Below are 115,343 nucleotides of genomic sequence, written 5' to 3' on the forward strand. Positions count from 1 at the left end.
TCGACAGTTATTCTCGCCAGCAGATCGTGCAGAAGACCAAGGGCTCGCAGCAGTATGGCCAGGTCTTCATCGGCAGTGGTACCACGCTGGCCGATGTGCGCCGGGTGTACAACGCCTTCCTGGAAAACCAGCTGCGCACCACCACTTCGCTGTCGAGCGACGCCACTTCCTACCTGAACCAGATCACCCCGCTGGACACCGCCCTGTCGAGCGCCGATACCGGCATCACCGCGGCGCTCAAGAGCTTCTTCGGCGCCATGCAGGACGCCTCGGCCAAGCCCAACGAGGACGCCTCGCGCCAGTTGCTGCTGACCAGCGCGCAGACCCTGGCCAAGCGCTTCAACACCCTGTCGGCGCAGTTGAACCAGCAGAACACCAACATCAACACCAACATGGCCTCGATCGCCGACCAGGTGAACAAACTCACCGCGACGATCGCCGAGTACAACGACCAGATCTCACGGATCTCGGCGGTACAGGGCCAGCCCAACGACCTGCTCGACCAGCGCGATGGCGCCGTGCGCGAGCTGACCGCGTTGATCGGTGCCGAGGTGGTGGAGCGCGAAGGCAACTACGACATCTACCTGAAGAACGGCCAGGCCCTGGTGTTGGGCAAGACCACCCAAACCCTGGGTGTCGAGCCGAGCCAGACCGACCCGACCCGCATGAACCTGGTGCTCAATCGCGGCACCACCAAGATGGACATCACCAACAGCACCACCGGCGGTGAGCTCGGTGGCCTGCTGCGTTACCGCCGCGAGACCCTCGACCCTGCGCTCAACGAGCTGGGCCGTGTGGCGCTGGTGGTGGCCGATGCCATCAACAGCCAGTTGGCCCAGGGCATCGACAAGAACGGCGAGTTCGGCGCGATCCTGTTCGGCGACATCAACAGCGCCAAGGCCATGAGCGAGCGCAGTGTGCCCAAGCTGGGCAACAGCGCAGGCTCCGGTAACCTCGATGTGAATATCAAGGACACCGGCAAGCTGAGCACCAGCGATTACCAGGTGACCTTCACCAGCGCCACCGCCTACACCGTGCGCAAGCTGCCTGAGGGTACCGAGATGGGGTCGTACGACCTCAGCGACGATCCGGCTCCGGTGATCGACGGCTTCACGCTGGCGCTCAAGGGCGGTGCGGTCAGTGCCGGCGACAGTTTCAAGATCACCCCGACCCGCAATGCCGCGGCGGGCATGGAGTCGGTGCTCACCGACCCCAGCCGCCTGGCCATGGCCGGCCCTCTGACAGCGGTCAGCGGTTCGGGCAATAAGGGGACTGGGCAGATCACCCAGCCAACCCTGACCTCCGAGCTGGACATCTATGATCCCGTCCAGCGTACTGATCTGCAGAATGGCCTGAAGTATTCCACGCCGGTCAAGCTGGTGTTCGGTGATGATAGTGCTTCGCCGCAAGCCTATACCCTGTACGACGCCAAGGGTAATTCGATCGGTACCGGCACCATCGTTCCTGGCCAGAGCAACAAGCTGCAGCTTTCCGTGCCCATGGTCGATAGCAATGGCGCCCCGATCATGGATGGCGCGACTCAGAAGAACTTCACCTTCGAGATGGATATCAGTGGTTCCCCCAAGACCGGCGACAACTACACTGTGTCGCTGACCAAGTCGGGCTCGGCGGACAACCGCAACGCCCTGTCGACAATCGACCTGCAGAACAAGGGTACCGTCGAGGTTGGTGCCGATGGCAAGGGCATCAGCATGACCGATGCTTATGCCAAGTTGGTGTCGAACGTCGGCGGCAAGGCCGCCCAGGCGGACATGGACAGTGACGCCACCAATGCCCTGCAGAAGTCCGCACTGGAGAGCCGCAACGGGGTGTCGGGGGTGTCGATCGATGAAGAGACTGGAAACCTGATCAAGTTCCAGCAGTACTACACGGCGTCGTCGCAGATCATCAAGGCGGCCCAGGAAACCTTCGCCACATTGATCAACAGCCTTTAAGGAGCCGTAGCCCGTGCGTATTTCCACTTCGCAGTTCTATAACAGCGCCAGCTCCGACTACCAGCGCACCTTCTCGAACCTGAACCGCACCCGCGAAGAATCCAGCGATGGCATCCGCGTGCGCACCGCTGCCGACGATCCGGTAGGCGCTGCGCGCCTGCTGCAACTCGAGCAGCAGCAGAACATGCTCAAGCAGTACAGTGACAACGTCACCAGTGTGCGCAATGCCCTGGGTAACGCCGAGAGCACCCTCAACTCGATCGGCAACATCCTGCAGCGGGTCAATGAACTGGCAGTCAGCTCCGGCAACGCCAGCTTCACCGATGCCGACCGCAAGGCCAACGCCGCGGAGCTGTCCTCCCTGGAAGACCAGCTATTCTCGCTGATGAATAGTAAGGACGAGAACGGCAAGTACCTGTTCTCCGGCTCCAAGGGCGATACCCCGCCCTATATGCGCAATGCTGACGGCACCTACACTTACCAGGGCGACCAGACCCAGCTCAAGCTGCAGGTCGGCGACATGCTCAGCCTGGCGGCCAACGAGACCGGCTACGATGCCTTCGAACAGGCGCTGAACACCAGCCGAAGCCAGACCCGCCTGACCGCGCCCGCAGTGGACGACGGTCGTGTCAGCCTGTCCAATGGGCAGGTTTCCGGCAGTGTCGCCTACAACGACAAGTTCCGCAGTGGCGAGCCGTACACCATCGAGTTCACCAGCAGCACCCAGTTCAAGATCCTTGATGCCAGTGGCACGGATGTAACTTTGGAAGCCAGCCAAGGTGGTACTTTCCACCCCAATGGCGACAATTCGACCATCTCGTTCCGTGGTGTCGACTTGCGCCTGAAGATCAGCCTGCAGCCTGGCGATGCAGCCAACCCGGACGCGGCCATTGCCGGCCATACGTTCTCGCTGAACTCCAAGCCAGACGATATCGCCGGTAGCCGCAGCCCAGGCAACACCTCCGCTACGCAGGTGAACAATGCCACCATCACCAACCAGACGGCCTACAACGCAGCCTTCCCTGGTGGTGGTGCGGTGCTCAAGTTCACCAGCGCGACCGACTTCGAGCTGTACGCGGCACCGATCACCGACAGCAGCCGGCCAGTCTCCATCGGCACCCTGGTCGGTACCACCGCCACGGCGGCGGGCGTGAGCTTCGACCTTTCGGGTGCGCCGAATGCCGGTGACTCGTTCGGCATCAAGGTCGATACCCACCAGACCCAGAACATCCTCGACACCGTCAGCCAGCTGCGCACTGCACTGAGTACGCCGATGGATAGCGATCCGGCGGCGCGGCAGAGTTTCCTCGCGTCGTTGGACTCCGCAATCGGCAACATCGCGAGCGCCACCAATCAGGTCACTTCGTCGATCAGCTCCATCGGTGGACGTGGTCAGGCGCTGGATATCCAGGCTGAAACCAACGACGCGCTGAGTACCGAGAACACCAAAACCCAGAGCTCGATCCGTGAAGTCGATCCGGCAACCGTGATGCTGCGTTTGCAGATGCAGACCAACATGCTGCAAGCCTCGCTGCAGTCCTACGCCAAGATCGCCGGCCTGTCACTGGTCAACTACATCTGATCCACGGCGCTGCGCGGTGTGGGTCGAACCTCCTCAGGGCTGCCTCGCCACGCTTCGGAGCGAGGTAGCCTGGCGATGGCGCAAGGCCATGGCCGGGCGCCTCCCGGGGGAGGTCCGATCCCGTCGCAGCGAACCTTTGCCTTGAGTGAGTCCTTGTGAGCGCACACCCCCTCGTCAGTATCGCCATCCCTGCGTTCAACCCTGAGTTCTTCCGCAGCACGTTGGCCAGCGCGATCACCCAGGATTATCCGAACCTGGAGATCGTCGTATGCGACGACAGCTCCGGAACCGAGATCGAGGCGCTCTGTGATGAGTTACGCGCCACTTCGTCCCCCCCCCTGCTGTATGTGCGCAACCCCGTTCGTCTTGGCTTTGCCCGCAACCTGCTGGCCTGCCTGGAACGCTCCTCGGGTGAGTTGATCAAGTTTCTCTGCGATGACGACACGTTGTTCGAAGGGTGTATCAGTCAACAGGCCAAGGTACTGGGCGCGTCGAAAGAGATCAGCATGGTCATCTGCCAGCGCCTTTTGTGTGCCGCCGATGATGTACTGCTGCCCTCGCGCTCGTTGAATTTTGTCATTTCCCTGTATAGCGCGGTGCTGCATGGCACCGACCTACTGGAAAGTATCGCTGACAACGCGCCCAACTTGTTTGGTGGCCTGAGCCACGCGCTGCTGCGCCGCACCCAGGTGCAAGCTTTTCTGCCGACTTTGGTGCAGGACGGGCAGGGGTTTGCCGCACGTCTGGACCTGGCGCTATACGCTTGTGTACTGCGCCGCGGGCATCTGTGTAGCCTGGAGCAGGTACTCAGCCTGGAGCGCGTGCATCCAGGGCGTCTTAGTCACCAGGGTTTCATGGTCGAGGCACACAAGAGCGAGACCCAATGGCTGCTGCAGATGCTCCAGGAGCGTAATGCCGAGCCGGCACCCGCCGAGGGCTGGGTGCGCTACCTGCCTTTGGCGGACTACCTTGACGATCCACAGCAGAAGTGGGACGAACTTGATCTGCGCCGTTTCCATGCGGCACAGATGGCCAACTTCAACCAGCAAGTCGGTGCATCCAGCCTGAGCTTCGCTGACCTTTACGACGAGTGGCTGAGGTATCGCCGGCTGTCGGTAGGGCAAGAGCAATTGTTGCCCAAGCGGATCGAGCAGTGGCCGAGCCAGCCGCGCATCGCGGTGGTAGTGTTCTGCGAGGCGGGTGACGAGCGGATCTTGCGGGCCACGCTGGACAGTCTTGAGCAACAGTCCTTCCCGGCTCGAGATATCCTGGTCCTCGTACCGGACGGCTTCGAGCGGCACGAGCGCGGTAATGTTCACTACCTGACGTGTCTTAGTGCTCCTTTCGACACGTTGAACCGGTGGCTCACCGACGGCCAACCGTTGGGCTGGCTGTTCCTGCTGCGTGCGGGCGACTGCCTGCACACCCATGCCCTGGTGATCATGGCTGAGCGTATGGCGTTGCGTGGCGATAGCCTGTGCTTGTATGTCGACGAGGGTACCCATGACAACCTTGCGCCGTCGGCACCGATCTTCAAGCCGGATTTCAACCTTGACCTGATGCGCAGCCTGCCATATGTAGGTCGGCTGCTGGCCTTCAACGGCGCAGCGGTACGCGAGCTGGACGGGTTCGATGCGGGCTTCCAGGAGCTGGCACCTCATGACCTGCTGTGGCGTATGGTAGAAACCCATGGTCTGCAGGTAGTGGAACACATACCTGAAGTGCTGGTGCAGTGTCGACATGGCTATGCCGACTGGTTGGCTGAAAATGCCGAGGCCGCCCAGGCGGTCCGGGTGGTTGAGGCTCACCTGCAGCGGCTGGGTGTGGCGGCGCAAGTGGTGGGCATCTCAGGCACTTCCATGTGCCGAGTGACCTACCTGCATGCCCAGACGGGAAGCGTTTCGATCGTCATTCATGCCGGTACGGATCTGACGGTGTTGACTCGCTGTGTGGAGTCCGTGATGGCCAGCACGGCTTACCCTGATTTTGAAGTGCTGTTGGTCGCCAGCGCCGAGACCCCTGGCGATGTACGCGCCTGGCTCAAGGGGTTGGTGCGCCTGGGCAGCGGTCAGCTGCGGGTGGTCGAGAGCGCCGTACATGGTCGTGCGCAAGGCCTCAATGAAGGTAGCTTGCATGCGCGGGGTGATTACCTTCTCCTGCTGGATGCCGAATGTGTGGTGTTCGACCAGCAGTGGTTGTCCGAGCTCATGCATCTCGGCCAGCGTCCGGAAGTCGGCATGGTCGGCCCCAAGGTGTTCGACAGCAGTGGTGCGGTGGTGTCTGCGGGGCTGGTCCTCGGCATGCAGGAGGGGGCCGCCAGTCCGTTTCTCGGTTGCCTGGTGAGTGAAGGCGGCTATATGAACCGGTTGAGTCTGGTGCAGAACTGGAGTGCGCTCGGCCTGGACTGCCTGTTGGTGCGCCGTGAATTGTTCGTCGAGCTGGGCGGGTTGGACACGGAGAACTTGCAGGCATCGTTGCAGGACGCTGACCTGTGCCTGCGGGCCCGGGTTGCAGGCTATCTCTCGGTTTGGACACCCTATTCTCGTGTGGCGAAGCTGCCGCTTCCAGGGAAGGACAAGGCCTCGATGCAAGGCTGGCAGGCCGACTGCGATACTTTTTACCAGCGCTGGCTGGCGTGGGTAGCGAATGATCCGGCCTACAACCGAAACTTCAGTCTGAAACTGCCAAATTTCAATTTCGATCCCGGGTCGCGTGATGGCTGGGACCCGTTCATTGCACGGGCCATGCCTTCGGTACTGGCGCTGCCCAGCAGCACTTCGGCGGTCGGCCACTATCGTGTCGTCCAGCCGTTCAACGAGCTGGAGCGGGCAGGTTGGGTTCAGGGGCGCATTGACTACAGTGCTCCTGGGCTGATCGACCTTGAGCGAGAAAAACCCGATGTGGTGGTCCTTCAGTGCCGCTACTTGCCTGCCAATATCCGAGATATCGAACAGTACAAGCGCTTTTCAAATGCGCGGCGTATCTACGAGCTGGACGACTACATCATCGACCCACCGAAGAAGAACGATCATGCGCGCAATATGCCGGGCAATATGCGCGAGCTGGTTGGCAATGCCATTGCCTTGTGCGACCGGGTGGTGGTATCCACCGAGCCTTTAGCTGATGCGCTGTCCAGTATGCACCAGGATATTCGCGTGGTGCCCAACATGCTTGCCGCCGCGCTGTGGGGTGGGTTGACCAGTCAGCGCCAGACCAGCGTGCGTCCGCGTGTGGGTTGGGCGGGTGGCACCAGCCACCGTGGCGATCTGGAGCTGATGCTGGAGGTGATCAAGACACTGGCCAACGAAGTCGACTGGGTGTTCTTCGGTATGTGCCCGAATGTGCTGCTGCCCTATGTCAAGGAGTTCCATCCGGGAATCTCGTTTTCGCTCTATCCACGCAAGTTGGCCAGCCTCAACCTCGACTTGGCCCTAGCCCCGCTGGAGCAGAACCTTTTCAACGACTGCAAAAGCAACCTGCGCCTGCTCGAATATGGTGCCTGTGGTTTCCCGGTGGTCTGCACGGATACCAAGGCATACGCAGGCTACCTTCCATGCACGCGAGTCCGTGAGAACACCACTGAACAATGGCTGGAGGCGATTCGCATGCATCTCTCCGATCCGATAGCTAGCTATCGCCAGGGCGATGCGCTGCGTGAGGCGGTCCTACGTGACTATGTATTGAACGAACACCATCTGCAGCACTGGGCCAACGCCTGGCTGGCTGACTGAACCCCGGCGCCTGGCCAGGCCAGGTGTTGAACCCCATGAAACAGGTGTCCTATGAACGAAATTTCAATCGGGTCGCGTGATGAAGTGACTGTCGTCCTGCTCGGGCAGGATCAGGCGGATCATCGTGCCCGCGCGCTGCATTACTACAGCCGGACCGCAGTGCCGTGTCTGGCCCTGCCGGTCTTTGAGCCTTCGGCCCTGGCCGAACTTCTGGCCCAGGTGACGACTCCTTTCGTGTGTCTGGCGCTGGACGCTGACTTCATCCTGGGAGCCGCGCTGGATAATGCAGCACGTTACCTGCAGGAGCATTCGCAGGTATCGGCGGCGCAAGGCTATCTGCTGGCCTATATGCCTGGAAACAGCCAACTGACCTACCACAAGGTGGGTTCGGCATTCACGGCACCAGTCGGAGAGGGCGCGCTCGAGCGGTTACAGCTGTATGCCGACGCCGGTCAGCAGGCCTGGCGTGCGGTGATGCGTGTGGACGTCTTGCGCTCAGCGCTGGCGCGGTTGCCGCAACAGATGGATTTCGCAGGGTGGCGGGTGGCGCTGTCCTGCGCAATCTTGTTGCAAGGGCCGGTCGCGCATCTTGACCAGACCGACGTGATCTGCGAAGCGCAGCCCGACACCCTGGCCCCAGCCGCGCGTGAGGAGCAGTTGGTCCAGGTCGTGCATGCGCTACGTCAGTGGGATGGCGGGCATCGGCACGCGCTGGCTGATGAGGGCTTCAACGTTCTCAATCGTTTCGTGCGCAGCACCTGGGGGCAGGGCGAGCTGCCGTTGCTCTTTACCTCTCGTTGGACCAGCGTGATCGATGATCCGGAGCGTTCGTTCGAGCCACGTCAGTATGTAGAGCTGCCATACTACAACGGCACGTTGTTTGGTCGCTTGAGCGAAGTGGAATTTCTCTGTCACGCTTGGCCTACTGGGGAGCGCCATCTTCATGCCCTCGAGGGGGCCTGGGTTCGTCAGCGAGACCTGCTGGTGGTGCACCCCACCGATAACCCGGAGAGCCTTCAGGAGCGCTACTGGCAGGCCCTGGGTCTCGGCCTGTTCAACCTCCAAGTCTGCCGTCGCCTGGAGCCGATGTTGAGCGGCGCTGCCAATGCCCACCATGCCCGTGAGATGAGCGACTGGATCGCTCGTTTGCAGGAGGTGCCAGAGAGTGTTACGCGTCGCTCCCTGGCCGACACGCCGTCGGGTGAGGTGCTGGCCGCCATCGATGCGGCAACCCCGGCCGAGGCGGCTCGCAAGCGAGTGCTGGCCTATCTGGCCGAACACCCAGCGCCCCAGATTGCCTTCGTCGTGCTCGATCTGAACAACGACGATCTGGCCCTGCAGGCGACTTTCGATAGCCTGCTGGCCAGCGGCTTGCGCAATTTCAAGCTGGTCGTGCTCAAGGCGGGAAAACCGCCCGCGATCACCACGCCACGCGATACCCTGCATTTCATCCAGGTCAGTGAAGGCAACTGGAGTTCGCACCTGAACCAGGTGGTGCGTCAGTTGCCCAGCGAGTGGTTACTCGTTCTCGAAGCGGGCGATGTATTGCTTGCCGGGGGGCTGTTGCGACTGGCTGTGGAGCTTGGTCACGCGCCGGAATGCCAGGCCATCGCAGCCGATGAGGTCCAGCGCGACAGTGATGGGCGCCTGGTTGCCGTGCGCCGGCCGGGCAGCGATCTCGATCTGCTGCGCAGCCAGCCGGGCTTGATGGCACGGCACTGGCTGGTGCGACGTCAGGCAGTGCTCGACGTGGAGGGTTACGACGGAGCCAGCCCGCAGACCGTGGAGTATGACTTGCTGCTGCGCCTGGTCGAGCACCATGGCGTCGGCAGCCTGGCGCACATGGACGACTACCTGGTCATTACTCAGCAATCGTCCACGGCGCTTGACGACGAGGCGCGCAAGATGCTCAATCGTCACCTCACCCAACTGGGCTACCGTGCCCAGATCCGCGATCAGGGGGCAGGAGGGCTGGCAATCGACTTCCGCCACTGCGCCACGCCGTTGGTAAGTATCCTGGCAGTTGGCGAATTCGATCTGGCATGGTTGAGCGCCATCTTCCAGCGCACTCGCTATCCACGCTATGAAGTCGTACTGGCGCTTCCCGAGCAGCCTGCCGCTGCCCTAGCCGAGGCGCTCCAGGTGTTCGGCGGCCGCCTGCGGGTAGTAGTCGGCGAGGCCGGCGCCACTCGGCAGCAATTGCTCGAACTGGCGGCCAGCAAGGCTCATGGCGATTACCTGGTATTGCTTTCGGCGCAATGTCAGGTCGTCACGCCAGCATGGATCGAATCGCTGCTGAACGAGGCACAAAGGCCAGAAGTCGGGGTTGTCGGAGCCGGTCTGTGGGCGGCTGACGGAACACTTACCCATGCAGGCTTCGAGCTGCTGGCTGGCCCCAAGATACATGCGCCTTGGCAGCGCCTGTCGCCCGAGGATGCTGCCCGGGCCCGCTGGCCACTATCGGTGCGCAGCTGTCGCGCTGTATCCGACGGCTGCCTGATGGTGAGCCGTGAAGCTTTCAGGCATGTGGGTGGCGTGCTGTTTGAAGGGGACATTGGCATCGGCTTGAGCCTGGCTGTCGCTCAGGCTGGCCTGATGGTGGTCTGGACACCCCGCGCCCAATTGCTCGTCACTGACCTGCCTGCCCTGGGGGGGGCAGCAGCCTCGCTGTTGGCTGCACAGTGGCCTGACGCTTTTGTGGGGGATCGGAGGCTGGATCGTCTGGACGCTGATGCAGGCTCGTCGCGCCCCATCGCCTGGGTCGAACAGCTGGGCTGACAATCAGCATCAACTGTAACGCCAAGAAAACCCGCAGATGAGTCTGCGGGTTTTCTTTTCAGATATTTGCTGGCGAACCGCTCGATCGTTGGCGCGCACTGCAACGCTGCACCAAATACCGATTACCGAGCTGGCGCGGGATTTGCAGCAGCAGGGTTACAAGCCCGGCTTTTTCTGGCCTAGTGGCGATTTCTTGACAGGCTGGAAGGCTGTGCTTGCGTTGTGCTTATGGGGCTCAGGATGCAAAAGAAAGTGGCGGTGGTGCAATCGAATTACATCCCCTGGAAGGGATACTTCGATCTGATTCGCAGTGTCGACGCATTTGTTTTTTATGATGATGTTCAGTACACCCGGCGTGACTGGCGTAATCGCAACAAGATCAAGACAGCCCAGGGTGAGCACTGGCTGAGCATACCGGTCAGGAACCGTGGGCGTTACGAGCAACTGATCAATCAAGTGGAGGTCAGCGAGCCGGACTGGGCTGCCAAGCATTGGAAGACAATCGAGATGAACTATCGGCGAGCGGCTTGTTTCGATCGGATGGAGGCACCGATTCGCACTCTCTACGAGGAAGCTTCCGAACTCCGCAAGCTGTCCAGTATCAATCGGCTTTTCATCTCCGGTCTGTGCAAGTTGCTTGAAATCCATACGCCGCTGTATCGCTCCGAAGAGCTGGGGCGCAGCAGCGAGGGCAAGAACGAACGGCTGATATACCTGTGCCAGGCCTTGGGGGCGACCGAGTACCTCTCGGGGCCCGCAGCCAGCGGCTATCTGGATCAAACGGCCTTCGCCGCTGGCGGTCTTGAGGTTTCGTACATGAGCTACGCGGGTTACCCCGAGTATCCGCAGTTGTTCGGAGCGTTCGAGCATGCGGTCAGCGTTATCGACCTGTTGTTCAATACAGGCAGCGAAGCGTCAACTTTTCTGGAGCGACACGCATGAGCACTGACATCCTGCGAGGTGTGGCGGACTACTACTCGTCGCGTATCCGCGTGCACGGCGCAACCCCCGAGGGCGTCGATTGGAATGGCAGCACCTCCCAGCAGCAACGCTTTGCCCAATTGCTCAAACTGATACCCGCCGAGGAGCAGCAGGAGGGGTTCAGCTTGATCGATGTCGGCTGTGGGTATGGTGCGCTGCTGACCTGGTTGCGCGAGCGCCACGTTCCGGTGGATTACCTCGGCTATGACGTTTCGGAGCACATGATCGTTGCAGCTAGGCAGCAGCATCCTGCCGACGACGCGGCGCGCTTCGAAGTGGCCGAAAGCGCTTCGAAGCAGGCGGATTATGCGGTGGCCAGCGGTATTTTCAACGTTTGCCAGGACACCGCCCGTGACGTCTGGGAAGCTTATATCGCTGACGTATTGCGCACCATGGATGCCTGCAGCCGCAAGGGCTTCGCCTTCAACTGCCTCACCTCGTATTCGGATCCGCCTTTCATGCGCGATTACCTGTATTACGGCGATCCCTGTTTCTACTTTGATCTGTGCAAAAGAACCTACTCCAGAGAGGTGGCACTCTTGCATGACTACGGTTTGTACGAGTTCACCTTGCTTGTGCGCAAAGCCTCTTGATGAATTTTCTTATCACTCTCTTGCCTGGAGAACGCCATGCTCAAAAGCGGTTCAACCTCCGTCACCCAGTCCAGCGATAGCCAACTCGAAGCTCGCGAGCAGCTCTGGCAGGCATTCGCCACTGCTCCTCTGGATGATGCCGAGAAAGAGCGCAATCTCGGTTTGTTCATTCGTTCTGCATCGTTGGCGCGAATGCTGGCGATTTCCGACGTGTACCGTGAGATCGTCCGGTTGCCAGGCTCGGTGCTCGACTTCGGTACCTGGCGTGGGCAGAACGCTGTGCTCTGCGAAAACCTGCGGGCGATCTTCGAACCGTTCAACAAGCAGCGGCGCATCGCGGCGTTCGATACGTTCGCAGGTTATCAATCCCATGCTGGCGATGGCCAGGTTGCCAATGTCCATTTCCAGGACGGTTGCTATGCCACGGGCAATGGCTACGCCGATTACCTGCGGCACCTGTTGAGCCTGCACGAAGGTATCAACGCGTTGCCGCAGGTGTCGGCCGGCCATCAGGTCGTGGAAGGCGATATCAAGGATACGCTGCCACGGTTCATCGAACAGCAGCGTAACTTGCTGGTGGCCCTGGCTTTTTTCGACATGAACCTTGAAGGGCCGACCCGCTTTGCCCTCGAGCAGATCTTGCCGCGCTGTCTGCCAGGCTCGCTGTTGGTGTTCTTCCAGTTGCAACGCGATTTCCTACCCGGTGAAGGCAACGCTTATGTCGCCGAGGTGCTGGGCAAGGTGCGACACGAGATCAAGCGCTCGGAAACCTACCCATCGCTGTGCATCGTCAAGCTGCTGTGAGGAGCGCGCCATGTTTCTGATCGTTGGTAATGGAATGGTCGCCCTGGCAATCGCCGCAGGCTTGTCTCGCAGTGTGCCTGGTGAACGCATACAAGTGGTCGGCCCGGCTGCGCGTCCGTACAGCGCGTCCATGGCCGCCGCGGCCATGCTGAACTCCTTCGCCGAGCTCGAACCGGGAGCCCTGGATCACCCTCGGGATCGTCTGAAGTTCGAGCTCAGCCAGGCTTCAGCCCGGCTTTGGGAAAACTTCGTCAAGGAGTTCGAGATCCCCGGTGAGCATTATCGTCTGGGCACCGTGCTGGTGAACAACAATGCCTCCAACCGTTTTGAGGATGCCGCGTTTGATGCTATTGCCGGCTATCTGGATGAATTCGATGAGCCCTATGAGCGCGTCGACCCGAGCTTGGAGCCCGCCTATGTACCCGACGCGAACTATCGCACGCGTCAGGCCCTGTTCCTGCCGCGCGAAGGAGTACTCAATCCGGATGGTGTAATTCGCGCGCTGCAGGATACGCTGGAAAGGCGCGGCGTGCGCTTTGTCGATGGTGTCGTGAAATCGTTGGACAAGGTCAATGACCGCACCCGTGGCGTGACTCTGGAAAATGGACAGGTGCTGGGTGCGGAGCGTGTCGTACTGGCCAATGGCAGCATGGCTACTCGGCTGTGGGGAGAGGAAAGCTGCATTCGGGTGATCAATGGTGTCGGTGCCACGGTGGTGCTAAAGAACCCCGGCATCAAAGGGCGCTATGTGCTCCGTACTCCCAATCGGGGTGGCGCCTGCGGTATCTATCATGCACCTTACCAGGATGATCAGTTCGTCGTCGGGGCCACCAACCTGGTGACTACTGCGGATGAGCGATTTCCGAGAGCGGAGTCGTTGGCAGCCCTGATCAATGGAGCGATCAACCAAGTCAACCATCTGCACCGTACCAGTGGCTTCATTCGCTACAACTTCGGCTACCGCCCTCTCAGTCTGGATGGCTACCCGGTCATCGGCCAGCTTAATGACAATACGTTCATCGCTTCCGGCACCCGGCGCGACGGTTACCATTTTGCTCCATGGCTGGCTGACAACCTGGCGGCGCTGCTGCTGGACAAGTCGGTTTCGGCGCAGGCCAAGGACTACTTCGACTTCACTCGCCCGCAGCGTAGCGCATGGGTCGATCAATCGGTGGAGGCATGCTGTCGCAAGTATGCGGCGGTGAAGTGCTCGGCGTTGTCGCAGCATGGCTTCGATGCCGGTCATACCGATGCCGATCAGGCGGTGGAGCAATACTACTACCAGCGTGCGCGCGACTTCTTCGACAAGCACGGGCTCAAGCAAACCGTCCAGGTGGATTTCTTGGATGCATTGATAGGTGGCTACCTCTCGTTGTCTGATTTTGCCTGAGGCGTGAAAACCGTGGACACCAACGTGAACGAACAGATCATTCCTTTCAACAAGCCTTTTGTCGTCGGCAAAGAGCTGTTCTACATCGCCCAGGCGGTTATGAATGGCGGTATAGCGGGCGACGGACAGTTTACCCACCTGTGCCAGGAGTGGCTGGAGGCCAACCTAGGATGTCCCAAGGCGTTATTGACCCATTCATGTACGGCAGCCCTCGAGATGGCGGCGATCCTGGCGGATATTGGGCCAGGTGATGAGGTCATCATGCCGTCGTTCACTTTCGTGTCCACGGCGAACGCCTTTGTCTTGCGTGGCGCCGTGCCGGTCTTCGTGGATGTGCACAAGGACACGCTGAATCTGGACGAGCGCTTGGTCGAGGCGGCAATCACCGAGAAGACTAAAGCCATCGTGGCTGTGCATTATGCGGGACAGCCTTGCGATATGGACGCCCTGCTGCGCCTGTGCGACAAGCACGGCCTGATCCTTATCGAAGACGCAGCCCAGGCGATCCTGGCCCGGGAGAAAACCCGTGCGCTTGGGACCATCGGCCACCTGGGGTGCCTGAGTTTTCACGAAACGAAGAACGTGATCAGTGGCGAAGGCGGGGCCTTGCTCATCAATGATCCTGCCATGATCGAGCGGGCGGAAATCATCTGGCAGAAAGGCACCAACCGCAAGGCCTTCTCCCGTGGTGAAGTCAGCAAGTACACGTGGGTGGACGTAGGCTCATCGTTCCTTCCCAGCGAGCTGACAGCTGCTTTCCTGTATGCCCAGCTGGAGCAGGGGGAAGACATCAACGCGCATCGCCGAGCCTTGTACGAATGCTACTACTATCAGCTGTTGCCTCTGCAGGCGGATGGCTATTTCACATTGCCCCGTGCCCAGGGCGGCAAGCCGGCCAATGCGCATATCTTCTATCTACTGATGCGCAGTAACGAAGAGCGCGGTGAGCTGATCGAATTTCTCCGCGAGCAGGGTATTTATGCCGTGTTCCACTATGTCCCCTTGCATGACTCGCCTGCCGGCTTGCGCTACGCGCGCAGTGCCGGTGACTTGCCAGTGACGCAGGAGGTTTCCGCGTGCCTGCTCCGTCTGCCGCTCTACTCCGACATGAGCGTCCCTCAGGTCGCGCGGGTGTGTGCGGCGATCTTCCAATTCTTCGCAGGTGTGAGGGAGGCGTGACTGCCTTGGCTCGGCGAATGTTCAGCTGATTTCTGGAGTTTTCACCCCATGTCGAATTCTGTACAGGCTGGCACGGGCCTGGAGCAGGCTATGAAGCGTCTGCGACTGATGTATGCCCGGCCAGAGCATCCGTACTACATCATGGCGCCGGATTATCGGGAGACCTCGTCGGGGATCGCCTCGCTCCATTACCTGTGTCATCTGCTCAACCTTAATGGTCGGGAGGCGTATATCGTCGGCGGCCGGGTAGTCAATCCGGAGCTGAAGACGCCGTTGCTCGACGACGAGGACAGTCGGCGTCACGGCCTTGCTGGCCGGGTGCCGATCGCGGTCTATCCGGAAGTCACCACGGGCAATCCATTCGGCTGTTCTGTCGTCGCCCGTTTCCTGTTGAACTTCGAAGGCTTCATCAATGGTCGGAGCATGGAGGCCGCTCCCAGCGATCTACTGTTCTACTCGGGAAAACTGATTGCCGAAGATCATGGTCATCCGAACGGTGACTTGTTGTGCCTGCCCACCATCGATGTCGATCTGTTCCGTGCCGGGCTGCCGCCCGCTCAACGCGAGGGGCGATACCTCTATCAGAATCGCTTCCCCTTGGAGGCTATCGACTACTCAGCACTGCCTGCGGATGTCCGTCTGCTGAGCATGGCCAATGCCTTGACGCTGCCGGAGCTGGCGCAGCTGCTCCAGCGGGCGGAGGTTATGTACACCCATGAATGGTCGATGACGTGCGTGATCGCTGTCCTTTGTGGATGCCCGGTCATCTTCATTCCCGGACACGGCATCGACCAGGCATTTCTCGAGGCCAGCTTCGTCGGCAGCACAGGCTTCGCCATGCTCGACCGTGAGGATGCGCTGGCCCATGCTCAGGCTGGTGTGGAAGGTGCGTTGCAGCGTTATGTCGAGCGAACGGCGCCTTTCTGGGGACAGTTGGAAGTATTCATCGAAAAAACCCAGGCAGCGGCACGTCGTGAGGCCATGGGCAACCGGATGGGTGTACGTGATTGGTTGCGCCAACGCTATCCGCGGCCGCAGCAGATGCCGTTGATCAAGGGGCGGCTGGCCGCAGCGACAGCGGCTGTGCGCCTTGTCGTGCTAGTAATCGACAACGGTGACTCGGTGGCGCTGGCTGCCACGCTGGACAGTTTGGAACGTGGGTTGTGCCCAGGTGTTCAGGTATGCGTTCTGGGGCAGGAGAAGCCCGGATTGAGCACCGTCAAATGGGTGCACTGCGATCCTGCCTGGCCAATTGCGGCAATCGATGCCTGTCTGTCCGTAGGCCTCAGCGACTGGTTCCTGTTGGTGGATGCTGGCAGCGAATTCACCGCCAGCGGCTTGATGCTAGCGATGTTGGAGCTGGGCCAGGCTCCTGCGCAGTGCCTGGCTGTCTATGCGGATGAAGCCTTGCAACAGGAACAGGACGTTGTCGATACCGCACTGCGCCCCGACCTTAACCTGGACATGTTGCTGGCCTTCCCAGGCCACCTTTCGCGGCATTGGTTCTACCAATGTGATGCCTGGCGCCAGCTGGGTGGTTTCAGATCGGCCAGTGGCCGGGCGTTCGAACTCGACTTCCAACTGCGCCTGCTCAGCGAGCGCGGGCTGGAGTGCGTTGGTCATGTCTGCGAACCATTGCTAATCGGTACTCCCTTGCGGCTGCAGGCATGCCCCGACGAATGCGCAGTCATCGAAGCGCATTTGCACGACCGTGGATATACCAGCGCCCGGGTGCTGCCGTTGACGGCGACACCAGGACGCTACCGTGTCGACTACGCCCACCCGCAGCTCGCGTCGATCAGCATCATCATCTTCCTGGAGGGGCAGCTGTTGCATTTCCAGCGCTGTCTCGAGAGTCTGCTGGCGCAAACGACCTATACCGACTACGAAGTAGTGCTGGTCGAGCCGGGCAGTAAAGATCCCCTGTTGCTGGATTGGCTGGCGATGGTTGGGCAGATGGGAGAGGGGCGCTTCAGGATCCTGCGTTTCGAACCTGGCCATGGACGCGCACAATTGTGCAACGCAGCAGTGGAGGAGGCCCGCGGCGACTATCTGCTATGGCTGGATGCCAATAGTGCCGTGCTCGATGGCGATTGGCTGCAGTTGTTGCTCAATCATGCGCAGCGCCCGGAGGTAGGAGCGGTTGGTTGCAAGCTGCTGACCAAGGACGGTGCTGTTCGCCAGGCTGCCCTGGTGCTGGGACTGGGAGGTACGGTTGGACGTGCTTTCGAGGGGCGGCCGGCGCAGGATTCCGGTTACATGGGGCGTCTTGGGTTGGATCAGGATTGCTCAGCGGTCGGCGGCGAATGCCTGATGGTTCGCCGATCGCTATTCATCGAGCTCGGTGGGTTCGAGACTGACCCTTTGTTTTCCCGTTGGGCGGCGCAGGACCTCTGTCTCAGGTTGGTTCAGGCCGGTTATCTCAACGTCTGGACACCACATGTCCGACTGCTGCTGGATGCTGTACAGGACGAACCGGCCACTGAAGAACAGGAGGATGCACTTTATGCGCGCTGGTTGCCTCGATTGGCCGCAGACCCAGCATACAACGTCAATTTCTCGCTGAGTGCTGGCGAGGAGTTTGCCGCCCAAGGTGTCGACATGAGCTGGCGACCTCTGAGGGGAGTGGTGCCTGCGGTACTTGCCTGCGTGCTCGATCAGGAAGGCGCTGTGCGTTCGCGCCTGCTTGACCCGATGGAGGCTTTGCGCGACGCGGGGCGTATCGATGGGGCAGTGATAGCCGGGACGTTGTCGCTGGCCGAGATTGAGCGTTTCAACCCATCGAGCATCGTGTTGCAGCGTCCGGTGGATGATGCTGGGCTGTTGATGTTACGTCGCTTGCGTGCGTTCTCCCAGGCATTCAAGGTCTACGATCTGGATCGTGGTCTGCAGGGGGGCGGGGGGGGGCAGTGGTCTGCCGAGAATTTGCAGCAGCGCTTGCGATTAGGTGTGCTGCAGGCTGACAGGGTTTTGGTCTCAACAGCTGCATTGGCCGAACTGCTGCATGGTCAGCATGACGATGTCCGGGTGCTCGAGAACGTGCTGCCTGCTTCGTGGGGGCGTCTGCAAGGCAAGCGTCAGATGGGGGAAAGGCCGCGTGTAGGCTGGCTGGGGTGTCAGGATATACACCTGCTGGCCGAGGTTGTGCCGATCCTGGCGAGTGAAGTCGACTGGGTGGTTCTGGGGGATTGCCCGGCTGACTTGCGTAGGTACCTGAAAGAGCATCACGCGCCTGTGGATCCTCAATGCCTTGGAGGCAGCCTGGCAGCCTTGAATCTGGACATTGCACTTGTGCCCATGGCTGAAACTCTGAGCAATGCGTGTTCCGGTGATTTGCGCGTGCTACAGCATGCAGCGTGCGGCCAGTCGGTCATCTGCAGCCGGGTTGCTGGTTTTGCCGGTGGGGATATCTTGCCGTTGTCGCGGGTGAGCAACCAGGTCACCGATTGGGTCCGGGCAATCCGTCTGCATCTGGAGGACCGTGATGCTTCAGCGGCCCTGGGTGATGCCCAGCAATCGATGGTGCGCAGCGACTGGTTGCTTGAAGGGCACCGATTGGAAGACTGGCGGCGCGCCTGGCTGGCGGATTGAAAAGCCGCGCGTTGGCGGCATTCGATAACAAAGGCGCTCTACAGAGCGCCTTTGTTCTGCGCGAGGGACGCTCAGGCGAAGCTGATATTGTGACGCTGGCTTCCGTAGACCACGCGCGCGGCGGTAATCAGTTGGTAGGGGATTTCGACGTATGGAACGTCCGAGTTGGCCAGGGCCATGTCCATCAGTTGGACAAGCATGGAATTCTTACGAACCAGGATGACGTCCGACCAGTCGGTATTGGTCATGGCGACCGGGATGAAATCCGAACGTTTGATGAAGCTGCCCAGGGCTTCGAGCACGCCGAGGTTCTGTTTGACGCCGTTCGGGCTGTGGCAACAGTCGTTGAGCATGATGAAGCCGTCTTGGGCCACCAAGTCCTGGTAGTACATCAGATCGCGCAGGATGTACTCGTACTGGTGGTTGGCATCGATGTACACCAGGTCGAATTTATCGATGTCAGTTTCTTGTCGGACCTTGTCGATGGCGCCGATGGTCTCGGAGCGGATAATTGTCACTTCGGGTAGGTGTTCGAAGCGCGCCCGGCACTCCTCGTACAGCTTGTCCCAGGTCTGCTGGTTGTGCAGGGAGCCGCCATAGTAGTAGTCATAGGTGTCGACAGGTACTACCCATGGCGGCAGTTGGTCGAAGGGGCTGTAGGCGTCGTTGGCGGCCTTGCTCCAGCTATCGATCAGGACCATTTTTTCCGGTGATAGGGCTGAATGGATCTTTAGCGCATTTTCACCGCGCAGTACCCCCAGTTCAGCGACGATCGGTCGCTTCTCCATGATTTGAAAGATCGCACCCAGCAGATGGTAGAGGTTTTCTCGAAACGCGTGGCAGACCTTCATTGAGGTGTCCTTTGTCGTGGAAGAGGGCCTGCCGAAAGGCAGGTCGCAGTGTCGTTGAGCAGGGAGTCTCCCTGATCGCTCTTGAAAAGCAAGATATGTGCCTGTTTTTGCGTTGCCTTAGTGGCATTCAGGGTGTCGGTACCACGTTGGGCGGGGGTGATTGTCGAGCCGGTGGTGTGCGGTGCATGATGGCGTGACTTGGCAGTCAAAACGCGCATCTCTAATCTATTGAGTCAGCGGGCAGCCACGTCGACGCGGCATGCAAGGCCCGTGAATTTTCGCCATTTCCATCGGGAAGCCATAATGATTGGCATCAAAAGTATCGCCAGTTACGTACCTGTAGAGGGTGTCGACAACTACGCCCAAGGTGCGAAGTTCGGTAAGGATCAGGATTTCATCTTCGGCAAGATCGGGTCGACCTTCCTGCCGCGCAAGGACGACGGTCAGGAAACCTCGGACCTGAGTGTCAAGGCCGCCCAGGCCTTGTTCGCCGCCAATCCGACGCTTGAGCCTGCAGCCATCGATGTGGTGATCGTTGTCACCCAGAATGGCGATGCCGAAGGCCTGCCCCACACTGCGGCGATCGTCCAGTACAAGCTGGGCCTGTCTACTACAGTGGCCGCTTTCGATATCTCGCTTGGCTGCTCCGGTTACGTTTATGGCCTTTACGCGATGAAGGGGTTCATGGAGGCTGCTGGGCTGAAGAATGGCCTGCTGATTACCGCTGACCCTTATTCGAAGATCGTCGATCCTGAGGATCGGAACACCACCATGCTGTTCGGTGATGCCGCCACCGCCACCTGGATGGGCGAGGGAGCTTCATGGCAGTTGGGTAAATCGCTGTTCGGTAGTGACGGCGCGGGTGCTGAGCACCTGCGCACCACCGAGGGCAAGTTCTTCATGAATGGTCGCCAAGTTTACAACTTTGCGCTCGTCAAGGTGCCGGCACATTTGCAGCAACTGCTCGAAGCCAGCCAGTTGAAGGCTGAAGAAGTCGACCTGTATTGTCTGCATCAGGGCAGCGCGGCTATCGTCGATGCTGTCTCGCAACGTTTCGATGAGGGGCGGCATCGTGAGAAGTTCGTCAAGGACATGATCGAGACCGGCAACACTGTGTCGTCGAGCATCCCGCTGCTGCTGGAAAAGCATGTCATCGGTTCGCAGCTCAAGCGCGTCGCCCTCAGTGGCTTCGGGGTCGGGTTGTCTTGGGGGTCTGCGATCATCGAGCGCAATGCTGATCGCTGCTGATGCTCAATCAGGCGCTGCCCGCAATCGGGCAGCGCTTTTTTGTTTTTGAATGGTGGGAGACTGGCGCCAAGCCCTTGAATTCATTGGGGTGGCAGGATGCCACCAAAAAAAAAAGAAAATCGCCCTAAAGCAAACAGCCCTGACGACGATAAATATGACGAAGGTTCTCTAGGCCACCAACCCGGCGAATTGCCAAGGCCGGAAGCCGTAGTACCCAATCCAACGAGGAATTCGTCATGGCTTTGACTGTAAACACCAACACCACCTCTCTGGGCGTTCAGAAGAACCTGAACCGTGCTTCCGACGCACTCAGCACTTCGATGACCCGACTGTCCTCCGGCCTGAAAATCAACAGCGCCAAAGACGACGCCGCCGGCCTGCAGATCGCTACCCGCATGACCTCGCAGATCCGTGGTCAGACCATGGCTATCAAGAACGCCAACGACGGTATCTCCATCGCCCAGACCGCTGAAGGCGCGATGCAAGAGCAGACCAACATCCTGCAGCGTATGCGTGAACTAGCCCTCCAGTCCCGAAACGACTCGAACAGCCAAACCGACCGTGACGCACTGGACAAAGAGTTCCAGTCGATGCTGAAGGAAATCGACCGTATCGCTGACAGCACCCAGCTGAACGGCAAGAACCTGCTGGACGGTACCGCTGGCTCGATGACCTTCCAGGTTGGTTCCAACACCGGCTCCAGCAACCAGATCACCATCAGCCTCAGCGCTGCAATGAAGACCACCGGTACTGGTGCAGCCCTGACTGCCCTGGCTGGCAAGAGCATCACTGGTGCCAATACCACCGCCGCCGAGCAGACGTTCACCGCTGCCATGAGCGCCATCGACGACGCGCTGAACGCGATCAACGCCAACCGTGCCGACCTGGGTGCCAGCCAGAACCGTCTGACCAGCACCATCAACAACCTGCAAAACATCAACGAGAACGCCGAAGCCGCTCGTGGCCGTGTGCAGGACACCGACTTCGCCGCTGAAACTGCCCAGCTGACCAAGCAGCAGACCCTGCAGCAAGCTTCGACTTCGGTTCTGGCGCAAGCCAACCAGCTGCCATCGGCAGTCCTGAAGCTGCTGGGCTAATTTGCCTAGTAGTTGATGGCGGGGGAGTGCTTTCCAGGCGCTCCTCCGCCTTTTCATTGTGAGGTGGTGGACATGGACATGAGCGTCAAGCTGAACCTGTCTTACCCGGCCGCACGTCCGGCCGAGCAGGTTGCCGAGAAACCGGTTGCTAGGGCGGCTGAAGTATCTGCTGATGGTGACAAGCCGCAAGGTCAGGTCAAGATGCAGGATGCCGACAAGGTCAAGCACGCTGTCTCGGAGATTGAAAAGTTTCTGAAGGAGAGCCAGCGCAATCTGGAGTTCTCCACCGACGAAGAATCCGGCAAGATTGTCGTCAAGGTCATCGCCAGTGAAACAGGTGAGCTGATTCGCCAGTTGCCCTCGGAAGAGGCTCTGCGGATCGCCCACAGTTTGAGCGATGTCAAAAGTGTTCTGTTCGACGCAAAGGTCTGACCGGCGGCGAACATCAATGGCGTGATCCAGTCAAACCTGCGAGAGCAGGTCTGGCGTGTTTTCGAGAGGGGTAACAGCATGGCAAGCCCACTAACTTCCGGTACCGGCCTGGGCTCGGGTCTCGACATCAGCAGTATCGTCAAGGTGCTGGTCAATGCCGATACAGCGGCCAAGTCGAACCAGATCGCTCGCCAGACCAGCAACAACTCGGCGATGATTTCCGGTATCGGCGCCCTGCGCAGCGCCCTGACGGCGTTCCAGGATGCCATGAAGAAGCTCAACGACAAGGATGCGCCATCCTTCAATGCGTTCGTTGGTAGTTCTGCCAACGAGGGCATCATCAAGATCAAATCGAGTAACACGGCTGTCGCCGGCAGCTACGACATCAAGGTCGAGCAGCTGGCCACTGCCTCCAAGGTTGCCAGCAAGCAGTTCGTTGGTGGTGCTACTTCGTCGATCTCCGCTGGTGAGATGACCATCAGCCAAGGCGGCAAGACCTACAAGATCAACGTCGCAGCCGGCGCTACGCTGCAGACGGTGCGGGATCAAATCAACAAAGAGATGAGTGCCAACGGCATCACCGCCAACATCGTCAACGAGGCGGGCGGTTCGCGTCTGGTGTTCGGCTCCACTACCACCGGTGCGGGGAGCGATATCTCTGTCAGTGGTATTCCTGAGTTGGCGATCGATGGCACTCGGCAGATGAGTGGTAGCGGTGCTGGTTATATCAGTGCCAAGGCCCAGGACGCGAAGTTCTCCATCGACGGCCTGTTGTTGACCAGTGCTTCCAATACCGTCGAAAACGCCATCAGTGGTTTGAGCCTGGAGCTGACCGGTATCTCGCCGAAAGACTCCGGGGGCAACATCACCTCAAGCACCAAGGTCACCGTTGCGGCTGACAACGACGGTCTGAAAAAGTCCGTGCAATCCTTTGTGGATGCCTACAACACGCTGCAAAAGGCGGTTACCTCGCTGACTGCTACTTCGCGTGATGAGAATGACAAGTTGAGTCTGGGTCCGTTGACTAACGATCCCACCACGCGCTCGCTGCTGGCTGATGTGCGCAAAGTGCTGTCGGAAACCGGTGCTGGCGACAAGCTCACCACGCTCAGTCAATTGGGTATTAACACCCAGAAGGACGGTACGTTGGAGTTCAATACCGTCAAGTTCAACGCGGCGATGAACGACAAGAAGCTCGGTCCTGAGATCCAGGAGCTGTTCACCGGGACCAACGGCATCTTCGAGCGCATGAACAAGGCCGTTGACCCGTACAACTCGGCCGGTGGTTCTCTGGATACACGCAAGAGCAACTTGGACAAGGTGGCCAAGGATCTGGCGAACCAGAAGGCCGCCCTTGAGCGTCGCACTGAGTCGCTGACCGAGTCGCTGACTAAGAAGTATGTGGCGCTCGATGCCGCCCTGGGCAAGATGAAAGCCCAGGCTGACCAGATCACTTCGATCTTCGAGGCACTTAACGCCCAGGCCAAGAAATCCTGACCCTCCTGATTCAGGCAAAAAAAGCCCGGCTGCGTCCCTTTCGACGCGCCGGGCTTTTTGCTTCCCTACTAAAGTTTTTTGACGTCGCGACGATACACAGGTATACGCAACCTTTTTCGCTGCAACGAGGTAGATCCATGAACCCGATGTTGGCCCTTCGGCAATACCAGAAAGTCAATGGTGTAGCGCAGACCTCCGAGGCCAGTCCGCACCGCCTGGTACAAATGCTCATGCAGGGCGGCCTTGATCGTCTCGCCCAGGCCAAGGGCGCCATGGCGCGCAACGACATCGCTCAGCGCGGCATCCTGATCGGCAAGGCCATCGATATCATCGGTGGCCTGCGCGAAGGTCTGGATCTGGAAAATCACGCCGACAGCCTCGCTGACCTGGACAACCTGTACAGCTACATGAGCCGCCGTCTGATCGAAGCCAACGTCAAGAACGATCCGGCGATCATCGATGAAGTGGCGCGTCTGCTCATCACTGTCAAGGAAGGCTGGGACGCAATCGGCGATCAGCAGCCGGCAGACTGATTTCGGGAGAGGTGCAATGAGCGAGGTAATCGAACGTATCGAGCAGACCCGTGAGGCGCTGCTGGCGGCGTTGGACAGTCGTGATTGGGATGCGATTGGCGAACTCGACCTGGAGTGCCGAATTTGCGTCGATGACGTGCTGGCGGAGGCCTCGCTCAACGAAGATGCGGTAAAGGGCAGCCTAGAGCAGTTGCTGGGCGTTTATCGGCAACTTATTGATATTGCAAGTGGCGAACGTCAATCGATAGTCGACGAGATGACGCAGATTCGTCAGGCGAAAAATGCCGCAAAGGTATACCATCTCTTCAGTTGACGCTGGAGGGGTGCAAAAAATCGCGCGCCATTAATTTGACTGTGTGCGTTTTTTTGACTTAACTAGTGACTGTTTTCGCAAAATCAGACGTCCGAGCACTGATCATTCAGTCGGAATGATGTCGAGCACGCCTGCGGGCGTCGAAATGACTAGGGAAGTTGCTAACGCATGTGGCGTGAAACCAAGATCCTCCTGATCGATGACGACAGCGAACGCCGCCGCGATCTGGCGGTGGTCCTGAATTTTCTAGGCGAAGAAAACCTCTCCTGCTCCAGCCATGATTGGCAGCAGGTGGTGGCTTCTTTGTCGTCGAGTCGCGATGTGCTGTGCGTACTGATCGGGACCGTGAATGCTCCGGCGGGTGTCCTTGGGCTGCTTAAGACAGTGGCTGCGTGGGATGAGTTCCTTCCGGTTCTGCTTTTAGGTGAAATTTCTTCCGCGGACTTCCCGGAAGACCTACGCCGCCGCGTTCTGTTCAACCTCGAGATGCCGCCGAGCTACAGCCAGTTGCTCGACTCGCTGCACCGTGCCCAGGTCTACCGCGAGATGTACGACCAGGCCCGCGAGCGCGGTCGCCAGCGCGAACCCAATCTGTTCCGCAGCCTGGTCGGCACCAGTCGGGCCATCCAGCATGTGCGACAGATGATGCAGCAGGTGGCCGATACCGACGCCAGCGTGCTGATCCTCGGTGAATCCGGCACCGGCAAGGAGGTGGTGGCGCGCAACCTGCACTACCACTCCAAGCGCCGCGAAGCGCCGTTCGTGCCGGTCAACTGCGGGGCGATTCCGGCAGAGTTGCTCGAGAGCGAGCTGTTCGGGCATGAGAAGGGCGCCTTCACTGGGGCCATCACCAGCCGTGCCGGGCGTTTCGAGCTGGCCAACGGCGGTACCTTGTTCCTCGATGAGATCGGCGACATGCCGCTGCCGATGCAGGTCAAGCTGCTACGCGTGCTCCAGGAGCGCACCTTCGAGCGTGTCGGCAGCAACAAGACGCAAAGCATCGACGTGCGCATCATTGCCGCGACCCACAAGAACCTCGAGACCATGATCGAGGAAGGGACCTTCCGCGAAGATCTGTACTACCGCCTGAATGTCTTCCCCATCGAGATGGCGCCGCTGCGTGAGCGGGTCGAGGATATTCCGCTGTTGATGAACGAGCTTATCTCGCGCATGGAGCACGAGAAGCGCGGCTCGATCCGCTTCAATTCGGCATCGATCATGTCCCTGTGCCGCCACGGCTGGCCGGGCAACGTGCGTGAACTGGCCAACCTGGTCGAGCGCATGGCGATCATGCATCCGTACGGGGTGATCGGGGTTTCCGAGCTGCCGAAGAAATTCCGTTACGTCGATGACGAAGACGAGCAGATGGTCGACAGCCTGCGCAGCGACCTGGAAGAGCGCGCGGCGATCAACGGCCATGCGCCAAGCTTCTCCAGCAGCGCCATGCTGCCACCCGAGGGGTTGGACCTGAAGGATTATTTGGGCAATCTCGAGCAAGGGTTGATCCAGCAAGCATTGGACGATGCCAACGGTATCGTCGCGCGAGCCGCCGAGCGCTTGCGTATCCGCCGCACCACGCTGGTGGAGAAAATGCGCAAGTACGGCATGAGCCGTCGAGAAGGTGACGACCAGGCAGAAGGTTGACGCCTTCTGTCCTCCGCAAGAAGGGCTGCTTTGCAGCCCATCGCGGAGCGATCCCGCGCCTGAGCGGCGGTGCATGCCATCGCCCGATGAATGCCTCCGTATTTCCCTATACCCGGCACGGCTATTGCTACACCGCTGGTAACACACCGGTTTTATGACGGTCAGCCACGCGAGAGAGCATGATGCCCCAGATCGCCCACATCTCCCGAACCCCCGACGCGCACGGTCGCACCTCGGTCGAGCAGGAAAGCCGTCAGGGCCTGGAGCAGGCGTTCGCCCTGTTCAGTCAGGTTTCCAGCCAGCTCAGTGAGTCCTACAGCCTGCTCGAAGCCCGGGTCAGTCAACTCAAGGGCGAGCTGGCGGTGGTCAGCGCCCAGCGCATGGCCGAGCTGGATGAAAAGGAGCGGCTGGCCAATCGTTTGCAGAACCTGCTTGATCTGCTGCCTGGCGGGGTGATCGTGATCGACGATCAGGGCTATGTGCGTGAGGCCAACCCGGCGGCGTGCGAGCTGCTGGGGGAGCCGCTGGTCGGTGAGCTCTGGCGCCAGGTGATCGCCCGCAGCTTCGCCCCGCGCAAGGATGACGGCCATGAAATCTCGCTGCGTGACGGCCGGCGACTGTCCATCGCCACGCGCTCGCTCGATGCCGAGCCCGGGCAGTTGGTGCTGCTCAATGATCTGACCGAGACCCGCCGCCTGCAAGACCAGTTGGCCCGCCACGAGCGGCTGTCCTCGCTGGGGCGCATGGTCGCTTCACTTGCCCATCAGATCCGCACGCCGTTATCGGCGGCGATGCTCTATGCCGGTCATCTGGCCGACGAAGAAAAGGAATTGCCCAAGGAAACCCGCCAGCGCTTCGCTGGCAGTCTCAAGGAGCGCCTGCACGAGCTGGAGCATCAGGTCCGCGACATGCTGGTATTCGCCCGAGGCGAGCTGCCCTTGGGCGACCGTGTGAGCCCCAAGGCGTTGTTCCAGGCCTTGCAGCAGGCTGCCCAGCCGCATGTGCAGGGCCATAGTGTGCGCTGGCAATGCGACAGTCATCTCGGTGAATTGCTGTGCAATCGCGACACCTTGGTGGGTGCCTTGCTCAATGTGATCGAGAACGCTTTGCAGGCCAGCAACGGGCCGGCGCGCCTGAAGGTGCACCTGTATCGTCGCGACCAAGTCCTGCACCTGTGCATCAGCGATGCAGGCTGCGGTATCGATGCCGAGCTGCTGACGCGTCTGGGTGAGCCCTTCCTGACCACCAAGTCCACCGGCACCGGCCTGGGGCTGGCGGTGGTCAAGGCCGTGGTACGGGCGCACCAGGGCAGTGTGCGGCTGCGCTCGAAGGTCGGCCGGGGAACGTGCGTGAATGTGATGTTGCCGCTGATCGGCGGGCAGTCGATGGGAGAGGTGTGATGGCGATCAAGGTGCTGCTGGTCGAGGACGATCGTGTCCTGCGCCAGGCCTTGGGCGATACCCTGGAGATTGGCGGTTTCGCCTATCGTGCGGTGGGCAGTGGCGAGGAGGCGCTCGAGGCGGTGGCCGGTGAGTCCTTCAGCCTGGTGGTCAGCGATGTGAACATGCCGGGCATGGATGGGCATCAGTTGCTGGCGCAACTGCGTAGCCTGCATCCCCAATTGCCGGTATTGCTGATGACAGCCCACGCTGCGGTAGAGCGTGCCGTGCAGGCCATGCGCCAGGGCGCGGTCGATTACCTGGTCAAGCCGTTCGAGCCCAAGGCGCTGCTGAGCCTGGTGGAGCGCCATGCTGCTGGACGCGTGGGCGGGGCGGACGAAGAGGGTCCGGTGGCAAACGAGCCGGCCAGCCGGCAATTGTTGGAACTGGCCGCGCGCGTGGCGCGCAGCGACTCGACCGTGCTGATCTCCGGCGAGTCCGGGACCGGCAAGGAGGTGCTGGCGCGCTACATTCATCAGCAGTCGCCGCGAGCGGCGCAGCCTTTCGTGGCGATCAACTGTGCGGCTATCCCCGACAACATGCTCGAAGCCACGCTGTTCGGCCACGAAAAAGGCGCATTCACAGGTGCCATTGCCGCCCAAGCCGGCAAGTTCGAGCAGGCCGACGGTGGCACCTTGTTGCTCGACGAGATTTCCGAAATGCCCCTGGGCTTGCAGGCCAAGCTCCTGCGCGTGCTGCAGGAGCGCGAGGTGGAGCGGGTGGGTGGGCGCAAGCCGATCGTCCTGGATATCCGCGTGCTGGCGACCACCAACCGTGACTTGGCCGAGGAGGTCGCCGCTGGGCGCTTCCGTGAAGACCTCTACTATCGGCTGTCGGTCTTCCCGCTCGCCTGGCGCCCCCTGCGTGAGCGCAGCGCCGATATTCTGCCGCTGGCCGAGCGCCTGCTGGCGCGCCATGTGGCCAAGATGAAGCATGCTCCGGTGCGGCTTTCGGCCGAGGCGCGTGCCTGCCTGCAGGGGCATCCGTGGCCGGGTAACGTGCGTGAGCTGGACAACGCCTTGCAACGCGCCTTGATCCTCCAGCAGGGCGGGGTGATCGAAGCGGCGGATTTCTGTCTGGACGGCGCCATTGCGTTGTCGGTGCCGCCAGTGGCAGTGAGCGAGACGCCTGTCGAATCCAGCGGGCTGGGCGATGACATGCGTCGCCATGAATTCCAGATGATCATCGACACCCTGCGCGCCGAGCGTGGGCGCCGCAAGGAAGCCGCCGAGCGCTTGGGCATCAGCCCGCGGACCCTGCGCTACAAATTGGCGCAGATGCGCGATGCGGGGTTTGACGTCGAAGCCAGCCTGTACGGCTGAAACCAGTTTTAATGGCCGCATGCAGGGCTGGCACTCTTGTTGCTAGTTCCAGCCCATTCGCTGCATGAGCGTCAAAAAAATGCGGCCGCCGGAGAGAAGAAGTCCATGACCCAAGGTGTTGAATTCAATCGTCTGATGCTGGATATGCGGGCCATGCAGGCCGAAGCCATGTCCCAGCCCAAGGTCGCTGCCGCGCCTGAGCTGGCCCCAGGCCAGAGCAGCTTCGCCGACATGCTCGGCCAGGCCATCGGCAAGGTCAATGATGTACAGCAGGCCTCGACCCAGCTGTCCAACGCCTTCGAGATCGGCAAGAGCGGCGTTGACCTGACTGACGTGATGATCGCTTCGCAAAAGGCTTCCGTGTCGTTCCAGGCCCTGACCCAAGTGCGTAACAAACTGGTCCAGGCGTACCAGGACATCATGCAGATGCCGGTTTGAGGACAGAGTGAGCCATGGCTGAAGCAGTCGTCGACAATCCCCCCGCCAAGAGTGGTCCGCCAGCGCCCAAGCCGCCGCTGTTCGGTATGTCGTTCCTGGAAAACATCTCGCAGATGCCCATGCTGCGTCAGGTTGGCCTGCTGGTCGGGCTGGCCGCGAGCGTGGCGATCGGCTTTGCCGTGGTGCTCTGGTCGCAGCAGCCGGACTACCGGCCGCTGTACGGCAGCCTGGCGGGCCTGGATGCCAAGCAGGTCATGGATACCCTGGCCTCGGCGGACATCGGCTATCGCGTGGAACCCAACTCCGGCGCTCTGCTGGTCAAGGCCGACGACCTCTCCCGTGCGCGCCTGAAGCTGGCCGCCGCCGGCGTGGCGCCGAGCGACGGCAACATCGGTTTCGAGATTCTCGATAAAGAGCAGGGCCTGGGCACCAGCCAGTTCATGGAGGCCACCCGCTACCGCCGGGGCCTGGAAGGTGAGCTGGCACGCACCGTGTCGAGCCTGAACAACGTCAAGGCCGCCCGCGTTCACCTGGCCATTCCCAAGAGCTCGGTGTTCGTGCGTGACGAGCGCAAGCCCAGCGCATCGGTATTGGTCGAGCTGTATCCGGGGCGTGCCCTGGAGGCTGGGCAGGTCATGGCCATCGTCAACCTGGTGGCCACCAGCGTGCCTGAATTGGACAAATCCCAGGTGACCGTGGTCGACCAGAAGGGCAACCTGCTCTCCGACCAGTTGCAGGACACCGCGCTGACCATGGCCGGCAAGCAGTTCGACTACAGCCGCCGCATGGAAGGCCTGCTGACCCAGCGTGTGCACAACATCCTGCAGCCGGTGCTGGGCAATGACCGTTACAAGGCCGAGGTGTCCGCCGACGTCGATTTCAGCGCGGTCGAGTCCACCTCAGAGCAGTTCAATCCCGACCAGCCGGCGCTGCGCAGCGAGCAGTCGGTCAATGAGCAACGCTCCAGCAGCCAGTCCCCGCAAGGTGTGCCCGGTGCCCTGAGCAACCAGCCGCCAGCCGGTGCCTCCGCGCCTGAGAATGCCACCGCCTCGGCGCCGCCAGCCGGTGCGATCCAGCCAGGGCAGCCACTGGTGGACGCCAATGGCCAGCAGATCATGGACCCGGCCACTGGCCAGCCGATGCTTGCGCCATACCCGGCCGACAAGCGTCAGCAGACCACCAAGAACTTCGAGCTTGACCGCTCCATCAGCCATACCCGCCAGCAGCAGGGCCGTCTGACCCGCCTGTCGGTGGCCGTGGTCGTGGACGATCAGGTCAAGATCGACGCCGCCACCGGCGAAACCACTCGTGCCCCATGGGGCGCCGAGGATCTGGCGCGCTTCACGCGTCTGGTCCAGGATGCAGTGGGCTTCGACGCCAGTCGTGGCGACAGCGTGACCGTGGTCAACGTGCCGTTCTCCGCTGATCGTGGCACGGAGCTGGCGGACATCCCGTTCTACTCGCAGCCGTGGTTCTGGGACATCGTCAAGCAGGTGCTGGGCGTCGTGTTCATCCTGGTGCTGGTGTTCGGTGTGCTGCGTCCGGTGCTCAACAACATCACAGGTGGCGGCAAGCAGGCTGCCACCGACAGCGACATGGAGCTGGGCGGGATGATCGGTCTGGATGGCGAACTGGCCAACGACCGCGTCACCCTGGGTGGCCCGCAAAGCATTCTGTTGCCGAGCCCGAGCGAGGGCTACGAAGCACAGTTGAACGCAATCAAAGGCCTCGTGGCCGAAGACCCGGGCCGCGTGGCCCAGGTCGTGAAAGAGTGGATCAACGCCGATGAGTGACAACCGAGCCGTTACCGCCAAGCTGAGCCGCGTCGACAAAGCGGCGATCCTGCTGCTCTCCCTGGGCGAGACCGATGCCGCCCAGGTCCTGCGACACATGGGGCCCAAGGAAGTGCAGCGGGTCGGCGTGGCCATGGCGCAGATGGGCAACGTCCATCGCGAGCAGGTCGAGCAGGTGATGAGCGAGTTCGTCGAGATCGTCGGCGACCAGACCAGCCTAGGCGTGGGTTCCGACGGCTATATCCGCAAGATGCTCAACCAGGCGCTCGGCGAGGACAAGGCCAACGGCCTGATCGACCGCATTCTGCTGGGCGGCAACACCAGTGGCCTGGACAGCCTCAAATGGATGGAGCCGCGTGCCGTGGCCGATGTCATCCGCTATGAGCACCCGCAGATCCAGGCGATCGTGGTGGCTTACCTGGATCCCGACCAGGCCGGTGAGGTGCTGAGCAACTTCGATCACAAGGTGCGCCTGGACATCATCCTGCGCGTCTCGTCGCTCAATACCGTGCAACCGGCGGCGCTCAAGGAGCTGAACCAGATCCTCGAGAAGCAGTTCTCCGGCAACTCCAATGCCGCGCGCACCACCCTGGGCGGTATCAAGCGCGCCGCGGACATCATGAACTTCCTCGACAGTTCGGTCGAAGGCCAGTTGATGGATGCGATCCGCGACATCGACGGCGACCTGTCCGAGCAGATCGAAGACTTGATGTTCGTCTTCAACAACCTGGCCGATGTCGACGATCGCGGCATCCAGGCGCTGCTGCGCGAAGTGTCTTCCGACGTGCTGGTCGTTTCGCTCAAGGGCGCCGACGAGAAGGTCAAGGACAAGATCTTCCGCAACATGTCCAAGCGTGCCTCGGAACTGCTGCGCGACGACCTGGAGGCCAAAGGGCCGGTGCGGGTCAGCGACGTGGAGACGGCGCAGAAGGAAATCCTCACCATCGCACGGCGTATGGCCGAGGCCGGCGAGATCGTGCTCGGCGGCAAAGGTGCCGAGGAAATGATTTAAGCCGTTTGCTGATACTGGCGCCGCCCCTTGTGGGCGCGGGTTTGCCCGCGAAGGCGCCAGGCCAGGCAACGAGGTTGTCCCTGCCGACGCATTCGCGGGTAAACCCGCTCCCACGGGGGATGCGCTGGCCGAACCTGGTTTTTGAGTACCGACAGCATGTCCACCAACGAACACCTCAGCGACCTGATTCGCGCCCGCGACCTCGAGGGCGTCGACGTCTGGGCGTTGCCCAGCTTCGACCCCGAGCCTGAGCCGGAGCCCGAACCAGAGCCTGAGATCGTCGAGGAAGAAATCGAGGAAGTGCCGCTGGAGGAAGTCCAGCCGCTGACCCTCGAAGAGCTCGAGGCGATCCGTCAGGAGGCCTACAACGAAGGCTTCGCCACCGGCGAGCGCGAAGGCTTCCACAGCACCCAGCTGAAGGTACGCCAGGAGGCCGAGGTGGCCTTGGCGGCCAAGCTGGCCAGCCTCGAACAACTGATGGGCCAACTGCTCGAACCTATCGCCGAGCAGGACACCCAGATCGAGCGTGGCCTGGTGCAACTGGTGGCGCACATGACCCGTCAGGTGATCGGCCGCGAACTACACAGCGATTCGAGCCAGATCACCCATGTGCTGCGTGAGGCGCTCAAGCTGTTGCCCATGGGCGCCGAGAACATCCGTATCCATCTGAATCCTCAGGATTTCGAGCTGGCCAAGGCGCTGCGCGAACGCCACGAGGAGCGTTGGAAGCTGCTCGAGGACGAGTCGCTGCTGCCGGGCGGTTGCCGGATCGAAACGCTGCACAGCCGCATCGACGCCACCATGGAAACGCGCCTGGAGAAGGCACTGGCGCAATTGTTCGACCAACTGCACGACCAGTCCCTGCACCCGGCCGCGCCGGACCTTGCCCTTGAGCTGGAGACGAGCGCCCCGGAGCCTAGCGATGCGTCTTGAGCGCACCAGCTTCGGTAAACGCCTGGGCGGTTATGCGGCGGCGGTGAAATTGCCGGGCCAGCCGGTGGTCGAGGGGCGCCTGCTACGTATGGTCGGCCTCACCTTGGAGGCCGAAGGCCTGCGCACCGCCGTCGGTAGCCGCTGCCTGGTGATCAACGACGACAGCCATCACCCGGTGCAGGTCGAAGCCGAAGTGATGGGCTTTTCCGGAACCAAGGTCTTCCTCATGCCGGTGGGCAGCGTCGCCGGCATCGCACCTCGGGCACGCGTCGTGCCGTTGGACGACAGCGGTCGCCTGCCCATGGGCATGAGCATGCTCGGGCGGGTGCTCGATGGCGCCGGACGTGCCTTGGATGGCAAAGGTGGGATGAAGGCTGAAGACTGGGTACCGATGGATGGCCCGATCATCAACCCACTCAACCGCGATCCGATCCACGAGCCGCTGGACGTGGGTATCCGCAGCATCAATGGCCTGCTCACGGTGGGCCGCGGACAACGCCTGGGCCTGTTCGCCGGTACCGGTGTGGGTAAGTCGGTGTTGCTGGGCATGATGACGCGCTTCACCGAGGCCGAGATCATCGTGGTGGGGCTGATCGGTGAGCGGGGGCGCGAGGTGAAGGAGTTCATCGAGCACATCCTTGGCGAGGAAGGGCTCAAGCGCTCGGTGGTGGTCGCATCGCCTGCCGACGATGCGCCGCTGATGCGCCTGCGTGCAGCGATGTACTGCACACGTATCGCCGAATATTTCCGCGACAAGGGCAAGAACGTTCTGCTCTTGATGGATTCGCTGACCCGTTTCGCCCAGGCTCAGCGGGAAATCGCCCTGGCCATCGGCGAGCCGCCGGCGACCCGCGGCTATCCGCCTTCGGTGTTCGCCAAGCTGCCTAGGCTGGTCGAACGTGCGGGTAATGGCGAGCCGGGTGGCGGATCGATCACTGCGTTCTACACGGTGCTGTCCGAGGGGGACGACCAGCAGGACCCGATCGCCGATGCGGCGCGGGGCGTGCTCGATGGCCACTTCGTGCTGTCCCGGCGTCTGGCCGAGGAAGGGCATTACCCGGCCATCGACATCGAGGCGTCGATCAGCCGGGTCATGCCGCAGGTGGTCGACCCCGATCACCTGCGCCAGGCCCAGCACTTCAAGCAGTTGTGGTCGCGCCTGTCCCAGAGCCGCGACCTGATCAGCGTCGGTGCCTATGTGCCCGGTGGTGACCCGGAGACCGACCAGGCCATCGCCTTGCAGTCGAGCCTGGTCGGCTTCCTGCGCCAGGGCCTTCAGGAAAACGTCGGCATGGCCCAGAGCCGCGAGCAGCTCGGCGCCATCTTCGCAGCGCCCGCGGGCGGGTGATAGGTCATGGCATTGCCCAGTCGAGCCGCGCGTCTGGCGCCGGTCGTGGAGATGGCCGAGGAGGCCGAGCGCAAGGCCGCCCAGCGCTTGGGGCACTTCCAGCAGCAGTTGTCTCAGGCTCATGCCAAGCTGGCTGAACTCGAGCGTTTTCGCGAAGACTACCAGTTGCAGTGGATCAACCGCGGCGGGCAGGGCGTCAATGGCAGCTGGCTGGTCAACTACCAGCGTTTTCTTGGCCAGCTGGAAACGGCGATGACCCAGCAGCGCCAGAGCCTGGCCTGGCACCAGAACAACCTCAACAATGCCCGGGGCATCTGGCAGCAGGCCCATGCTCGGGTCGAGGGGCTGCGCAAGCTTGTCCAGCGCTATCTAGATGAAGCCCGGCGGGCGGAAGACAAGCGTGAGCAGAAGCTGCTCGATGAGCTCGCCCAGCGTTTGCCGCGTCAAGATCATCTGTAGCCTTCACTGTCGTTATCGTGGGGCCAATCTGTTTCTAGGTAGTCGGTACTGCTAGTCGGGGGCGCAAACCTGACTTGCGATCCCCACCCTCGGCTGCTACACCTTCTAGGATCGCATTCGCCATCATCATCGAAGGAATCGCTGGCATGGCTGTCGAATCCGATTTTTCACGAGACGAGAAAAAACTCACGATCACGGTCAAGGGGCGTTTCGACTTCGGCAGGCATCAAGAATTTCGTAATGCCTACGAACGACAGCCCATCCGCCCGGACTCGGTGGTCGTGGACCTCAAGGACGCCACTTACCTGGACAGCTCGGCATTGGGCATGCTGCTGTTGCTGCGCGACCACGAAGGCGGCGAAGACGCCTGCATCAGCGTGATCAACACCAGCCCCGACGTGCGTAAGATCCTCGCCATCTCCAATTTCGAAAAGCTGTTCGATATCAGTTGAGCGTCGACATGCTGGCCGAACGGGCGCTGAGCGTGCTGGTTGCCGAGGACGGTGCGGCGGATCGGCTGTTGCTGGCGCAGATCGTTCGGCGCCAGGGCCATGAAGTGTTCACCGCGGAAAACGGCGAGCAGGCCGTGGCGCTGTTCGCCGAGCGGCGGCCGCAACTGGTGTTGCTCGACGCGCTGATGCCGGTGATGGACGGTTTCGAGGCGGCGAGGCGAATCAAAGCGCTGGCGGGCGAGGCGCTGGTGCCGATCATCTTCCTTACCTCGCTCAATGAGCAGGACGCCCTGGTGCGCTGTCTGGAGGCTGGCGGTGACGATTTCATGGCCAAGCCCTACAGTGCAGTGATCCTCGGCGCCAAGATCCGCGCCATGGACCGCCTGCGCAGGTTGCACGCCACGGTGCTCGAACAGCGAGACCAGATCGCCCGGCATCATCACCACCTGCTCAACGAGCAGCGGGTCGCCAAGGCGGTGTTCGACAAGGTGGCCCATGCCGGATGCCTGCGCGCACCCAACATCCGCTACCTGCAGTCTCCCTATGCACTGTTCAATGGTGACTTGCTGCTGGCGGCCTATACCCCCAACGGCAACATGCATGTGCTGCTGGGGGACTTTACCGGGCATGGCTTACCCGCCGCGATTGGCGCCATGCCCTTGGCCGAGGTGTTCTATGGCATGGCTGCCAAGGGCCATGGTGTCGCCGAAACGCTGCGGGAGATGAACGCCAAGCTCAAGCACATCCTGCCGGTGGACATGTTCTGTTGCGCCCTGATGCTCGATCTGAGCTATCAGCGCGGCACGGTGGAGATCTGGAACGGCGGCATGCCGGATGGCTACCGTTTGTCGGCATCAGGGAAGGTGCTGTCCACGCTGCAATCGAGGCACCTACCGCTGGGTATCCTCTCGCCAGAGCGGTTCGATGACAGTACCGAGGTGCTGCCGCTGGCGGTGGGCGAGCGGCTGTTGCTGCTTTCCGATGGCGTGGTCGATACCTGCGATGATCAAGAGCAGTTGTTCGGGGTGCAGCGCCTTGAACAGGTGCTGCGCGCCAACCGCGATCCGGCGCGGTTGCTGCCGGAGCTGATGCAGGCGTTGGAGCGCTTTGGTGGGCGCCCCCGGGACGATATCAGCCTTTGTGACGTGTGCATGGTCGAGCCCCAGTGGCAGGCTCCGGCCGTCGTGCCCGATGCCGAGGCCGGCCGGTCGGGGCCACTGCAGTGGTCGCTGCATTTCGAGTTACGTGGCGAAAGCTTGAAACGTTTCAATCCCGTGCCATACCTAGTACAGCTGCTGCAGGAGATCCATGGCCTGCGCCCGAACGGTGGCCTGTTGCATACCGTCCTGAGTGAGTTGTACGCCAACGCCCTGGAGCATGGGGTGCTTGGCCTGGACTCGCGACTCAAGCGCGACGCCCAAGGGTTTGCCGACTACTACCGCGAGCGTAACCTGCGTTTGGCGCGTCAGAATGACGGTTTCGTGCGAATCGACCTGGAAGTTGAACCCTGTGGCAGGGGCGGGCGTCTGAAGATCGACGTACGCGACAGCGGCATCGGCTTCGACGTCGCGCAGGTGTTGTCCGGCCAATCACTGGATCAGGGGCTGAGCGGGCGAGGGCTGAACCTGGTGCGCAGCCTCAGTCAAAGCGCCGAATGGCTCGAGGGCGGGCGTTGTGCGCGGGTGGTATTCTGTTGGTGAGCAGCTGGCGCCGGACCCTGCGCAAGCAGGCCCCATGGACTTGATCAAAGGAGTGAACAAGTGGCTGACATGCATATCGACCCTAAGATTCTCAGTGACCTGCAAGAGGTCATGGAGGAGGGGTATCTGCAATTGCTCGAAACCTTCCTGGAGGACTCCGAGCGTCGCCTCGACCAGCTCCATGGGGCTCGGAGCGCCGAGGAGCTGGGCTTGGCCGCTCACAGCTTCAAGGGCAGCAGCGGCAACATGGGCGCGGTGTGCCTGGCCGAGCTGTGCCGGCAGTTGGAGGAGCGTGTGCGACAGCAACCGTTATATGGCATCGAGGACCTGATCAACCGGATCGACCAAGAGTATCTCGAGGTTCAGCGCTTCTATCGCGCCGAGCGTGCGCGTATTTGCTCAGGTTGACGTAACCTGGCGCGACTTTTGCCTGTCTTTGCCTGAACGATTCACGATTATTCAGCGCGGAGACCTTTCAATGCCTGTCGCATCCAATCCTTTGCTGCAAGCCAGTGTGGTGAGCAAGCCGTCGCGCGCGGCTGCTCAGGCGGCGGAAAAGCCGCAGGCGGCGGGCTCCCAGAGTGGTGGTTTCGATCAGGTCATGGCCCGTCAGGGGCGCGATGACAAGGCAGCCCAGGTCAAGCCCAAGGACAAATCCGAGCGCTCGGCCGACGGCAAGGCCGAGCCTGCCGATACGCAGACAGTTGCCGATGGCGGCAAAACCTTGCCAGCGGCCGACCAGGCCAGTGACAGCAGCGATTCGAGCGTGCTCGACGCCAGTCTGGTGGCCGGGCAGGTCACCGATGCCCAGCCTGGCGCGCAATTGATTCAAGCGCAGGCCGAGGCGGTGGCCCCTGTGCTCCAAGCCGCGGCGCAGCCCCAGGCCGCACCTGTCGAGACGCCACCGGAGCAGGCCCCGGCCGTGGAGGATTTCGATCCAGCGGCCGATCCGCTGGCCAACCTGCCGACCTTGCGCCTGGCCCTGGAGCAAAGTGCCCAGGCCAAGGGCACGACCTCCGCGCACGCAACATCCCCCAGCCAGACTGACAGTAACCAGCCCGACGATGGGCAGGTAGCCGTCAATACCTTGGCGAGCCTGATCGACAAGCCCGAAGCCGAAGGCGATGCCTCCCAACCGGGGGACAAGGCCTTCAGCGAACTGCTCGACAACGGTTTGAAGGACACCAAGAGCGCCAGCAGCGACACGCGTGTCGATGATTTTGCCAATCGCCTTGCCAGCTTGACCCAGGCTGCCACGCCCAAGACCGCCAATGCCGTGCCGCCCAGCCCGCTGCACCAGCCGTTGCCGATGAACCAGAACGCCTGGGCTGAAGGGCTGGTGAATCGCGTCATGTACCTGTCCAGCCAGAACCTCAAGTCCGCGGACATCCAGCTTGAGCCTGCGGAGCTGGGGCGTCTGGACATCCGCGTCAATGTCGCGGCGGATCAGTCCACGCAAGTGACTTTCATCAGCGGTCACGCCGGGGTGCGCGACGCTCTGGACAGCCAAGTGCATCGCTTGCGCGAGCTGTTCGCCCAGCAAGGGCTGGCACAGCCTGATGTCAATGTCGCCGACCAGTCCCGTGGCCAGCAGCAACAGCAGGCCCAGCAGGAGGGTTCGAACCTTTCCGGTGTCGCGGCGCGGCGCGCTATGGCCGGTGGCGAGAACGAAGGTGAATTGGCTGATGCCGCCCAGCCGGTCGAGCAGCAGGTGGTGATCGGCGACAGCGCCGTCGACTATTACGCCTGAGGGGCTGCAGCGCAGCCCACTGCAGGCTGTCGCCAGCTCCAACGCTTGCCGGTTGCGCCCGGTCGGCTCAAATTTGGCATAACACTTGCTCAAGCCACGTCATCCTTCTTTGAAACCCCGATGGACGACGGATTATTGGCATGGCGAAGAGCGAAGCAGTCAAAGACCCCGCCACTAAAGGCAAACTCAAGCTGATCCTGCTGCTGGTGCTGGCGTTGCTGCTGGCCGTTGGCCTGTCGGTGGGCGCCACTTGGTTCGTCATGCACAAAAGCGAGTCGGCACCGGCTGTCGACCCTGCCCAGGCCAACGTCAAGGCGGCGGCGATCTACGAGCCGCTGGCGCCGGCTTTCGTGGTCAACTTCAACCAGAACGGCCGCCAGCGCTACATGCAGGTGAGCATCACCATGCAGGGTCGCAACCAGGCCGACCTCGAGGCGCTCAAGGTGCACATGCCTGTGATCCGCAACAATCTGGTCATGATGTTCTCGGGGCAAGGCTTCGATACCCTGGCCAGCAGCCCGGTAGGCCAGGAGATGCTGCGCCAGAAGGCCACCGCGGTGGTCCAGGAAGTGGCACAGAAAGAAGTCGGCAAGCCGGTCGTGGACCAGTTGCTGTTCACCAATTTCGTATTGCAGTAGGAGCCCGAGATGGCCGTGCAGGACCTGCTGTCCCAGGATGAGATCGACGCCCTGTTGCATGGCGTCGATGATGGTCTGGTACAAACCGAAAGCGCCGCCGAACCCGGTGGCATCAAGAGCTACGACCTGACCAGTCAGGATCGGATCGTCCGCGGACGCATGCCGACCCTGGAAATGATCAACGAGCGTTTCGCTCGCTATACCCGCATCAGCATGTTCAACCTGTTGCGTCGTTCCGCCGACGTGGCGGTCGGTGGCGTGCAGGTGATGAAGTTCGGCGAGTACGTGCACTCGCTGTACGTTCCCACCAGCCTCAACCTGGTCAAGATCAAGCCGTTGCGCGGCACCTCGTTGTTCATCCTTGACGCCAAGTTGGTGTTCAAGCTGGTGGACAACTTCTTCGGTGGCGATGGCCGTCACGCCAAGATCGAAGGTCGTGAATTCACACCGACCGAGCTGCGCGTGGTACGCATGGTTCTGGACCAGTGCTTTGTCGACCTCAAGGAGGCCTGGCAGGCGATCATGCCGGTCAACTTCGAGTACATAAACTCCGAGGTCAACCCGGCCATGGCCAACATCGTCGGTCCGAGCGAGGCGGTGGTGGTCTCGACGTTCCATATCGAGCTGGATGGCGGTGGCGGCGACCTGCACGTGACCATGCCCTACTCGATGATCGAGCCAGTGCGCGAAATGCTCGATGCCGGCTTCCAGTCCGACCTGGATGACCAGGACGAGCGTTGGGTCAAGGCGCTGCGTGAAGACGTACTGGATGTCAGCGTACCGGTCTCGGCCACCGTCGCCCGTCGCCAGCTCAAGCTGCGTGACATCCTGCACATGCAGCCGGGCGATGTGATCCCCGTCGAGCTCCCCGAGCACCTAGTGCTGCGCGCCAACGGCGTACCGTCGTTCAAGGCGCGCCTGGGTTCGCACAAGGGCACCTTGTCGCTGCAGATCATCGACCCGATCGAACGTCGCTGACCGCGTGCCGGTCGCTCTTTCCGAATTGAATGCCTGTCGAGGACATCATGGCTAACGAAAACGAAATCACCTCCCCGGAGGAACAGGCTCTGGCCGATGAATGGGCTGCCGCCCTGCAGGAAACCGGTGACGCCGGTCAGGCCGACATCGATGCGCTGCTGGCTGCCGACAGCGGCAATTCGGGCGCTGGCCGCCTGCCGATGGAGGAGTTCGCAAGCTCCCCCAAGCCCAATGACAACGTCAGCCTCGAGGGGCCGAACCTGGATGTGATCCTGGATATTCCGGTGAACATCTCCATGGAAGTGGGCAGCACCGAAATCAGCATCCGCAACCTGCTGCAGCTCAACCAGGGCTCGGTGATCGAGCTCGATCGCCTGGCAGGCGAGCCCCTGGACGTGCTGGTCAACGGCACCCTGATCGCGCATGGCGAAGTGGTGGTGGTCAACGAGAAGTTCGGCATTCGCCTGACCGATGTGATCAGCCCCAGCGAACGTATCAAGAAGCTGCGCTGAGTGAAGGGGTCGATGCGGGCCGCGATGGCCTTTGGCGCGTTGCTCGCCAGCGAGACGGTGATCGCCGCCACTCAAGCGGCGGCGCCGGCTGCGGCTACCCCGGGCAGCCTCGGTGGGCAACTGGCCCAGATGGTCTTTGGCCTGCTGCTGGTGGTCGGCCTGATCTTCGCCCTTGCCTGGTTGCTGCGCCGCATGCAGGGCGCGACACCTCGCGGTGGGCAGGTGATCGATATCGTCGGCAGTCGGACGATCGGCCCGCGTGACCGTCTGCTGCTGGTGCAGGTGGGCAAGGAGCAGATCCTCATCGGCCATTCGCCCGGCAACATCGAGGCGTTGCATGTGCTGGCCGAGCCTGTGGAGGTGCCCGCCAGTGCCCGCCCAGCTACGCCGGAATTCGCCCAGCGGCTGCTCGAGCTGATGGGCAAGGATCAGAAGGACAAGAAGTGATGACCGGCGCACTGCGCTCATTGTTGACCCTGGCGCTGCTGTTGGCTGCGCCGATGGCCCTGGCTGCCGACCCGCTGTCGATCCCTGCCATCACCTTGTCCAACGGGGCGGACGGCCAGCAGGAATATTCGGTCAGCCTGCAGATCCTGCTGATCATGACGGCGCTGAGTTTCATTCCGGCGTTCGTCATCCTGATGACCAGCTTCACCCGCATCATCATTGTCTTTTCCATCCTGCGCCAGGCCCTGGGGCTGCAGCAGACGCCCTCGAACCAGGTGCTGACCGGCATGGCGTTGTTCCTGACGTTGTTCATCATGGCGCCGGTGTTCGACCGGGTGAACCAGGACGCCATCCAGCCCTACCTGAACGAGCAGATGACCGCCCAGCAGGCCATCGACAAGGCCCAGGGGCCGCTGAAGGATTTCATGCTGGCCCAGACCCGGCAAAGCGATCTGGACCTGTTCATGCGCTTGTCTAAACGCACCGACATCGCCAGCCCTGAGCAGGCGCCATTGACCATCCTGGTGCCGGCATTCGTCACCTCTGAACTCAAGACCGCTTTCCAGATCGGCTTCATGATCTTCATCCCGTTCCTGATCATCGACATGGTGGTGGCCAGTGTGCTGATGGCCATGGGCATGATGATGCTGTCACCGCTGATCATCTCGCTGCCGTTCAAGATCATGCTGTTTGTTCTGGTCGATGGCTGGGCGTTGATCATGGGTACCCTGGCCGGCAGTTTCGGTGGCGTCTGAGGCCATCAATGGAGAGTCCTGCATGACACCTGAAGTTGCCGTAGACATATTCCGCGATGCGCTCTGGATGACTTCCATGATGGTCGCCATCCTGGTGGTGCCGAGCCTGCTGGTTGGCCTGGTGGTGGCGATGTTCCAGGCAGCTACCCAAATCAACGAACAGACCCTGAGCTTCCTGCCGCGCCTGCTGGTGATGCTGGTGACCCTGATCGTCATCGGGCCCTGGCTGTTGCAGCGCTTCATGGAGTATTTCAACCGTCTGTACACCAGCATTCCGCAACTGATCGGTTGACGCGGCGATGCTGGAGCTGACCGACACGCAGATCGGTACCTGGGTTGCCACGTTCATCCTGCCGTTGTTCAGGGTGACGGCGGTGCTTATGACCATGCCGATCTTCGGGACGCGCATGTTGCCTGCGCGAGTTCGCCTCTATGCGGCCTTGGCGATCACGGTGGTGATCGTGCCAGGGTTGCCGCCATTGCCTGAAATAGATCCGTTAAGCCTGCGCGGTGTGCTGCTGTGTGGTGAGCAGATCATTGTCGGTGCCTTGTTCGGTCTGGCGTTGCAGATGCTCTTCCAGGCATTCGTGGTGGCCGGGCAGGTGATTGCCGTGCAGATGGGTATGGCCTTCGCTTCCATGATGGACCCCGCCAACGGTGTCAACGTGGCGGTGGTCAGCCAGTTCATGACTATGTTGGTCAGCGTGCTGTTCCTGGTGATGAATGGCCATCTGGTGGTGTTCGAGGTGCTCACCGAAAGTTTCACTACCTTGCCGGTGGGGAGCGCCCTGATGGTCAATCACTTCTGGGAAATGGCGGGGCGGTTGAGCTGGGTGCTCGGTGCCGGGCTGCTGCTGGTACTGCCGGCGATCACTGCGTTGCTGGTGGTCAACATCGCCTTTGGCGTGATGACACGTGCCGCGCCACAGCTGAACATCTTTTCCATCGGCTTTCCGCTGACCTTAGTGCTGGGGCTGGTCATTTTCTGGATCACGCTGGCTGACATTCTTTCCCATTACCAGCTGTTGGCCAGCGAAGCGCTGCAATGGCTGCGTGAGCTGGCAAGGGCGCGCTGAGCATGGCTGAAAGCGAGAGCGGTCAGGACAAGACAGAAGAACCCACCGACAAACGTCGGCGCACCGCGCGTGAAAAAGGTGAGGTGGCCCGGTCCAAGGAGCTCAACACCGTGGTGGTGACCCTTGCCGGGGCGGGCAGCCTGCTGGCGTTCGGGGGGTACCTGGCCGAGACCCTGATGGACCTGATGCGCATGAATTTCAGCCTCTCGCGGGAGGTGGTGGTGGACGAGAGCGCCATGGGCACCCTGCTGCTGATCTCGGGCAAGATGGCGATCTGGGCAGTGCAGCCGGTGTTGATCCTGCTGTTCCTGATTTCCTTCGTCGGGCCAATCGCCTTGGGCGGTTTCCTGTTCTCCGCAAGCCTGCTGCAGCCCAAGTTCAGCCGAATGAACCCGTTGGCGGGTATCAAGCGCATGTTTTCCCTCAACGCCTTGACCGAGCTGCTCAAGGCCCTGGCCAAGTTCTTTGTGATCCTGCTGGTGGCGCTGGCAGTGCTTTCCAATGATCGTGAGGCGTTGTTGGCGATCGCCAACGAGCCGCTTGACCAAGCCATTATCCATAGTGTCCAGGTGGTGGGGTGGAGCGCGCTGTGGATGGCCGCTGGCTTGCTGCTGATCGCGGCAGTGGATGTGCCGTTCCAGATTTGGCAAGCGCACAACAAGCTGAAGATGACCAAGCAGGAAGTGAAGGACGAATACAAGGATTCGGAAGGTAAGCCTGAGGTCAAACAACGGATCCGTCAGTTGCAGCGCGAAGCCTCGCAGCGGCGCATGATGGCTGCAGTGCCGGAAGCCGATGTAATCATCACCAACCCTACGCACTATGCCGTGGCGCTCAAGTACGACCCGGAATCGGGCGGCGTGGCGCCGTTGCTGCTGGCCAAGGGGACGGACTTCATCGCGTTGAAGATTCGCGAGATCGGGGTTGAGCATCGGGTGCAGATTCTCGAGTCGCCGGCGTTGGCGCGGGCGATCTACTACTCCACCGAGCTTGAGCAGGAGATTCCCGCAGGGTTGTACCTGGCGGTGGCGCAAGTGCTGGCTTATGTGTTCCAGATCCGACAGTACCGGGCGGGGAAGGGCAAGGCGCCGGAGCCTTTGAAGCCTGATTTGCCGATTCCGCCGGATTTACGGCGTGATCGGTGAGTCGCTTTGGGTTGCATTGGTTGGTGTTGGTGTTGGTATTGGTGTTGGTGTTGGTGTTGGTGTTGGTGTTGGTGTTGCGGGTTGTGGGCTTATCCGTTTGATTTATCGACGCTTAGTCACCTTTGCGCCTTTACGGCGGTCACTTTGGCCAAGACCAAAGTGACCCGCCGTAAAGGCGGAAAGCATCAGTGGCGTCACCACCCACATCAGATATACACACGATCCAACAAGCCCCCTCAAAAAGCCCAACTCAAACACCGCGCTCAAAAGTTGGAAAGCTTCTTGCAAAGGCAGCGCCAAACGCCCATTCAGGCGTCAAAGTTTTTGCTTGAAGAGGATTTGCGGTGGATCGCACTCAGTTAATCAACAGCGCCCGAAACAACCTGGCTGGTCTCGGCCGGGGCAACCTGGGCGTGCCGCTGTTGCTGCTGGTGATGATGGCAATGATGATGTTGCCGATCCCACCGTTCCTGCTCGACGTCTTCTTCACCTTCAACATCGCCCTGTCGATCGTCGTCCTGCTGGTCTGCGTGTATGCCCTGCGCCCGCTGGATTTCGCGGCGTTTCCCACCATCCTGCTCGTGGCGACGTTGCTGCGCCTTGCCCTGAACGTGGCTTCCACCCGTGTGGTCATGCTCCACGGCCAAGAGGGTCACGGCGCTGCGGGCAAAGTGATCCAAGCCTTCGGTGAGGTGGTGATCGGCGGTAACTACGTGGTCGGTGCGGTGGTGTTCGCCATCCTGATGATCATCAACTTTGTCGTGGTCACCAAGGGTGCCGGGCGCATTTCCGAGGTGAGCGCACGTTTCACCCTCGACGCGATGCCAGGAAAGCAGATGGCCATCGACGCCGACCTCAACGCCGGCCTGATCGACCAGACCCAGGCCAAGGCCCGACGCGCCGAAGTCGCCCAGGAGGCCGAGTTCTACGGCTCGATGGACGGTGCCAGTAAATTCGTTCGCGGTGACGCCATCGCCGGCATGCTGATCCTGTTCATCAACCTCATTGGCGGCATGCTCATCGGTATCCTGCAGCACGGCATGTCGGCCGGCGAGGCGGGCAAGGTCTACGCCTTGCTCACCATCGGTGACGGTTTGGTGGCGCAGCTGCCCTCGCTGCTGCTGTCCACCGCCGCCGCGATCATGGTGACCCGAGCCTCCAGCGCCGAAGACATGGGCAAGCTGATCAACCGGCAGATGTTCGACTCGCCCAAGGCGTTGGGCGTTTCGGCTGCGCTGATGATCGTCATGGGCTTGGTTCCCGGCATGCCGCATGTTGCCTTCCTGGGGCTTGGTGCGGCGGCCGGGGGTGGCGCCTATCTGGTGTGGCGACGCCAGCAGCAGGCCAAGCTCAAGGCTCAGGAAGAAGTGCAGCGCCAGCAGGACCTGCTGCCTTCGCCACAGCGTGCTCTGGAGACCAAGGAGCTGGGCTGGGACGATGTGACGCCCATTGACATGATCGGCCTGGAGGTCGGTTACCGCCTCATTCCATTGGTGGATCGCAACCAGGGTGGCCAACTGCTTGCGCGGATCAAAGGGGTGCGCAAGAAGCTGTCCCAGGACTTGGGCTTCCTCATGCCCACGGTGCATATCCGCGACAACCTGGATCTGCAGCCGAGCGCCTACCGTCTGACCCTGATGGGGGTGATCCTGGCCGAGGCCGAGATCTATCCGGACCGGGAACTGGCGATCAACCCGGGCCAGGTCTTCGGCACGCTCAACGGGATCGCTGCGCGCGACCCGGCGTTTGGCCTGGAGGCGGTGTGGATCGATGTCGGCCAGCGCGCCCAGGCCCAGTCGCTGGGCTACACCGTGGTCGATGCCAACACCGTAGTGGCCACCCACCTCAACCAGATCCTGCAGAAGCATTGCCATGAACTGATCGGCCATGAAGAGGTCCAGCAACTGTTGCAGGTATTGGCCAAAGGTTCGCCTAAACTTGCCGAGGAGCTGGTGCCGGGCGTCATTTCGTTGTCAGGCTTGCTCAAGGTCCTGCAGGCGCTGTTGGCCGAGCAGGTACCTGTGCGGGATATCCGCAGCATCGCCGAGGCAATCGCCAACAATGCTGGCAAGAGTCAAGATACCGCCGCGCTGGTCGCGGCAGTGCGCGTCGGATTGTGTCGCGCCATCGTGCAAAGCATTGTCGGCGTTGAGTCCGAGCTGCCTGTGATCACCCTTGAGCCAAGGTTGGAACAGATTTTGCTCAATAGTCTGCAAAGGGCCGGGCAAGGCCAGGAAGACGGTGTTCTCCTGGAGCCGAGCATGGCCGAGAAGCTGCAGCGTTCGCTGATCGAAGCGGCCCAGCGCCAGGAGATGCAAGGGCTGCCGGCCATTCTTCTGGTCGCCGGCCCCATCCGCGCCATGCTGTCGCGATTCGGCCGCCTGGCTGTACCGAATTTGCATGTTCTGGCGTATCAGGAAATACCTGACAACAAGCAAGTCACCATCGTTGCCACCGTGGGCCCCAACGGCTGAGGTAGTGGGTTATGCAAGTTAAGCGTTTTTTCGCCGCCGATATGCGTCAGGCCATGAAGCTGGTCCGGGATGAGCTTGGCTCCGACGCCGCCATCATCGGCAACCGGCGCATCGCCGGCGGTGTCGAGTTGACGGCCGCGCTGGACTACAAGCTGTCCGCCCTGGCCCCACGCGTGCCGAACATCGAGCTCGAGGACGAGCTGCGCAAGACCCAGACGCGTATCGCCACTGCCCAAGCCGAACTGAGCACGCGCCACGAAAGCGACGAGACTGGCAATCGCCAGCTCTTCGCCGGGTTGTCGTTAACCGCTTCCGAGCCATTGGTCGAGCCGCAGGTCGATGCGCCTGCGCCGGTCGCTGCCACTGCGCCAGCGCCAGTCGATCCGCGTTTGTTCGATGCCATGCGTTCGGAGCTGTCGGGGCTGCGCGAGTTGCTTGAAGTCCAGCTCGGCTCCCTGGCCTGGAGCCAGCTGCAGGGCAACAAACCGCAGCAAGCCAACCTGTGGCGTCGCTTGCAGCGTATTGGCCTGTCGGGCCCGATCGCCCGCGAAGCGCTGGAGCTCGCTGGCGAGATCGAAGACCCTCGGCACGCGTGGCGCATGATCCTGGCCCACCTGGCGCGAATGATCCAGGTCCCGGAGATCGAGCCGATCGAAGAGGGCGGCGTGATCGCCATGGTCGGCCCGGCCGGCATGGGCAAGACCACCACCTTGGCAAAGCTTGCGGCGCGCTATGTGCTCAAGTACGGCGCCCAGCATCTGGCGCTGGTGAGCATGGACAGCTTCCGCATCGGTGCCCAGGAGCAGCTCAAGACGTTGGGGCGCATCCTCAATGTGCCGGTGACCTATGTCGACCCGGGCCAGTCCCTGGCCCAGGCGCTCGATCCGCTGCTGCGCAAGCGCGTGGTGTTGATCGACACCGCTGGCCTGCAGGCCAGCGACCCGGCCCTGCGACTGCAGCTGGAGAGCCTCGCCGGGCGCGGCATCGCCGCCAAGAACTACCTGGTACTGGCCACCACCAGCCAGAAACAGGTGCTGACCGCCGCCTACCACAGCTACAAGCGTTGTGGCCTGGCCGGCTGCATCCTGACCAAACTCGATGAAACGGCCAGCCTCGGTGAAGTGCTGAGCCTTGCCATCAGTCACGAATTGCCCGTGGCCTATCTGACCGATGGGCCGCGCATTCCTGATGACCTGCAATTGCCGCGTAAACATCAGTTGGTCAGCCGTGCGGTCAGTGTGCAGATGCAGGACGAGCCCAGCGAAGAGGCGATGGCCGACATGTTCGCTGATCTCTACCACAACCCAGGCAAGCGTGCGGGTTGACGAATGGACAGCGCAAAGTACCTACATCAGGGGCGCCGGGTTCGGCGCCTCATGTGGCCTGGGCCCCGAGACAAGGTAAAGAACAAACATGGGTAGCATGCATCCCGTACAGGTGATCGCCGTGACCGGCGGTAAAGGTGGCGTGGGCAAGACCAACGTTTCAGTGAACCTGTCCCTGGCGCTGGCCGAACTCGGCCGCCGGGTCATGTTGCTGGACGCCGACCTGGGCCTGGCCAACGTCGACGTCCTGCTGGGGCTTTCGCCCAAGCGTACCCTGGCCGATGTCATCGAAGGGCGCTGCGAGCTGCGCGATGTGCTGCTGCAGGGGCCGGGTGGTGTGCGCATCGTGCCGGCCGCCTCCGGCACCCAGAACATGGTGCACTTGGCGCCGGCCCAGCATGCCGGGCTGATCCAGGCCTTCAGCGAGATCGGCGACAACCTCGATGTGCTGGTGATCGATACCGCCGCGGGGATCGGGGACTCGGTGGTGAGCTTCGTGCGCGCCGCGCAGGAAGTGCTGCTGGTGGTCTGCGACGAGCCGACCTCGATCACCGACGCCTACGCCTTGATCAAGCTGCTCAACCGCGACTACGGCATGAACCGCTTCCGGGTCCTGGCCAACATGGCGCAGAGCCCGCAGGAAGGACGCAACCTGTTTGCCAAGTTGACCAAGGTCACGGATCGCTTCCTGGACGTCGCCCTACAATACGTCGGTGCCGTGCCTTACGACGAATGTGTGCGCAAGGCGGTGCAGAAGCAGCGGGCGGTCTACGAGGCCTTCCCTCGATCCAAGTGTGCGCTGGCGTTCAAGGCCATCGCGCAGAAGGTCGACAGCTGGCCGCTGCCTGCCAACCCGCGCGGGCATCTGGAGTTTTTCGTCGAGCGTCTGGTGCAGCCTACCAGCGCAGGACCGGTACTATGAATGCGAGCGGTTTCAAGATGTACAGCCGGGCGGCGCGCGATGCCCAGTACGAACTGGTCGAACGTTATGCCCCGTTGGTCAAGCGCATCGCCTACCACCTGCTGGCGCGCCTGCCGGCCAACGTGCAGGTCGAGGACCTGATCCAGGCGGGCATGATCGGCCTGCTGGAAGTGGCCAATAAATACGATGCCAGCAAGGGCGCGAGCTTCGAAACCTATGCCGGCATCCGCATTCGCGGAGCCATGCTCGACGAGGTGCGCAAGGGGGATTGGGCACCGCGCTCGGTACACCGCAATACCCGCATGGTCAGCGACGCGATACGCGCCGTGGAGGCCAGAACCGGTCGCGACGCTAAAGATCATGAAGTTGCTGCCGAACTCCAATTGAGTCTCGATGATTATTACGGGATTCTGAACGACACCCTGGGCAGTCGCCTGTTCAGCTTCGACGACCTCCTGCAGGACGGCGAGCACGAAGGGCTGCATGAGGATGGCGCCAGTGGCCAGCTGGAACCCTCGCGGGATCTGGAAGACGAGCGCTTCCAGGCCGCGTTGACCGAGGCCATCGCCAACTTGCCGGAGCGTGAGCGTCTGGTGCTGGCGCTGTACTACGACGAGGAGCTGAACCTCAAGGAAATCGGTGAGGTGCTTGGGGTCAGCGAGTCGCGTGTCAGCCAGTTGCACAGCCAGTGCGCCGCGCGCCTGCGCAGCCGTCTCGGGGAATGGCGGGCACGTTGAGCCAGGGTTCGCCACCGTCGTTGGATGTTGTACCGAATTGATTGAATGCGCGTCCGGGGGCCGGGCGCGTTTAAGACTGCTTGGAGGTCTAATTGAACAAAGACATGAAAATCCTCATCGTTGACGACTTTTCGACGATGCGGCGGATCATCAAGAACCTGTTGCGTGACCTGGGCTTCACCAACACCGAGGAGGCCGATGACGGCACCACGGCGTTGCCGATGCTGGAAAACGGCCACTACGACTTCCTCGTGACCGACTGGAACATGCCTGGCATGTCTGGCATCGACCTGCTGCGCAAGGTCCGTGCCCATGATCGCCTCAAGGGCATGCCGGTGCTGATGGTGACCGCAGAAGCCAAGCGCGACCAGATCATCGAAGCGGCCCAGGCCGGGGTCAACGGCTATGTGGTCAAGCCTTTCACCGCCCAGGTGCTCAAGGAGAAGATCGAGAAGATCTTCGAACGCGTCAACGGCTGAGTCACGTCAGGGGGCGCCATGGAGCAAATGAACACATCGTTGGGGGAGTTCGAGTCGACCCTGAAGAAACATGCCCAGGAACTGGTCGAGAGCCTCGAGCACGGCCGGTTCGGCGAGGCGGTGCAGCTGATCCATCAGCTGAACCAGACCCGTGACCGTGGCCTGTACCAGGAAGTCGGCAAGCTCACCCGCGAGCTGCACAGTGCGATCGTCAGCTTCCAGATCGACCCGCGCATGCCGCAGGCCGAGGAAGTGTCGCAGATCACCGACGCCACCGAGCGCTTGTCCTATGTGGTCAAGCTGACCGAAGGCGCGGCCAACCGCACCATGGACCTGGTGGAGGCGAGCACGCCGCTGCTCAACGACCTGCAAACCGAGGCCCAGAACCTGAGCGCCGACTGGCAGCGCTTCATGCGCCGCGAAGTGGCAGCGCCGGAGTTTCGTGACCTGGTCAAGCGCGTCGACAGTTTCCTGACGCAAAGCGCCGAAGGGAACCGCAAGGTCGCCGGCCATCTCAACGACATCCTGTTGGCCCAGGACTACCAAGACCTCACCGGCCAGGTGATCAAACGGGTGACCGCGCTGGTCACCGAAGTCGAAAGCAATCTGCTCAAGCTCGTGCTGATGGCCAGCCAGGTCGACCGTTTTGCCGGTATCGAACATGACCACCAGCAGCTGCGTGCTGAAAAAGATCAAGAAAAACATCCGACTCGGGGTGAAGGTCCGCAGATTCATGCCGATAAGCGTGAAGATGTCGTGTCCGGTCAGGACGACGTCGACGATTTGCTGTCCAGCCTGGGTTTTTAGGGAGCACGTTCAATGAGCTTCGGCGCCGATGAAGAAATCCTCCAGGATTTCCTGGTAGAGGCCGGCGAAATCCTCGAGCAACTGTCCGAGCAACTGGTCGAGCTGGAAAGCCGACCTGAAGATGCGGACCTGCTCAATGCGATCTTCCGCGGTTTTCACACTGTAAAAGGGGGCGCCGGCTTCCTTCAGCTCAATGAGCTGGTGGAGTGCTGCCATATCGCCGAGAACGTGTTCGACATCCTGCGCAAAGGTGAGCGCCGGGTCGACGCGGAATTGATGGATGTGGTGCTCGAGGCACTGGATACGGTCAACAGCATGTTTGGCCAGGTCCGCGAGCGCAGCGACATCACCCCGGCCACGCCCGAGCTGCTGGCTGCGCTGTCGCGCCTGGCCGAGCCGGCCGGTGCCGAAGCCCCAGCGCCTGTCGCGCCAGCGCCGGCCGTTGTCGAAGCCGAGCCTGCTGTGGAGCCCGACATCACCGACAGCGAGTTCGAACAACTGCTCGATTCGCTCGATGCGGTAAAGGCCCAGGCCGAGGCCGCCGAGCAGGTGACAGGCGAGGTCGCGGGCAGCGACAGCGACGAGATCACCGATGCCGAGTTCGAGTCGCTGCTCGATCAGTTGCACGGCAAAGGGCAGTTCTCTGGCCAGGCGTCTGCTGCGATGCCGACTGACAGCGTCGCGGCGCCGGCCAGCGATGAAATCACCGACGATGAATTCGAAGCGTTGCTCGACCAGTTGCACGGCAAGGGCACCTTCGCCGCCGATGCGCTGTCCGGCGCCACGGCACAAGCGCCAGCGCCGGTCGAGGCGGGCGCCAATGGCGGTGACATCACCGAGCACGAGTTCGAAGCCTTGCTGGATCAATTGCATGGCAAAGGCAAGTTCTCCAGTGACGCGGCCGTGGTAGCGCCAGAGGCCGTGGCTGCCACCGCCTCTGCCATGGCCAAGGCCGACAGCAAGCCTGTCGCCAAGCCTGAACCGGCACCGGTGGCCAAGCCTGCGGCGGCCAAGCCGGCCGCGCCCGCGCGCGCCGCGGCTCCAGCTGGCGAAAAACCGACGGCCAGCGAAGCGGAAACCACCGTGCGGGTCGATACCGCGCGCCTGGACGAGATCATGAACATGGTCGGCGAACTGGTGCTGGTGCGTAACCGCCTGGTACGCCTGGGCCTGAACAGCGGTGACGAGGCCATGTCCAAGGCCGTGTCCAACCTCGACGTGGTCACCGCCGACTTGCAGACCGCGGTCATGAAGACCCGCATGCAGCCGATCAAGAAAGTCTTCGGCCGCTTCCCGCGCCTGGTTCGCGACCTGGCCCGCCAGCTCAAGAAGGAAATCAACCTGGAGCTGGTCGGTGAGGAAACCGACCTGGACAAGAACCTCGTCGAGGCTCTGGCCGACCCCTTGGTGCACTTGGTGCGCAACGCCGTCGACCATGGCATCGAGATGCCTGACGAGCGCGAAGGCACTGGCAAGGCGCGTACCGGCCGCGTGGTGCTGTCGGCTGAGCAGGAAGGCGATCACATCTTGCTGTCGATCTCCGACGACGGCAAAGGCATGGACCCCAACATCCTGCGTGCCAAGGCTGTCGAAAAGGGCCTGATGGACAAGGATGCCGCCGACCGCTTGAGCGAGTCCGACTGCTACAACCTGATCTTCGCCCCGGGCTTCTCCACCAAGACCGAGATCTCCGACGTGTCCGGCCGTGGTGTGGGCATGGACGTGGTCAAGACCAAGATTTCCCAGCTCAACGGCTCGATCAACATCTTCTCGGCCAAGGGCCAGGGTTCGAAGATCGTCATCAAGGTGCCATTGACCCTGGCGATCATGCCGACCCTGATGGTGATGCTGGGCAACCAGGCGTTCGCCTTCCCGCTGGTCAACGTCAACGAGATCTTCCACCTGGACCTGTCACGCACCAACGTGGTCGACGGCCAGGAAGTGGTGATCGTGCGCGACAAGGCGCTGCCGCTGTTCTACCTCAAGCGTTGGCTGGTCCAGGACCAGGTGCACGAGGAGCAGCGCGAAGGGCATGTGGTGATCCTTTCGGTCGGCACCCAGCGTATTGGCTTCGTGGTCGACCAGTTGGTGGGCCAGGAAGAGGTGGTGATCAAGCCGCTGGGCAAGATGCTCCAGGGCACCCCGGGCATGTCTGGCGCGACCATCACCGGCGACGGTCGTATTGCGTTGATCCTCGACGTGCCGAGCATGCTCAAGCGTTACGCCGCCCGGCGAATTTGATTTCGGTGGCGCACCTTGGCGGTTGCGCCGCCTAATGGAGTGTTTATGGCAGTCAAGGTCCTGGTGGTGGATGATTCCGGTTTCTTCCGCCGCCGCGTCTCGGAAATTCTCTCGGCCGACCCGACTATCCAGGTCGTGGGTACCGCGACCAACGGCAAGGAAGCGATCGACCAGGCAATCGCGCTCAAGCCGGATGTCATCACCATGGACTACGAAATGCCCATGATGGATGGCATCACGGCGGTGCGGCACATCATGCAGCGCTGCCCGACGCCGGTGCTGATGTTCTCCTCGCTGACCCATGAGGGCGCCCGGGTCACTCTCGACGCCCTCGATGCCGGCGCGGTGGACTACCTGCCGAAGAACTTCGAGGACATCTCGCGCAACCCGGACAAAGTGCGGCAGTTGCTGTGCGAGAAGGTCCACACCATCTCGCGCAGTAATCGCCGATTCGGCGGTTACGCCACCGCCAGCCCGGCGCCTGCGCCCACCAGCCATGCGCCGACCAGCAGCTTCGCAAGCCCTGCACCGGCACGGACTGCGGCTCCTGCCGCGCCCGTGGCCCGTTCTGCGGTCAGCAGCCATTCCCCCGCACCCAAGCGCAAGCCTTACAAACTGGTGGCCATCGGTACGTCCACCGGCGGCCCGGTGGCGTTGCAGCGCGTGTTGACGCAACTGCCGGCCAGCTTCCCGGCGCCGATCGTGCTGATCCAGCACATGCCCGCGGCGTTCACCAAGGCCTTTGCCGAGCGTCTGGACAAGCTGTGCAAGATCAGTGTCAAGGAAGCCGAGGATGGCGACATGCTGCGCCCGGGCCTGGCTTTGCTGGCCCCTGGCGGCAAGCAGATGATGATCGACGGTCGTGGCGCGGTGAAGATCCTGCCGGGCGATGAGCGCCTGAACTACAAGCCCTGCGTGGACATCACTTTCGGTTCGGCTGCCAAATCCTACGGCGACAAGGTGCTGTCGGTGGTCCTCACCGGCATGGGCGCCGATGGTCGCGAAGGTGCTCGCCTGCTCAAGCAAGGCGGCAGCACCGTCTGGGCCCAAGATGAAGCCAGCTGCGTGATCTATGGCATGCCGATGGCCATCGTCAAGGCCAACCTGGCCGATGCGGTGTACAGCCTGGACGAGATCGGCAAGCACCTGGTCGAGGCCTGCGTCTGATGGATGTTTTGAGCCTGATTGGCCTGATCCTCGCGTTCGTCGCCATCGTCGGCGGCAACTTCCTGGAAGGCGGCCATGTCGGTGCCTTGCTCAACGGCCCGGCGGCCTTGATCGTGCTGGGCGGTACCCTGGCGGCAGCGTTGCTGCAGTCGCCGCTGTCGGCGTTCAAGCGGGCGTTGCAGATCCTGCGCTGGATCTTCTTCCCGCCGCGCGTTGACCTGCCGGGCGGTATCGACCGAGTCGTCAACTGGAGCCTGACCGCGCGCAAGGAAGGCCTGCTGGGCCTTGAAGGGGTGGCGGATGCCGAACCCGATCCCTATGCGCGCAAGGGCCTGCAATTGCTGGTAGATGGCGCGGAACCCGAGTCGATCCGCAGTATCCTCGAGGTCGACTTCCTGACCCAGGAAAGTCGCGACATCCAGGCGGCCAAGGTGTTCGAAAGCATGGGCGGCTATGCGCCGACCATCGGCATCATCGGCGCGGTCATGGGCTTGATTCATGTGATGGGCAACCTGGCCGACCCGTCGCAGTTGGGCAATGGCATCGCCGTGGCCTTCGTTGCCACCATCTACGGCGTGGCCAGCGCCAACCTGATCCTGCTGCCGATCGCCAACAAGCTCAAGGCCATCGCGCTGCGCCAGTCGCGCTACCGCGAAATGCTGCTCGAAGGCCTGCTGTCGATCGCCGAAGGGGAGAACCCACGCTCGATCGAGCTGAAGCTGCAAGGCTTCATGGAGTAAGCCATGGCTCGCCGTCGTCACACCGAGGAACACGAGAACCACGAACGCTGGCTGGTGTCGTACGCCGACTTCATCACCTTGCTGTTCGCCTTCTTCGTGGTCATGTATTCGATTTCCTCGATCAACGAGGGCAAGTACAAGGTCATCTCCCAGGCCCTGCTCGGCGTGTTCAATGACCCCGAGCGCAGCATGAAGCCCATCCCGATCGGCGATGAGCGCCCGCTCAGCGTCACGCCTGCCGAGCCGCTGATCAAAGACAGCGAACAGACCGACGCAGGCCTGGCCCAGAGCAATGCCGACCCGCTGAAGACGATCAGCGATGATGTGCGCGACGCTTTTGGCGACCTGATCAAGTCCGATCAGATGACCGTGCGTGGCAATGAGCTGTGGATCGAGATCGAACTCAACTCCTCGCTGCTGTTCGGCAGTGGCGATGCCATGCCCAGCGACACGGCGTTCTCGATCATCGAGAAGGTGGCCAACATCCTCAAGCCTTACGCCAACCCGGTGCATGTCGAAGGATTCACCGACAACTTGCCGATCCGTACTGCCCAGTACCCGACCAACTGGGAGCTGTCTTCGGCCCGGGCGGCGAGCATCGTCCGCCTGCTGGCGATGAACGGTGTCAACCCGGCGCGCATGGCCTCGGTGGGCTATGGCGAATACCAGCCGGTGGCCAGCAACGCGACGGCCGAAGGCCGGGCCCGCAACCGTCGGGTGGTGCTGGTGATTTCCCGCAACCTGGAAGTACGCCGCAGCCTGACCGGATCGGGTAGCGCCAATGCCACGCCGGACGCGGCCTTGCGACGGGCTGGCACACAAACTGCACCGACAACGCCTGCACCGGCAGTTGGGGGCTGAGCCCGTCAATTGTCCGTCACTGAATCCATACCGTTCCCGGCAGGGCAGGCGGCCATTGCGGGGGGAAGCAACGCACGATGAGAGTCTGGGCAGTAGCCAATCAAAAAGGTGGCGTCGGCAAGACCACCACTACCATCGCCTTGGCCGGGTTGCTGGCCGAAGCGGGCAAGCGCGTGGTCGTGGTGGACCTCGACCCGCACGGCTCGATGACCAGCTACTTCGGGCACAACCCTGATGCCTTGGAGCACAGCTGCTACGACCTGTTCCTGCACAAGGGCACGGTGCCTGAAGGCCTGCCAGGGCAATTGTTGTTGCCCACCAGCGACGAGCGTATCTCGCTGCTGCCTTCGAGCACCGCATTGGCCGTGCTCGAACGCCAGTCGCCGGGGCAGAGTGGCCTGGGCCTGGTGATCGCCAAGAGTCTGGCGCAGCTGTGGCAGGATTTCGACTTCGCCCTGATCGACAGCCCGCCGCTGCTGGGTGTGCTGATGGTCAACGCCCTGGCTGCGAGCCAGCAGTTGGTGATCCCGGTGCAGACCGAATTCCTGGCGGTCAAAGGCCTGGAGCGCATGGTCGGTACCCTGGCCATGGTCAACCGCTCGCGGCGCCAGGCGTTGCCCTACCAGATCGTGCCGACCTTGTTCGACCGGCGCACCCAGGCGTCCCTGGGCACGCTCAAGGTCTTGCGTGACAGCTATGGCGAGCAGGTCTGGCAAGGCTACATTCCGGTCGACACACGCCTGCGCGATGCCAGCCGGGCAGGGGTCACACCTTCGCAGTTCGATGGCAAGAGCCGGGGGCTGATCGCCTACCGGGCGTTGCTCAAGCATTTGTTGACCTACAAACCCGCATTGCAGGTGGCCTGATGAACCCAGCACGGCAGACCACCACCAGGCCGCAGATGGCCTTGCAGTCCTACCTCGATGGCCTGTTGCAGGAGGCCACCGAGGAGTTCGATGCGCCGCAAGCACCGGTCGAAGAGGCGATCGTCGATGAGTTCGCCGCCGCCGTGCGTGAGGAACAAGCCAGGGACGCCGAGCGTCAGGCTGCTCCGGCACCGGTTGCGGCACGGCCTTTCGCTGAGCCGAGCGTTGTTGCGGTGTTGCCGACGGTCCTGAAGCCGGTCGAGGTGGTGCCGGAGCCTGTGGCCGCCGTGGTCGAGCCCGAAACCCCAGTGGCCGAGGCCCAGGTGATCGAGCCGGTGGCGCCTTTGGTGGATGTGTACCTGCCGGCCGCCAACCCGCCTGTGCCACCGGCGACGGTGGACGGTCGCCCGGCCTGGGCAGCGGAGCCCTTCGAGTGCCTGCTGTTCGATGTCGCGGGCCTGACCCTGGCAGTGCCGCTGGTCTGTCTGGGCTCGATCTACAGTCTGGCGGGCCAGGAACTGACGCCGCTGTTCGGCCAGCCGGACTGGTTCCTGGGCATCCTCACTTGCCAGGCGGGCAATCTCAAGGTTCTGGATACCGCGCGCTGGGTCATGCCCGACCGCTACCGCGACGACTTCCGCCAGGGCCTGCAGTACGTTATTTCCGTTCAGGGCTATGAGTGGGGGCTGGCGGTGCATCAGGTCAGCCGCTCCTTGCGCCTGGACCCGGCCGAGATCAAGTGGCGCAGCCAACGTGGCCAGCGCCCGTGGTTGGCCGGCACGGTGATCGAACACATGTGCGCCTTGCTCGATGTCGCTGAACTGGCCGAGCTGATCGCCAGCGGCGCCGTCAAGCAGTTGCATGCCAAACACCAATGACTGAAGGCCACAACTGCCGTGGCCAAAGCGAGCACACCGCCAATGGCGGATTTTGAGGGGTAGGGGAATGAAAAAGTCGTCTGCACAAGGTTCCGAAGATCCGATCCTGCAGTGGGTAACCTTCCGCCTGGACAACGAGTCCTACGGCATCAACGTCATGCAGGTGCAGGAAGTCCTGCGCTATACCGAGATTGCGCCAGTGCCGGGTGCGCCGAGCTACGTGCTGGGCATCATCAACCTGCGCGGCAACGTGGTCACGGTGATCGACACCCGTCAGCGTTTCGGGCTGATGCCGACCGAAGTCACCGACAACACCCGCATCGTCATCATCGAAGCGGACAAGCAAGTGGTCGGTATTCTGGTCGACAGCGTGGCTGAAGTGGTTTACCTGCGTCAGTCCGAGATCGAGACCGCGCCGAATGTCGGCAACGAAGAGTCGGCCAAGTTCATCCAGGGCGTGTGCAACAAGAACGGCGAGCTGCTGATCCTGGTCGAGCTGGACAAGATGATGACCGAGGAAGAGTGGTCCGAGCTGGAGAACATCTGAGTTGATTTTCGAGGCTGCTGTCGTTTTCCTGGCGCTGCTCTGGGCGCTGAGCCTGTGGTTCTTCCTCAACTACAGCAAGCGCCAGCGAGAGCTGGCGGCCCAGCAGGCCCAGGGCGATGCATTGCGTGACCAGCGCATCAAGGACCTGGCCAAGCGCCTGGATGACTACCAGAACGGTACCGTGCGCATGGGCGAGGCGATCCATGAGTTGCGCGCAGTGCTCGCGCCATTGCCGGAAAAACTCCAGCAACTGGAGCAGCGCGACCCCAACAGCGTGACGTTCACCCAGGCGGCCAAGCTGGTGGGAATGGGAGCCAGCATCGATGAGCTGACCCGCACCTGTGGTTTGACCCAGGCCGAGGCGGAGCTGATGAGCAAGCTGCATCGCAGCGAGTGAAGCACCCATACCCTGAAAAGCCCGCGCCTGGCGCGGGCTTTTTTGTTGCCTGGAGGGGCTGTCAGTCCCTGGCCCAGGAATGGAACCCGCCGACTCTGGCCATGCGGTTCAGTGGCAGCCATTGGCGTATCGCGTTGCGGTAGGCCCCCATGTCGATGAAATGCCCTACATCGACCGGCATGCCATAAAGCTTCATGACCTGTCGCAGGGTCTTCAGCGGCGCAAGCCGCTGATCGACCACGTCGGTGAGCAGCGCCGGTCCGGTCATGTGGCTCAGGCGCGCGGCATAACGGTAGAAGCCCGCGGGGTCTTCGGCCAGGGTAGGCCTGTGGTCATAGAAGTCCGGCTCTGCCAGGTATCGCGCACGCATCTCCTCGGAGATCGCCAGCAAGGTCGGGTTGCCGGGGTGGCTGCCGATCAGGCTGGAGTTGTACAGGCAGTACATGCTCATCTTTTCGTTGGCCATGGGCGGGGCGAGCAGCAGGCCGTCGCCAGTGGTGACGAGCGCTAGCGTGTCGATCGCTTCGCCCGGGTTGCCTGTCGGTTTGCCGTTGACCACGCGGGGATACTCGCCCGGTGCCAGCAGGTAGTCGTCCACATCCATGTACAACCCGCCCTCCTGGTACAGCATCGGGTAGCGCAACACGTCGCACGCCGATGCGTAGTTGCGTGCAACGCCGCCATTGCCGTCCAGGGCGGCCTGGTACTGGGCGTGGTAACTGCCCTGGCGAAACGAGCGGAAGAACGCTTGCTCCTCCAGGGGAAGCACGTTTAGGTCTGGTGCAAGTTGGGCGAGCAGCGTCTGGTTTTCGGCATACACAGCCGGGGTCGCATTCGACAGGTACAGGCGCAGGGTGTACTGGCTGTCGCGCAGGCGCTTGGCATTGCTGGCGAGGTTGGCCATCAGCCTGGGGTCGATGACCTTGTCGCCGACCCAGAGGCAGGACACCTGCTTGGGAATGGGAGCGGCATCCGCGTCTGGGATGGCCGGCAGTTCGATCGGCAGTGGCAGGTCGATGCCCAGGGCTCGCAGGCTGGCCGTGCGCATGCTGTCGGTAGCTTCCCGTCCCCTTGCGACCGGCACCAGGTCTTGGCTGCCGGCGCGTGCGACATAGCCGGTAGGGGTGATGTCGTTATGTTCCAGCTTGATGAAAACGTCGCGCTCCAAGTCGTAGGCCATATCCGTCCTGACGCCGTCGATGCGCGCGCTCAACTGGTCGAAGTCGCCGTTGTACCTGGGGGTTCGGGTGACCAAGGCACTGATTGCCGGGTCACCGTCGGCCAAGGGCGCGATGGGCTCTGGGGCATGGAAGTAAGGGGCGATGTCCGGCGCGGGCAGGTGTGGCGGGCTGACCGGGCTCAGGGGGTAGCCCCATCGTCCGCTGATAACGTCTGGCGCGATGAAATCGTCACTCAATGCGCGAAACACGGCTGCGCCCTTGGTGAGGGCGCGGGTCGCCAGGGGCAGGGCATTGAACAGGCCGTAGACCACATCTGCGGCGCCTTGGGCCTTCTGCTTCTGGGTGCGGGCATTGAGCAGTTGGTCCAGGCCAAGGCCGAACTGGGCGATGCCGCCGGCTGCGAGCACGGGTGCCAGGCTTGGAAAGACGAACGTCAGGGGCAGCAGCAGGTTCAAGGCCGACGCCAGGTAGTCGCGCCAGCGGCTTTTGTTCACTTCGTCGTCACTGGTGATGATGAAATCGGCATCGTCATAACTGCGTTGCCGTTGGCATTCGGTCAGGGCAGCGAACAGGTCTTCCTGCAGTGCCGGGCTGTAATGGTCTGCCCGATAGTTGATGTATTCACGAGGAGGCCAATGGCCGCTGCGGGTAAAACCGGGGCGATCAGGGTCTAGGCTGTGGCGCGCGGGATAGTCGCCAAGGCCTGCGAGCGCGGTGTCCAGGCCGCTGTAGCTGAGGCCGTCGGGGGTATCGGCGAGGGCGAAGAACTGCCTGAATGCCTGGCGTTTGGCTGCGTCCCGGCACTGCTCGGCAAACCAGTCCTGCATCAGGCCTTCGTTGGCGAACTCTCGCAGGGGCGAGCTGTTGCCTGGGATGTACAGCACCGTCAGGCCGCTGGAGGTGTCCTGAAGGTAGGGCAGGTCGGTCGATACGTAGCCATAGACGTTCAGCATTCGTATCCGTGGCATTTGGGAGGCATGCTCCAGCCCGGCGGTGCGCCATACGAGTCGACGCGCGGCATCGGACAGACTGCCTTCGACCACCTGTTTGTTGCAGGCGGCGATGAACGCGATCTTCGTCGACAGGCGGTGGCTGTGCTGGTGCGAGGCCCAGTAGTCATCCAGCATCGCCCGGTAGGCGGCATGGAAATCCAGGTGTTCGATGAAGTACTGGAAGTCCTCGGCAGGCAGCTGGATGTGGGTGGACTGGGTGTACTTTTGCGGTGTGGTCTGCTGGAACAGCCCGTTGTAGATGCCATGGCGCTTGTCCGCATCCAGTTGCCCGACCAGCGTGAGGCGGTCGGTATCGGGGAAGGCGCCGGCCCAGGGCGCACCGAAGGCGCTCCCGATCAGGTCATTGGCCGATTCGCCCTGCCAGTTCGACAGTACGGCCTGGGTCAGTGTCATTTTCTGCGCGACGACGGCGACACGGCCTGTCCCCGGCCGCCACTGGTGGTGCAGGACCACCACGTCGCAGTGGTCCGGGTCCAGGGACAGCCCGCGGCCTTGCGCCCATTGGCGGATCGCCTCGGCGGCGGCGCGATCAGGGCGGGGAAAGTGGCTCAGGTGGTCGCGAACGTATTGCACGCCCGCGTCGTTGACAGGTAGCGGATTCATCGTGGATTACCCAATACATGGAGGAGTGGGCCACGATGCCTTGTCTCGCGGGCGTACCAGCGCTACTTAGTTACATCAGGTGAGGCCGGCAGGCGCAGGAGCATTGGGGTGATGTCGCGCTCGGCGGTGGGCTCATCGTCAAAGCCGACCGGCACTTTGCCGCGTAGTTGCCAGGCGAAGGCGATGATCTCGGCAATGGTCAGGTACAGCGCTTCGGGGATCTGCTCGCCCAGTTCCAGTCGCGCCAGCAGGCGGACCAGTTCGGCGTTCTCATAGATCGGCACTTCATGCTCGCGGGCGATGGCGAGGATGGCTTCGGCCAGCTCATCGTCACCCTTGGCGCTGAGGGTAGGGGCCTGCTGGCCGTCGTAGGTCAGGGCGATGGCTTGGCGCGGTTGCTTGTCGGTCATGCGTTTTCATCCACCCAACGTTGTTCCAGGCGTGTACGTGGCCCCTGGGGCGGGACGCCGGGGTGACACTCCAGTTCGCCCACATCCAGGCCACGAGCCACCAAGCGCTCGCGCAGCGTACCCAATTGGCGTTCGATCAGTTGCGCCGTCTGTTGCTGTTCGGCCCACAGGTGGCCAGACAACCGCCCCTGGCTCAATTGCGCCTGGACCTGCAGCGGGCCCAAGGGGGGCAGATCGAAGGCCAGCTCGATGCGCCACAGCGACTCCAGTGGGTCGCGCTGGCTGCGCTGCGCATCGGCGTGTTGCTCCGGCGTCTGCTCCTGCTGCAGCTTGACCTGCAACGGCACGAATTCCTGGCCATGGCGGATGGGGATCTCGGTCTGCCAGGTGGTCTGCAGGTTGCCGTTCTCTGTGACGCCGGTCTGCTGCAGGCTGGCCAACTGGTGGCTTTGCAGGCGTGAGATGGCGGCGGCGGCCAGGCGTAGCAACTGCTGCAGATCGCCTTCGGCTTCCAGGCTCTGGAGCAGGCGCGAGGGCAGGGGGAAGGTGCCGGGTTGGGGGCGGGGGCTGTTCCTGTCGAGCATCCCCAGGGCGCCGCGGGCCATGGCCGGAAACGCCTGGGCCAGGGTGGCGGCGGTGGCAGGGCTGCTCAGCGCGCTGCTGGGCAGGTCGGGAAACGCTTGGGCCACCAGCCGGACCAACTGCGCCTTGAGGTCCGGTACCAGACCTGCGCTGGCACCGCCGAGCAGCTTGGCCTCCAGGAACGCGCCGCTGTTGTTCAGGGCCTGGGCGAGGGTCTTGGCGTCGCTGAGCTGGCGGGCCTCGGGCAGGCTGGCCAGCAGGCGTTCGGCACTGGTCTTGAGTTCGGCATTGGCGCCGGGGTCGCGGGTGATCTGCTGCAGTGCATTGAGCAGACCCGATAACGAGGCCTGGCGGCTCTGCTGGGTGCCCAGCTGTTGGGCTATCGCCAGTTGGTCCTGACGGCCGCTCAAAGGCACGAAGCGCAACGACTGGTCGCCCTGCACCAGCGCGCTGAGCAGGCTGCCCACCGCCAGTGGGCGGGGGCTGTCGATGGTCAGGGTGGCACCGGCCTGGGCGCTGTTGAGCAGGCTGACCAGTGAGCGGAAGCTGGCAACCTCGCCGGGGTTTTGCGGCAACAACTGGCTGGTCAGGACTTTACCTTGCAGCAGGGTCCCGACGGGAACCTTCGCGGTGTCGAGCTGGGTGAGGGTCGCGATGTTGTTGGCGTTGACCTGTTGCACCAGGATGCCCAGGCGGTTGCTGTCGGTCTGGGTGACGGTCACCTGGCTGCCCGGGGGCAGCGGCTGGCTGGTGCTGGCCTGCAGCTGGGTCTGGTTGCCGTTGGCCTGGGTCAGGCGCAGCAGCAGTTGAAAGTCCAGTCCCACCTGGCGCAGGGACAACACCTCAGCCCGGGCGGTCTCGCCCGGTGCCATCAGGCCCGGTTGCGGCTGCAACAGGCGCAGCAGCTCGCCGGTAACCGCCGCCTTGCCCGCCTGGAGGCTTAACGCGGTTTGTGCGCTGAGACTATTGATTTCAGTCATGATTGTATACAACCTGTCGGACCCGCCCTCTTGGCAGCGAGACGTCGCATGTAATAATGCCCGCCGTCCACCACTGCCACTATAACGGCAGTGGCCGGGGCGACTTGAGACACTGGGGTTCAGCGAGGGTTCGCGCGGTCTATGGCTGCGCAGCGCTGAGCCCAACATTGATAAGGCGAAACCGTGACCCTTCATCTCCAAGCCGCGGGCCTGGCCTGCGAGCGCGACTGGCGATTGCTCTTCGAGCATCTGGATTTCCAGTTGCGGCCCGGTGACATGCTGCAGATCAGTGGCCCAAATGGCAGCGGTAAGACGAGCCTGTTGCGTTTGCTGGCGGGGCTGATGCAGCCTACCGCGGGTCAGATCCTGCTCAATGGCCAACCGTTGGTCGAGCAGCGTCATGCCCTGGCCAGCATCCTGCTCTGGATTGGCCACGCCGCCGGGATCAAGGACCTGCTCACCGCCGAAGAGAACCTCGCCTGGCTGTGCGCCCTGCATCAGCCGGCGAGTGCCGAGGCCATTTGGCAGGCGTTGGAAGCCGTGGGCCTGCGTGGGTTCGAGGATGTGCCCTGCCATACCCTGTCGGCCGGCCAGCAGCGCCGCGTGGCCTTGGCGCGCCTGTATCTGGACAGCCCCCCGCTGTGGATTCTCGACGAACCTTTCACTGCCCTGGACAAGCAAGGCGTGGCCCAACTGGAGGCCCACCTGGCGGCCCATTGCGAGCAGGGTGGCACTGTGGTGCTGACCACCCATCACAACCTCGAGCGCAAGCCATCGGGTTATCGAGAACTGAACTTGGGGCAGTGGGCGGCATGAGCGTATTCATCCTGTTGCTGCGCCGCGAGGCGCGTCTGTTGTGCCGCCGCCCGGCGGAGCTGGCCAACCCGTTGGTGTTCTTTGCGATAGTCGTCGCCTTGTTCCCACTGGCGGTCGGTCCTGAGACACAATTGTTGCAAACCTTGTCGCCAGGCTTGGTCTGGGTCGCGGCATTGCTGGCGGTGTTGCTGTCGCTGGATGGCCTGTTCCGCAGCGACTTCGAGGATGGCTCGCTGGAGCAGTGGGTGCTGTCGCCGCATCCGCTGGCAATGCTGGTGTTGGCCAAGGTGCTGGCACACTGGATCTTTTCCGGCCTGGCACTGGTATTGTTGGCGCCATTGCTTGCCTTGATGCTGGGACTGCCGGCCGCTTGCCTGCCGGTGCTGCTGGGCTCACTGCTGCTGGGAACCCCGGTGCTGAGCCTGCTGGGCGCGGTGGGCGCGGCGTTGACCGTCGGCCTCAAGCGGGGCGGCCTGCTGTTGGCGCTGCTGATCCTGCCGCTGTATATCCCGGTATTGATCCTGGGCAGTGGCGCCTTGCAGGCGGCGTTGCAGAATATGCCGGCGACCGGACACCTGCTCTGGCTGGCCAGCCTGACGGCCCTGGCGGTGACACTGGCACCTTTTGCGATAGCGGCCGGCCTGAAGATCAGCGTCGGCGAATAACGAGTCCCGGGCTCCCAAGCCCGGCAAATACCGTGGATGTACCTTGATGAAGATAAGCTGGACGTGGTTCCACAAGCTGGGTTCCCCCAAATGGTTCTATGCCATCAGTGGCCGCATGCTGCCCTGGCTGAGCGGGTGCGCCATTCTCCTGCTGTTGGTCGGCATCACCTGGGGCCTGGCCTTCGCCCCGCAGGATTACCAGCAGGGCAACAGCTTCCGGATCATCTACATCCACGTCCCGGCCGCGATGTTGGCCCAGTCCTGCTATGTGCTGCTGGCGGTGGCTGGCGTGGTGGGGTTGGTGTGGAAGATGAAACTGGCTGATGTGGCCGTGCAGTGCGCGGCGCCCATCGGTGCCTGGATGACCGCCGTGGCGCTGGTCACTGGGGCGATCTGGGGCAAGCCGACCTGGGGCAGCTGGTGGGTCTGGGACGCTCGGCTGACGTCCATGCTCATCCTGCTGTTCCTGTACTTCGGCATCATCGCCCTGGGCCAGGCGATCAGCAATCGCGACAGCGCGGCCAAGGCCTGCGCGGTCCTGGCGATCGTCGGCGTGGTGAACATCCCGATCATCAAGTACTCGGTGGAGTGGTGGAATACCTTGCACCAGGGCGCCACCTTCACCCTGACCGAGAAGCCGGCCATGCCTTCGGAAATGTGGTTGCCGCTGCTGCTCACGGCATTGGGTTTCTACTGTTTCTTCGGCGCGGTACTGTTGCTGCGCATGCGCCTTGAAGTGCTCAAGCGCGAGGCGCGCGCCAGTTGGGTCAGGGAGGAAGTGTTGAACAGCCTGGGGCGGAGGGCCGCGCGATGAGCTTCGCTTCCTTCAATGATTTTCTGGCCATGGGGCACCATGGCCTGTACGTCTGGTCGGCTTACGGCATCTGCCTGGCGGTGCTGGCGCTCAATGTCGCCGCACCGCTGATGGCCCGGCGCCGCTACCTGCAAGAAGAGGCGCGTCGTCTGCGCCGGGAGAACAACCAGTGAATCCTCAGCGCAAGAAACGCCTGTTCCTCATCCTGGGCCTGCTGGTCGGTGTCGCCATCGCCGTGGGCTTTGCGCTGAGCGCCCTGCAGCAGAACATCAACCTGTTCTATACCCCAACCCAGATCGCCAACGGCGAGGCGCCGCTGGATACGCGCATTCGCGCTGGCGGCATGGTCGAGAAAGGCTCGGTGCAGCGCTCCTCCGATTCGCTGGATGTGCGCTTCGTGGTCACCGACTTCAACAAGTCGGTGCCGATCACCTATCGCGGCATCCTGCCAGATCTGTTCCGTGAGGGGCAGGGCATCGTCGCCTTGGGCAAACTCAACGCCGACGGTGTGGTGGTGGCCGACGAGGTGCTGGCCAAACACGATGAGAAATACATGCCGCCAGAGGTCACCAAGGCCCTGAAGGAAAGCGGCCAGGCCGCGACCAGTGCGGAGCCTAAGCCATGAACGCGGCATTGGTGATCCCGGAGCTGGGGCAACTGTCGATGATCCTGGCGATCTGCTTCGCCGCGGTCCAGGCCAGCGTGCCGCTGCTCGGTGCCTGGCGCGGCGACAGTCTGTGGATGAGCCTGGCGCGGCCTGCGGCCTGGGGGCAGTTCGCTTTCCTGGCGTTCGCCTTTGCCTGCCTGACCCATGCCTTCATGACCGACAACTTCTCGGTTGCCTACGTGGCCAGCAACTCCAACAGCGCCTTGCCCTGGTACTACAAGTTCAGTGCGGTCTGGGGTGCCCACGAAGGCTCGCTGCTGCTCTGGGCGTTGATTCTCGGTGGCTGGACCTTCGCCGTCTCGGTGTTCTCACGCCAGTTGCCACAGGTGATGCTGGCCCGCGTGCTGGCGGTGATGGGCATGATCAGCGTGGGGTTCCTGTCGTTCCTGATCGTCACCTCCAACCCCTTCGAGCGCCTGCTGCCGCAGGTGCCCACTGATGGACGCGACCTCAACCCGTTGTTGCAGGACTTTGGCCTGATCGTTCACCCGCCGATGCTGTACATGGGCTACGTGGGCTTCTCGGTGGCGTTCGCTTTCGCCATTGCTGCACTGCTCGGCGGGCGTCTGGACGCGGCCTGGGCGCGCTGGTCGCGGCCTTGGACCATCGTCGCCTGGGCCTTCCTCGGCGTGGGGATCACCCTGGGTTCCTGGTGGGCCTACTACGAACTGGGCTGGGGCGGCTGGTGGTTCTGGGATCCGGTGGAAAACGCCTCGTTCATGCCCTGGCTGGTGGGCACGGCATTGATCCACTCGCTGGCCGTCACGGAAAAGCGCGGGGTGTTCAAGAGCTGGACGGTACTGCTGGCCATCGCCGCGTTCTCGCTCAGCCTGCTGGGTACCTTCCTGGTGCGCTCCGGGGTGTTGACCTCGGTGCATGCCTTTGCTGCCGACCCTTCGCGCGGTGTGTTCATTCTCATCTTCCTGCTCTTCGTGGTCGGAGGGTCACTGGCCCTGTTCGCGTTTCGAGCGCCTGTGGTCAAGAGCCAGGTGGGCTTTGCCCTGTGGTCGCGGGAAACGCTGCTGCTGGCCAACAACCTGGTGTTGGTGGTGGCCGCATCGATGATTCTGCTCGGTACCCTCTACCCGCTGGTGCTCGATGCCTTGACCGGGGCCAAGCTATCGGTCGGCCCGCCGTACTTCGATGCGTTGTTCCTGCCGCTGATGGCGTTGCTGATGGTGGTGCTGGGCATCGGTGTGGTGGTGCGCTGGAAAGACACCCCTGGCAAGTGGCTGATGGGCATGATGACCCCGGTGCTGATCGGCAGCGCCATCCTGGCGCCGATCGCGGGGTTGATCGTCGACGATTTCGAATGGCCTGCCCTGAGCGCCTTCGCCCTGGCCGCCTGGGTGGTGCTCGCCGGTGTGCGCGACATCCTCGACAAGACCCGCCACAAGGGCTTGGCCAAAGGCCTGCGCGGGCTGTCGCGCAGCTACTGGGGCATGCAGCTGGCGCACCTGGGCCTGGCGGTATGCGCCCTGGGCGTGGTGCTGGCGAGCAGCAACAGCGCCGAGCGCGACTTGCGCATGGCCCCAGGTGAAAGCGTGGAGCTGGGCGGCTATCACTTCCTGTTCGAGGGGGCCAAGCACTTTGAAGGGCCGAACTTCATCTCCGACAAGGGCACGGTCCGGGTCAGCCGTGATGGCCGCGAAGTGACCGTGCTGCACCCGGAGAAGCGCCTCTATACGGTGCAGCAGTCGATGATGACCGAGGCTGGTATCGATGCCGGCTTCACCCGCGATTTGTATGTCGCCCTCGGCGAGCCCTTGGACAACGGGGCCTGGGCGGTGCGGGTGCATATCAAGCCTTATGTCCGCTGGATCTGGCTGGGTGGTCTGCTGACCGCACTGGGTGGTTTTCTGGCGGCTCTCGACCGACGCTATCGCGTCAAGGTCAAGGCCCGGGTACGTGATGTCCTGGGCATGTCTGGAGCGACTGCATGAAGCGTTGGATCATGGTAGTGCCACTGGCGGTGTTCTTGCTGGTGGCGGTCTTTCTCTACAAGGGGCTGTTCCTCAAGCCCGACGAACTGCCTTCGGCGATGATCGGCAAGCCCTTCCCGGCATTCACCCTGGCGTCGGTACAGGGGGATCGTACGCTGACCCCGGCGGACCTGCAGGGGCGCCCGGCGCTGGTCAACGTCTGGGCGACCTGGTGCCCATCGTGCAAGGTCGAGCACCCCTACCTGAACCAGTTGGCCGAACAGGGCGTGGTGATCCACGGTGTCAACTACAAGGACGACAACGCCTCGGCGCTGAAGTGGCTGGCCGATTTCCACAACCCCTACCAGTTGAACATCCGTGACGAGCAGGGCAGCCTGGGCCTGGACCTGGGCGTGTATGGCGCGCCGGAAACCTTCCTGATCGATGCCAAGGGCATCATCCGCTACAAGCACGTGGGTGTGGTCGACGCTACGGTATGGCGCGAACAACTGGCGCCGCTGTATCAAGGGCTGGTCGATGAGGCCAAGCCATGAAGCGCTGGCTCGCTGCTGCCATACTGGGATTGAGCCTGACTGGCGTGGCCAAGGCGGCCATCGACACCTATCAGTTTCGTGATGACGCCGAACGTGAGCGTTACCAGCAACTGACCAAGGAACTGCGTTGCCCCAAGTGCCAGAACCAGGACATCGCCGACTCCAACGCGCCGATCGCCGCCGACTTGCGCCGGGAAATCTTCCGCATGCTCGGCGAAGGCAAGAGCAACCAGCAGATCGTCGACTTCATGGTCGATCGCTACGGTGATTTCGTTCGCTACAAACCTGCGCTCACCGGGCGGACCTGGTTGCTGTGGTTTGGCCCGGGGATCCTCTTGGCTGGCGGCTTCGTGGTATTGGCGCTGATCGTGCGTCGTCGCCGAAATCCTGTGGCAAACGCCTGCGAGCAACTGTCCGCCGAAGAACGCGAGCGTCTCGCCAAACTGCTGGATAAAGAACAGACCCATGACTGAATTCTGGCTTAGCGCGGGCCTGCTGTTGCTCGCGGCCCTGGCTTTTCTGCTGATCCCCATCCTGCGTGGCCGTCGTCGGCAGCAGGAGGAAGACCGCACTGCCCTCAACGTCGCCCTGTACCAGGAGCGTGTGGCCGAGCTGGCTGCCCAGCAGGAAGCCGGTGTACTCGACAACGAACAGTTGGCCAAGGGCCGTGACGAGGCCGCCCGTGAACTGTTGGCCGACACCGACGGTGCCGAAGCGCCACGCCAGGGCCACCTGGGCAAGGCACTGCCGCTGCTTGCGGCGGTGCTGGTGCCGGCCCTGGGGCTGGGTCTGTATTTGCACTTCGGGGCTGCCGACAAGGTCGAGCTGACCCAGGAGTTCGCCCAGGCGCCGCAGTCGATGGAAGAAATGACCGCGCGTCTGGAGCGCGCCGTGCAAGCCCAGCCGGACTCGGCCGAAGGCCTGTACTTCCTCGGTCGTGCCTATATGGCTGAGCAGCGCCCAGCCGATGCGGCCCGTACCTTCGAGCGTGCCGTCACCCTCGCGGGGCGACAACCGGAGCTGCTCGGCCAGTGGGCACAGGCCTTGTATTTTGCTGCCGACAAGCAATGGAGCCCACAGGTACAGGCCCTGACCGACGAAGCACTCAAGGCGGACCCCAAGGAGGTCACCAGCCTGGGGCTGCGCGGTATTGCAGCTTTCGAGGGCGAGCGCTATCAGGAGGCGATCGATTATTGGCAACGTCTGTTGGCCCAGTTGCCTGAAGGTGACGCATCACGCGCCGCTTTGCAGGGTGGGATCGACCGCGCCGCCGAACGGCTCAAAGCAGCAGGGGGAACCCCGACCGCATCGCCTGAGGCCGCACGCCTGAAAGTGCGCGTGGCACTGGCGGATGCGCTCAAGGACAAGGTCAAGCCAGACGACACGGTGTTCATCTTCGCACGCGCCATCAGCGGCCCCCCCATGCCCTTGGCCGCCAAACGCGTGACGGTGGCGCAGTTGCCATTGGAAGTGGAGCTTTCGGACGCGGATGCAATGATGCCGCAGATGAAACTGTCGGACTTCCCCGAAGTCCAACTCGTTGCCCGTGTCTCGCGCGCAGGTCAGCCGACCCGGGGCGAGTGGGTTGGCCAGAGCTCGCCGCTGCCCACCCGGACCCAGGGCACTCAACAACTGACCATCGACAGCCCAGATCCATAAGAGAGCGACTCCATGAACAGCACCGTGCGCCTGACCCTGATCACCCTGGCCTTGGGTCTTTCCGCGTGTACGGTGCAGCCACCCAGTCAGGAGCGCTTGCCGCCGATAGAGACCACACCTCCCCACCCGGGGCCTGCGGTCAAGCCGCTACCGGGGAGTCAGCCTCCAGGTACCCAGCCTAGCAAGCCGGCGGCGATTCCCAAGCCTATGCCACGCACCTCTGCAAGCTTCGCCCCACCACCGGGCGGAGCGAGCCACTGGGATCCGCGCATGGGCGTCTATGTGCTGGAGAACAAGACCAACACCTTCTACCGCCAGCGCACCTATTACCGTTGGAACAACGGCTGGAGCTGGTCGCTCAGCCCTGACGGGCCCTGGCAGGAAACCGACAGCAGCGGTGTGCCTGGCGGTCTGGGACGCGCCTTCGCCCAGTAGGTCGCTCGACCATTACAGTACAGTTAAAGCCTTAACTTTCGATTGACTGTACTGGCGGGTAACCACGCATAATCCCAGCTCACCTTTGAGCTGGGGGCGTATGAGCAAGACTGTCCTGTTGTCCGCATGGCGCGGCTATCGCGCCCTCGCAGCCCTCCCTGTGCAAGCACGCTTCGCCGGTCAATGCACACTGGCACCTGCTCGTTCCTGAATTTTCCCAGAACCTGCCCGGCGGGATGCTGGGCGTTAGGAGCTTTTGCATGCAACTCGAAATCTTCCAGGTCGATGCCTTCAGCACCGCGCCATTTGGTGGCAATCCCGCAGCAGTGGTCCCATTGGACAATTGGCTGCCCGACGAGATGCTGCAGCGCATCGCTGAGGAAAACAACCTGTCCGAGACTGCGTACTTCGTGCGCAGCGGCGAGACGTTCGAGCTTCGCTGGTTCACGCCGACCGTTGAGGTAGACCTGTGTGGGCATGCGACCCTGGCGGCAGCCTGGGTGCTGTTCGAGCAGTTGGGCGAGAAGGCCGAGGTGCTGCGGTTCACTACCCGCAGTGGCGAACTGCGTGTCAGCCGTGCTGCCGATGGACTGCTGGCGATGGACTTTCCGGCCAAGCAGCCGGTGGCGGTCGATATTCCTCAGGCGTTGCTCCAGGCGCTGGGGCTGGCCAGTGCCCGCGCGCTGTATCGCACGGATGACTATGTGCTGGTGATCGACGATGCCGCGCTGCTCGAGACACTGACGCCGGATTTTGTGGCGCTTTCGGCGTTTGACGTGCGAGGAATTGCGGTGACAGCGCCTGGAGGTGGGTTTGATTTCGTGACTCGCTGGTTCGGCCCGCGGGTTGGGGTCAATGAAGACCCGGTGACAGGGTCGGCGCATACATCGCTGGCGCCTTACTGGTCCGAGCGGCTGGGCAAGCGGCGGTTGGTGTGTGAGCAGGGTGGAGCGCGCAAGGGGCAGCTGGAATGTGAAGTGCCGGGGAATGGGCGGGTGATCATCAGTGGGCGGGGGGCTTTGTATTTGCGTGGGGTGATCTTTGTCTGAGTGGGTTGTGGGTTGTGGAGTTGTGGGCATATCTGTTTGATTTGTCGACGCTTAGTCACCTTTGCGCCCTTACGGCGGGTCACTTTGGCCAAAGTAACCAAAGCCGCTGCGCCCCCGCATACGGCCCGGCGCTTCGCACCGGGTTCCCTCGCTGCGGTGTCTTGCGGGGCCTCGCGGCCTCCGGCTGGCTGCGCCAGTTCGGCTACCGCCGAAGGGCGCTACGCGCCTTCCCCTCCAGACACCTCCGCTCGGCCTACTGATGGGGCGCAAGTTACAGGCGGCGCCTGGGCTGGCGTTGTTTCATTCAGTGGTTTTTATGGTGAGCTTTTTGGCCATTCGCGGGTGAGCCCGCTCCCACAGGCTCACCGCAGCTCTTGAGAACGGCGCAGTGCCTGTAGGAGCGGGTTTACCCGCGAATAGGCCGGAACTGCCAACAAATAATTAGCTTGTTTGCCATTGCCATTGCTTTTGATGCGCGATGGACCAGACACCACCAATCGCGACCTCAGGAGGCCGAGTGGAGGTGTCTGTAGGGGCCGGCGCGCAGCGCCCTTCGGCGTAGCCGAAGTCGCGAGATGGAGGCTGGCGCAGCCAGCCGGAGGCCGCGAAGCCCCGTAAGGCACCGCAGCGAGGGAACCCGGTGCGAAGCGCCGGGCCGTATGTGGGAGCCAGCGGCTTTTGCCTACTTTTGCCCAAGAGCAAAAGTAGGTCGCCGTAAAGGCGAAAAGCGCCAGTGGCGCCACCACCAACACCGGATATACATACAACCTGAAAGCCCAAGCCCAAGCCCAAGCCCAAAAGAAACCACCACCTATACTTCCCAATCCCAAACGCAAGGAGCCCCACCATGTCCCTGGAAAAACAAGGCACCTGCCTCTGCGGCGCAACCCACCTGAAGGTCACCGTCGACAACACCCACATCAGCGCCTGCCACTGCAGCATGTGCCGCAAGTGGACCGGTGGCCCTTTGCTGGTCGTCCACTGCAGCCAACCCCCAACGATCGAAGGCCGCGCGCCAAGCGTCTACGACTCCTCCGATTGGGCCCAGCGCGGCTTCTGCGGCCAGTGCGGCACGCACCTGTACTATCGCCTCAAAGCCAACGACTTCTACGCCATCCCCGTAGGCCTGCTGGATGGTGACGAAGCCTGGGCCTTCGACCTGCAGATCTTCGTCGAGCAAAAACCAGCCTGGTACTGCTTCGCCAACCAGACCAAGGAACTGACCGGCCAGGAAGCGTTCGAGCAACTCGGCTGATCCGCGAGCGCCAGCAACCATTCGGCGAACATCGGCGTAATGCTCTTTGCCCAAAGCCGTGCCGCGCGATAGCCTGCCAGTCTGATCAAGAGGAGCAGACAGGTGAAACGCGGTGTGATGTATGCCGGCATGGCCGGTGGGTTGTGGGGCGGGGTGATCATGGTTCCGGAGCTGCTGCCGGAGTTCAGCCCGATGCTGCTCAGCACAGTGCGCTACCTGATGGTCGGCGTGCTTTCGCTTTTGATGCTGTTGCCCATGGCCCGACACCTGCGCCGGCTGACCCTGCAGGATGTGTGGATGCTCCTGCGTCTGGCAGTGGTCGGCAACCTCGTGTATTTCATTTGCCTCGCTGCGGCGATTCAACACCTGGGCGTTGCGCCGGCCTCGTTGATCGTTGGCATACTCCCGCTCACCATCACCCTGTACGGCCGTAATGACAGCGGTGCAGTACCCTTGGCGCGTCTGGCCGGACCCTTGGCGCTCATCCTGGCCGGCATGCTGTGCATCAACCTGGAAACCTTCGCTTTCGCCCCCGGCGATATCACCGACAAACTGCTGGGGCTGTTCTACGCCCTGGGGGCACTGGCGTGCTGGACATGGTACGCCGGACAGAACAGCCGTTGCCTCAAGCGCTGCGGGCATTTCGATGGGCATCAGTGGTCGGTGCTGATCGGGGTCATGACTGGCTTGGCGAGCCTGGTCATGGTCGCGCTACTGGCAGGTTGGCAGCCGCAGCAGTTACAGGTGGACGCGCCTGCCTCGCGTTGGTGGTGGTTCTGGGCCGCCTGCCTGGGCTGCGCGGTATTCGGATCCTGGTTGGCCACCGCCTTCTGGAACGCCGCCTCAAGGCGCCTGCCGCTGACCTTGAGTGGGCAACTGATCGTCTTCGAGACGCTGTTCGCTTTGCTCTATGCCTTCCTTTGGCGGCATTCCGGGCCGACCCTGCTGGAAGCGGCGGCGATCATCCTGGTGATTGGCGGCGTGCTGTGGTCGATGCGCCAACACGAGGCGCCACGAAGCCTTGCCAAAGCGGCGCATTCCTGAGAAAAGGGCGGCCACGAAATCCGCTTCGAGGAATACGCCATGAGCAGCGAACTGCAAATCATCGATATTCAGGAAGGCGACGGCAAGGCCGTGGTCAAGGGCGCGCTGATCACCACCCAGTACACCGGCTGGCTGGCCGATGGCAGCGAATTCGACTCTTCCTGGTCGCGAGGCAAGCCGTTCCAGTGTGTGATCGGAACCGGTCGTGTCATCAAAGGCTGGGACCAGGGCCTGATGGGCATGCGCGTTGGTGGCAAGCGCAAGCTGATGGTGCCGGCGCACCTGGGGTATGGCGAACGCAACGTAGGGTCTATCCCGCCCCATTCCGACCTGACGTTCGAAATCGAGTTGCTGGAGGTGCTGACACGCGATGACTGAGTCATCTGCGTCTTACGCAAATTCGCCTCATTGCAGGCTTGGAAAAATCATGCGGTAAACAACGAAACGACGGGTATTGCTCGCGCCACTGGCAAGGCACCTTCTGCGTTCCAGCGATGACTTTGAACGCAAGGGTAGGTGCATGCAATTCAAGAACAGCTATCGAGTGATCGGCTATCGGGATGTGGTCTTCGACATTCTGGAGTTTGAGGTGAAACGACGTTCTCAGATCGAGATGCTTTACTTCGACGTGGCACGGCAAATCAACAATCGCATCATCGAAAAAACAATAAAACTCTTTGACCGTATGCAGGCAAGGGGACGCTCTTGCCTGATGAAAGTGGCGATTTCACAGCCGATCAACCGCGAACTATGTGGCGCGCTCAATGATCGGCGGTGCACGTTAACTGGGTTGATCCCTGGCCCATTGCCACGTTCGCGGATCGCTGTGGCAGCCAAAGTAGGTGCCCCCGCTTTTGTCGCTGAACGTTTGCTGCGCTATCACGCAGGCGACATATTGATCAGTATTGATGCCAGCATTCACGGTGGTATCGGTCCTCAGCACTCGTCCATTTCAATGATCTTCAAGCATTGAGCCCCCTATGTATGAAGATCCATTTCAATTCGTATTGATGTTCATGGCGGCATTCTTCATCGACCGATGTATGAAAGCGCCCGGGTTGCGCAAATGGCTGGGCGTCGCCTTGTTCATGGGTGGGCTGGGCAGCATTCTCTACATGCATCTCGAGACGTTTCATGGCATTGACGTCATGCCGTGGAAGGCGTTTGCGATGGTCATGGGGGTGTGTCTCTTCTTGCGCCGTGATCGATCTGTGCACGGAAGGTGAGGATGCCGGCGCCGTCGTCGCTTTCACATCTGCTGTGGAAGCGACGACGGCGACACAGCGAAGCCTTAACGTCCGAACATCATCGGCCAACCCACCACTTTCTTCGCCCGCGGTGTCGCATAGGTACGTACTTTCGAGGTGCTCAAGCCCAGCCTTACCAGCGATTCGGCGATGCTCACCGCTGCACTGACCCCATCCACTACCGGCACCCCGGTACGTTGACGGATCTGTTCATCGAGCCCGGCCATGCCGCCACACCCCAGGCAGATCACCTCTGCCTTGTCTTCACGCACGGCGCGTTCGGCCTGCTCGACGATCGCTTGCACGGCGCGCTGCGGATCAGCCTCCAGGTCGAGCACTGCAAGGCCGCTGGCGCGGACCGAGGCACAGCGATCGTACAGGCCCGAGAGTTTGAGGCGGTCCTCGATCAGCGGCACGGTGCGGTCCAGCGTGGTCACCACCGAGTACTTGTGGCCCAGGTACATCGCGGTACTGGCGGCGGCGTCGGTGATGTCCACCACTGGCACATCGAGCAGCTCCTGCAGGCCTTCGCGGCCATGCTCGCCATAGCCGGCCTGGATTACCGCATCGTAGGGTTGATCGAAGTTCAGCACCCGGTCCATCACGGCGATGGCGGCAAGATAGCTCTCGAAGTTGCCTTCCACGGACTCCGCGCCGAACCACGGCGTGAGGCCGATGATTTCGGTGCCAGGGGACGCCACGCTGCGTGCCTGTTCGGCGATGGCGTCGGTGATGGCGGTGGTGGTGTTGACGTTGGCAATCAGGATACGCATGGGGATTTCCCTATCAATGGCTGCTGTGGTCGACGGCGATGGCTTCACCGCTGACGTCGAGGTACTGGCGGTTGCGCGGGGCGACCAGCAGGTAGAGGGTGGCTGCGGTGCCGGCACCGATCAGCCAGGAGAACGGCGCGACGCTGTGGAAGTTCGGTACCAGGGCCAGCACGATGGCCAGCAGCGCTGCCGGCAGGAAGGCGGCGACGGCGCGCAGGTTGATGCCGCGGGTATAGAAGTAGGCCCCCGCGGGGTTTTCGCTATAGAGTTCCGGCACGTTGACCTGGCCTTTTCGCAGCAGCCAGTAGTCCGCCATGATCACGCCATACAGTGGGCCGAGCAGGGCGCCCAGGCCCGACAGGAAGTACACGATCACCAGTGGGCTGTTGTAGAGGTTCCAGGGCAGGATCAGCACTGCCAGGGTGGCGCTGATCAAGCCGGCGCGGCGGAAGTTCAGGTGGCGTGGCGCAAGGTTGCTGAGCACGAACGCCGGGGCGACGAAGTTGGCCATGATGTTCACCGCGACGGTGACGATCAAAAAGGCCAGACAGCCCAGTACCAGGAAGAGGGTGCTGGGGATGGACGCGACGATCTGGGTGGGGCTGTCGATCACCTGGCCGTTGATCTGGAACTGCGCGCCGCACAGCACTGCGGTGATGGTGGCGAACACCAGGATGTTGACCGGCAAGCCCCAGAAGTTGCCCACACGGATGGTCTTGCGGCATGGCGAGGAACGGGCGAAGTCGCAGAAGTTCAAGACCAGGGTGCCGTAGATGGCCAGCCACAGCGCACCGCCGGCAAAGATGTTGCGCCACATCTCGTAGCCAGTCAGCGGTTCGGCCACCGACCAGGCAATGCGGGCATCGGCCTGGAAGTACATCCACCCGGCCAGGCTCGCCACGGTCAGCAGAATCACTGGGCCTGCGAAGGCTTCGTAGCGCCGTACCATCTCCATGCCGTAGGCAAGGATCACCAATTGCACCAGCCAGATCGCCACGAAGCACACCCAGCCCAGGCTCGACAGGCCGAGCAGGCTGTTGTGGTCATAGGCGGCCAGCTGTGGCCAGACGGCGGTGAGCAATACGCGCAGCACCACCGACGCCAGGTAGGTCTGGATACCGAACCAGGCGATGGCGATCACCGCTCGAATCAGCGCCGGTATCTGCGCGCCGTGGATGCCGAAGGCGATGCGGCTGATCACTGGGAACGGCACGCCGGTTTTCTGTCCCATGTAGCCGGACAGGTTCATGAAGAAGTACACCAGCGCCGCGCCGATCGCGAGGGACAGCAGAATCTGCCAGCCGCCCAGGCCCAGGGCGAACAGCCCCATGGCGAAGGAATAGTTGGCGATGTTGTGCACGTCATTGGTCCACAGCGCGAAGATGCTGTAGCGGCCCCAACGGCGGCCCTCGATACGGGTGGGGGCGAGGTCGCGGTTGTGCAGGCGAGGGCTGAGTTCAAGGTCTGGCGAATGGCCGTTTAATGGAAGGGAGGGGGAAGCGGTGCTGGCAACGGATAATTCAGGGGCTAGGTTGAGGCTGGTACTCATTCGACAGGCTCCTGATGCGCGTGGACTGCGATGAGCGGGCAGCGCACGGGCTCGCCATCTCGTCGGTGCAGCGTTGGCATCACTGGGTTCTGGGCGCAACGGCCTGATGGGGACGGCAGGCGCTGCGAGTTCTTGTATGTATGTTTTGCTTTGGTTGTATACAAAACATGAGCACATGAAAGCGACTTCCATGCCAGGCCTTACGCAACTTTCAGAACATGGCCTTTTGCAACTTAACCTATTGAATGTTAAGTCAATGAAATGAGCGAAATATATGTTGACCAAATGAACAGGTTTTATTTTTTGTGGGTGCTATTAGTTGATCAGTTGGTCAAATTTATAGATGGGAAGTGTGTAGGGAAGTGGGTCGATGACGGACAAAAGTGCACACAAAAATGGCACCATAAGTGACATTCTTGTGTACAAATTAGTTGTTGCTAAATGTCAATAATGATTCTGCTATAGAGCCCATTCAGGCCATGGGCGGCAGTCGGCGTTTTACTGGAGTTTTCTTGATGATCGCGGTGTTGGTTTCCGCCAATACGTTGATGCGATCGAGCAGCGTGTCCAGTTGCTCCATCGACCTCACATGCAGGCGGGCGATGAAACAGTCTTCGCCGGTGACCTTGTCGCATTCGGTGAACTCGGGAATGGCAATGATCTGCCGCTCCACTTCCTGCAACTGGCCCGGCAATGGGCGGATCCGCACGATGGCCTGCAATTGGTAGCCGAAGCTGCGCGGGTCCACGTCGACGGTATAGCCGCGCAGCACACCGCGCTCCTCCAGGCGCCGCAGGCGTTCGCTGACACTGGGCGCGGACAGGCCGCTGACTTGGGCCAGGGCCTTGAGCGAGCGGCGGGAGTCTTCCATCAGTGCATTGATCAGCAGTTGGTCGATGGCGTCGGTCATGGGTGCCTCGTTAGGTGTTTTGTGTTTTATGCCTTGATAGTAAAGGCGCAGAGACGAAATCGCCTTTTTTATCCGCTGGATGGCACGCGAGGCCGCTGGGCATACTGTGGCCATGTTCGACAGGAGGTGTGAGATGGACAATTCGTTGCGACGTGGCTCGCTGGAAATGATCGCCGCCATGCTGATTTCCGGGACCATCGGTTGGTTCGTGCTGGTATCCGGACAACCGGTGCTGGACGTGGTGTTCTGGCGCTGTGTGTTCGGCGCCGTCACCTTGTTGCTGATCTGCGCTGCCATGGGCTTTCTCAAACCCGGGGTGCTGACGCGCACGACCTTTTTGCTGGCGGTGGCCAGTGGCATGGCCATCGTGGGCAACTGGGTGCTGCTGTTCGCCTCGTACTCCAAGGCCTCCATCGCCATTGGCACGGCGGTCTACAACGTGCAGCCGTTCATGCTGGTGGGGCTGGCGGCATTGTTCTTGGGGGAAAAGATCACCTTACCCAAGATGACCTGGCTGAGCCTGGCCTTCCTCGGCATGCTGGCCATCGTCAGTGCCCATGGTAATGGCCAGGGCGGGGCAGGCGAGTACCTGTTGGGCATCGTCCTGGCCTTGGGCGCAGCCTTCCTTTATGCCGTGGCGGCGCTGATCATCAAGCGCCTGAGCGGTACGCCACCGCACGTGATTGCGCTGGTTCAGGTGACCACCGGCATTCTGCTGCTGGCGCCATGGGTGGGCGGCGAGGGGCTGCCAGGCGAGACGCCGACGCTGGCTAGCCTGCTGACCTTGGGGGTCGTGCACACTGGCGTGATGTATGTGCTGCTGTACAGCGCTATCCAGCGCCTGCCTACCGCTCTGACGGGGGCGCTGTCGTTCATCTACCCCATTGCGGCGATCCTGGTCGACTGGATCGCCTTCGACCATCGACTGGCGCCGCTGCAGTGGCTGGGCGTAGCGACGATCCTGCTGGCGGCAGCAGGGATGCAGCAGGGGTGGTGGTTCCGCTCGGCCAGGATCGCGGTGAAAGGGCAGTGATTGGCACCTTGTCTGGCCTTCGCGCGAATACATTTCGTACAGACCCTAGGTAAAATGCATTCTTTTTTGCTTGCGACCCGATCATGACCTCGCCGATTCAGACCCTCGAGCAGCACCTGCTCGCCGCCCTCGACCCCGCCCCGCAAGAGACCCGTCGCCTGTTCCATGGCCGTGGCCGCTGCTGGCCGGGGCTTGAGCAGATCACGGTCGACTGGCTGGACGGTGTGCTGCTGGTGGCGCTGTTCCGCGAGCCGCCCGAGGGTCAGTTGGCCGAACTGGAAGCGATGCTGCGCAACCTCGTTGAGCGCCCACAGTGGGCCGGCCAGGCCATCCTCATCCAGCACCGTTACCTGCCCGACAGCCCCGGTCAATGGCTGCTCGGCGAGCCTTGCCAGCAACGCGAGGTGGTGGAAGATGGCCTCAAGTACCTGCTTGACCTGGGGGTACGCCAGAACAACGGGTTGTTCCTCGACATGCGCTACGGGCGTCGTTGGGTACGCGAGCAGGCCACCGGCAAGCGGGTGCTCAACCTGTTCGCCTACACCTGTGGGTTCTCGGTGGCGGCGATCGCTGGCGGTGCGCAGCAGGTGGTCAACCTGGACATGGCCAAGGCCGCATTGTCCCGGGGGCGGGAGAACCATCGGCTCAATGACCATGACCCATCCCGCGTCGCGTACCTGGGCCATGAGTTGTTCAAATCCTGGGGTAAGGTGCGCAAGTACGGGCCCTATGACCTGATCATCATCGACCCGCCCACTTTCCAGAAAGGCAGTTTCGTACTGACCCAGGACTACGCCAAGATCCTGCGACGCTTGCCAGAATTGTTGACGGAAGGGGGAACGGTGCTGGCCTGTGTCAACGACCCAGGCATCGGGCCAGGCTTTCTGATCGAGGGCATGGCTGAGCATGCGCCGGGGCTGGCATTCGTCGAGCGGCTGGAAAACCCGCCGGAGTTTCCGGATGCGGACCCGCAAGGTGGGCTGAAGGCGCTGGTGTTCCGTCAGCAGGCCTGAAGCACGCCGCGCCGGTCCTTTCGCGGGTACAGCGGGAGAACCTGTGCACGGCATGAAAGAGGGGGCTCGAAGCCCCCTTTTCAGTTAATTGCTGGTGTAGATCTGGTCGAACACGCCACCGTCGTTGAAGTGGGTCTTCTGCACGGTGCGCCAGTCACCGAAGGTCTTCTCCACCGACAGGAAGTCGACTTTCGGGAAACGGTCGGTGTACTTGGCCAATACGGTCGCATCACGCGGGCGCAGGTAGTTTTGCGCAGCGATTTCCTGGGCCGCCGGCGACCACAGGTACTTGAGGTATTCCTCGGCCACGGCGCGGGACTTCTTGCGCTCGACCACCTTGTCGACCACGCTCACCGGTGGTTCGGCCTCGGCCGACACGCTCGGGTAGACCACTTCGAACTGGTCGCGGCCGAACTCGCGGGCGATCATCTCGGCCTCGTTCTCGAAGGTCACCAGCACATCGCCGATCTGGTTGGTCATGAAGGTCGTGGTGGCGGCGCGGCCACCGGTATCGAGCACCGGCGCCTGCTTGAACAGCTTGCCGACGAAGTCGCGGGCCTTGGCTTCGTCGCCGCCCTGCTTGAGCACATAGCCCCAGGCGGAGAGGTAGGTGTAGCGGCCGTTACCCGAGGTCTTGGGGTTGGGTACGATCACCTGCACGCCGTCCTTGAGCAGGTCTGGCCAGTCCTTCAGGGCCTTGGGGTTGCCCTTGCGCACGATGAACACGGTGGCCGAGGTGAAGGGCGCGCTGTTGTTCGGCAGGCGCGAAACCCAGTTGTCCGGGACCAGCTTGCCGTTGTCGGCCAGAGCATTGATGTCGGTCGCCATGTTCATGGTGATGACGTCGGCCGGCAGGCCATCGATCACCGCCCGGGCCTGTTTGCTCGAACCGCCGAAGGACATCTGCACATTGACCTTTTCGTTGTGCTCGGCTTCCCAATGCTTCTGGAACGCCTGGTTGTAGTCCTTGTAGAAGTCGCGCATAACGTCATAGGACACGTTCAGCAGGGTCGGAGCGGCCTGGGCCAAGTTGCCCAGGGCGAGTCCTGCGGCGAGCAGCGAGGCGGTGAAGAGCTTTTTCACGAAGCAATCCTTGTTCTGGTTCAAATATTTGGCAATTTGCCAGCGACTATAACCTTTGGTTCTTGAGCGCCTAAAGACCAAATGGCTCTTTGCTTATTCGTTTTTCGGGAACAACGCATTGCCGCAGCGTGAGCAGAACGCGGCGCCATGTTCATGGGTGTTCTTGCGACAGGTGGGGCAGTCGTGTTGCAGCTGTTCGCCGCGCAAGGCATTGGCCAGTTCGGCGGTGAAGATGCCGGTAGGCACCGCGATGATCGAGTAACCGGTGATCATCACCAGCGACGACAGTACCTGGCCCAGAGGGGTCTTGGGCACGATGTCGCCAAAACCCACGGTGGTGAGGGTAACGATGGCCCAGTAGATGCCTTTGGGGATGCTGGTGAAGCCATGCTCAGGGCCTTCGACCACATACATCAGGGTGCCGAACACCGTTACCAGCGTGGAGACGCTCACCAGAAAGACGATGATCTTCTGCTTGCTGCCCTGCAATGCCGCCAGCAGGTAATGGGCCTGCTTGAGGTAGGGGCTGAGCTTGAGCACGCGGAAGATCCGCAGCATCCGGATGACCCGCACGATCAGCAGGTACTGGGCGTCGCTGTAGTACAGGGCGATGATCCCCGGCACGATCGCCAGCAGATCGACCAACCCGTAGAAACTGAAGGCATAGCGCAGAGGCTTGGGCGAGCAGTACAGCCGGGCCAGGTATTCCACCAGGAAGATCGCCGTGAAGCCCCACTCGATCATGGCCAGCAGGCCGGCATAGCCCTGGTGGACCTCGTCGATGCTATCGAGGATCACCGTCACCAGGCTGGCGAGGATGATCAAGAGCAGGATCTTGTCGAAGCGCCGGCCGGCGACGGTGTCGGTCTGGAAGACGATGACGTAGAGCCGCTCGCGCAGGCTCGCAGGGTTTTCCATGGGCTCGTTCCATTGTGCGATGGGCAGAGCCTAGGGGCTGTGTTTTAGCTGTGCAAGCGATCGGCGTTGCGGCGTTGGTTCAGTTGCAGCAGATGGCTGCCCACATGCATCAGCCAGCAGGCGGTGACGAAGGGGGCGGTGAGACCAGCGATCGGCATCAGGTTGAACACAGGTTGCAGCAGCAAGGCCAGGGCAATGGCCAGCAGGGTTACCCACGGGCGCTCGCCCTGACGGCTGAAAGCCAGGGCGGCGAGCGCGGCGTTGAAACCGAACAATCCCATCCAGGCCGCTTGGGCTTCGCCCGCCAGCAGCGCGACACCGCCGCCGATGGCCGAGCCCAGCAAAGCCCAGAGCGCGGCATAAGGATTGGCCACGAGCATGCCGATGACGATCAGCAGGCCGGCCAACGGATTGTCCAGCAGGAAGATCTGGCCTACGCCACGCAGCAGGGCGTACAGCGGGTTGGCCTCGGTGTACAAGGCGGGCATCGGTTCTGACAGCAGCAGGGCGCCCCAGCCCAGCAGCACGAAGGGGGCGGTATAGGCGATGAGCAGTTTGCCGCCGCGCTTGCGCCATTGGTGCGTGAGGATGCTGGAAAGACCGCCGGCGGCGATGATCAGCGGCGGCACGATGGCCGACCAAGGCAGCAGGGCGGCGATCAGGATACCGATCAGCACACCGTTGTAGCTGTACAGCCCAGCCTGGCGGTCGGTACGTTCGTAACCGCGGCGTTGGGCAGTGAGCAGGCCGGCCAGGGCGCCGAGCAAGGCGCCGCCGACCAGGTTCGGGGCGGTCAGCAGAAGGGCCAGCAGGCAGCACAGGCCGCAAAAAGGATTGCGCAGCAGCAGGACCTGGCTGAAGCCATTGAGCAGGGCCGTGGCCCAGTCGGGGCACGGGTTGACGAAATTCTTGGTGTACATGGGCAGTCAGTGAGGTGGGTGGTAGCGGTGGGCCTCGTTTGGGCCTCGGGTTTTCCGCCAGTTGGTTGGTCATGGGGAGGGCGCGCCCTCCATCGCAGGTTTCGCCTGCTCCCACAAGGTTGCACACCTTCAGGTACCTGTGGGAGCTGACAAAGCCTGCGAAAGGGGCGCTTAGCGCCCCGGGGTGTATCAGGCCAGCGTCTCGATCCGCAGGGTATTAGTCGTCCCTGGCTTACCGAAAGGCACACCGGCGGTGATCAGCAGCGTGTCGCCACGGCTGGCCATGCCTTGGGCCTGGGCGATCTCCAGGGCCGTGGAGCAGATCTCGTCGACCTGACGCAGACGATCATTGACCACCGAATGCACGCCCCAGGTCACGCTCAGGCGACGGGCGGTGGCCAGGTTCGGTGTCAGGTTGAGGATCGGCGCACGTGGACGCTCGCGCGCAGCGCGCAGGGTCGAGGAACCCGACTCGCTGTAGTTGACCAGCACGGCCACCGGCAGGATGCCGCTGATGCGACGGATCGCGCAGCTGATGGCATCGGATACCGTGGCTTCGGCCTTGGGACGGCCGACATCGAGCTGAGCCTGGTAGTCCGGGCCGTTCTCCACCTGGCGGATGATCTTGCTCATCATCTGCACCGCTTCGAGCGGGTATTCACCCGAAGCGGTCTCGGCCGACAGCATGACGGCGTCGGTGCCTTCGGCCACGGCATTGGCCACGTCGGTGACCTCGGCGCGGGTCGGGGCAGGGGAGAAGCGCATGGACTCGAGCATCTGCGTGGCCACCACCACCGGACGGCCGAGCTGGCGGCAGGTGTTGATGATGCGCTTCTGGATCTGCGGCACGCTCTCGGCCGGCACTTCCACGCCCAGGTCGCCACGGGCGACCATGATCGCGTCGGACAGCTCGGCGATCGCTTGCAGTTGCTCCACTGCCGACGGCTTCTCGATCTTGGCCATCAGGTAGGCACGGTCGCCGATCAGCTGGCGGGCCTCGACGATGTCCTCAGGACGCTGGACGAACGACAGGGCGACCCAGTCCACGCCAAGGTCCAGGCCGAAGGCCAGGTCGCGGCGGTCTTTTTCGGTCAGCGGGCTGAGGTCGAGCACGGCCTGGGGCACGTTCACGCCTTTGCGGTCGGACAGCTCACCGCCGGCGAGCACTTCGGTGTCGATGGCATCGCTGTGCTTGGCAGTCACCCGCAGGCGCAGCTTGCCGTCGTCGAGCAGCAGGTCCATGCCTGGCTCCAGCGCGGCGATGATTTCCGGGTGCGGCAAGTTGACCCGGCGGTCGTCGCCTGGGGTCTTGTCCAGGTCCAGGCGCAGGGCCTGGCCGCGTTGCAGCTGGATCTTGCCATCGGCGAAGCGGCCAACGCGCAGTTTCGGCCCCTGCAGGTCCATGAGGATGCCGAGCGGGTAGTTCAGCTGCTGCTCGACTTCGCGGATCCACTGGTAGCGCAGGGCGTGGTCGGCGTGCTCGCCGTGGCTGAAGTTCAGGCGGAAGATGTTCACCCCGGCCTCGACCAGCTGGCGAATGTCATCGATGCCTTTGATCGCAGGGCCGAGGGTCGCGAGGATTTTGACTTTTTTATCAGGCGTCATGATGGCTGGGTCTCGAGGATCAGGATGGCACGGAAGTCGTTGACGTTGGTGCGGGTCGGCTCGGTGACGATCAGCGCATCCAGTGCGGCGAAGTAGCCATAGCCGTTGTTGTTGTCCAGCTCGTCGGATGCCGACAGGCCCAGGGCCTCGGCGTTGGCATAGCTGTCCGGGGTCATGATGGCGCCGGCGTTTTCTTCGGATCCGTCGATTCCGTCGGTGTCACCGGCCAGGGCGTACACGCCCGCCAGGCCCTTGAGGTTCTCGGTGAGGCTCAGCAGGAACTCGGCGTTGCGCCCGCCGCGGCCGTTGCCGCGCACGGTGACGGTGGTCTCGCCGCCGGAGAGGATGATGCAGGGCGCCTTGAGCGGCTGGCCGTGCAGCACGATCTGACGGGCGATGCCGGCATGAACCTTGGCCACTTCGCGCGATTCGCCTTCAAGATCGCCCAGAATCAGCGGGCTGAAGCCTGCCTGACGTGCCTTGACCGCTGCTGCCTCCAGGGACTGCTGAGGTTTGGCGATCAGCTTGAAGTGGCTGCGCGTCAGTGCCGGGTCATCGGCCTTGACGGTTTCCGACGCTGGATTGTTGAGCCAGTCGATGACTGCCTGGGACGCTTCGATGTTGTAGCGCTTGAGGATGGCCAGGGCATCGGCTGAGGTGCTCGGGTCGGCCACGGTGGGACCGGAGGCGATGACCGTGGCCAGGTCGCCCGGTACGTCGGAGATCGCGTAGGTGTAGACCGTGGCAGGCCAGCAGGCCTTGGCCAGGCGGCCGCCCTTGATCGCCGAGAGGTGCTTGCGCACGCAGTTCATCTCGCCGATGGTGGCGCCGGACTTGAGCAGGGCTTTGTTGATCTGCTGCTTGTCGGCCAGGGTCAGGCCTTCGGCGGGCAGGGCCAGCAGGGCCGAGCCACCGCCGGAGAGCAGGAAGATCACCCGGTCGTCTTCAGTGAGGTTGCTGACCAGTTCGAGCACGCGCTTGGCCACGGCCAAGCCGGCGGCATCGGGAACCGGGTGGGCGGCTTCGACCACCTCGATCTTCTGGCAATTGGCGCCATGACCGTAGCGGGTCACGACCAGGCCGGACACCTCGCCCTTCCAGCTCTTCTCGACCACTTCGGCCATGGCCGCGGCAGCCTTGCCGGCACCGATGACGATGACGCGGCCGGTGCGGTCGGCGGGCAGGTGGGGTTCCAGGACCTGGCGGGGGTGAGCGGCGGCGATGGCTGTGTCGAACAGCTCGCGGAGAATTTTTTGTGGATCGACCGACATGGCAGGCTCCCAAAATCTTATTGTTCTGCAGAATCGAAAACGCCCCTGGAACTGCCTCCGTGCAGGCCGAACCAGGGGCGGGTGTTGCTCGGTGACACCGCGTGAGCCTGTGGTCGCAGGTTCACAGGTGTTGGCTTCTTCGCGGCTGAAGCCGCTCCTACAGGCTTGCGATGCCTTCAGGTTCAGCGATGAACCTTGTGGAAGCGGGTTTACCCGCGAGGAGGCCAGAGAGGTCTACAACGGTTTTACTTGTCGTCGCGGATCGAGAAGTTGGCCATGTGCTCCAGGCCTTTGATCAGCGCCGAGTGGTCCCAGTTGCCGCCGCCCAGGGCGACGCAGGTGCTGAACACTTGCTGGGCGTTGGAGGTGTTGGGCAGGTTGATGCCCAGCTCCTTGGCGCCTTGCAGGGCCAGGTTCAGGTCCTTCTGGTGCAGGTTGATGCGGAAGCCTGGGTCGAAGGTGCCTTTGATCATGCGCTCGGCGTGAACTTCCAGGATCTTCGAGGAGGCGAAGCCACCCATCAGCGCTTCACGAACCTTGGCTGGATCCGCGCCGTTCTTGGCAGCGAACAGCAGGGCTTCGCCGACGGCCTGGATGTTCAGGGCGACGATGATCTGGTTGGCGACCTTGGCGGTCTGGCCGTCGCCGTTGCCGCCGACGCGGGTGATGTTCTTGCCCATGGCTTCGAACAGTGGCAGTGCGCGCTCGAAGGCTTTCGGGCAGCCGCCGACCATGATGCTCAGGGTGCCGGCCTTGGCGCCGACTTCACCACCGGAGACCGGGGCATCCAGGTAGGCAGCGCCGGTAGCCTTGATCTTCTCGGCGAAGACTTTGGTGGCGGTGGGGGAGATCGAGCTCATGTCGATCACGACCTTGTTCGGGCCTGCGCCTTCGGCCACGCCGTTCTCACCGAACAGGACGGACTCGACCTGCGGGGTGTCCGGAACCATGACGATAATGAACTCGGCTTCCTGGGCCACTTCTTTCGGGTTGGCCAGGGCAACGGCGCCAGCGGCGACCAGGTTGGCCGGAGCGGCGTCGTGGTGAGTGGAAACGAACAGGCTGTGACCTGCTTTTTGCAGGTTCTGGGCCATTGGGTTGCCCATGATGCCGGTGCCGATGAAACCGATTTTAGCCATGACAATGTGCCTCTTTGTATTTGTAGGAATCTCAAGTGAGCCGCGGTCACTGTGGGCGCGGGGTTTACCCGCGAAGCAGACACTTCGGTGGAGGGCACCGGCTTTGCCGGTGTTCGCGGGTGAACCCGCTTCCACACTGCCTGATACATCCCACAGGGCTGTACTCAGCTTTTAGATTGCGTTGTGCGTCTTCAACCAGCCCAGGCCTGCCTCGGTGGTGGTCAGCGGTTTGTATTCCGCGCCCACCCAGCCCTGGTAACCGATGCGGTCCAGGTGTTCGAACAGGAAGCGATAGTTGATCTCGCCGGTGCCTGGTTCGTTGCGGCCGGGGTTGTCGGCCAGCTGGATGTGGTTGATCAGCTTCAGGTTGGCTTCCATGGTGCGAGCCAGGTCACCTTCCATGATCTGCATGTGGTAGATGTCGTACTGCAGGAACAGGTTGTCGCTGCCGACTTCGGCCTGGATCTCCAGGGCCTGCTTGGTGGTGTTCAGGTAGAAGCCCGGGATGTCACGGGTGTTGATCATTTCCATGACCAGGCGGATACCTGCAGCCTTGAGCTTGTCGGCGGCGTACTTGAGGTTGTCGACGAAGGTCTTGCGTACGGTGGCGCAGTCCGGGCCTTGTGGACGGATACCGGCCAGGCAGTTGACCTGGGTGTTGCCCAGTACCTTGGCGTATTCGATGGCCTTGTCGACACCGGCGCGGAACTCTTCGACGCGCTCAGGGTTGCACGCGATGCCGCGCTCGCCTTTGCCCCAGTCGCCGGCCGGCAGGTTGAACAGCACCTGGGTCAGGCCGTGTGCGTCGAGTTGTTGCTTGATCTCGGCGGCGCTGAAGTCGTACGGGAAGAGGTATTCGACACCGCTGAAGCCAGCGTCGGCGGCGGCCTTGAAGCGGGCCAGGAAGTCCTGCTCGGTGAACAGCATGGACAGGTTGGCAGCGAAGCGAGGCATGGTTGTCTCCTTGCAGAAGAAGGCCCCCGGCACAGCCGGCGCGGGGGCGTCAGGCGGTCAGTCCAGCAGCGAGATCGCGGTAGGCGCGTCGTTGCCGACCAGGGCGAGGTCTTCGAACTCGTTGACCGCGTTGATTTCGGTACCCATGGAAATGTTGGTCACGCGCTCGAGGATCACTTCGACCACCACCGGTACGCGGAACTCTTCGGCCATCTTCTGCGCCTTGAGCAGGGCAGGGGCGATTTCAGCCGGTTCGAACACGCGCAGTGCCTTACAGCCCAGACCTTCGACCACGGCCACGTGATCGACGCCGTAGCTGCCTGCTTCGGTGGCGTTGATGTTCTCGAACGCCAGTTGTACACAGTAATCCATGTCGAAGCCACGCTGCGCCTGACGGATCAGACCCAGGTAGGCGTTGTTCACCAGCACGTGGACGTACGGCAGGTTGAACTGGGCGCCTACCGCCAGCTCTTCGATCATGAACTGGAAGTCGTAGTCACCGGACAGCGCGACCACTTTGCGCGAAGGGTCCGCCTTGACCACACCCAGGGCAGCCGGGATGGTCCAGCCCAGCGGACCGGCCTGACCGCAGTTGATCCAGTGGCGCGGCTTGTACACGTGCAGGAACTGGGCGCCGGCGATCTGCGACAGACCGATGGTGCTGACGTAGCAGGTGTCCTTGCCGAAGACCTGGTTCATTTCTTCGTAGACGCGCTGCGGCTTGACCGGCACGTTGTCGAAGTGGGTCTTGCGCTGCAGGCTCGACTTGCGCTGCTGGCAGTCTTCCAGCCACTCGCGACGGCACTTGAGCTTGCCGGCGGCTTTCCACTCGCGGGCCACTTCCAGGAAGGCATCCAGTGCGGCGCCAGCGTCGGAAACGATGCCCAGGTCCGGGGTGAATACACGACCGATCTGGGTCGGCTCGATGTCCACGTGAACGAACTTGCGGCCTTCGGTGTAGACGTCGACGGAACCGGTGTGGCGGTTGGCCCAGCGGTTACCGATACCGAACACCAGGTCGGACTTGAGCAGGGTGGCGTTGCCGTAGCGGTGCGAAGTCTGCAGACCGACCATGCCGACCATTTGTGGGTGGTCGTCAGGAATGGTGCCCCAGCCCATCAGGGTCGGGATGACCGGTACGCCGGTCAGTTCGGCGAACTCGACCAGTTTTTCGCTGGCATCGGCGTTGATCACGCCACCGCCGGAAACGATCAGCGGACGCTCGGCTTCGTTGAGCATGGCCAGGGCTTTTTCAGCCTGGACGCGGCTGGCGGATGGCTTGTGGACCGGCAGCGGTTCGTAGGCGTCGATGTCGAATTCGATTTCGGCCATCTGCACGTCGAACGGCAGGTCGATCAACACAGGGCCTGGACGGCCAGTGCGCATTTCGTAGAAGGCCTTCTGGAAGGCGTAAGGCACCTGGCCTGGCTCCAGAACGGTAGTGGCCCACTTGGTGACCGGCTTGACGATGTTGGTGATGTCAACGGCTTGGAAGTCTTCCTTGTGCAGGCGAGCACGAGGCGCCTGGCCGGTGATGCAGAGAATTGGGATGGAGTCGGCCGAAGCGCTGTACAGACCGGTCACCATGTCGGTACCGGCAGGGCCGGAGGTGCCAATGCACACACCGATGTTGCCCGGGTTGGCGCGGGTGTAACCCTCGGCCATGTGGGAAGCGCCTTCGACGTGGCGAGCGAGGACGTGATCGATGCCACCGACTTTCTTCAGGGCCGAGTACAGCGGGTTGATAGCAGCCCCCGGGATGCCGAACGCGGTATCTACACCTTCACGGCGCATGACCAGAACGGCTGCATCGATTGCTCTCATTTTGCTCATGGTTTGTGCCTCATCGATTTTGTAATTGTATACAACTTGCGTTGCGACAGAGTGTATTCACGCTCGGCGCCTTAGGTCAATCCATTTTCATCAGCAAGGGTGGCTTTCGTCGGGAAGCCTGTGAAAACGGCGTTTCGTCCGATCGTGCACGATAGTCTAAAAATATTGTATACAAAAATTATGGCCGTTGTGTTCTATTGTCACTATCCGGTTTTCAACTGCCCTCAGGGCTTCTCACAACAAGAAGAGGACCTTTCCATGAACGCATTGACCCTCAAAGTCGCCGTCAGCCTGGTAAACGCCGCGCTGGCAGCGGGTCGCAAGATCAACGCCGCCCCCTTGACGGTGGCGGTACTGGACGCTGGCGGGCACCTGCTGGCACTGCAGCGCGAGGATGGCGCCAGCCTGCTGCGGCCGCAGGTGGCCATGGGCAAGGCCTGGGGGGCTGTCGCCCTGGGCAAGGGCTCGCGCCTGCTGGCGCTGGATGCGCAGCAACGCCCGGCGTTCTTCGCCGCGCTCAATGGCCTGGGCGAAAGCCCGGTGGTGCCGGCGCCCGGTGGTGTGCTGATTCGTGATCAGGCAGGCAAGGTGCTGGGTGCTGTAGGGATCAGCGGGGATACGTCGGATATCGACGAGCAATGCGCGATCAGTGCGATCGAGGAGGCGGGGCTGAAGGCCGATGCTGGCGTAGCAGCGTAAGTATTCGATCCAAGGGCCGCTTCGCGCCCTGATTGCGGCCTTGTGCGGCGATCAGGGTACGAAGCGGCCCTTTTTCTATCAGGCGGTCTCGGGCTCGCAGCCTTTGAGCACCAGCCGGATGATGGTCTCGGCCGCCGCGTCATAGTCACTGTCGGCCAGCTTGGGCTTGCCGGTGACCACGGAGATCTGCCAGTCGAAGTCGGCGTAGGTCTGCGTCGCCGCCCAGATGCTGAACATCAGGTGATGCGGGTCGACCGGGGCGATCTGCTTACGCTCGATCCAGTGCTGGATGCACTCGATGTTGTGCCGCGCCTGGTCGTTGAGCTGCTGTACCTGATTGGGCGAGAGGTGCGGTGCACCGTGCATGATCTCGCTGGCAAACACCTTGGAGGCGTGGGGCAGATCGCGGGAGATGCGGATCTTCGAGCGGATGTAGCCGCTGAGCACTTCCTTGGGGTCGCCGTCGGCGTTGAACGGCGTGGAGGCCTGCATGATCGGCGCGATGATGCTTTCAAGGACCTCGCGATAGAGGTTTTCCTTGGATTTGAAATAGTAATAGACGTTTGGCTTGGGCAGGCCGGCCTTGGCGGCGATGTCGCTGGTCTTGGTGGCGGCGAAGCCCTTGTCGGCGAATTCTTCGCTGGCCGCGCGCAGGATCAGTTCCTTGTTGCGCTCGCGAATGGTGCTCATGTCGGGAATCTTCCTTTGTCTGGCCACCTCTAAGAGAGGGTTCGGCATGGTAGCACCGGCCTTGTCGGGCGCTCAAGGCGGCCTCTTTCGGCTAGAATCCACCCACTCAATCCACGGGATGCAGGCAAACATGGCAGGAAGCAGTCTACTGGTACTGATCGACGACATCGCCACGGTGCTCGACGACGTCTCGGTGATGACCAAGGTCGCGGCGAAGAAGACCGCGGGGGTGCTGGGCGACGACCTGGCGCTCAACGCCCAGCAGGTCACCGGCGTGCGCGCCGATCGCGAGATCCCGGTGGTGTGGGCGGTGGCCAAGGGCTCGCTGGTGAACAAGGCGATCCTGGTGCCGGCGGCGCTACTGATCAGTGCGTTCATTCCCTGGGCGGTCACGCCATTGCTGATGCTCGGTGGTGCCTACCTGTGCTTCGAGGGCTTCGAGAAGCTGGCGCACAAGTTCCTGCACAGCAAGGACGAGGACCAGGCGCAGCACGAGGCGCGCAACGAGGCGTTGGCCGATCCAAACATCGACCTGGTGGCCTATGAGAAGGACAAGATCAAGGGCGCGGTGCGCACCGACTTCATCCTCTCTGCCGAAATCATCGCCATCACCCTGGGCATCGTCGCCGACTCGCCCTTGACCCAGCAGATCGTCGTGCTGTCAGGCATCGCCGTGGTGATGACCATCGGGGTGTATGGCTTGGTGGGCGGTATCGTCAAGCTCGACGACCTGGGCTTGTGGATGACCACCAAGGCCTCCAGCCTGGCCCGCGCAGTGGGTAACGGCATCCTGCGGGCCGCACCCTATATGATGAAAAGCCTGTCGGTGATCGGCACCGCGGCCATGTTCCTGGTCGGTGGGGGCATCCTGGTGCACGGCATCGAGCCGCTGCATCACGCCATCGAGGCGTTCAGCAACGGGCGGGGCGGGTCGCTGACTGGCGGACTGCTCAACGGCGTGGCCGGCGTGATCGCCGGCGCCGTGGTGCTGGCAGTGGTCGGTGTAGTGGCCAGGATCTGGCGGGCAGTCAGGGGCTGACGGTCATGTTTTCGACCGGCTGCGGCTTCCAGGCCAGCAGGCCTTTGCTGAAGCCATTGGCAGCGCTCTGGTAGTACGTGATTGCCCGTCGGATCAGCGGGTTATCATCGCCAACCTTGCGTTCACGGCTGTTGCCCAGCGCATCCTCATGGACCCGTAAACCGCCTCGGGGGCTGAGAATGGCCAGATCCTTGCCGTCGAACAGCCCCAGGTGCTGGTAGTTGCCGATCAGCACCCGTGGCGGCCGTTCGTCGCCGCGAAGCAGGTCACGACCGAAGAACGTCGAGGTATAGCTCACATTGAGCAAGCCAAGCAGCGTTGGGGCCAGGTCGATCTGGCTGGCCAGCATTGACGTTTCCCGCGGTTCGATCAGCTTGGGCGCGTAGATCCACAGTGGGATCTGATAGTTGCTCACCGGCAGGTCTTCCATGCCAGCGCTGCCGGCGGTGTGGTCGGCGACGAAGACGAACAGCGTGTTGTCGAACCAGGGCTTGTCCCTGACCTGGCGCAGGAACTGCGCAATGGCATGGTCGGTGTACTTCACCGCACCATCGCGGCCTTCACCCGAGGGGATGTCGATACGCCCGTCCGGGTAGGTGTAGGGGCGATGATTGGAGGTGGTCATCAGTTGCAGGAAGAACGGCACCTGCTTGGCATGATCGACATCTGCCAGTTTGATCGCTTGACGGTACAGGTCTTCGTCGGCCATGCCCCAGGCATTCTTGAAGGTGATTTCGCTTTCATCGACGCTACTCTGGTCGACGATGCGATAGCCGTTGCCGCTGAAGAAAGCATTCATGTTGTCGAAATAGCCGCGTCCGCCGTAGACGAACACGGCGTCGTAGCCTATGGCTGACAATTGCTGGCCGAGGCTGGCATAGCCACTCTCGCGGCCGATGCGTTTGACGATCGAACGCCCTGGCGTTGGCGGGATCGACAGGGTGATCGCCTCCAGCCCACGATCGGTGCGGGTGCCGGTAGCGTAGAAGTTGTTGAAGTACAGGCTTTGGCTACGTAGCGCATCGAGGTTAGGGGTGAGGTTGCGAGTATCGCCGTTGCTGCCCATGTACTTGGCGCTGAAACTCTCGATCGTCACCAGAATGATGTTCGGGGTTCGCTGTGGGCCGCTGGCCGTGATGTGTCGGCGGATATCTTGAGGCTCGCCTGCGTCGAAGCGGGCGTTGGCTTCGGCCAGTTCCTTGTGCATTTGGGCACCGACCTCGTCTGCGCCGAGGCTGGCATAGAACTGGGTGTAGTCGAGCTCGTTGTTTCGGAAGGCGGCAAAGAACTGATAGGGCCCGTTGCTGGCGAGTTCACGCTGGTAGGCATTGCCGTCCTGCCCACGGGGAAACTGCTGGTCGATTGCCAGCGCCGACACGGCACAGAGGCCTGCCACGGTGGCAATGCCCAACAGGCGCTGACGCAGGTCGCTGGTCGGTCCCGACACGGCCCAGGCGAAGGGCTTTTGCAGCAGGAGTGTGAGCACCAGGGCAGTGACCGCCAGGCCACTGAGCAGCGTCGGGATTGGATAGGACTCGCGGATGTTGTCCAGCACTTCCTTGGAGTACACCAGGTAATCGACCGCGATGAAGTTGAAGCGCACGCCGAACTCGTCCCAGAACAGCCACTCCGCCACGGCGACGAACAGCATCAGGAACAGGCTCGCCGCCAGCACAATGCGCAACAGGCTGCGATGGGCGCGAGAACGCCACAGAGCCGTGGGGCCGAGCGCCAGGTACAGGCTCATTGGCAGGGCGGCGTAGGCAAGGAAACTTACGTCATACAGTGTGGCACTGAAAAATAATGAGAAGTAGTTGCCTTGAAACTCATCCAGATGCGTGATGAGCAGTGTGAGTCGGGTCAGCACGAATATCCCGAACCAGAGTGAGCAAAGTAGCAGGAGAAAACGCCAGGGAGCAGCGAACGATGCGCGCATGAAATTTGCCTATATGCTTACGGATGCATGATGGGCAACTAAGCTAGCAGGGCGTTTGCAAAAGAGTTGTCAAAAAATCGTAGCTCGGTGTAGGAAGTTTCGCTTTTATAGCGCAGACGTTTCTTTATTTCGCAAGGAAGGGGAGGTTCTCATGTTCGGTAATGTGTTGACGTACGATGTCTATCATCTCGCGCTTTATCTGTTCCTAGTCCTGGCGTGGGGTGCGCTGGGCTTGCATTTCCTTCAGCGAGGCATTGGTGTCGAGGCACTGGTGAAGTGTTGTGCGATGTTTGGTCTGGCGCTGGCGGTGAGCAGTGTAATGCTGGTGCTGGATATTCTAAGAGTGCTTGAACATCATCAGGTGGAAATAGCGCTGTGGGGGCTGGGCGGTGTATTGCCTGCAAGCGTATTCTTGATTTCCAAGACAAGTTCTTCCTATCGCTAGAACGACTTGGGAAGTTGCGAGGGTAATGATGTTTCTGGATTAAACGAAACAGCGCCCACTTTAAGGGGCGCTGTTTCGTTTCAGTGCATCAGAAGTGGTACTTGAGCAGGAAGCTCATGGTGTTCTGATCGGTGGTGAAGCCATCGCTGTCTTTGATGCCGTACTTGTTCTTCCAGTAGTCGTACTCGATACCTACGTACAACTGCTTCTCACCCACTTTCAGCGCTTTGCCCAAGTCGTACTTGACCTGCGGGTTGAAGTGCAGGTTGGCGTGGTAGTCGCCACGGCGGTTCTCGTCGTTGTCCACGACCCAGTCCATGAAGCCATCGATGAGGATGTCAGACGAGCCCACGGGAATGGTGTAGGACCAGACCGGGGTAATCTGCCAGACATTGTCACCGGGACGGCTGCCGTCGGTGGTGCGCTGGTAGAAGTTCAGCTGGAAGTAGTCAAAGCCTGGGATCGCCAGGTCGAAGCCGGGGCCGATCAGGTAGGACTCGGTGTCGCCCTCGCCGAACTCATAGGTCATGGCCAGCAGCACGTCTTTGATCGGGCCGAACTCGAGCTTCTGGTCGAAGATCTTGCCGAAGGACAGACGCGGGCTGATCTCGCCGTAGTAGGTGTTGGGGCCGTTGTTGGCGTCTTTCTTGCCTTGGTAGAAGATCTTGTCGACGAAGATGAAGTTGTCGCCGTACTTCCACCCGTCGGCGTGTTCGAAGGTGACGGTCTGTTGGGTTTCAGGGTTCACCTTGAAGTTCTTGCCCCACAGGTAGGTGAGGCTGTTGTTCTGCCATTGCAGCAGATCGCCGGCGAAGCTGGCACCGGACGCCAGCAGGCCGCCGGCGAGAATCAGGCTGTTGATGGTACGCATTGCGCAGGTCGCTCCCTTGAGTGGATCTGTTGTCAGCGCTCTTAAGGCGCATTTTTTGTCTTTTGAGTCAGTTTTTTTCGATTGGCCACAGCTAATTGGCAAGAGCTGCGCCAACGTTTCCGGTTGGTCACAACCATCCTGCTCGACTACGTTCTGAACGGATGAAATGGGTGTTTCAGGCTGGCAACACGTTGGCCAACCGCCCTAATTCATTGACTGAGCGGTCAGTAAACGCGGGCAGGATCCTTCCTGCCCTGATCGAGGGGCGCGCAGATTACCCACTTGCGCGCCTGGCCTCAAGTACTCCGTCCGGGAGTAACTATGGCATAAAACCTGAACTTAGAGTCAACTTTTAGAAGTGGACTTTCACCAAGGCGCTAGTGACGCTCTGGTTGCTGTCGATGTTGCCGCTGTTGTCGATGCCGTACTTGTCCTTCCAGTAGCTGTATTCGATACCCACATACAGCTGCTTGGCACCCCAGTTCAACGCCTTGCCCAAGTCGTATTTGACCTGTGGGTTGAACTGCAGGTTGGCGTGGTAGGTGCCACGGCGGGTCTCGTCGTTGTCCACCACCCAGTCGATGTAGCCATCGATGAGGATGTCGGATTTACCCACGGGGATGGTGTAGGACCAGTTCGGAGTGATCTGCCAGACGTTATCACCTGGGCGGCTGCCCTCGGTGTTACGTACATAGAAGTTCAGGTTGAAGTAGTTGAAGCCCGGCACGTTCAGGGCGAAGCCAGGACCGATCAGGTAGGCTTCGTTGTCACCTTCACCGCGTTCGTAGGTCATGGCGATCAGCACGTCCTTGACCGGGCCGAACGAGAGGTTGCGGTCGAAGATCCGGCCCAGCGACAGGCGTGGGCTGAATTCGCCGTAGTAGGTGGTAGGACCTTTGCTGGCATCGGCCTGGCCGTTGTAGAAGGTCTTGTCGATGAACAGGAAGGTGTCGCCGTACTTCCAGCGGTTGGCGTGTTCGAACGTCACCGTCTGCTGAATGCCTGGGTTGACCTTGAAGTCCTTGCCATACAGGTAGGTCAGGCTTTCGCCGTGCCACTCCAACAAGTCGCCCGCGACGGCGGGGAGGGTGGCCAGCAGGCTGCTGCCCAGCAACAGGGACGAAGTGATGCGTTTCATGTTGAGATTCCCGGTTCTTGTTCTTGTTTGTGGTTTTTTGACGCGCAAGCGCGCCCCCTGCGACCCACGTGCGTGGGTCACCGGTGTTGCGGTTACTGCATGGAAGAGCGGGGCGGCTGGGCTGCCGCCCGTGGCTCAATGCTGGTGGGCTGCGTTATGCACGGCGCGCTCGGCGCCACCCAGGATGTTGAACAGCAGGTTCAGCACCAAGGCACTGACCGTTGCCATGGCGATACCACTGTGGGTGATAGGCTCCATCCACTGCGGCATCTGCGCGAAGAACTCCGGACGGACCACTGGGATCAGGCCAAAGCCTACGCTGACCGCGACCAGCAGCTGGTTACGACGGTCGGAGATGTCCGCTTCCTGAAGGATCTTGATGCCTGTGGCGGTGACCATGCCGAACATGGCGATGGACGCGCCGCCCAGTACCGCAGGCGGAATCGAGGCGATCAGGAAGGCCGCCTTCGGCAGCAGGCTGAGCAGGATGAGCAGGGCGCCAGCGACGATGGTGACGTAGCGGCAGCGTACCCCGGTCATCTGCACCAGACCGATGTTCTGGGCGAAGGAGGAGTGGGTGAAGGTGTTGAAGAAACCCGCGACGAACGAAGCGCCGGCGTCGCACATCAGGCCACGACGCAGCATGCCAGGGGTGACTTCACGGTCGGTGACCTTGCCCAGCGCGAGGAACATGCCGGTGGACTCGACGAAGATGATCACCACCACCAGGCACATGGACAGGATCGGGGCCAGGCTGAAGGTCGGCATGCCGAAGTGCAGTGGTGTCACCACTTGCAGCCATGGCGCCTCGGACAGACCGGAGAGATCCACCATGCCGATCGAGCCGGCCAGGACATAGCCCAGACCCATGCCGACCAGCACCGAGACGTTGACCCAGAACCCCCGCATGAAGCGGTTGATCAGCAGGATGACCGCCAGTACCAGGCCTGCGACCAGCAGGTAGATCGGCGAGCCGAAGGTTTCGGCTTCGTGGCCACCGCCGGCCCAGTTGACCGCGACCGGGAACAGCGACAGGCCGATCGAGGTGATGACGGTGCCGGTGACCAGTGGGGGGAAGAACCGTACGACTTTGGACATGAACGGGGCGATCAGCATGCCGAAGAATCCGGCGGCGATGGTCGCGCCGAAGATCCCCTGCAGGCCGACGCCGGGCATACCGGCCATGGCGACCATGCTGCCGACGGCAGCGAAGCTGGCACCCATCATCACCGGCATGCGAATGCCGACGGGACCGATACCGAACGATTGGACCATGGTGGCAACGCCAGCGACCAGCAGGTCGGCGTTGATCAGGAAAGCGACTTCTTCACGAGACAGTCCGGCGGCCTGGCCGATGATCAAAGGCACGGCAATCGCGCCCCCGTACATCAGCAGTACATGTTGCAGACCCACCAGGATCAGTTGGAACAGGGGCAGAGGCTGTCGTGGGGGCGCAACGGGGATGTACGCCTTGCGGGACTCGGACATGCAGCACCTCGAGTTTTGTTTTTATTCTCGGATCCAAGCGTCGGACGCCAGGGTGGCAGGCTCGAAAGCCCGGGGTTCCCGCTCTGGCGTCCTAGCTCGATGCTAGCTACGTACTACTTACAGCTTGACGTGGGGTACAGCGTGCAACGTCAGTTGACCGGAGCGCCTTTGGCGATCCAGGCACCGACCATGTTGCGTTCTTCCTGGGTCATCTGGGTGATGTTGCCCAGCGGCATGATCTGGCTGGCGACAGCCTGCGCCTGGATGCGCGCGGCCTGGGCCTGGATCTGCTGCGGGGTGTCGAACATCACGCCGGCAGGCGCGGCGCTGAACAGCGGGCTGGTCGGCTTGGCCGAGTGGCACACGGTGCAGCGTTCCTGGATGACGTTGTGGATTTTCTCGAAACCACCCGGAGCGGCCTGGGCGGTTGCCTGGGCAGGTGCTTCGGCCGGTGCGGCAGGTGCTTCGGCAGCCTTGGCGGCGTCTTCGGCGCGTTGCTCGGCAGCGGTCTTGCCACCGATGGCGGTCGCCGGCAGCGGTTGGTACTCGACCTTCGCCGCAGCTTGCTCAGGTGCGGTCGGCATTGGCTTCGGACCGGTCACATAGGCCAGGCAGATCATCGCCAGGGCGCCGACAGGCAGGGTCCAGGCGTACTTGTTGCTGTCATGGCGGGTGTTGAAGTAGTGACGGATCAGTACCGCGGCCACTGCGATCCCGGCCAGGATCAGCCAGTTGTACTGGCTGCCGTAGGTGCTCGGGAAGTGGTTGCTGATCATGATGAACAGCACCGGCAGGGTGAAGTAGTTGTTGTGGCGCGAACGCAGCAGGCCCTTGGCCGGCAGGACCGGGTCAGGGGTTTCGTTCTTCTCGATGGCCGCCACCAGCTGGCGCTGGGCCGGCATGATGATGCGGAACACGTTACCGACCATGATGGTGCCGATGATCGCGCCGGTGTGCAGGTAGGCACCACGACCGCTGAACACCAGGCTGAAGCCGAAGCAGGCCGCGATGATCAGAACGAACAGCACGCCACCCAGCAGGGCGGGTTTCTTGCCCAGTGGCGAGTCGCACAGGAAGTCATAGATGAACCAGCCGGCCACCAGCGAGCCGATACCGATGGCCACGCCCTCGGCACCGCTCAGGGTGCTGCCAGGTGCCAGCAGGTACAGGGTCGGGTTCCAGTAGAACACCACGCAGAGCAGGGCGATACCGGACATCCAGGTGAAGTAGGCTTCCCATTTGAACCAGTGCAGGTTCTCGGGCATCTTCGGCGGGGCGAGCTTGTACTTCTCGAGGTGGTAGATACCACCGCCGTGGATGGCCCAAAGGTCACCCGACAAACCGTCGCGCGGATTGCTCCGGTTCAGGTTGTTTTCCAGCCAGACGAAGTAGAACGATGCACCGATCCAGGCGACACCGGTGATCATGTGAACCCAGCGGATGCTCAGGTTCAGCCATTCGTGAAGGTGTGCTTCCACAGTATGTACCTCTTGCCGGTCACCCATTCAGGCTCTGCATGACTGCTTTGCCTCTGATGACCGACCTTTTCTTATTGGTGGGGATTGAGGATCAGCATCTGATCCTCGGTGAAGTAATGCTCATCGCAGTTGTTGCCGGAACCACTGCGATCAACCACCAGGAAATCATCCCGCTTTTCGATCGTCAGCACCGGGTGGTGCCAGACGCCGCGATGGTAATTAACGCCCTGCCTGCCATTACTGCGGAAGGCACGGACCAAGCCTGATACAGGTGCATCGCCAACTGGCGCGACCACGATCAGAAAGGGGTTGCCGAGCAGCGGGATGAAAGCCTGGCTGCCCAGCGGATGGCGTTCCAGCATGCGTACGGTCAGTGGCATCTCCAGGGCGTCGGCGCGGAAGATGCTGATGATCGCTTTGTCCTCGGGCTCGGCGGTCTCGACCGTGGCGAGCTTGTGGAAGCGCATGGTCGACCCGTTGTTGATCATGAAGTGGTCGCTGCCATCGGTTTCGATCACGTCACCGAAAGGGGCGAAGGCTTCTTTGGTCAGGGGCTCGATCACTAAAGTGCGCATGCGGTTATCTCTTTGTTCTGTGTTCTGTTTAGGGTGTGGGCCACGCCCCGGGGCGAGCGTGTCGCGCACGCGGGGCTGGCCATCGCACCGTCTGTTAAAGCTGCAGCAGGCGGAACAGGGCGATCAGGTTGATCTGCGCCAGGGCTTCCTTGAATTCGGCATCGGCGTCGTTGTGGATGCGTTTTTCGAAGGAGGCGAGGATCTGGTGCCGGTTGCTGCCCTTGACCGCCATGATGAACGGGAACTTGAACTTGGCTTTATAGGCATCGTTGAGTTCGGTGAAACGGGCGAACTCTTCGGCGGTGCACTGGTGGATACCGGCGCCGGCCTGTTCATTGGTGCTGGATTCGGTCAGCTCGCCCTGGATGGCAGCCTTGCCGGCCAAGTCCGGGTGAGCGTTGATCAGCGCCAGCTGGTCGTCATGGTTGGCACTGAGCAGGATGTCGCTCATGCGCTGGTGCAGTGCCTCGATCTCGTCCAGTTCAGCCAGTTGACCCAGGTCGTAGGCTTTTTCGGCAACCCACGGCGAGTGCTCATAGATGTCGGCGAAGACCTTGACGAAGGCGTCGCGGTCCAGGGTCGATGGCTTGAGGGTCTTGAAGGCGGTCATCAGGCGTTCTCGTTCTTGTACGGGTGGGTGGCGTGCCAGTGGCGGGCGATGTCCACGCGGCGGGCGAACCAGACCTGGTCATGGCTCTTGGCGTATTCGACGAAGCGCTTGAGGGCGGCCAGGCGAGCCGGGCGGCCGACCAGACGGCAGTGCAGGCCGATCGACAGCATCTTCGGCGCTTCGGCACCTTCTGCGTAGAGCACGTCGAAGGCGTCCTTGAGGTACTGGAAGAACTGCTCGCCGCAGTTGAAGCCCTGAACTTGGGTGAAGCGCATGTCGTTGGTGTCCAGGGTGTAGGGGATCACCAGATGCGGCTTGTCGGTCGGGTTGTTCGGCTCCCAGTAGGGCAGGTCATCGTCGTAGGTGTCGCTGTCATAGAGGAAGCCACCTTCCTCCATTACCAGGCGGCGGGTGTTCGGGCCGGTGCGGCCGGTGTACCAGCCCAGCGGGCGCTCGCCGGTCAGTTCGGTGAGGATGCGGATGGCCTCGAGCATGTGCTCGCGTTCTTGCTGCTCATCCATGTACTGGTAGTCGATCCAGCGGTAGCCGTGGCTGCAGATCTCGTGGCCGGCTTCGACCATGGCGCGGATCACGTCAGGATGGCGCTGGGCGGCCATGGCGACGGCGAAGATGGTCAGGGGAACGCCGGTTTCCTTGAACAGCTTGAGCAGGCGCCAGACGCCGGCGCGGCTGCCGTATTCGTAGAGCGACTCCATGCTCATGTTGCGCACGCCTTGCAGAGGCTGAGCGGCAACCATCTCGGACAGGAAGGCTTCGGACTCCTTGTCACCGTGCAGGACGTTGCGTTCGCCGCCTTCTTCATAGTTGAGCACGAAGGACAGAGCGATGCGTGCATTCCCCGGCCAGTGCGGGTGAGGTGGGTTGTTGCCGTAACCGATCAGGTCGCGAGGGTAGTCAGCGCTCACTGCAGTCTTCCTTCTTGTACGTTAGTGCGGGTGGTGGGCGGACCGCGTCGGGATGTCGCACCACCGGATGAGGGTGATTGTATACAACTTCTGAAATCATTTGTAAGCCTGTTTTTCCGCATTTCTTCCCTTTTGTCGGCTGGGAATCGATTGCAATAAACCTGCCCGATCGGTCAGATAACGACATCAAGGTCGGCATGGGGCCTGTCTTTGCGGCGAATGCCTTATTTATCGGGAGGGTGAGGGGGGTGTGCAAGAGGGGTTCAAAAAATTGTGTACAATTTATCGTGAAAGTGTCTTAATGGCGCCATTCCCGCACACCGCAGGCCGTTGGCGCGGTGATTGCCGTATATTTTTTGCCCACGCATACGACAAGAGGCGACAAGCAAATGGGACGTTTGACCACACACGTACTGGATGCCGCTCACGGCTGCCCGGGCAGCTCGATCAAGGTTGAGCTGTACCGTGTCGAAGGCCAGCAACTGGAGCTGGTGAACACTGCCCTGACCAACAGCGATGGCCGCGTCGACGCGCCGCTGCTGCAGGGTGAAGACTACCGCACTGGCGTCTACCAGCTGCAATTCAGCGCGGGCGACTACTACCGCGCCCGTGGTGTGAAACTGCCGGAGACCGCGTTCCTGGATGTGGTCGTCCTGCGCTTTGGCATCGATGAGAAGCAAGAGCACTACCACGTGCCGCTGCTGATCTCGCCTTACAGTTACTCGACCTATCGTGGAAGCTAGTTGGTCGCTAGAAGAATCTTCGTAGGTCCTTATGCCCGCTCTCACACTGGCGGGCTTTTTTTTGTCCGCCATTTGGCAATGGCCTGCTCAGCGCTCGCGCAGCGCCTCTGTCCGGGCCTTGAGCACCGGTTTCAACAGGTAGTCGAGCACACTCTTGCGCCCGGTGATGATGTCCACCGTGGCCACCATTCCCGGAATGATCAGCAAGGGTTTGTTGTCCCCGCCCAGGTGGTTCTTATCGGTGCGCACTTGGATCAAGTAGAAGGCGTTGCCCTTGTCGTCGGTCACGGTATCGGCACCGATCAGCTCGAGCTTGGCCTTGAGCCCGCCATAGATGGTGTAGTCATAGGCACTGAACTTGACCATCGCCGTCTGCCCCGGGTGCAGGAAGGCGACATCCTGTGGGCGGACCTTGGCCTCGATCAGCAAGTTGTCCTCGATCGGCACGATCTCGACCAGGTCGCTGCCAGGCTGCACCACGCCGCCAATGGTATTGACCTTGAGCAGCTTGATGATCCCGCGCACCGGCGACACCACGGTGGTGCGGTTGACCCTGTCGTCGATGGCGATGCTGGTGGCGGTGATCTTCGACAGTTCAGTGCGTTTGTCGTTGAGCTCCTTGGCCGCCTCCGAACGGAAGGTGGCGTCGGACTCCTGGATCTTGCTCTTGATCTCCGCCACGGCCGCCTCGGCCCGAGGGATCGCCAGGCTGGTGGCATTGAGCTGGCCGCGGGCCTCCACGGCGCGTTGCTTCAGGCGCAGGATCTCCACGGGTGAAATCGCCCCGGTGCCCACCAGCGGGGTGGACATGTTCAGCTCCTGTTGTAGCAGGCCCAGGGCCGAGCGGTACTGGTCGACCTTGGAGCGAAACTCGGCCAGCTCCTGGGTTTTCTGTCTCAGTTGTTCGTTGAGGGTCTGCTTTTCGCTCGCCAGGCGGCGCTGGCGCGATTCATACAGGGACGTTTCGTCCTCGGCCACCTGGGGCGCCTTGGCGCGCACTTCGTCCGAAAGGTTGAAGGGACGGCCTTCGGATTCGGCCGACAAGCGCTCGACCTGGGCCGTGAGGGCATAGCGGTCAGCCTCGCTCTCACCCTTGTTGGACAAAAACCGCGTGTCGTCCAGGCGCAGCAGGGTGGCGCCTTTGTCGACCATCTGGCCCTCACGCACGAAGATCTCGGTGACGATGCCGCCTTCGAGGTTCTGCACGACTTGTACCTTGCTTGACGGGATGGCTTTGCCTTCGCCTACGGTGACCTCATCGACCACCGCGAAGTGAGCCCAGGCCAGTGCCGTCAGCAACAGGCCGGCCGTCAGCCACACGGTCAGGCGCGACAGGCGGGGCGAGTCCTGCAAGGTGGCGCCGGCCAGCTCTGGCATGTAGTCGCGTTCGGCGCGTTTTTCGTTGCCGTGGGGGCTGCGGATGCTCTGGCTCAGGGACATGACCTACCTCTCTTTGACCCACACGATACTCACGGATTTGGCCGAACCTTGTGGGCCGCGCCCATCTGTTTCGCGGTACCTGTGGGAGGGGGTTGCCCGCGAAGAAGACACCACAGCGCGAGACAGTTGCTCCCACAGGTTTGGTGCGCTAGCTACAAGGCCGCGCCGATGCGGCCCTTGCGCAGGGCATCGATGACAGCCTCCTTCGGCCCGTCGGCGACGATCTTGCCGTTGTCCAGCACCACCAACCGGTCCACCAGGCTCAGCAGGGAGGTGCGGTGGGTGACCAGCAGCACGGTCTTGCCGGGGACCCAGGCCAGCAGGCGCTGGCGCAGCTGCTCCTCGCTGCTGTTGTCCATGTGGCTGGTGGGCTCGTCGAGAATCAGGATCGGCGGCTCCAGCAACAGTGCCCGTGCCAGCAACACGCATTGGCGTTGGCCGCCGGACAGCAACTGGCCGCGCTCGCCCACCGGGCGGTCGAAGCCTTGCGGGTGCAGGCGGGCCAGTTCGCTGACGCCGGTGAGTTCGGCCACCTCGAGCATGCGCGCGTCGCTGACATGGCGAGCGCCCAGGGTGAGGTTGTCGCGCAGGCTGCCGGCCAATAGCGGCAGGTCGTGGGCGACATAACCCATCTGGCCGCGCAGGTCAGCGATGTCCAGCTGGCGCAGGTCGAGGTTGTCCAGCAGCACCTGGCCTTCGTCCGGATGATGAAAGCCCATCAGCAGACGGGCGAGGGTGCTCTTGCCCGAGCCGCTGCGCCCGATGATGCCGATGCGCTCGCCGGGCTTGATGCTCAGCTGAACATCCTGCAGGGCAAGGGCGGTCTGGCCGGGGTATCGGAAGCTCACGTGATTGAGGGCAAGGCCACCTTGCAGTGTGGTGTGTTCCAGGGCCTGATGCTCGGGTTGGCGCTCTTGGGGCAAGGCCATCAGGGCGTCGGTGCTGCGCATGGTCAGTTGGGCTTGCTGGTAGCGGGTGATCAGGCCGGCAATCTGCCCCAGTGGCGCCAGCACCCGGCTGCCGAGCATGTAGCTGGCCACCAGGGCGCCGACACTGAGGTTGCCGGCGATGATGCTGTAGACCCCGGCAACGATGGTGGCCATGCCGCAGAACTGCTGGATGAACAGTGTGCCGTTGCTGGCCAGGGACGACAGGTTGCGGGCATGGGCATCGAGGCGGGCGATGGCGCCGTTGGTGTGTTCCCACTGGTACTGACGCTCGCTCTCGGCGCCGCAGGCTTTGAGCGTTTCCAGCCCGCCGAGGGTCTCGATCAGCAGGGCCTGGCGCACCGAGCCCAGGCTCAGGCTCTTCTGCACCGTGTCACGCAGGCGTACCTGGATGAACAGGGCAAACGCCACGGCCACCGGGAAGGCGATCAGCGGGATCAGCACCAACCAGCCGCCGAGCAGGCCGATCACCAGCAGCATCAGCACCACGAATGGCAGGTCGATGATGCTGGTGAGCGTGACGGCGGTGAGGAATTCGCGCAGGCCCTGGAAGTCATGGATGCTCTGGGCGAAACCGCCGATGGTGGCGGGCCGGGCTTTCATGGCCATGCCGGTGATGCGTTCGAAGAGCGTGGCGGAGAGGATCAGGTCGGTCTTCTTGCCGGCCTGGTCCAGCAGATGGGCGCGAACCATGCGCAGCACCAGCTCGAAGGCCGTGCCGATGAACAAGCCGACGACCAGCACCCAGAGGGTCGAAAGCGCCTGGTTGGGCACCACCCGGTCGTAGGTCTGCATGACGAACAGGGGCACCATCAGCCCCAGCAGGTTGATCAGCAGACTGGCCAGGAGGGCATCGCCATACAGCCAGCGCGAATGCTTGAGGGTGTCGCGAAACCAGGCGTCGACCCGTGGGATCAGGGGCGTGCGCAGGTTTTCCAGGGTGTGGCGGGGGCGGGCGAACAGTGCCTGGCCGGCGTAGGCCTGCTCCAGTGATTCACGTTCTATCCATTGCTCGCCACCTTCGGCTTCGCACGGCAGGATCAGCGCTCGACCATCGTCGCCCCAGCGTTGCAGCACGGCACTGCGGCCATCGTTGAGCAGCAGCAGCACTGGCAGATTGAGCGGCGAAATGGCGCTCAGGTCCCGTTGCAGCACCCGTGCCTGCAGGCCGGCGCGTGCGGCGGCGCGGGGCAACAGCTCGAGGGGGAGGCGCTGCTCCGCCAGGGGCAGGCCACTGCACAGGCCAGCACGGCTGGCAGGGCAGCCGTGCAGCTTGCACAGGATCAGCAGGCCATCGAGCAAAGGATCATCAACATCCAGGCGCGGTTGCGCGCTTTGCATACTGGTCACGAGGGTCTACTCCTGCCGCGGTGGAAGCCAATCCTCTCCGGAACAACAGCCAGCAGTGCGTCGAAACTACCGCATGTCAGGCAACCGGGCCTCGTTGCGTACTTCAGTCTTGGCAATGGCCTCCGGCGGCAGCGAAATGCGTTGCTTGCTCAGAAGCTCGCCCATGTTCGCCAGCACGCGATACATGGAGAACTCCTCGGTGTAGCGCACTTCGGTGTAGCGGCGGTTGGCGTTGTACAGCTCGTTTTCGCTGTCGAGCAGGTCGAGCAGGGTGCGCTGGCCGAGGCCAAACTGATCTTGGTAGGCGGCGCGTACCCGTTGGGTGGTCTCGGCGTATTCGCGGGCGGTCGGGGTTTGCTTGCGTGCGTTGTTCATGGCGTTCCAGGCCAGGCTCAGGTTTTCGTTGAGTTCGCGCAGGGCATTGTTGCGGATGTCCATGGCCTGGTTGATCTTGTGCGCATCCGACTGTAGACGCGCCTTGTCACTGCCGCCGCGGAACAGGTTGTAGTTGAGTTCGACACCGGCCTGCCAGTCGTTGTTGTCATGGCCACGCTGGCCGGCGATGTTGTTGTTGGCACCGGTGGCCAGCACGGCATCCAGGCGTGGGTAGAAGGGCGACTTGGCCACTTCGTACTGCTGCTCAGCGGCATTCACGTCGGCCTGGGCCGACTTGAGGTAGGGGTTGTTCTCCAGCATGCCCTGGCGGGCCAGTTCCAGTGAGGTGGGCACCTCGCCCTTGATGGTCACCGGTGTTTCCAGCTCATCGGGCATGCGCCCGACCACGCTGTAGAAGTTGGCCTCGGCGTCGGCCAGGTCGACCTCGGCGGTATCCAGGTTGTTCTCGGCCAGGGCCCGACGGGCGTGGGACTGGTCCAGGTCGGCATTGCTGCCTACGCCGCGTTCGCTGCGCAGCCCAATCTGGTCATTGACCCGCAGGTGGGCTTGCAGGTTGTTCTTGGCCAGGGTCACCAGTTCGCGACGCTTGAGCACTTCCAGGTACACCTCGATCGCGCGCAAGGCCACGGTTTCGGCCGTGGCCTGGGTGAAGTAGGCACGCGAATTGGCCACTGCCTCGGTACGGCCTACCTCGTTGGCGGTATTGAAGCCGTCGAAGAGCATCTGCCGCAGACGCAGTTCCGACTGGGTATAGCTGAGGGTTTCCTTGTTGTGGTTGCGCGAACCATCGGGGTTGAAACCACGGGTATTGGTGTTGTCGGAGCGTTGGCGACCATAGCCTGCGATGAGGTCGACACTGGGGTAATAGCCCCCGCGCGCGAACTTCACATCCTCGTCAGCCGACAAACGGCTATTACGGCTGGCGCTGATTTCGGGATGTTGGTCCACCGCGTTCTGGACCGCCTCGGTGATCGACATCGCCTGAGAGTTGGCGCATGCCATGGCCAACAGAATTGCACTGGTGATGGGGGTTAGAACGCGCATGGGGTACATCTCCCTGGTCTCGAAAAAGTCCTGCAATCGCCAAAAAAATGACGAAATATAAGAGTCAAACCGTTTCAGGTTTGTAACAACAGAGCTAAGAACATTTATCAGGCGATCTAAGAAGATTTCCTCATAAGATTTATGCGAAAAAAAACTTATGCGCTCTAAGAAATACCGGACATTGTTCTACTCAGGTCGTCCGTTGAATAAGCACTCACGCTTTGTTTTTCGGGCCTCTGATAAAAGTTCCCGTTTTTCTTGCAGCAGAGGGCAGGGATGTAACGAGGGGAGGGAGGCAGGACGTTATTTGGCGACATTTTATTGACATTTGTCATTTTGCCATCGCGTTTTGCCGGGTTCATCGTCGACTGTCATCCAAAGGCCTTGATCCCCCGAGAAACCGGGGCCTGGCACGGTTTTCGATGCATCGCTGGGGTCAACGCGGCGATCTCCACCTTCCTCTAAAGCGCCTTGCGTTGCGGGAATCACTCGGCAATGGAGGCGTTGGTTCATGGCTAAATCACTCGGTGTGGTCAGCAAGGTTGTCGGTCAAGTCTTCGCGGTCGGTCAGGACGGTACCCGTCGGGTGCTGGTCGAAGGGGACCGGCTGTTTGCCGGAGAACAGCTCGAGACCGGCGCCGCAGGGGCTGTGGCTGTGCACTTGAATAACGGTGCCGAGCTGACCCTTGGGCGCGACAGCAGCCTGGAACTGCGGCCGGAGCTGTTGGCCAACCAGGCGGGGCATGTGCAAGGCCCAGAGTCGGTCGCGCCCAGTGAAGCTGACCTCAGTGATGTCGAACGCTTGCAAAAGGCAATTGCCGCAGGCGCCGACCCGAGCCAGGAGGCCGAGGCCACGGCGGCCGGCCCCAGCAGCGCTGGCGTGCCCGGTGCGGTGGGCGGTGGTCATAGCTTTGTGTTGCTGACCGAGGTGGCCGGGCGCGTCGACCCGGTGATTGGTTTCCCTACTGCAGGGTTCAATGGCATCCCTGAATTCACGATTCCCGATGCTGGCGATACTCGCTTCGATGACGATCGTCGGCCTGTGATCGATGGTCCAGATGGTCCAGATGGTCCAGATGGCCCTGACGGACCCGATGGCCCTGACGATCCCGATCATCCGGTGACCCTGAACGGGCTGGATGTCGCCGGTGGCGAACTGACCTTGCACGAGGCCAACCTGCCACTGGGTTCGGCCAGCGACCCCGGGGCCCTGACCCAGGGTGGCACTTTTACCGTGTCGGCTCCCGATGGGGTGTTCAACCTCAATGTCGGCGGTATCAATGTCGTTACGGGAGGTGTGGTAACGGGGATTGGCCAATCCGTGACCACGGCGTTGGGTAATGTCCTGACCATCACCGGTTACGACCCTGTCACAGGTACGGTCAGCTATAGCTACACCCTCGTGACCGCCGGAGGCACCCACGCGCAGGGTGAGCAGTTGGCAGTGCACGTCAGCGATTCGAATGGGAGCGTGGCCAGTGGCACGCTCGATGTTCACATCATCGATGACGTGCCCCAGGCGGTGGACGACAGCAATCCCACAGTGGCGACCGAGCAGCAGACCACGTTGACCGGCAATGTGCTGACCAACGATGTGCAAGGGGCTGACCGTGTGCCGTCTGGCCCGATCACCGCCGGTACGTTCGTCGGCACCTACGGCACGTTGGTGCTGGCGGCCGACGGGTCCTACACCTACACGTTGAACACCAACGACCCGGACTTCATCAACCTGCACGGTGGTGGCTCGGGCGTTGAGCACTTCACCTACACGCTGACCGATGCGGACGGCGACAGCAGCACGGCGACGTTGGTGCTCAATGTCACCAACCTCAACGATCCGGTGACCCTCGATGGCTTGGATGTAAAAGGGGGGGAACTCACCGTCCACGAGAAGCACTTGGGCGACGGAAGTGCCCCCGATGCCTCGGCATTGACGCAAAGCGGGACTTTTACCGTCACGGCAGCAGATGGCCTGCAAACGCTGGTCGTGGGCGGCATCACCCTGGTCAACGGCGGGGTGGTGGCCGGCTTTCCGCAATCCATTACCACGCCGCTGGGCAATACCCTGACCGTGACTGGCTACAACCCGGCCACCGGCGTCGTCAGCTACAGCTATACCCTGACCGACAACGAGGCGCACCCCAATGCTGACGGCGCCAACAGTGTGAGCGAAAGCTTTACAGTCGTGGCGACCGACAGCGATGGCAGCAGTGCCAGCGGCAATATCGACGTGAACATCGTCGACGACCTGCCCCAGGCCAATCCCGATTCAAAATCGGTCGTGCACGAAGGCGGGGTGGTCACTGGCAACGTGCTCTACAACGATGTGATCGGGGCCGATGGCGCACCCGATGGCAAGGCCGTCGTCGGTGTGAGGGCCGGCAGCGATACCTCGAACCCCGCCCATGGTGATGTCGGCAACCAGATCATGGGCACCTATGGCTACCTGATCCTCAATGCCGACGGCAGCGCGACCTACCACGCCAACCCCAACAGCGTGGCAGGGGCCGGTGCGACCGACACCTTCGTCTACACCATCCGCGATGCCGACGGCGACGAGAGCACCACCACCGTCACCATCAATGTCCTGGACAGTGGCCTCTCGGTCAGCGGTGCGGACCGTGATGTGACGGTCTACGAAAAAGCGTTGGACCTGAACCAGGACGGCAAAGACCTGGCGGCCGGGAACGTCACCGGCAGCGATCCGACGTCCACGGGCGAGACCGGGACGGGCACCCTGGTCGGTGCGGTGCAAGGCGGGGTCGGTGCATTGACCTACACCTTGATGGGCAATGCCGTCGGGCAATACGGTCAGATCCATCTGAACGGCGACGGCACTTACACCTACACCCTGACCTCGGCGCCGAAAACGCCGGGTGGCGCCAACGATGGCCCGAACACCCTGACCGAAACCTTCACCTATCAGGCGAAGGATCAGCTGGGCAACACCATCACCAGCCAGATCGTCATCAACATCGTTGACGACGTGCCCAAGGCCAATCCGGATTCGGCGCCTGTGCATGAGGGGGGTGTCGTCTCCGGCAACGTGTTCTACAACGACAACCTGGGCGCGGACAAAGTGGCCGACGGCAACGTCGTGGTCGGCGTGCGCGCGGGGAACGATACCTCGACTTCGGCCCACGGCGAGGTCGGCAGCCAGGTCATGGGTAACTACGGCTACCTGGTGATCAACGCCGATGGCTGGGCGACTTACCACGCCAACCCCAACAGCGTGGCAGGGGCCGGTGCGACCGACACCTTCGTCTACACCATCCGCGATGCCGACGGCGACGAGAGCACCACCACCGTCACCATCAATGTGCTGGACAGTGGCCTCTCGGTCAGCGGGGCGGACCGTGATGTGACGGTCTACGAAAAAGCGTTGGACCTGAACCAGGACGGCAAAGACCTGGCGGCCGGGAACGTCACCGGCAGCGATCCGACGTCCACGGGCGAAACCGGTACGGGCACCCTGGTCGGTGCGGTGCAAGGCGGGGTCGGTGCATTGACCTACACCTTGATGGGCAATGCCGTCGGGCAATACGGTCAGATCCATCTGAACGGCGACGGCACTTACACCTACACCCTGACCTCGGCGCCGAAAACGCCGGGTGGCGCCAACGATGGCCCGAACACCCTGACCGAAACCTTCACCTATCAGGCGAAGGATCAGCTGGGCAACACCATCACCAGCCAGATCGTCATCAACATCGTCGACGACGTGCCCAAGGCCAATACCGACTCAGCCACCGTACAGGCGGGCGGTATGGTAAGTGGCGATGTGCTGTACAACGATGTCTTGGGCGCGGACAAGGTCACCGACGGCAACGTCGTGGTCGGCGTGCGGGCGGGCAACGATACCTCGACCTCGGCCCATGGCGAGGTCGGCACCCAGGTCATGGGCAACTACGGCTACCTGGTGATCAACGCCGATGGCTTTGCGACCTACCACGCCAACCCCAACAGCGTCGTCAGCAACGGTGCGACAGACACCTTCGTCTATACCATCCGTGATGCCGATGGCGACGAAAGCACGACCACCGTCACCCTCAATGTGCAGGGCAACCCACTGTCGGTGAGCGGCCCAGACTGCGATGTGACGGTGTATGAAAAAGCCCTGGACCTGAACCAGGATGGCAAGGACCTGGCCCCGGGCAACGTCACCGGCAGCGATCCAACCTCCACCGGCGAAACGGCCTCCGGCACTCTGGCCGGCGCGGTACAGGGTGGCGTGGGTGCATTGACCTACAGCCTGGTGGACAATGCCGCAGGGCAATACGGACAGCTTCATCTGAACGGCGACGGCACTTATACCTACACCCTGACCTCGGCACCGAAAACCCCGGGCGGTGCCAACGACGGCCCGAATACCACGACCGAGACCTTCACCTACCAGGCGAAGGATGAACAGGGCAACACCATCACCAGCCAGATCGTCATCAACATCGTCGATGACGTGCCCAAGGCCATTGCCGATTCGAAATCGATCGTCCACGAGGGCGGCGTGGTCACCGGCAACGTGTTGTACAACGATGACCTGGGCGCGGACAAGGCCGCCAACGGCAACGCCGTGGTTGGCGTGCGCGTCGGTAGTGACACCTCCACCGCCGCGCACGGCGATGTCGGCACCCAGGTCATGGGCAACTATGGTTACCTGATCCTCAATGCCGACGGCAGCGCCAGCTACCACGCCAACCCCAACAGCGTGGGCAGCGATGGTGCGACCGACATCTTCGTCTACACCATCCGTGACGCAGACGGCGATGAAAGCACCACCACCGTCAGCATCAAGGTGCAGGACAGCCAACCCTGGATATGCGAGCCGCAAGAGACGAACGCACCTCCGGTGGCCGCTGCCGACCACATCATCACCAACATTGCTGGCGCGGGGATCACAGTGCCTGCCGAGGCCCTGCTGGCCAACGACAGCGACCCTGACCACGATAAACTTTCGGTGTCGTCGACCTACTTCGACACCCAGTTCTCCGCCAACGGCGCAGGCTTTGGGGTGGGCAGCGACACCCCTGTGATCGAGTTCAATGGCATCGGCAGCAACCTGCCCAACCGGGTTCGGGACCTTGCGCGCAGCGAGTTCCGCGGGACCTCCGACAGCATGGCGGCCGCGCTGATCGTGAGCGGCTTCCTGGCCTCGCCCAACGGCAACTTCGCCAATGCCCAGGATGTATTGACGGTCACCCTCAAGAAAGGCGAGACCCTGAACCTGCACCATGACTTGTCGGCAAGCCAGGTCGCCATGGAGTGGAAGGACGAAGGCGGCAGCTACCAGACCATCGACAACGACAAAGGCTTCACCGCCAGCCACGACGGGACGTACTCCATCCACATGATCAATGTGTCCAGCGGCAATGGCAGCCACGGCACGGCGAACTACCTGCTGACGATGTCGATCGATTACAGCGATGCCGAGCAGGATGTGTACAACGGCACCTACACAGTGAACGATGGCCATGGCGCCAGCGCGACAGGTAATGTCGACATCACCTACCAGGGGGGTAACGTGCTCACGGGCACCACCGACAATGACACCCTGGTGGCCGGCGCAGGCAACGACACGTTGCAGGGTGGTGCTGGCAACGATGTGCTGGTTGGTGGCAGTGGCGATGACAAACTCCATGGCGGTGAGGGCAATGACCTGCTGATCGGCGGGCCGGGCAATGATCTGCTCGATGGTGGTGCAGGCATCGACACGGCCAGCTACGCCTCGGCCACTGGCGCAGTGACGGTCAACCTGAACCTTACTGGTGCGCAAAACACCGGAGGAGCCGGTACCGACACCCTCAACGGCATCGAGAACCTCATCGGCTCCGACTACAACGACATCCTGATTGGCGATGCTGGCAACAACGTGCTCATCGGCGGGTTGGGCAACGACCGGCTCACCGGAGGTGGCGGTAACGACACCTTTATCTGGCAAAAGGGGGATGTAGGGCACGACACCGTCACCGACTTCACCCCCGGCAGCGACCGCCTCGACCTGTCGCAATTGCTTCAAGGCGAACAAGCCACGTCCGCTTCGCTGGATGACTACCTGCACTTCAAGGTCACCGGTACCGGCACCAATGTGGTCTCGACCATCGAAGTCAGCAGTGTGGCGGGCGCCGCGCCCACCCAGACCATCGAACTGGCTGGGGTCGACCTGGCGCAGCACTATGGCGTCACGGCCGGCGCGGGTGGGGTGATCGCCTCGGGACAGGACACGGCGACCATCATCAACGGGATGCTCAATGATCATTCGTTGAAGGTGGACACTGTCTGAGTGATCCGTGGTGCGAGGGGTGATCCAATCTCGGGACCAGCCCGCTCCTGCAGGAGCGGGCTCGCCTTCGGATCAATGCACCGTGCGACGCCTGGACATACGCCCTGGTCGCACCTGCAGCGCCAGGCCTGCTCCAGCCTCATAGACTGTGCTTCGTGCCCACCTCGGAGTCAGCCCACATGTCCCACCGCGAAGCCCATTCCCCCAGCCAGGCCCTGTGGCAGCCTATGATTCTGGGCGGCCAGCGCCTGGAAGGTGTCAGCTGGAAAACTTTGGCCGACACCGGCCCCTGGCAGGCCTACTGGATGAAAATGGCGCCCGGCAGCCGCTCGGTACCGCATCGGCACGCAGCCACCGAATTGCTGCAGGTGCTGGAAGGTGAAGTCATGGATGTCGATGGTCAGGTTTTTCGCGCGGGCGACAGTCTGGTCTATGCCGCAGGCTCCGAACACTGGCTGCGTTCGCCTGGGGGCTGCCTGTTGCTGGTGGTGGAGTCCGAGCCGTCGTCGCTCAGTGA

The 115,343-nt window shown here is 62.1% G+C and carries 102 protein-coding genes (2 of these 102 cut by a window edge); 75 read left to right on the plus strand and 27 right to left on the minus strand.

Annotated elements, in window-relative coordinates; all coding sequences use genetic code 11:
• The 10 genes from flgK to ACNFCH_RS08430 all read left to right on the plus strand — a co-directional run.
• A protein-coding gene (gene flgK, locus ACNFCH_RS08385) for a flagellar hook-associated protein FlgK (protein ID WP_416742616.1) crosses the window boundary here: on the plus strand, positions 1–1,955 show its 3' portion. The gene continues 91 nt to the left of window position 1, outside the view; 1,955 of the gene's 2,046 nt are visible here — the last part of the coding sequence; its start codon lies beyond the left edge, outside the window; it ends in the stop codon at positions 1,953–1,955.
• 13 nt (positions 1,956–1,968) lie between these two features.
• Complete coding sequence (locus ACNFCH_RS08390; RefSeq protein WP_390481653.1) at positions 1,969–3,537, plus strand: flagellar hook-associated protein 3; 1,569 nt, start codon at positions 1,969–1,971, stop codon at positions 3,535–3,537.
• A gap of 155 nt (positions 3,538–3,692) precedes the next feature.
• Positions 3,693–7,268, plus strand: a complete 3,576-nt coding sequence (locus ACNFCH_RS08395) for a glycosyltransferase (protein WP_416742617.1) — start codon at positions 3,693–3,695, stop codon at positions 7,266–7,268.
• A 51-nt stretch (positions 7,269–7,319) separates the two neighbouring features.
• Positions 7,320–10,046 (plus strand): glycosyltransferase family 2 protein, encoded by a 2,727-nt coding sequence (locus tag ACNFCH_RS08400; RefSeq protein ID WP_416742618.1) that lies wholly within the window; start codon positions 7,320–7,322, stop codon positions 10,044–10,046.
• Positions 10,047–10,286: 240 nt separating this feature from the next.
• Positions 10,287–10,988: a WbqC family protein gene (locus tag ACNFCH_RS08405; protein ID WP_390481647.1), complete on the plus strand. Its 702-nt coding sequence runs from the start codon at positions 10,287–10,289 to the stop codon at positions 10,986–10,988.
• Entirely contained in the window at positions 10,985–11,620 is a 636-nt protein-coding gene (locus ACNFCH_RS08410; protein WP_390481645.1) for a class I SAM-dependent methyltransferase, read from the plus strand. The genes ACNFCH_RS08405 and ACNFCH_RS08410 overlap by 4 nt, the downstream gene beginning before the upstream one ends.
• Before the next feature lie 36 nt (positions 11,621–11,656).
• Positions 11,657–12,424, plus strand: a complete 768-nt coding sequence (locus ACNFCH_RS08415; protein ID WP_416742619.1) for a hypothetical protein — start codon at positions 11,657–11,659, stop codon at positions 12,422–12,424.
• Between the two features lie 10 nt (positions 12,425–12,434).
• Entirely contained in the window at positions 12,435–13,814 is a 1,380-nt protein-coding gene (locus tag ACNFCH_RS08420) for an NAD(P)/FAD-dependent oxidoreductase (RefSeq protein WP_390481640.1), read from the plus strand.
• Between the two features lie 24 nt (positions 13,815–13,838).
• Positions 13,839–14,993 (plus strand): dTDP-4-amino-4,6-dideoxygalactose transaminase, encoded by a 1,155-nt coding sequence (rffA, locus tag ACNFCH_RS08425; RefSeq protein WP_390481638.1) that lies wholly within the window; start codon positions 13,839–13,841, stop codon positions 14,991–14,993.
• Positions 14,994–15,083: 90 nt separating this feature from the next.
• Positions 15,084–18,584 carry a glycosyltransferase gene (locus tag ACNFCH_RS08430; protein WP_416742620.1) on the plus strand — a complete coding sequence of 1,167 codons (3,501 nt, stop codon included), beginning with the start codon at positions 15,084–15,086 and terminating at the stop codon, positions 18,582–18,584.
• 71 nt (positions 18,585–18,655) lie between these two features.
• Here the strand turns inward: ACNFCH_RS08430 and ACNFCH_RS08435 are convergent, their stop codons facing one another.
• A complete protein-coding gene (locus tag ACNFCH_RS08435) occupies positions 18,656–19,435 on the minus strand; it encodes a class I SAM-dependent methyltransferase (protein WP_390481635.1) in 780 nt (259 codons plus the stop codon).
• A 303-nt stretch (positions 19,436–19,738) separates the two neighbouring features.
• On the opposite strand from ACNFCH_RS08435, the gene ACNFCH_RS08440 reads away from it, so the two are divergent.
• The 41 genes from ACNFCH_RS08440 (at position 19,739) to ACNFCH_RS08640 (ending at position 58,837) form a co-directional block, all read left to right on the plus strand.
• A complete protein-coding gene (locus tag ACNFCH_RS08440) occupies positions 19,739–20,683 on the plus strand; it encodes a ketoacyl-ACP synthase III (protein WP_416742660.1) in 945 nt (314 codons plus the stop codon).
• Positions 20,684–20,919: 236 nt separating this feature from the next.
• Positions 20,920–21,780, plus strand: coding sequence for a flagellin domain-containing protein (locus ACNFCH_RS08445; RefSeq protein ID WP_390481630.1), 861 nt, complete (start codon positions 20,920–20,922; stop codon positions 21,778–21,780).
• Between the two features lie 72 nt (positions 21,781–21,852).
• Positions 21,853–22,212 carry a flagellar protein FlaG gene (locus ACNFCH_RS08450; protein WP_390481627.1) on the plus strand — a complete coding sequence of 120 codons (360 nt, stop codon included), beginning with the start codon at positions 21,853–21,855 and terminating at the stop codon, positions 22,210–22,212.
• A 78-nt stretch (positions 22,213–22,290) separates the two neighbouring features.
• On the plus strand, positions 22,291–23,709 hold the full coding sequence (gene fliD / locus ACNFCH_RS08455; RefSeq protein ID WP_416742621.1) for a flagellar filament capping protein FliD: 1,419 nt from the start codon (positions 22,291–22,293) through the stop codon (positions 23,707–23,709).
• Between the two features lie 137 nt (positions 23,710–23,846).
• Complete coding sequence (gene fliS / locus ACNFCH_RS08460; protein WP_337157132.1) at positions 23,847–24,242, plus strand: flagellar export chaperone FliS; 396 nt, start codon at positions 23,847–23,849, stop codon at positions 24,240–24,242.
• 16 nt (positions 24,243–24,258) lie between these two features.
• Entirely contained in the window at positions 24,259–24,555 is a 297-nt protein-coding gene (locus tag ACNFCH_RS08465) for a flagellar protein FliT (protein ID WP_043210877.1), read from the plus strand.
• Positions 24,556–24,723: 168 nt separating this feature from the next.
• A complete protein-coding gene (gene fleQ / locus ACNFCH_RS08470) occupies positions 24,724–26,199 on the plus strand; it encodes a transcriptional regulator FleQ (RefSeq protein ID WP_196164926.1) in 1,476 nt (491 codons plus the stop codon).
• A 182-nt stretch (positions 26,200–26,381) separates the two neighbouring features.
• A complete protein-coding gene (locus ACNFCH_RS08475) occupies positions 26,382–27,599 on the plus strand; it encodes a sensor histidine kinase (protein ID WP_416742661.1) in 1,218 nt (405 codons plus the stop codon).
• Positions 27,599–28,960 carry a sigma-54-dependent transcriptional regulator gene (locus ACNFCH_RS08480; RefSeq protein WP_416742622.1) on the plus strand — a complete coding sequence of 454 codons (1,362 nt, stop codon included), beginning with the start codon at positions 27,599–27,601 and terminating at the stop codon, positions 28,958–28,960. The genes ACNFCH_RS08475 and ACNFCH_RS08480 overlap by 1 nt, the downstream gene beginning before the upstream one ends.
• Before the next feature lie 105 nt (positions 28,961–29,065).
• Complete coding sequence (fliE, locus tag ACNFCH_RS08485; RefSeq protein ID WP_337157113.1) at positions 29,066–29,398, plus strand: flagellar hook-basal body complex protein FliE; 333 nt, start codon at positions 29,066–29,068, stop codon at positions 29,396–29,398.
• A gap of 14 nt (positions 29,399–29,412) precedes the next feature.
• The gene (gene fliF / locus ACNFCH_RS08490; protein WP_337157112.1) at positions 29,413–31,191 is read left to right on the plus strand and encodes a flagellar basal-body MS-ring/collar protein FliF; all 1,779 of its coding nucleotides are present in this window, start codon (positions 29,413–29,415) and stop codon (positions 31,189–31,191) included.
• The gene (fliG, locus tag ACNFCH_RS08495) at positions 31,184–32,203 is read left to right on the plus strand and encodes a flagellar motor switch protein FliG (RefSeq protein WP_043212764.1); all 1,020 of its coding nucleotides are present in this window, start codon (positions 31,184–31,186) and stop codon (positions 32,201–32,203) included. The genes fliF and fliG overlap by 8 nt, the downstream gene beginning before the upstream one ends.
• 156 nt (positions 32,204–32,359) lie before the next feature.
• The gene (gene fliH / locus ACNFCH_RS08500) at positions 32,360–33,136 is read left to right on the plus strand and encodes a flagellar assembly protein FliH (protein ID WP_196164929.1); all 777 of its coding nucleotides are present in this window, start codon (positions 32,360–32,362) and stop codon (positions 33,134–33,136) included.
• The gene (gene fliI, locus ACNFCH_RS08505) at positions 33,126–34,484 is read left to right on the plus strand and encodes a flagellar protein export ATPase FliI (protein WP_416742623.1); all 1,359 of its coding nucleotides are present in this window, start codon (positions 33,126–33,128) and stop codon (positions 34,482–34,484) included. Before fliH ends, fliI begins: the two co-directional genes overlap by 11 nt.
• Before the next feature lie 6 nt (positions 34,485–34,490).
• Positions 34,491–34,943, plus strand: a complete 453-nt coding sequence (fliJ, locus tag ACNFCH_RS08510; RefSeq protein WP_337157110.1) for a flagellar export protein FliJ — start codon at positions 34,491–34,493, stop codon at positions 34,941–34,943.
• Between the two features lie 146 nt (positions 34,944–35,089).
• Positions 35,090–35,395: an STAS domain-containing protein gene (locus ACNFCH_RS08515; protein ID WP_070092431.1), complete on the plus strand. Its 306-nt coding sequence runs from the start codon at positions 35,090–35,092 to the stop codon at positions 35,393–35,395.
• 8 nt (positions 35,396–35,403) lie between these two features.
• Positions 35,404–37,095, plus strand: a complete 1,692-nt coding sequence (locus ACNFCH_RS08520) for a fused response regulator/phosphatase (protein WP_337157109.1) — start codon at positions 35,404–35,406, stop codon at positions 37,093–37,095.
• A gap of 60 nt (positions 37,096–37,155) precedes the next feature.
• Positions 37,156–37,503 (plus strand): Hpt domain-containing protein, encoded by a 348-nt coding sequence (locus ACNFCH_RS08525; protein ID WP_337157108.1) that lies wholly within the window; start codon positions 37,156–37,158, stop codon positions 37,501–37,503.
• Between the two features lie 70 nt (positions 37,504–37,573).
• Positions 37,574–38,845 (plus strand): flagellar hook-length control protein FliK, encoded by a 1,272-nt coding sequence (locus ACNFCH_RS08530; RefSeq protein ID WP_337157107.1) that lies wholly within the window; start codon positions 37,574–37,576, stop codon positions 38,843–38,845.
• A 140-nt stretch (positions 38,846–38,985) separates the two neighbouring features.
• Positions 38,986–39,483: a flagellar basal body-associated protein FliL gene (fliL, locus tag ACNFCH_RS08535; protein WP_337157106.1), complete on the plus strand. Its 498-nt coding sequence runs from the start codon at positions 38,986–38,988 to the stop codon at positions 39,481–39,483.
• Positions 39,484–39,492: 9 nt separating this feature from the next.
• Positions 39,493–40,461, plus strand: coding sequence for a flagellar motor switch protein FliM (gene fliM / locus ACNFCH_RS08540; RefSeq protein ID WP_196165726.1), 969 nt, complete (start codon positions 39,493–39,495; stop codon positions 40,459–40,461).
• 47 nt (positions 40,462–40,508) lie between these two features.
• Positions 40,509–40,973, plus strand: a complete 465-nt coding sequence (gene fliN / locus ACNFCH_RS08545) for a flagellar motor switch protein FliN (RefSeq protein WP_196165727.1) — start codon at positions 40,509–40,511, stop codon at positions 40,971–40,973.
• Between the two features lie 12 nt (positions 40,974–40,985).
• Complete coding sequence (gene fliO, locus ACNFCH_RS08550; RefSeq protein WP_196165728.1) at positions 40,986–41,420, plus strand: flagellar biosynthetic protein FliO; 435 nt, start codon at positions 40,986–40,988, stop codon at positions 41,418–41,420.
• Complete coding sequence (gene fliP / locus ACNFCH_RS08555) at positions 41,420–42,175, plus strand: flagellar type III secretion system pore protein FliP (RefSeq protein ID WP_070092426.1); 756 nt, start codon at positions 41,420–41,422, stop codon at positions 42,173–42,175. Before fliO ends, fliP begins: the two co-directional genes overlap by 1 nt.
• Positions 42,176–42,197: 22 nt before the next feature.
• Entirely contained in the window at positions 42,198–42,467 is a 270-nt protein-coding gene (gene fliQ / locus ACNFCH_RS08560; protein WP_337157105.1) for a flagellar biosynthesis protein FliQ, read from the plus strand.
• A 7-nt stretch (positions 42,468–42,474) separates the two neighbouring features.
• Entirely contained in the window at positions 42,475–43,251 is a 777-nt protein-coding gene (gene fliR / locus ACNFCH_RS08565; protein WP_337157104.1) for a flagellar biosynthetic protein FliR, read from the plus strand.
• Positions 43,252–43,253: 2 nt separating this feature from the next.
• Positions 43,254–44,396: a flagellar biosynthesis protein FlhB gene (flhB, locus tag ACNFCH_RS08570; protein WP_337157103.1), complete on the plus strand. Its 1,143-nt coding sequence runs from the start codon at positions 43,254–43,256 to the stop codon at positions 44,394–44,396.
• 344 nt (positions 44,397–44,740) lie between these two features.
• Positions 44,741–46,870 carry a flagellar biosynthesis protein FlhA gene (flhA, locus tag ACNFCH_RS08575; protein ID WP_416742624.1) on the plus strand — a complete coding sequence of 710 codons (2,130 nt, stop codon included), beginning with the start codon at positions 44,741–44,743 and terminating at the stop codon, positions 46,868–46,870.
• Between the two features lie 11 nt (positions 46,871–46,881).
• The gene (flhF, locus tag ACNFCH_RS08580; RefSeq protein ID WP_337157101.1) at positions 46,882–48,195 is read left to right on the plus strand and encodes a flagellar biosynthesis protein FlhF; all 1,314 of its coding nucleotides are present in this window, start codon (positions 46,882–46,884) and stop codon (positions 48,193–48,195) included.
• An 88-nt stretch (positions 48,196–48,283) separates the two neighbouring features.
• Positions 48,284–49,117 (plus strand): flagellar synthesis regulator FleN, encoded by an 834-nt coding sequence (gene fleN, locus ACNFCH_RS08585; RefSeq protein ID WP_043212801.1) that lies wholly within the window; start codon positions 48,284–48,286, stop codon positions 49,115–49,117.
• The gene (gene fliA / locus ACNFCH_RS08590; protein ID WP_043212803.1) at positions 49,114–49,854 is read left to right on the plus strand and encodes an RNA polymerase sigma factor FliA; all 741 of its coding nucleotides are present in this window, start codon (positions 49,114–49,116) and stop codon (positions 49,852–49,854) included. Before fleN ends, fliA begins: the two co-directional genes overlap by 4 nt.
• Positions 49,855–49,958: 104 nt before the next feature.
• Positions 49,959–50,333: a chemotaxis response regulator CheY gene (locus ACNFCH_RS08595; RefSeq protein ID WP_011534888.1), complete on the plus strand. Its 375-nt coding sequence runs from the start codon at positions 49,959–49,961 to the stop codon at positions 50,331–50,333.
• 18 nt (positions 50,334–50,351) lie between these two features.
• Positions 50,352–51,140, plus strand: coding sequence for a protein phosphatase CheZ (locus tag ACNFCH_RS08600; RefSeq protein ID WP_196165288.1), 789 nt, complete (start codon positions 50,352–50,354; stop codon positions 51,138–51,140).
• Between the two features lie 12 nt (positions 51,141–51,152).
• On the plus strand, positions 51,153–53,381 hold the full coding sequence (locus ACNFCH_RS08605) for a chemotaxis protein CheA (RefSeq protein WP_416742625.1): 2,229 nt from the start codon (positions 51,153–51,155) through the stop codon (positions 53,379–53,381).
• 45 nt (positions 53,382–53,426) lie between these two features.
• A complete protein-coding gene (locus ACNFCH_RS08610) occupies positions 53,427–54,548 on the plus strand; it encodes a chemotaxis response regulator protein-glutamate methylesterase (protein WP_337157099.1) in 1,122 nt (373 codons plus the stop codon).
• On the plus strand, positions 54,548–55,288 hold the full coding sequence (locus ACNFCH_RS08615) for a flagellar motor protein (protein WP_043212813.1): 741 nt from the start codon (positions 54,548–54,550) through the stop codon (positions 55,286–55,288). The genes ACNFCH_RS08610 and ACNFCH_RS08615 overlap by 1 nt, the downstream gene beginning before the upstream one ends.
• Before the next feature lie 3 nt (positions 55,289–55,291).
• Entirely contained in the window at positions 55,292–56,149 is an 858-nt protein-coding gene (motD, locus tag ACNFCH_RS08620) for a flagellar motor protein MotD (RefSeq protein WP_337157098.1), read from the plus strand.
• A gap of 77 nt (positions 56,150–56,226) precedes the next feature.
• On the plus strand, positions 56,227–57,015 hold the full coding sequence (locus ACNFCH_RS08625; RefSeq protein WP_043212817.1) for a ParA family protein: 789 nt from the start codon (positions 56,227–56,229) through the stop codon (positions 57,013–57,015).
• Complete coding sequence (locus ACNFCH_RS08630; protein WP_416742626.1) at positions 57,015–57,893, plus strand: CheW domain-containing protein; 879 nt, start codon at positions 57,015–57,017, stop codon at positions 57,891–57,893. Before ACNFCH_RS08625 ends, ACNFCH_RS08630 begins: the two co-directional genes overlap by 1 nt.
• A 67-nt stretch (positions 57,894–57,960) precedes the next feature.
• Positions 57,961–58,440: a chemotaxis protein CheW gene (locus ACNFCH_RS08635; protein ID WP_003254393.1), complete on the plus strand. Its 480-nt coding sequence runs from the start codon at positions 57,961–57,963 to the stop codon at positions 58,438–58,440.
• Position 58,441: 1 nt separating this feature from the next.
• Entirely contained in the window at positions 58,442–58,837 is a 396-nt protein-coding gene (locus ACNFCH_RS08640; protein ID WP_416742627.1) for a DUF2802 domain-containing protein, read from the plus strand.
• 61 nt (positions 58,838–58,898) lie between these two features.
• Here the strand turns inward: ACNFCH_RS08640 and ACNFCH_RS08645 are convergent, their stop codons facing one another.
• From ACNFCH_RS08645 to ACNFCH_RS08655, 3 genes are all read right to left on the minus strand, one after another.
• Positions 58,899–61,634 carry a dermonecrotic toxin domain-containing protein gene (locus tag ACNFCH_RS08645; RefSeq protein WP_416742628.1) on the minus strand — a complete coding sequence of 912 codons (2,736 nt, stop codon included), beginning with the start codon at positions 61,632–61,634 and terminating at the stop codon, positions 58,899–58,901.
• Positions 61,635–61,696: 62 nt separating this feature from the next.
• Positions 61,697–62,044: an EscU/YscU/HrcU family type III secretion system export apparatus switch protein gene (locus ACNFCH_RS08650; RefSeq protein WP_416742629.1), complete on the minus strand. Its 348-nt coding sequence runs from the start codon at positions 62,042–62,044 to the stop codon at positions 61,697–61,699.
• Positions 62,041–63,606 (minus strand): flagellar hook-length control protein FliK, encoded by a 1,566-nt coding sequence (locus ACNFCH_RS08655; protein ID WP_416742630.1) that lies wholly within the window; start codon positions 63,604–63,606, stop codon positions 62,041–62,043. Before ACNFCH_RS08655 ends, ACNFCH_RS08650 begins: the two co-directional genes overlap by 4 nt.
• A gap of 183 nt (positions 63,607–63,789) precedes the next feature.
• Between ACNFCH_RS08655 and ccmA the strand changes: the two genes are divergently transcribed.
• From ccmA to ACNFCH_RS08735, 16 genes are all read left to right on the plus strand, one after another.
• The gene (gene ccmA, locus ACNFCH_RS08660; RefSeq protein WP_196165298.1) at positions 63,790–64,422 is read left to right on the plus strand and encodes a cytochrome c biogenesis heme-transporting ATPase CcmA; all 633 of its coding nucleotides are present in this window, start codon (positions 63,790–63,792) and stop codon (positions 64,420–64,422) included.
• The gene (gene ccmB, locus ACNFCH_RS08665) at positions 64,419–65,087 is read left to right on the plus strand and encodes a heme exporter protein CcmB (RefSeq protein WP_196165299.1); all 669 of its coding nucleotides are present in this window, start codon (positions 64,419–64,421) and stop codon (positions 65,085–65,087) included. The genes ccmA and ccmB overlap by 4 nt, the downstream gene beginning before the upstream one ends.
• Positions 65,088–65,133: 46 nt before the next feature.
• Positions 65,134–65,901, plus strand: a complete 768-nt coding sequence (locus ACNFCH_RS08670) for a heme ABC transporter permease (protein ID WP_337157092.1) — start codon at positions 65,134–65,136, stop codon at positions 65,899–65,901.
• Complete coding sequence (gene ccmD, locus ACNFCH_RS08675) at positions 65,898–66,074, plus strand: heme exporter protein CcmD (protein WP_196165301.1); 177 nt, start codon at positions 65,898–65,900, stop codon at positions 66,072–66,074. Before ACNFCH_RS08670 ends, ccmD begins: the two co-directional genes overlap by 4 nt.
• Positions 66,071–66,526, plus strand: coding sequence for a cytochrome c maturation protein CcmE (gene ccmE, locus ACNFCH_RS08680; RefSeq protein ID WP_070092407.1), 456 nt, complete (start codon positions 66,071–66,073; stop codon positions 66,524–66,526). Before ccmD ends, ccmE begins: the two co-directional genes overlap by 4 nt.
• Before the next feature lie 11 nt (positions 66,527–66,537).
• On the plus strand, positions 66,538–68,511 hold the full coding sequence (locus ACNFCH_RS08685; RefSeq protein ID WP_416742662.1) for a heme lyase CcmF/NrfE family subunit: 1,974 nt from the start codon (positions 66,538–66,540) through the stop codon (positions 68,509–68,511).
• On the plus strand, positions 68,508–69,044 hold the full coding sequence (locus ACNFCH_RS08690; RefSeq protein WP_196165303.1) for a DsbE family thiol:disulfide interchange protein: 537 nt from the start codon (positions 68,508–68,510) through the stop codon (positions 69,042–69,044). The genes ACNFCH_RS08685 and ACNFCH_RS08690 overlap by 4 nt, the downstream gene beginning before the upstream one ends.
• Complete coding sequence (locus ACNFCH_RS08695; RefSeq protein ID WP_337157091.1) at positions 69,041–69,517, plus strand: cytochrome c-type biogenesis protein; 477 nt, start codon at positions 69,041–69,043, stop codon at positions 69,515–69,517. Before ACNFCH_RS08690 ends, ACNFCH_RS08695 begins: the two co-directional genes overlap by 4 nt.
• Positions 69,510–70,703, plus strand: coding sequence for a c-type cytochrome biogenesis protein CcmI (ccmI, locus tag ACNFCH_RS08700; RefSeq protein ID WP_416742632.1), 1,194 nt, complete (start codon positions 69,510–69,512; stop codon positions 70,701–70,703). The genes ACNFCH_RS08695 and ccmI overlap by 8 nt, the downstream gene beginning before the upstream one ends.
• 12 nt (positions 70,704–70,715) lie before the next feature.
• Positions 70,716–71,138, plus strand: coding sequence for a hypothetical protein (locus tag ACNFCH_RS08705; RefSeq protein ID WP_416742633.1), 423 nt, complete (start codon positions 70,716–70,718; stop codon positions 71,136–71,138).
• A gap of 260 nt (positions 71,139–71,398) precedes the next feature.
• On the plus strand, positions 71,399–72,187 hold the full coding sequence (locus ACNFCH_RS08710) for a PhzF family phenazine biosynthesis protein (protein ID WP_337157088.1): 789 nt from the start codon (positions 71,399–71,401) through the stop codon (positions 72,185–72,187).
• 847 nt (positions 72,188–73,034) lie between these two features.
• On the plus strand, positions 73,035–73,442 hold the full coding sequence (locus ACNFCH_RS08715; protein WP_196165308.1) for a GFA family protein: 408 nt from the start codon (positions 73,035–73,037) through the stop codon (positions 73,440–73,442).
• A gap of 102 nt (positions 73,443–73,544) precedes the next feature.
• On the plus strand, positions 73,545–74,486 hold the full coding sequence (locus ACNFCH_RS08720; RefSeq protein WP_337157087.1) for a DMT family transporter: 942 nt from the start codon (positions 73,545–73,547) through the stop codon (positions 74,484–74,486).
• A gap of 39 nt (positions 74,487–74,525) precedes the next feature.
• Positions 74,526–74,864: an FKBP-type peptidyl-prolyl cis-trans isomerase gene (locus tag ACNFCH_RS08725; RefSeq protein ID WP_070092164.1), complete on the plus strand. Its 339-nt coding sequence runs from the start codon at positions 74,526–74,528 to the stop codon at positions 74,862–74,864.
• 142 nt (positions 74,865–75,006) lie between these two features.
• Positions 75,007–75,459: a hypothetical protein gene (locus ACNFCH_RS08730; RefSeq protein WP_337157086.1), complete on the plus strand. Its 453-nt coding sequence runs from the start codon at positions 75,007–75,009 to the stop codon at positions 75,457–75,459.
• A gap of 7 nt (positions 75,460–75,466) precedes the next feature.
• Positions 75,467–75,712, plus strand: a complete 246-nt coding sequence (locus ACNFCH_RS08735; protein WP_337157085.1) for a hypothetical protein — start codon at positions 75,467–75,469, stop codon at positions 75,710–75,712.
• 65 nt (positions 75,713–75,777) lie between these two features.
• On the opposite strand, the gene ACNFCH_RS08740 is transcribed toward ACNFCH_RS08735, so the two are convergent.
• The 3 genes from ACNFCH_RS08740 to ACNFCH_RS08750 form a co-directional block, all read right to left on the minus strand.
• Positions 75,778–76,506, minus strand: a complete 729-nt coding sequence (locus ACNFCH_RS08740) for an aspartate/glutamate racemase family protein (RefSeq protein ID WP_196165312.1) — start codon at positions 76,504–76,506, stop codon at positions 75,778–75,780.
• A gap of 13 nt (positions 76,507–76,519) precedes the next feature.
• Positions 76,520–78,055, minus strand: a complete 1,536-nt coding sequence (locus tag ACNFCH_RS08745) for an NCS1 family nucleobase:cation symporter-1 (RefSeq protein ID WP_337157084.1) — start codon at positions 78,053–78,055, stop codon at positions 76,520–76,522.
• 472 nt (positions 78,056–78,527) lie between these two features.
• On the minus strand, positions 78,528–78,965 hold the full coding sequence (locus ACNFCH_RS08750) for an Lrp/AsnC family transcriptional regulator (protein WP_337157083.1): 438 nt from the start codon (positions 78,963–78,965) through the stop codon (positions 78,528–78,530).
• Between the two features lie 133 nt (positions 78,966–79,098).
• Between ACNFCH_RS08750 and ACNFCH_RS08755 the strand changes: the two genes are divergently transcribed.
• Positions 79,099–79,998, plus strand: a complete 900-nt coding sequence (locus ACNFCH_RS08755) for a DMT family transporter (RefSeq protein ID WP_416742634.1) — start codon at positions 79,099–79,101, stop codon at positions 79,996–79,998.
• Between the two features lie 83 nt (positions 79,999–80,081).
• Positions 80,082–81,011 (plus strand): class I SAM-dependent methyltransferase, encoded by a 930-nt coding sequence (locus tag ACNFCH_RS08760; protein WP_416742635.1) that lies wholly within the window; start codon positions 80,082–80,084, stop codon positions 81,009–81,011.
• 84 nt (positions 81,012–81,095) lie between these two features.
• Here the strand turns inward: ACNFCH_RS08760 and ACNFCH_RS08765 are convergent, their stop codons facing one another.
• The 8 genes from ACNFCH_RS08765 to gcl all read right to left on the minus strand — a co-directional run bounded on the left by ACNFCH_RS08765 (position 81,096) and on the right by gcl (position 90,734).
• Positions 81,096–82,094, minus strand: coding sequence for a sulfate ABC transporter substrate-binding protein (locus ACNFCH_RS08765; RefSeq protein ID WP_043215648.1), 999 nt, complete (start codon positions 82,092–82,094; stop codon positions 81,096–81,098).
• Positions 82,095–82,187: 93 nt separating this feature from the next.
• On the minus strand, positions 82,188–83,012 hold the full coding sequence (locus tag ACNFCH_RS08770) for an ion transporter (protein ID WP_337157080.1): 825 nt from the start codon (positions 83,010–83,012) through the stop codon (positions 82,188–82,190).
• 44 nt (positions 83,013–83,056) lie between these two features.
• Positions 83,057–83,932 (minus strand): urea transporter, encoded by an 876-nt coding sequence (locus tag ACNFCH_RS08775; protein WP_416742636.1) that lies wholly within the window; start codon positions 83,930–83,932, stop codon positions 83,057–83,059.
• Positions 83,933–84,121: 189 nt separating this feature from the next.
• Complete coding sequence (gene pyk / locus ACNFCH_RS08780; protein ID WP_196165318.1) at positions 84,122–85,537, minus strand: pyruvate kinase; 1,416 nt, start codon at positions 85,535–85,537, stop codon at positions 84,122–84,124.
• On the minus strand, positions 85,534–86,808 hold the full coding sequence (locus ACNFCH_RS08785) for a glycerate kinase type-2 family protein (RefSeq protein WP_196165319.1): 1,275 nt from the start codon (positions 86,806–86,808) through the stop codon (positions 85,534–85,536). The genes pyk and ACNFCH_RS08785 overlap by 4 nt, the downstream gene beginning before the upstream one ends.
• Before the next feature lie 245 nt (positions 86,809–87,053).
• Positions 87,054–87,947: a 2-hydroxy-3-oxopropionate reductase gene (locus ACNFCH_RS08790; RefSeq protein WP_070092153.1), complete on the minus strand. Its 894-nt coding sequence runs from the start codon at positions 87,945–87,947 to the stop codon at positions 87,054–87,056.
• Positions 87,948–88,118: 171 nt separating this feature from the next.
• Complete coding sequence (gene hyi, locus ACNFCH_RS08795) at positions 88,119–88,901, minus strand: hydroxypyruvate isomerase (RefSeq protein WP_070576732.1); 783 nt, start codon at positions 88,899–88,901, stop codon at positions 88,119–88,121.
• Positions 88,902–88,958: 57 nt separating this feature from the next.
• A complete protein-coding gene (gene gcl / locus ACNFCH_RS08800) occupies positions 88,959–90,734 on the minus strand; it encodes a glyoxylate carboligase (protein WP_070092151.1) in 1,776 nt (591 codons plus the stop codon).
• Positions 90,735–90,992: 258 nt separating this feature from the next.
• Here gcl and ACNFCH_RS08805 point away from each other — a divergent pair, with 258 nt between their 5' ends.
• Complete coding sequence (locus tag ACNFCH_RS08805) at positions 90,993–91,433, plus strand: GlcG/HbpS family heme-binding protein (protein ID WP_070092150.1); 441 nt, start codon at positions 90,993–90,995, stop codon at positions 91,431–91,433.
• A gap of 78 nt (positions 91,434–91,511) precedes the next feature.
• On the opposite strand, the gene ACNFCH_RS08810 is transcribed toward ACNFCH_RS08805, so the two are convergent.
• Positions 91,512–92,123 (minus strand): TetR/AcrR family transcriptional regulator, encoded by a 612-nt coding sequence (locus ACNFCH_RS08810; protein WP_337157078.1) that lies wholly within the window; start codon positions 92,121–92,123, stop codon positions 91,512–91,514.
• A 130-nt stretch (positions 92,124–92,253) separates the two neighbouring features.
• On the opposite strand from ACNFCH_RS08810, the gene ACNFCH_RS08815 reads away from it, so the two are divergent.
• Entirely contained in the window at positions 92,254–93,162 is a 909-nt protein-coding gene (locus tag ACNFCH_RS08815) for a DUF808 domain-containing protein (protein ID WP_337157077.1), read from the plus strand.
• On the opposite strand, the gene ACNFCH_RS08820 is transcribed toward ACNFCH_RS08815, so the two are convergent.
• Entirely contained in the window at positions 93,152–95,098 is a 1,947-nt protein-coding gene (locus ACNFCH_RS08820; RefSeq protein WP_337157076.1) for an LTA synthase family protein, read from the minus strand. The two genes, ACNFCH_RS08815 and ACNFCH_RS08820, sit on opposite strands and share 11 nt — an antisense overlap.
• 151 nt (positions 95,099–95,249) lie before the next feature.
• Here ACNFCH_RS08820 and ACNFCH_RS08825 point away from each other — a divergent pair, with 151 nt between their 5' ends.
• Complete coding sequence (locus ACNFCH_RS08825; RefSeq protein WP_337157075.1) at positions 95,250–95,543, plus strand: hypothetical protein; 294 nt, start codon at positions 95,250–95,252, stop codon at positions 95,541–95,543.
• 88 nt (positions 95,544–95,631) lie between these two features.
• Here the strand turns inward: ACNFCH_RS08825 and ACNFCH_RS08830 are convergent, their stop codons facing one another.
• The 7 genes from ACNFCH_RS08830 to puuE form a co-directional block, all read right to left on the minus strand.
• The gene (locus ACNFCH_RS08830; RefSeq protein ID WP_043214863.1) at positions 95,632–96,414 is read right to left on the minus strand and encodes an outer membrane protein OmpK; all 783 of its coding nucleotides are present in this window, start codon (positions 96,412–96,414) and stop codon (positions 95,632–95,634) included.
• Positions 96,415–96,766: 352 nt separating this feature from the next.
• A complete protein-coding gene (locus tag ACNFCH_RS08835) occupies positions 96,767–97,552 on the minus strand; it encodes an outer membrane protein OmpK (RefSeq protein ID WP_043214861.1) in 786 nt (261 codons plus the stop codon).
• A gap of 135 nt (positions 97,553–97,687) precedes the next feature.
• Positions 97,688–99,040, minus strand: coding sequence for a nucleobase:cation symporter-2 family protein (locus ACNFCH_RS08840; RefSeq protein ID WP_337157074.1), 1,353 nt, complete (start codon positions 99,038–99,040; stop codon positions 97,688–97,690).
• Between the two features lie 149 nt (positions 99,041–99,189).
• Complete coding sequence (locus tag ACNFCH_RS08845) at positions 99,190–100,518, minus strand: urate hydroxylase PuuD (RefSeq protein ID WP_196165326.1); 1,329 nt, start codon at positions 100,516–100,518, stop codon at positions 99,190–99,192.
• Between the two features lie 71 nt (positions 100,519–100,589).
• Positions 100,590–101,093: an ureidoglycolate lyase gene (locus ACNFCH_RS08850; RefSeq protein ID WP_043214855.1), complete on the minus strand. Its 504-nt coding sequence runs from the start codon at positions 101,091–101,093 to the stop codon at positions 100,590–100,592.
• Between the two features lie 94 nt (positions 101,094–101,187).
• A complete protein-coding gene (uraD, locus tag ACNFCH_RS08855; protein ID WP_416742637.1) occupies positions 101,188–101,703 on the minus strand; it encodes a 2-oxo-4-hydroxy-4-carboxy-5-ureidoimidazoline decarboxylase in 516 nt (171 codons plus the stop codon).
• Positions 101,703–102,629: an allantoinase PuuE gene (gene puuE / locus ACNFCH_RS08860; protein WP_337157072.1), complete on the minus strand. Its 927-nt coding sequence runs from the start codon at positions 102,627–102,629 to the stop codon at positions 101,703–101,705. Before puuE ends, uraD begins: the two co-directional genes overlap by 1 nt.
• 389 nt (positions 102,630–103,018) lie before the next feature.
• Here puuE and uraH point away from each other — a divergent pair, with 389 nt between their 5' ends.
• On the plus strand, positions 103,019–103,372 hold the full coding sequence (uraH, locus tag ACNFCH_RS08865; RefSeq protein ID WP_043214849.1) for a hydroxyisourate hydrolase: 354 nt from the start codon (positions 103,019–103,021) through the stop codon (positions 103,370–103,372).
• A gap of 87 nt (positions 103,373–103,459) precedes the next feature.
• Here uraH and ACNFCH_RS08870 read toward each other — a convergent pair whose 3' ends face one another.
• The 3 genes from ACNFCH_RS08870 to ACNFCH_RS08880 form a co-directional block, all read right to left on the minus strand.
• The gene (locus ACNFCH_RS08870; protein ID WP_416742638.1) at positions 103,460–104,812 is read right to left on the minus strand and encodes an HlyD family type I secretion periplasmic adaptor subunit; all 1,353 of its coding nucleotides are present in this window, start codon (positions 104,810–104,812) and stop codon (positions 103,460–103,462) included.
• A 152-nt stretch (positions 104,813–104,964) separates the two neighbouring features.
• Positions 104,965–107,100 carry a type I secretion system permease/ATPase gene (locus tag ACNFCH_RS08875; protein ID WP_416742663.1) on the minus strand — a complete coding sequence of 712 codons (2,136 nt, stop codon included), beginning with the start codon at positions 107,098–107,100 and terminating at the stop codon, positions 104,965–104,967.
• Between the two features lie 75 nt (positions 107,101–107,175).
• On the minus strand, positions 107,176–108,549 hold the full coding sequence (locus ACNFCH_RS08880; protein ID WP_070092140.1) for a TolC family outer membrane protein: 1,374 nt from the start codon (positions 108,547–108,549) through the stop codon (positions 107,176–107,178).
• Positions 108,550–109,060: 511 nt separating this feature from the next.
• On the opposite strand from ACNFCH_RS08880, the gene ACNFCH_RS08885 reads away from it, so the two are divergent.
• Together ACNFCH_RS08885 and ACNFCH_RS08890 are read left to right on the plus strand one after the other, a co-directional pair.
• Entirely contained in the window at positions 109,061–114,826 is a 5,766-nt protein-coding gene (locus tag ACNFCH_RS08885; protein ID WP_416742639.1) for a retention module-containing protein, read from the plus strand.
• 179 nt (positions 114,827–115,005) lie between these two features.
• Positions 115,006–115,343, plus strand: partial view of a cupin domain-containing protein gene (locus ACNFCH_RS08890; protein ID WP_337157069.1) — the 5' portion only. It continues 4 nt past the right edge of the window; only the first 338 of its 342 coding nucleotides appear in the window; the start codon lies at positions 115,006–115,008; its stop codon lies beyond the right edge, outside the window.

Origin of the sequence: Pseudomonas sp. NY15354 (genome assembly GCF_048068075.1) — a bacterium.
Classification (GTDB): Bacteria; Pseudomonadota; Gammaproteobacteria; order Pseudomonadales; family Pseudomonadaceae; genus Aquipseudomonas; species Aquipseudomonas guariconensis_C.

Coding starts and splice junctions, on each gene's coding strand:
- ACNFCH_RS08775 (WP_416742636.1), bottom strand. CDS start 83,932: ATGTACACCAAGAATTTCGTCAACCCGTGCCCCGACTGGGCCACGGCC.
- ACNFCH_RS08750 (WP_337157083.1), bottom strand. CDS start 78,965: ATGACCGACGCCATCGACCAACTGCTGATCAATGCACTGATGGAAGAC.
- uraH (WP_043214849.1), top strand. CDS start 103,019: ATGGGACGTTTGACCACACACGTACTGGATGCCGCTCACGGCTGCCCG.
- flhB (WP_337157103.1), top strand. CDS start 43,254: ATGGCTGAAAGCGAGAGCGGTCAGGACAAGACAGAAGAACCCACCGAC.
- ACNFCH_RS08740 (WP_196165312.1), bottom strand. CDS start 76,506: ATGCGTATCCTGATTGCCAACGTCAACACCACCACCGCCATCACCGAC.
- ACNFCH_RS08875 (WP_416742663.1), bottom strand. CDS start 107,100: ATGCAAAGCGCGCAACCGCGCCTGGATGTTGATGATCCTTTGCTCGAT.
- ACNFCH_RS08730 (WP_337157086.1), top strand. CDS start 75,007: ATGCAATTCAAGAACAGCTATCGAGTGATCGGCTATCGGGATGTGGTC.
- fliO (WP_196165728.1), top strand. CDS start 40,986: ATGCGGGCCGCGATGGCCTTTGGCGCGTTGCTCGCCAGCGAGACGGTG.
- ACNFCH_RS08650 (WP_416742629.1), bottom strand. CDS start 62,044: ATGACCGACAAGCAACCGCGCCAAGCCATCGCCCTGACCTACGACGGC.
- uraD (WP_416742637.1), bottom strand. CDS start 101,703: ATGACCGCCTTCAAGACCCTCAAGCCATCGACCCTGGACCGCGACGCC.
- ACNFCH_RS08465 (WP_043210877.1), top strand. CDS start 24,259: ATGAGCGAGGTAATCGAACGTATCGAGCAGACCCGTGAGGCGCTGCTG.
- ACNFCH_RS08430 (WP_416742620.1), top strand. CDS start 15,084: ATGAAGCGTCTGCGACTGATGTATGCCCGGCCAGAGCATCCGTACTAC.
- ACNFCH_RS08690 (WP_196165303.1), top strand. CDS start 68,508: ATGAAGCGTTGGATCATGGTAGTGCCACTGGCGGTGTTCTTGCTGGTG.
- ACNFCH_RS08760 (WP_416742635.1), top strand. CDS start 80,082: ATGACCTCGCCGATTCAGACCCTCGAGCAGCACCTGCTCGCCGCCCTC.
- ACNFCH_RS08710 (WP_337157088.1), top strand. CDS start 71,399: ATGCAACTCGAAATCTTCCAGGTCGATGCCTTCAGCACCGCGCCATTT.
- fliP (WP_070092426.1), top strand. CDS start 41,420: ATGACCGGCGCACTGCGCTCATTGTTGACCCTGGCGCTGCTGTTGGCT.
- ACNFCH_RS08445 (WP_390481630.1), top strand. CDS start 20,920: ATGGCTTTGACTGTAAACACCAACACCACCTCTCTGGGCGTTCAGAAG.
- ACNFCH_RS08595 (WP_011534888.1), top strand. CDS start 49,959: ATGAAAATCCTCATCGTTGACGACTTTTCGACGATGCGGCGGATCATC.
- ACNFCH_RS08670 (WP_337157092.1), top strand. CDS start 65,134: ATGAAGATAAGCTGGACGTGGTTCCACAAGCTGGGTTCCCCCAAATGG.
- ACNFCH_RS08790 (WP_070092153.1), bottom strand. CDS start 87,947: ATGGCTAAAATCGGTTTCATCGGCACCGGCATCATGGGCAACCCAATG.
- ACNFCH_RS08475 (WP_416742661.1), top strand. CDS start 26,382: ATGCCCCAGATCGCCCACATCTCCCGAACCCCCGACGCGCACGGTCGC.
- ACNFCH_RS08450 (WP_390481627.1), top strand. CDS start 21,853: ATGGACATGAGCGTCAAGCTGAACCTGTCTTACCCGGCCGCACGTCCG.
- ACNFCH_RS08695 (WP_337157091.1), top strand. CDS start 69,041: ATGAAGCGCTGGCTCGCTGCTGCCATACTGGGATTGAGCCTGACTGGC.
- ACNFCH_RS08610 (WP_337157099.1), top strand. CDS start 53,427: ATGGCAGTCAAGGTCCTGGTGGTGGATGATTCCGGTTTCTTCCGCCGC.
- ACNFCH_RS08755 (WP_416742634.1), top strand. CDS start 79,099: ATGGACAATTCGTTGCGACGTGGCTCGCTGGAAATGATCGCCGCCATG.
- ACNFCH_RS08885 (WP_416742639.1), top strand. CDS start 109,061: ATGGCTAAATCACTCGGTGTGGTCAGCAAGGTTGTCGGTCAAGTCTTC.
- ACNFCH_RS08880 (WP_070092140.1), bottom strand. CDS start 108,549: ATGCGCGTTCTAACCCCCATCACCAGTGCAATTCTGTTGGCCATGGCA.
- ACNFCH_RS08785 (WP_196165319.1), bottom strand. CDS start 86,808: ATGTCGGTCGATCCACAAAAAATTCTCCGCGAGCTGTTCGACACAGCC.
- ACNFCH_RS08530 (WP_337157107.1), top strand. CDS start 37,574: ATGCCTGTCGCATCCAATCCTTTGCTGCAAGCCAGTGTGGTGAGCAAG.
- fleQ (WP_196164926.1), top strand. CDS start 24,724: ATGTGGCGTGAAACCAAGATCCTCCTGATCGATGACGACAGCGAACGC.
- ACNFCH_RS08515 (WP_070092431.1), top strand. CDS start 35,090: ATGGCTGTCGAATCCGATTTTTCACGAGACGAGAAAAAACTCACGATC.
- ACNFCH_RS08820 (WP_337157076.1), bottom strand. CDS start 95,098: ATGCGCGCATCGTTCGCTGCTCCCTGGCGTTTTCTCCTGCTACTTTGC.
- ACNFCH_RS08520 (WP_337157109.1), top strand. CDS start 35,404: ATGCTGGCCGAACGGGCGCTGAGCGTGCTGGTTGCCGAGGACGGTGCG.
- ACNFCH_RS08655 (WP_416742630.1), bottom strand. CDS start 63,606: ATGACTGAAATCAATAGTCTCAGCGCACAAACCGCGTTAAGCCTCCAG.
- fliM (WP_196165726.1), top strand. CDS start 39,493: ATGGCCGTGCAGGACCTGCTGTCCCAGGATGAGATCGACGCCCTGTTG.
- flhF (WP_337157101.1), top strand. CDS start 46,882: ATGCAAGTTAAGCGTTTTTTCGCCGCCGATATGCGTCAGGCCATGAAG.
- ACNFCH_RS08410 (WP_390481645.1), top strand. CDS start 10,985: ATGAGCACTGACATCCTGCGAGGTGTGGCGGACTACTACTCGTCGCGT.
- ccmB (WP_196165299.1), top strand. CDS start 64,419: ATGAGCGTATTCATCCTGTTGCTGCGCCGCGAGGCGCGTCTGTTGTGC.
- ACNFCH_RS08725 (WP_070092164.1), top strand. CDS start 74,526: ATGAGCAGCGAACTGCAAATCATCGATATTCAGGAAGGCGACGGCAAG.
- fliF (WP_337157112.1), top strand. CDS start 29,413: ATGGCTGAAGCAGTCGTCGACAATCCCCCCGCCAAGAGTGGTCCGCCA.
- fliL (WP_337157106.1), top strand. CDS start 38,986: ATGGCGAAGAGCGAAGCAGTCAAAGACCCCGCCACTAAAGGCAAACTC.
- ACNFCH_RS08745 (WP_337157084.1), bottom strand. CDS start 78,055: ATGAGTACCAGCCTCAACCTAGCCCCTGAATTATCCGTTGCCAGCACC.
- ACNFCH_RS08715 (WP_196165308.1), top strand. CDS start 73,035: ATGTCCCTGGAAAAACAAGGCACCTGCCTCTGCGGCGCAACCCACCTG.
- ACNFCH_RS08830 (WP_043214863.1), bottom strand. CDS start 96,414: ATGCGTACCATCAACAGCCTGATTCTCGCCGGCGGCCTGCTGGCGTCC.
- fliQ (WP_337157105.1), top strand. CDS start 42,198: ATGACACCTGAAGTTGCCGTAGACATATTCCGCGATGCGCTCTGGATG.
- ACNFCH_RS08805 (WP_070092150.1), top strand. CDS start 90,993: ATGAACGCATTGACCCTCAAAGTCGCCGTCAGCCTGGTAAACGCCGCG.
- ccmD (WP_196165301.1), top strand. CDS start 65,898: ATGAGCTTCGCTTCCTTCAATGATTTTCTGGCCATGGGGCACCATGGC.
- fliS (WP_337157132.1), top strand. CDS start 23,847: ATGAACCCGATGTTGGCCCTTCGGCAATACCAGAAAGTCAATGGTGTA.
- ACNFCH_RS08630 (WP_416742626.1), top strand. CDS start 57,015: ATGAACCCAGCACGGCAGACCACCACCAGGCCGCAGATGGCCTTGCAG.
- fliH (WP_196164929.1), top strand. CDS start 32,360: ATGTCCACCAACGAACACCTCAGCGACCTGATTCGCGCCCGCGACCTC.
- ACNFCH_RS08840 (WP_337157074.1), bottom strand. CDS start 99,040: ATGTCCGAGTCCCGCAAGGCGTACATCCCCGTTGCGCCCCCACGACAG.
- hyi (WP_070576732.1), bottom strand. CDS start 88,901: ATGCCTCGCTTCGCTGCCAACCTGTCCATGCTGTTCACCGAGCAGGAC.
- ACNFCH_RS08735 (WP_337157085.1), top strand. CDS start 75,467: ATGTATGAAGATCCATTTCAATTCGTATTGATGTTCATGGCGGCATTC.
- fleN (WP_043212801.1), top strand. CDS start 48,284: ATGGGTAGCATGCATCCCGTACAGGTGATCGCCGTGACCGGCGGTAAA.
- fliD (WP_416742621.1), top strand. CDS start 22,291: ATGGCAAGCCCACTAACTTCCGGTACCGGCCTGGGCTCGGGTCTCGAC.
- ACNFCH_RS08635 (WP_003254393.1), top strand. CDS start 57,961: ATGAAAAAGTCGTCTGCACAAGGTTCCGAAGATCCGATCCTGCAGTGG.
- fliI (WP_416742623.1), top strand. CDS start 33,126: ATGCGTCTTGAGCGCACCAGCTTCGGTAAACGCCTGGGCGGTTATGCG.
- ACNFCH_RS08810 (WP_337157078.1), bottom strand. CDS start 92,123: ATGAGCACCATTCGCGAGCGCAACAAGGAACTGATCCTGCGCGCGGCC.
- ACNFCH_RS08825 (WP_337157075.1), top strand. CDS start 95,250: ATGTTCGGTAATGTGTTGACGTACGATGTCTATCATCTCGCGCTTTAT.
- fliJ (WP_337157110.1), top strand. CDS start 34,491: ATGGCATTGCCCAGTCGAGCCGCGCGTCTGGCGCCGGTCGTGGAGATG.
- ACNFCH_RS08850 (WP_043214855.1), bottom strand. CDS start 101,093: ATGCGCACTTTAGTGATCGAGCCCCTGACCAAAGAAGCCTTCGCCCCT.
- ACNFCH_RS08415 (WP_416742619.1), top strand. CDS start 11,657: ATGCTCAAAAGCGGTTCAACCTCCGTCACCCAGTCCAGCGATAGCCAA.
- fliE (WP_337157113.1), top strand. CDS start 29,066: ATGACCCAAGGTGTTGAATTCAATCGTCTGATGCTGGATATGCGGGCC.
- ACNFCH_RS08615 (WP_043212813.1), top strand. CDS start 54,548: ATGGATGTTTTGAGCCTGATTGGCCTGATCCTCGCGTTCGTCGCCATC.
- fliR (WP_337157104.1), top strand. CDS start 42,475: ATGCTGGAGCTGACCGACACGCAGATCGGTACCTGGGTTGCCACGTTC.
- ACNFCH_RS08645 (WP_416742628.1), bottom strand. CDS start 61,634: ATGAATCCGCTACCTGTCAACGACGCGGGCGTGCAATACGTTCGCGAC.
- pyk (WP_196165318.1), bottom strand. CDS start 85,537: ATGACGCCTGATAAAAAAGTCAAAATCCTCGCGACCCTCGGCCCTGCG.
- ACNFCH_RS08770 (WP_337157080.1), bottom strand. CDS start 83,012: ATGGAAAACCCTGCGAGCCTGCGCGAGCGGCTCTACGTCATCGTCTTC.
- ccmI (WP_416742632.1), top strand. CDS start 69,510: ATGACTGAATTCTGGCTTAGCGCGGGCCTGCTGTTGCTCGCGGCCCTG.
- ACNFCH_RS08480 (WP_416742622.1), top strand. CDS start 27,599: ATGGCGATCAAGGTGCTGCTGGTCGAGGACGATCGTGTCCTGCGCCAG.
- gcl (WP_070092151.1), bottom strand. CDS start 90,734: ATGAGCAAAATGAGAGCAATCGATGCAGCCGTTCTGGTCATGCGCCGT.
- ACNFCH_RS08815 (WP_337157077.1), top strand. CDS start 92,254: ATGGCAGGAAGCAGTCTACTGGTACTGATCGACGACATCGCCACGGTG.
- ACNFCH_RS08835 (WP_043214861.1), bottom strand. CDS start 97,552: ATGAAACGCATCACTTCGTCCCTGTTGCTGGGCAGCAGCCTGCTGGCC.
- ACNFCH_RS08405 (WP_390481647.1), top strand. CDS start 10,287: ATGCAAAAGAAAGTGGCGGTGGTGCAATCGAATTACATCCCCTGGAAG.
- ACNFCH_RS08435 (WP_390481635.1), bottom strand. CDS start 19,435: ATGAAGGTCTGCCACGCGTTTCGAGAAAACCTCTACCATCTGCTGGGT.
- motD (WP_337157098.1), top strand. CDS start 55,292: ATGGCTCGCCGTCGTCACACCGAGGAACACGAGAACCACGAACGCTGG.
- fliG (WP_043212764.1), top strand. CDS start 31,184: ATGAGTGACAACCGAGCCGTTACCGCCAAGCTGAGCCGCGTCGACAAA.
- ACNFCH_RS08400 (WP_416742618.1), top strand. CDS start 7,320: ATGAACGAAATTTCAATCGGGTCGCGTGATGAAGTGACTGTCGTCCTG.
- ACNFCH_RS08625 (WP_043212817.1), top strand. CDS start 56,227: ATGAGAGTCTGGGCAGTAGCCAATCAAAAAGGTGGCGTCGGCAAGACC.
- ACNFCH_RS08600 (WP_196165288.1), top strand. CDS start 50,352: ATGGAGCAAATGAACACATCGTTGGGGGAGTTCGAGTCGACCCTGAAG.
- ACNFCH_RS08870 (WP_416742638.1), bottom strand. CDS start 104,812: ATGTCCCTGAGCCAGAGCATCCGCAGCCCCCACGGCAACGAAAAACGC.
- ACNFCH_RS08605 (WP_416742625.1), top strand. CDS start 51,153: ATGAGCTTCGGCGCCGATGAAGAAATCCTCCAGGATTTCCTGGTAGAG.
- ACNFCH_RS08705 (WP_416742633.1), top strand. CDS start 70,716: ATGAACAGCACCGTGCGCCTGACCCTGATCACCCTGGCCTTGGGTCTT.
- ACNFCH_RS08420 (WP_390481640.1), top strand. CDS start 12,435: ATGTTTCTGATCGTTGGTAATGGAATGGTCGCCCTGGCAATCGCCGCA.
- ACNFCH_RS08440 (WP_416742660.1), top strand. CDS start 19,739: ATGATTGGCATCAAAAGTATCGCCAGTTACGTACCTGTAGAGGGTGTC.
- fliN (WP_196165727.1), top strand. CDS start 40,509: ATGGCTAACGAAAACGAAATCACCTCCCCGGAGGAACAGGCTCTGGCC.
- fliA (WP_043212803.1), top strand. CDS start 49,114: ATGAATGCGAGCGGTTTCAAGATGTACAGCCGGGCGGCGCGCGATGCC.